The sequence below is a fragment of the Sorangium sp. So ce1504 genome, assembly GCF_051521635.1.
In the GTDB taxonomy this organism is placed as follows: domain Bacteria; phylum Myxococcota_A; class Polyangia; order Polyangiales; family Polyangiaceae; genus Sorangium; species Sorangium cellulosum_B.
The window spans coordinates 6020515-6135857 of sequence record NZ_CP150365.1 but is presented as its reverse complement, the minus strand read 5'-3'; the positions used below and the strand labels follow the sequence as shown (position 1 = coordinate 6135857).

88 protein-coding genes, 1 tRNA gene and 3 pseudogenes (2 of these 92 only partly in view) are annotated in these 115343 nt (G+C 69.5%); 49 read left to right on the top strand and 43 right to left on the bottom strand.

The window, feature by feature from the left end; genetic code table 11:
* On the top strand, window positions 1-3278 hold the 3' portion of the coding sequence (locus tag WMF39_RS23015) for a chemotaxis protein CheB (RefSeq protein WP_437747604.1). It extends 742 nt beyond the left edge of the window; only the last 3278 of its 4020 coding nucleotides appear in the window; its start codon lies beyond the left edge, outside the window; its stop codon occupies window positions 3276-3278.
* A 117-nt stretch (window positions 3279-3395) separates the two neighbouring features.
* On the opposite strand, the gene WMF39_RS23010 is transcribed toward WMF39_RS23015, so the two are convergent.
* Both WMF39_RS23010 and WMF39_RS23005 read right to left on the bottom strand, forming a co-directional pair.
* Complete coding sequence (locus tag WMF39_RS23010) at window positions 3396-3950, bottom strand: hypothetical protein (RefSeq protein ID WP_437747603.1); 555 nt, start codon at window positions 3948-3950, stop codon at window positions 3396-3398.
* A gap of 253 nt (window positions 3951-4203) precedes the next feature.
* A complete protein-coding gene (locus WMF39_RS23005) occupies window positions 4204-5223 on the bottom strand; it encodes a lactonase family protein (RefSeq protein WP_437747602.1) in 1020 nt (339 codons plus the stop codon).
* 275 nt (window positions 5224-5498) lie between these two features.
* On the opposite strand from WMF39_RS23005, the gene WMF39_RS23000 reads away from it, so the two are divergent.
* A complete protein-coding gene (locus WMF39_RS23000) occupies window positions 5499-6059 on the top strand; it encodes a hypothetical protein (RefSeq protein ID WP_437747601.1) in 561 nt (186 codons plus the stop codon).
* A gap of 35 nt (window positions 6060-6094) precedes the next feature.
* Here WMF39_RS23000 and WMF39_RS22995 read toward each other — a convergent pair whose 3' ends face one another.
* Window positions 6095-7231: a CAP domain-containing protein gene (locus tag WMF39_RS22995; protein ID WP_437747600.1), complete on the bottom strand. Its 1137-nt coding sequence runs from the start codon at window positions 7229-7231 to the stop codon at window positions 6095-6097.
* A gap of 668 nt (window positions 7232-7899) precedes the next feature.
* Here WMF39_RS22995 and WMF39_RS22990 point away from each other — a divergent pair.
* The gene (locus WMF39_RS22990; protein ID WP_437747599.1) at window positions 7900-10395 is read left to right on the top strand and encodes an RTX toxin; all 2496 of its coding nucleotides are present in this window, start codon (window positions 7900-7902) and stop codon (window positions 10393-10395) included.
* Window positions 10396-10505: 110 nt separating this feature from the next.
* Here WMF39_RS22990 and WMF39_RS22985 read toward each other — a convergent pair whose 3' ends face one another.
* The gene (locus tag WMF39_RS22985) at window positions 10506-11768 is read right to left on the bottom strand and encodes an extracellular catalytic domain type 1 short-chain-length polyhydroxyalkanoate depolymerase (RefSeq protein WP_437747598.1); all 1263 of its coding nucleotides are present in this window, start codon (window positions 11766-11768) and stop codon (window positions 10506-10508) included.
* Between the two features lie 423 nt (window positions 11769-12191).
* Here WMF39_RS22985 and WMF39_RS22980 point away from each other — a divergent pair, with 423 nt between their 5' ends.
* Genes WMF39_RS22980 through WMF39_RS22970 form a run of 3 tightly spaced genes read left to right on the top strand, consistent with a single transcriptional unit; the run spans window position 12192 to window position 15458 of the window.
* Entirely contained in the window at window positions 12192-13685 is a 1494-nt protein-coding gene (locus tag WMF39_RS22980) for a protein kinase domain-containing protein (RefSeq protein WP_437747597.1), read from the top strand.
* Window positions 13675-14667 (top strand): hypothetical protein, encoded by a 993-nt coding sequence (locus WMF39_RS22975; RefSeq protein WP_437747596.1) that lies wholly within the window; start codon window positions 13675-13677, stop codon window positions 14665-14667. Before WMF39_RS22980 ends, WMF39_RS22975 begins: the two co-directional genes overlap by 11 nt.
* Entirely contained in the window at window positions 14667-15458 is a 792-nt protein-coding gene (locus tag WMF39_RS22970) for a hypothetical protein (protein WP_437747595.1), read from the top strand. The genes WMF39_RS22975 and WMF39_RS22970 overlap by 1 nt, the downstream gene beginning before the upstream one ends.
* A 114-nt stretch (window positions 15459-15572) precedes the next feature.
* On the opposite strand, the gene WMF39_RS22965 is transcribed toward WMF39_RS22970, so the two are convergent.
* The 3 genes from WMF39_RS22965 to WMF39_RS22955 form a co-directional block, all read right to left on the bottom strand.
* A complete protein-coding gene (locus WMF39_RS22965; RefSeq protein ID WP_437747594.1) occupies window positions 15573-16712 on the bottom strand; it encodes a hypothetical protein in 1140 nt (379 codons plus the stop codon).
* Window positions 16713-17160: 448 nt separating this feature from the next.
* Window positions 17161-18951, bottom strand: coding sequence for a trypsin-like serine peptidase (locus WMF39_RS22960; protein ID WP_437747593.1), 1791 nt, complete (start codon window positions 18949-18951; stop codon window positions 17161-17163).
* A gap of 376 nt (window positions 18952-19327) precedes the next feature.
* Window positions 19328-19501, bottom strand: a complete 174-nt coding sequence (locus WMF39_RS22955) for a hypothetical protein (protein ID WP_437747592.1) — start codon at window positions 19499-19501, stop codon at window positions 19328-19330.
* A gap of 173 nt (window positions 19502-19674) precedes the next feature.
* Here WMF39_RS22955 and WMF39_RS22950 point away from each other — a divergent pair.
* Window positions 19675-21227, top strand: a protein-coding gene (locus WMF39_RS22950) for an IS3 family transposase (protein ID WP_437747591.1) whose coding sequence is annotated in 2 segments (ribosomal slippage) — window positions 19675-20143 and window positions 20143-21227 — 1554 coding nt in all. Because the reading frame shifts where the segments join, the coding sequence is not laid out codon by codon here.
* A gap of 823 nt (window positions 21228-22050) precedes the next feature.
* Here the strand turns inward: WMF39_RS22950 and WMF39_RS22945 are convergent.
* On the bottom strand, window positions 22051-22530 hold the full coding sequence (locus WMF39_RS22945; protein ID WP_437747590.1) for a hypothetical protein: 480 nt from the start codon (window positions 22528-22530) through the stop codon (window positions 22051-22053).
* A 601-nt stretch (window positions 22531-23131) separates the two neighbouring features.
* Complete coding sequence (locus WMF39_RS22940) at window positions 23132-23278, bottom strand: hypothetical protein (RefSeq protein ID WP_437747589.1); 147 nt, start codon at window positions 23276-23278, stop codon at window positions 23132-23134.
* 506 nt (window positions 23279-23784) lie between these two features.
* On the opposite strand from WMF39_RS22940, the gene istA reads away from it, so the two are divergent.
* Window positions 23785-25272 carry an IS21 family transposase gene (gene istA / locus WMF39_RS22935; RefSeq protein ID WP_437747588.1) on the top strand — a complete coding sequence of 496 codons (1488 nt, stop codon included), beginning with the start codon at window positions 23785-23787 and terminating at the stop codon, window positions 25270-25272.
* Window positions 25269-26037, top strand: a pseudogene (locus WMF39_RS22930) (ATP-binding protein). The gene istA and the pseudogene WMF39_RS22930 overlap by 4 nt, the downstream one beginning before the upstream one ends.
* A gap of 22 nt (window positions 26038-26059) precedes the next feature.
* Here WMF39_RS22930 and WMF39_RS22925 read toward each other — a convergent pair.
* The 5 genes from WMF39_RS22925 to rph form a co-directional block, all read right to left on the bottom strand.
* Window positions 26060-26185 carry a hypothetical protein gene (locus WMF39_RS22925; protein WP_437747587.1) on the bottom strand — a complete coding sequence of 42 codons (126 nt, stop codon included), beginning with the start codon at window positions 26183-26185 and terminating at the stop codon, window positions 26060-26062.
* 418 nt (window positions 26186-26603) lie between these two features.
* Window positions 26604-27119: a hypothetical protein gene (locus WMF39_RS22920; protein ID WP_437747586.1), complete on the bottom strand. Its 516-nt coding sequence runs from the start codon at window positions 27117-27119 to the stop codon at window positions 26604-26606.
* A gap of 360 nt (window positions 27120-27479) precedes the next feature.
* The gene (locus tag WMF39_RS22915; RefSeq protein ID WP_437747585.1) at window positions 27480-28544 is read right to left on the bottom strand and encodes an alpha/beta hydrolase; all 1065 of its coding nucleotides are present in this window, start codon (window positions 28542-28544) and stop codon (window positions 27480-27482) included.
* Window positions 28545-29196: 652 nt separating this feature from the next.
* On the bottom strand, window positions 29197-29538 hold the full coding sequence (locus WMF39_RS22910) for a hypothetical protein (RefSeq protein WP_437747584.1): 342 nt from the start codon (window positions 29536-29538) through the stop codon (window positions 29197-29199).
* A gap of 392 nt (window positions 29539-29930) precedes the next feature.
* A complete protein-coding gene (gene rph / locus WMF39_RS22905) occupies window positions 29931-32543 on the bottom strand; it encodes a rifamycin-inactivating phosphotransferase (protein WP_437748013.1) in 2613 nt (870 codons plus the stop codon).
* 207 nt (window positions 32544-32750) lie between these two features.
* Between rph and WMF39_RS22900 the strand changes: the two are divergent.
* From WMF39_RS22900 to WMF39_RS22885, 4 genes and pseudogenes are all read left to right on the top strand, one after another.
* Window positions 32751-33581 (top strand): annotated as a pseudogene (locus WMF39_RS22900) (serine/threonine-protein kinase); the annotation flags it as partial.
* Between the two features lie 291 nt (window positions 33582-33872).
* On the top strand, window positions 33873-36887 hold the full coding sequence (locus tag WMF39_RS22895) for an AAA family ATPase (protein WP_437748012.1): 3015 nt from the start codon (window positions 33873-33875) through the stop codon (window positions 36885-36887).
* Window positions 36888-37125: 238 nt separating this feature from the next.
* Window positions 37126-38460: a hypothetical protein gene (locus WMF39_RS22890; RefSeq protein WP_437747583.1), complete on the top strand. Its 1335-nt coding sequence runs from the start codon at window positions 37126-37128 to the stop codon at window positions 38458-38460.
* A gap of 116 nt (window positions 38461-38576) precedes the next feature.
* On the top strand, window positions 38577-39956 hold the full coding sequence (locus WMF39_RS22885) for a serine/threonine-protein kinase (protein WP_437747582.1): 1380 nt from the start codon (window positions 38577-38579) through the stop codon (window positions 39954-39956).
* A 4-nt stretch (window positions 39957-39960) separates the two neighbouring features.
* On the opposite strand, the gene WMF39_RS22880 is transcribed toward WMF39_RS22885, so the two are convergent.
* Window positions 39961-40395, bottom strand: coding sequence for a YciI family protein (locus WMF39_RS22880; RefSeq protein ID WP_437747581.1), 435 nt, complete (start codon window positions 40393-40395; stop codon window positions 39961-39963).
* 24 nt (window positions 40396-40419) lie between these two features.
* The gene (locus WMF39_RS22875) at window positions 40420-41085 is read right to left on the bottom strand and encodes a dihydrofolate reductase family protein (RefSeq protein ID WP_437747580.1); all 666 of its coding nucleotides are present in this window, start codon (window positions 41083-41085) and stop codon (window positions 40420-40422) included.
* A 530-nt stretch (window positions 41086-41615) separates the two neighbouring features.
* On the opposite strand from WMF39_RS22875, the gene WMF39_RS22870 reads away from it, so the two are divergent.
* The 3 genes from WMF39_RS22870 (at window position 41616) to WMF39_RS22860 (ending at window position 43947) form a co-directional block, all read left to right on the top strand.
* Window positions 41616-42920, top strand: coding sequence for a hypothetical protein (locus tag WMF39_RS22870; RefSeq protein ID WP_437747579.1), 1305 nt, complete (start codon window positions 41616-41618; stop codon window positions 42918-42920).
* A gap of 167 nt (window positions 42921-43087) precedes the next feature.
* A complete protein-coding gene (locus WMF39_RS22865; protein ID WP_437747578.1) occupies window positions 43088-43453 on the top strand; it encodes an ArsR/SmtB family transcription factor in 366 nt (121 codons plus the stop codon).
* A complete protein-coding gene (locus WMF39_RS22860) occupies window positions 43450-43947 on the top strand; it encodes an SRPBCC family protein (RefSeq protein WP_437747577.1) in 498 nt (165 codons plus the stop codon). The genes WMF39_RS22865 and WMF39_RS22860 overlap by 4 nt, the downstream gene beginning before the upstream one ends.
* A 33-nt stretch (window positions 43948-43980) precedes the next feature.
* On the opposite strand, the gene WMF39_RS22855 is transcribed toward WMF39_RS22860, so the two are convergent.
* Together WMF39_RS22855 and WMF39_RS22850 are read right to left on the bottom strand one after the other, a co-directional pair.
* On the bottom strand, window positions 43981-44793 hold the full coding sequence (locus WMF39_RS22855) for a phytanoyl-CoA dioxygenase family protein (RefSeq protein ID WP_437747576.1): 813 nt from the start codon (window positions 44791-44793) through the stop codon (window positions 43981-43983).
* 270 nt (window positions 44794-45063) lie between these two features.
* Window positions 45064-45642 (bottom strand): superoxide dismutase, encoded by a 579-nt coding sequence (locus WMF39_RS22850; RefSeq protein WP_437747575.1) that lies wholly within the window; start codon window positions 45640-45642, stop codon window positions 45064-45066.
* A gap of 385 nt (window positions 45643-46027) precedes the next feature.
* Between WMF39_RS22850 and WMF39_RS22845 the strand changes: the two genes are divergently transcribed.
* Window positions 46028-46705 carry a hypothetical protein gene (locus tag WMF39_RS22845; RefSeq protein ID WP_437747574.1) on the top strand — a complete coding sequence of 226 codons (678 nt, stop codon included), beginning with the start codon at window positions 46028-46030 and terminating at the stop codon, window positions 46703-46705.
* Window positions 46706-46786: 81 nt separating this feature from the next.
* On the opposite strand, the gene WMF39_RS22840 is transcribed toward WMF39_RS22845, so the two are convergent.
* Window positions 46787-48040, bottom strand: coding sequence for an acyl-CoA dehydrogenase family protein (locus tag WMF39_RS22840; protein ID WP_437747573.1), 1254 nt, complete (start codon window positions 48038-48040; stop codon window positions 46787-46789).
* Window positions 48041-48214: 174 nt separating this feature from the next.
* Window positions 48215-48691 carry an SRPBCC family protein gene (locus WMF39_RS22835; RefSeq protein ID WP_437747572.1) on the bottom strand — a complete coding sequence of 159 codons (477 nt, stop codon included), beginning with the start codon at window positions 48689-48691 and terminating at the stop codon, window positions 48215-48217.
* Between the two features lie 329 nt (window positions 48692-49020).
* On the opposite strand from WMF39_RS22835, the gene WMF39_RS22830 reads away from it, so the two are divergent.
* A complete protein-coding gene (locus WMF39_RS22830) occupies window positions 49021-49884 on the top strand; it encodes a LysR family transcriptional regulator (protein ID WP_437747571.1) in 864 nt (287 codons plus the stop codon).
* Window positions 49885-49983: 99 nt separating this feature from the next.
* Here the strand turns inward: WMF39_RS22830 and WMF39_RS22825 are convergent, their stop codons facing one another.
* Complete coding sequence (locus WMF39_RS22825; RefSeq protein ID WP_437747570.1) at window positions 49984-51216, bottom strand: GNAT family N-acetyltransferase; 1233 nt, start codon at window positions 51214-51216, stop codon at window positions 49984-49986.
* 92 nt (window positions 51217-51308) lie between these two features.
* Window positions 51309-52679, bottom strand: coding sequence for a sigma 54-interacting transcriptional regulator (locus WMF39_RS22820; RefSeq protein ID WP_437747569.1), 1371 nt, complete (start codon window positions 52677-52679; stop codon window positions 51309-51311).
* A 292-nt stretch (window positions 52680-52971) separates the two neighbouring features.
* Here WMF39_RS22820 and WMF39_RS22815 point away from each other — a divergent pair, with 292 nt between their 5' ends.
* Both WMF39_RS22815 and WMF39_RS22810 read left to right on the top strand, forming a co-directional pair.
* The gene (locus tag WMF39_RS22815) at window positions 52972-53454 is read left to right on the top strand and encodes a hypothetical protein (RefSeq protein ID WP_437747568.1); all 483 of its coding nucleotides are present in this window, start codon (window positions 52972-52974) and stop codon (window positions 53452-53454) included.
* A 78-nt stretch (window positions 53455-53532) separates the two neighbouring features.
* Window positions 53533-54192, top strand: a complete 660-nt coding sequence (locus tag WMF39_RS22810; RefSeq protein WP_437747567.1) for a hypothetical protein — start codon at window positions 53533-53535, stop codon at window positions 54190-54192.
* 203 nt (window positions 54193-54395) lie between these two features.
* On the opposite strand, the gene WMF39_RS22805 is transcribed toward WMF39_RS22810, so the two are convergent.
* On the bottom strand, window positions 54396-56183 hold the full coding sequence (locus WMF39_RS22805; RefSeq protein ID WP_437747566.1) for a hypothetical protein: 1788 nt from the start codon (window positions 56181-56183) through the stop codon (window positions 54396-54398).
* Between the two features lie 1015 nt (window positions 56184-57198).
* Here WMF39_RS22805 and WMF39_RS22800 point away from each other — a divergent pair.
* From WMF39_RS22800 to WMF39_RS22775, 6 genes and pseudogenes are all read left to right on the top strand, one after another.
* Window positions 57199-57327 (top strand): annotated as a pseudogene (locus WMF39_RS22800) (IS5/IS1182 family transposase); the annotation flags it as partial.
* Window positions 57328-58278: 951 nt separating this feature from the next.
* Window positions 58279-60012: a polysaccharide deacetylase family protein gene (locus WMF39_RS22795; RefSeq protein WP_437747565.1), complete on the top strand. Its 1734-nt coding sequence runs from the start codon at window positions 58279-58281 to the stop codon at window positions 60010-60012.
* Between the two features lie 120 nt (window positions 60013-60132).
* Window positions 60133-61389 (top strand): hypothetical protein, encoded by a 1257-nt coding sequence (locus WMF39_RS22790; protein ID WP_437747564.1) that lies wholly within the window; start codon window positions 60133-60135, stop codon window positions 61387-61389.
* A gap of 27 nt (window positions 61390-61416) precedes the next feature.
* The gene (locus WMF39_RS22785; RefSeq protein ID WP_437747563.1) at window positions 61417-63216 is read left to right on the top strand and encodes a hypothetical protein; all 1800 of its coding nucleotides are present in this window, start codon (window positions 61417-61419) and stop codon (window positions 63214-63216) included.
* The gene (locus WMF39_RS22780) at window positions 63213-63947 is read left to right on the top strand and encodes a hypothetical protein (protein ID WP_437747562.1); all 735 of its coding nucleotides are present in this window, start codon (window positions 63213-63215) and stop codon (window positions 63945-63947) included. The genes WMF39_RS22785 and WMF39_RS22780 overlap by 4 nt, the downstream gene beginning before the upstream one ends.
* A gap of 197 nt (window positions 63948-64144) precedes the next feature.
* Complete coding sequence (locus tag WMF39_RS22775; protein ID WP_437747561.1) at window positions 64145-65236, top strand: hypothetical protein; 1092 nt, start codon at window positions 64145-64147, stop codon at window positions 65234-65236.
* A 367-nt stretch (window positions 65237-65603) separates the two neighbouring features.
* Here the strand turns inward: WMF39_RS22775 and WMF39_RS22770 are convergent, their stop codons facing one another.
* The gene (locus WMF39_RS22770; protein WP_437747560.1) at window positions 65604-66425 is read right to left on the bottom strand and encodes an alpha/beta hydrolase; all 822 of its coding nucleotides are present in this window, start codon (window positions 66423-66425) and stop codon (window positions 65604-65606) included.
* Window positions 66426-66962: 537 nt separating this feature from the next.
* Between WMF39_RS22770 and WMF39_RS22765 the strand changes: the two genes are divergently transcribed.
* Window positions 66963-68663: a DUF1592 domain-containing protein gene (locus WMF39_RS22765; RefSeq protein ID WP_437747559.1), complete on the top strand. Its 1701-nt coding sequence runs from the start codon at window positions 66963-66965 to the stop codon at window positions 68661-68663.
* On the top strand, window positions 68660-70036 hold the full coding sequence (locus WMF39_RS22760; protein ID WP_437747558.1) for a DUF1552 domain-containing protein: 1377 nt from the start codon (window positions 68660-68662) through the stop codon (window positions 70034-70036). Before WMF39_RS22765 ends, WMF39_RS22760 begins: the two co-directional genes overlap by 4 nt.
* A 169-nt stretch (window positions 70037-70205) precedes the next feature.
* On the opposite strand, the gene WMF39_RS22755 is transcribed toward WMF39_RS22760, so the two are convergent.
* Window positions 70206-71372, bottom strand: coding sequence for a S1C family serine protease (locus tag WMF39_RS22755; protein ID WP_437747557.1), 1167 nt, complete (start codon window positions 71370-71372; stop codon window positions 70206-70208).
* Between the two features lie 217 nt (window positions 71373-71589).
* On the opposite strand from WMF39_RS22755, the gene serA reads away from it, so the two are divergent.
* Window positions 71590-72849 carry a phosphoglycerate dehydrogenase gene (gene serA, locus WMF39_RS22750; protein WP_437747556.1) on the top strand — a complete coding sequence of 420 codons (1260 nt, stop codon included), beginning with the start codon at window positions 71590-71592 and terminating at the stop codon, window positions 72847-72849.
* A gap of 66 nt (window positions 72850-72915) precedes the next feature.
* A complete protein-coding gene (locus WMF39_RS22745; RefSeq protein WP_437747555.1) occupies window positions 72916-73941 on the top strand; it encodes a LacI family DNA-binding transcriptional regulator in 1026 nt (341 codons plus the stop codon).
* Between the two features lie 111 nt (window positions 73942-74052).
* Here WMF39_RS22745 and WMF39_RS22740 read toward each other — a convergent pair whose 3' ends face one another.
* The 3 genes from WMF39_RS22740 to WMF39_RS22730 all read right to left on the bottom strand — a co-directional run bounded on the left by WMF39_RS22740 (window position 74053) and on the right by WMF39_RS22730 (window position 77826).
* Window positions 74053-75288 carry an MFS transporter gene (locus tag WMF39_RS22740; RefSeq protein WP_437747554.1) on the bottom strand — a complete coding sequence of 412 codons (1236 nt, stop codon included), beginning with the start codon at window positions 75286-75288 and terminating at the stop codon, window positions 74053-74055.
* A gap of 128 nt (window positions 75289-75416) precedes the next feature.
* Window positions 75417-76289, bottom strand: coding sequence for an alpha/beta fold hydrolase (locus tag WMF39_RS22735; RefSeq protein ID WP_437747553.1), 873 nt, complete (start codon window positions 76287-76289; stop codon window positions 75417-75419).
* A gap of 130 nt (window positions 76290-76419) precedes the next feature.
* Window positions 76420-77826, bottom strand: coding sequence for an FAD-binding oxidoreductase (locus WMF39_RS22730; protein ID WP_437747552.1), 1407 nt, complete (start codon window positions 77824-77826; stop codon window positions 76420-76422).
* 172 nt (window positions 77827-77998) lie between these two features.
* On the opposite strand from WMF39_RS22730, the gene WMF39_RS22725 reads away from it, so the two are divergent.
* The 3 genes from WMF39_RS22725 to WMF39_RS22715 all read left to right on the top strand — a co-directional run bounded on the left by WMF39_RS22725 (window position 77999) and on the right by WMF39_RS22715 (window position 81283).
* Window positions 77999-78949, top strand: coding sequence for an alpha/beta hydrolase (locus WMF39_RS22725; RefSeq protein WP_437747551.1), 951 nt, complete (start codon window positions 77999-78001; stop codon window positions 78947-78949).
* Between the two features lie 580 nt (window positions 78950-79529).
* The gene (locus WMF39_RS22720) at window positions 79530-79982 is read left to right on the top strand and encodes a hypothetical protein (RefSeq protein WP_437747550.1); all 453 of its coding nucleotides are present in this window, start codon (window positions 79530-79532) and stop codon (window positions 79980-79982) included.
* Between the two features lie 476 nt (window positions 79983-80458).
* Window positions 80459-81283 (top strand): CBS domain-containing protein, encoded by an 825-nt coding sequence (locus WMF39_RS22715; RefSeq protein WP_437747549.1) that lies wholly within the window; start codon window positions 80459-80461, stop codon window positions 81281-81283.
* Between the two features lie 23 nt (window positions 81284-81306).
* Here the strand turns inward: WMF39_RS22715 and WMF39_RS22710 are convergent, their stop codons facing one another.
* From WMF39_RS22710 to WMF39_RS22700, 3 genes are all read right to left on the bottom strand, one after another.
* Window positions 81307-83121, bottom strand: a complete 1815-nt coding sequence (locus WMF39_RS22710; RefSeq protein ID WP_437747548.1) for a hypothetical protein — start codon at window positions 83119-83121, stop codon at window positions 81307-81309.
* 126 nt (window positions 83122-83247) lie between these two features.
* Window positions 83248-84312, bottom strand: a complete 1065-nt coding sequence (locus WMF39_RS22705) for an HmuY family protein (RefSeq protein WP_437747547.1) — start codon at window positions 84310-84312, stop codon at window positions 83248-83250.
* Window positions 84309-86207: a TonB-dependent receptor plug domain-containing protein gene (locus WMF39_RS22700; RefSeq protein WP_437747546.1), complete on the bottom strand. Its 1899-nt coding sequence runs from the start codon at window positions 86205-86207 to the stop codon at window positions 84309-84311. The genes WMF39_RS22705 and WMF39_RS22700 overlap by 4 nt, the downstream gene beginning before the upstream one ends.
* A gap of 718 nt (window positions 86208-86925) precedes the next feature.
* Between WMF39_RS22700 and WMF39_RS22695 the strand changes: the two genes are divergently transcribed.
* A tRNA-Glu gene (locus tag WMF39_RS22695) sits at window positions 86926-87000 on the top strand.
* A gap of 125 nt (window positions 87001-87125) precedes the next feature.
* Here WMF39_RS22695 and WMF39_RS22690 read toward each other — a convergent pair.
* Together WMF39_RS22690 and WMF39_RS22685 are read right to left on the bottom strand one after the other, a co-directional pair.
* Window positions 87126-87410: a Uma2 family endonuclease gene (locus tag WMF39_RS22690; protein ID WP_437747545.1), complete on the bottom strand. Its 285-nt coding sequence runs from the start codon at window positions 87408-87410 to the stop codon at window positions 87126-87128.
* A 370-nt stretch (window positions 87411-87780) separates the two neighbouring features.
* Window positions 87781-88041, bottom strand: a complete 261-nt coding sequence (locus tag WMF39_RS22685; RefSeq protein WP_437747544.1) for a helix-turn-helix domain-containing protein — start codon at window positions 88039-88041, stop codon at window positions 87781-87783.
* Window positions 88042-88135: 94 nt separating this feature from the next.
* On the opposite strand from WMF39_RS22685, the gene WMF39_RS22680 reads away from it, so the two are divergent.
* On the top strand, window positions 88136-88453 hold the full coding sequence (locus tag WMF39_RS22680; protein ID WP_437747543.1) for a hypothetical protein: 318 nt from the start codon (window positions 88136-88138) through the stop codon (window positions 88451-88453).
* Window positions 88454-88954: 501 nt separating this feature from the next.
* Here WMF39_RS22680 and WMF39_RS22675 read toward each other — a convergent pair.
* Window positions 88955-89437, bottom strand: a complete 483-nt coding sequence (locus WMF39_RS22675; RefSeq protein WP_437747542.1) for a hypothetical protein — start codon at window positions 89435-89437, stop codon at window positions 88955-88957.
* 572 nt (window positions 89438-90009) lie between these two features.
* Here WMF39_RS22675 and WMF39_RS22670 point away from each other — a divergent pair.
* A complete protein-coding gene (locus tag WMF39_RS22670; RefSeq protein ID WP_437747541.1) occupies window positions 90010-91440 on the top strand; it encodes a cytochrome P450 in 1431 nt (476 codons plus the stop codon).
* A gap of 423 nt (window positions 91441-91863) precedes the next feature.
* Window positions 91864-92157 carry a hypothetical protein gene (locus tag WMF39_RS22665; RefSeq protein WP_437747540.1) on the top strand — a complete coding sequence of 98 codons (294 nt, stop codon included), beginning with the start codon at window positions 91864-91866 and terminating at the stop codon, window positions 92155-92157.
* An 89-nt stretch (window positions 92158-92246) separates the two neighbouring features.
* Here the strand turns inward: WMF39_RS22665 and WMF39_RS22660 are convergent, their stop codons facing one another.
* On the bottom strand, window positions 92247-93314 hold the full coding sequence (locus WMF39_RS22660; protein WP_437747539.1) for a hypothetical protein: 1068 nt from the start codon (window positions 93312-93314) through the stop codon (window positions 92247-92249).
* A gap of 199 nt (window positions 93315-93513) precedes the next feature.
* On the opposite strand from WMF39_RS22660, the gene WMF39_RS22655 reads away from it, so the two are divergent.
* Window positions 93514-94590 carry an ABC transporter substrate-binding protein gene (locus tag WMF39_RS22655; protein WP_437748011.1) on the top strand — a complete coding sequence of 359 codons (1077 nt, stop codon included), beginning with the start codon at window positions 93514-93516 and terminating at the stop codon, window positions 94588-94590.
* 58 nt (window positions 94591-94648) lie between these two features.
* On the opposite strand, the gene WMF39_RS22650 is transcribed toward WMF39_RS22655, so the two are convergent.
* Both WMF39_RS22650 and WMF39_RS22645 read right to left on the bottom strand, forming a co-directional pair.
* Window positions 94649-95140, bottom strand: a complete 492-nt coding sequence (locus tag WMF39_RS22650) for a hypothetical protein (protein WP_437747538.1) — start codon at window positions 95138-95140, stop codon at window positions 94649-94651.
* A 532-nt stretch (window positions 95141-95672) separates the two neighbouring features.
* Window positions 95673-96503, bottom strand: a complete 831-nt coding sequence (locus WMF39_RS22645; protein ID WP_437747537.1) for a polysaccharide deacetylase family protein — start codon at window positions 96501-96503, stop codon at window positions 95673-95675.
* A gap of 358 nt (window positions 96504-96861) precedes the next feature.
* Between WMF39_RS22645 and WMF39_RS22640 the strand changes: the two genes are divergently transcribed.
* From WMF39_RS22640 to WMF39_RS22620, 5 genes are all read left to right on the top strand, one after another.
* On the top strand, window positions 96862-97995 hold the full coding sequence (locus tag WMF39_RS22640; protein WP_437747536.1) for an alpha/beta hydrolase family esterase: 1134 nt from the start codon (window positions 96862-96864) through the stop codon (window positions 97993-97995).
* A gap of 410 nt (window positions 97996-98405) precedes the next feature.
* The gene (locus tag WMF39_RS22635; RefSeq protein WP_437747535.1) at window positions 98406-99176 is read left to right on the top strand and encodes a response regulator transcription factor; all 771 of its coding nucleotides are present in this window, start codon (window positions 98406-98408) and stop codon (window positions 99174-99176) included.
* A 549-nt stretch (window positions 99177-99725) separates the two neighbouring features.
* The gene (locus WMF39_RS22630) at window positions 99726-100133 is read left to right on the top strand and encodes a Kazal-type serine protease inhibitor family protein (RefSeq protein ID WP_437747534.1); all 408 of its coding nucleotides are present in this window, start codon (window positions 99726-99728) and stop codon (window positions 100131-100133) included.
* A 384-nt stretch (window positions 100134-100517) separates the two neighbouring features.
* The gene (locus tag WMF39_RS22625) at window positions 100518-102296 is read left to right on the top strand and encodes a CotH kinase family protein (RefSeq protein ID WP_437747533.1); all 1779 of its coding nucleotides are present in this window, start codon (window positions 100518-100520) and stop codon (window positions 102294-102296) included.
* Window positions 102297-102492: 196 nt separating this feature from the next.
* Complete coding sequence (locus WMF39_RS22620) at window positions 102493-103128, top strand: serpin family protein (RefSeq protein WP_437747532.1); 636 nt, start codon at window positions 102493-102495, stop codon at window positions 103126-103128.
* Window positions 103129-103164: 36 nt separating this feature from the next.
* Here the strand turns inward: WMF39_RS22620 and WMF39_RS22615 are convergent, their stop codons facing one another.
* The 3 genes from WMF39_RS22615 to WMF39_RS22605 form a co-directional block, all read right to left on the bottom strand.
* Window positions 103165-104556 carry an MATE family efflux transporter gene (locus WMF39_RS22615; protein WP_437747531.1) on the bottom strand — a complete coding sequence of 464 codons (1392 nt, stop codon included), beginning with the start codon at window positions 104554-104556 and terminating at the stop codon, window positions 103165-103167.
* Between the two features lie 69 nt (window positions 104557-104625).
* Window positions 104626-105744, bottom strand: a complete 1119-nt coding sequence (locus WMF39_RS22610) for a hypothetical protein (RefSeq protein WP_437747530.1) — start codon at window positions 105742-105744, stop codon at window positions 104626-104628.
* A 106-nt stretch (window positions 105745-105850) separates the two neighbouring features.
* Entirely contained in the window at window positions 105851-106240 is a 390-nt protein-coding gene (locus WMF39_RS22605; protein WP_437747529.1) for a hypothetical protein, read from the bottom strand.
* Window positions 106241-106733: 493 nt separating this feature from the next.
* On the opposite strand from WMF39_RS22605, the gene WMF39_RS22600 reads away from it, so the two are divergent.
* Window positions 106734-107717 carry an MBL fold metallo-hydrolase gene (locus tag WMF39_RS22600; RefSeq protein WP_437747528.1) on the top strand — a complete coding sequence of 328 codons (984 nt, stop codon included), beginning with the start codon at window positions 106734-106736 and terminating at the stop codon, window positions 107715-107717.
* A gap of 49 nt (window positions 107718-107766) precedes the next feature.
* On the opposite strand, the gene WMF39_RS22595 is transcribed toward WMF39_RS22600, so the two are convergent.
* Window positions 107767-108726 (bottom strand): helix-turn-helix domain-containing protein, encoded by a 960-nt coding sequence (locus tag WMF39_RS22595; protein ID WP_437747527.1) that lies wholly within the window; start codon window positions 108724-108726, stop codon window positions 107767-107769.
* 166 nt (window positions 108727-108892) lie between these two features.
* Here WMF39_RS22595 and WMF39_RS22590 point away from each other — a divergent pair, with 166 nt between their 5' ends.
* The 5 genes from WMF39_RS22590 (at window position 108893) to WMF39_RS22570 (ending at window position 112057) form a co-directional block, all read left to right on the top strand.
* On the top strand, window positions 108893-109252 hold the full coding sequence (locus tag WMF39_RS22590) for an SLOG family protein (RefSeq protein WP_437747526.1): 360 nt from the start codon (window positions 108893-108895) through the stop codon (window positions 109250-109252).
* Window positions 109253-109305: 53 nt separating this feature from the next.
* Window positions 109306-109842, top strand: a complete 537-nt coding sequence (locus tag WMF39_RS22585; RefSeq protein WP_437747525.1) for a hypothetical protein — start codon at window positions 109306-109308, stop codon at window positions 109840-109842.
* Window positions 109843-109965: 123 nt separating this feature from the next.
* Window positions 109966-110433 (top strand): HD domain-containing protein, encoded by a 468-nt coding sequence (locus WMF39_RS22580; RefSeq protein ID WP_437747524.1) that lies wholly within the window; start codon window positions 109966-109968, stop codon window positions 110431-110433.
* Window positions 110434-110565: 132 nt separating this feature from the next.
* On the top strand, window positions 110566-111606 hold the full coding sequence (locus WMF39_RS22575; RefSeq protein WP_437747523.1) for a DUF4419 domain-containing protein: 1041 nt from the start codon (window positions 110566-110568) through the stop codon (window positions 111604-111606).
* A gap of 22 nt (window positions 111607-111628) precedes the next feature.
* A complete protein-coding gene (locus WMF39_RS22570) occupies window positions 111629-112057 on the top strand; it encodes a hypothetical protein (RefSeq protein ID WP_437747522.1) in 429 nt (142 codons plus the stop codon).
* A 174-nt stretch (window positions 112058-112231) separates the two neighbouring features.
* Here the strand turns inward: WMF39_RS22570 and WMF39_RS22565 are convergent, their stop codons facing one another.
* Together WMF39_RS22565 and WMF39_RS22560 are read right to left on the bottom strand one after the other, a co-directional pair.
* Entirely contained in the window at window positions 112232-113608 is a 1377-nt protein-coding gene (locus tag WMF39_RS22565; RefSeq protein ID WP_437747521.1) for a DUF5939 domain-containing protein, read from the bottom strand.
* A 128-nt stretch (window positions 113609-113736) separates the two neighbouring features.
* Window positions 113737-115343, bottom strand: partial view of a bifunctional acetate--CoA ligase family protein/GNAT family N-acetyltransferase gene (locus tag WMF39_RS22560; RefSeq protein WP_437747520.1) — the 3' portion only. The gene runs 1138 nt beyond the window's last position; only the last 1607 of its 2745 coding nucleotides appear in the window; the start codon falls outside the window, past its right edge — the gene reads right to left on this strand; it ends in the stop codon at window positions 113737-113739.

The following is a 115343-nucleotide window of genomic DNA, read 5'->3' as shown; positions in this document are numbered from 1 at the left end:
GCTTGAAGAGCAAGTCGAGCGAGCTCGACGTGCTCTACCGTGACCTCCTCATCGGCGTGACGCGCTTCTTCCGGAACGAGGAAGCGTTCGGCATCCTCGAGCGCTCGGTGCTCCCCGAGCTCCTGCGAGCGGGACCGCGCGACGCCCCGTTCCGCGTGTGGGTCGCCGGGTGCGCGACGGGCGAAGAGGTCTATTCGCTCGCCATCCTCCTCCACGAGCTCACGCCCCGGAGTGGCCACCGCCCGTTCAAGATCTTCGCGACCGACGTGCACCACGGATCGCTCGAGGTCGCGACGCGCGGGATCTACGAGGAAGAGGCGGTGGTGAACGTCTCGCCCGAGCGTCTCGAGCGGCATTTCATCCGGCGCGGACGCAGCTACCAGATTGTCCCCGATCTCCGCCAGGCGGTCGTCTTCGCGCACCACAACGTGATCAAGGACGCGCCGTTCACGCGCGTCGACTTCATCAGCTGCCGTAACATGCTCATCTACCTCCAGCCGGCGGTGCAGCAGAAGGTCCTGAGCCTCTTTCACTTCGCGCTCAAGCGCGGGGGCGTGGTGCTCCTCGGGCCCAGCGAGACCCCGGGGCACCTCGCGCACGACTTCGAGATCGTCGACAAGCAATGGCGGATCTACCGGAAGTACAGCGACCGGCGGATGCAGGTCGAGCCCCGCTTTCAGCCGGCATCGCCGAAGGGCCAGAGCGCCCCGCGCTCGGGCATCACCGCGCCCGTCGCGCGCCACCCGGCGTCGCACTTGCTCGGGACCTACGACGCGCTGCTCGACGAGTTCATGCCTCCGAGCCTCCTCGTCAATGACGCAGGGGAGCTCGTCCACGCGTTCGGCGGCGCTAGCCGATTCCTGAAGGTCAAGGATGGCAGACAGGGGCTCGACGCCTTCGAGATGCTGGACTGCGACCTCAAGATGGTGCTGATGGGGGGCCTGCAGCGCGTCATCAAGGAGCGCACGGCGATCGTGTTCAAGGGGGTGCAAGCGGAGGGCGGCGTCTACAAGATCACGATGCGCCGGGTCGAGAGCCGACGAGGCACCTTGCCCCACGTCCTCATCACCTTCGACGCGATCGAGGGGGCGCCGCGGCGGGCGGCGATGCCGGAGAAGGAGATCGACCTGGACGACGTATCGCGCGAGCAGCTCGGCGCGCTCGAGGCGGAGCTCGGTTACACGAAGCAGACCTTGCAGGCGATGACCGAGCAGCTCGAGGCGAGCAACGAAGAGCTGCAGGCGGCGAACGAGGAGCTCCTCGCTTCCAACGAGGAGCTGCAGAGCACGAACGAGGAGCTCCAGAGCGTCAACGAGGAGCTCTACTCGGTGAACGCGGAGTACCAGCGGAAGATCGCTGATCTCACCGAGCTCGGAAACGACATGGAGAACCTCCTGTCGAGCACGGACATTGGCACTATCTTCCTCGACAGGGAGCTCAAGATCAGGAAATTCACGCCGCAGATGGCGGAGAGCTTCAACCTGCTCCTGCAGGACGTCGGCAGGCCGATCGAGACGTTCACGTATGCGGTCGATCACCCGGAGCTCACCGCGGATCTCAAGCGCGTGCTCGCGACGGGGGAGCGCGTGGAGCGCGAGCTGCGCGACCGGCACGGTCGCTCGTTCTTTCTTCGCATCCTCCCCTATCGTGCCAAGGGCACCATCGCGGGGGTCGTGCTCACGCTCATCGACGTGAGCGGCCTGAAAGCGGCGGAGGACGCGCTCTTCCACGAGCGCTATCTCCTGAATAGCCTGCTCCGCAGCGTGCCCGACGCGATCTACTTCAAGGACGCGCGCGGCCGGTTCATTCGCACGAACCACGCCATGGCGGAGCGCCTCGGCCTCTCCGATCCGCGCGAAGCGGCGGGTAAGACCGGCTTCGAGCTGCCTGGGTACGAGGCGGCGCTCGCCGTTCATCAGCAGGACGAGGTGGTGCTGCGGACCGGCGAGGCGCAGCATTACAAGCTGGAGAAGCGCGTGCGGCAGGACGGCGCCGTGGAGTGGGACCTCGTCACGCGGCTCCCGCTCATCGATGCGGCGCGCCACATCGTGGGCATCATCGGGATCTTCCGGAGCGTCACCGCGCAAAAGCGATCGGAGGAACAGATCAAGGACGCCGTACGCAGGCGCGACGAGTTCCTCGCCATGCTGTCGCACGAGCTCCGCAACCCTCTCGGCGCGATCGTCCACGCCACGGCGCTGCTCAAGGAAGACTGCTCCACGTCGGACGGCGCGTCCGGGCTCGACGAGAAGGTCGTCCAGATCCTCGAGCGTCAGTCCGCGCAGATGGCGCGCCTGCTCGACGATCTGCTGGAGGCGAGCCGCGTCACGCAGAACAAGATCGAGCTTCGAAAGCGCGTGCTCGACCTCGGCACGGTGGTGAAGGACGCCGCCGACGCGGTTACGAACCTCATGGACACGCGCGGCGTCGATTTCTCGGTCGTGGTCGATCCCGAGCCGATCTGGGTCGAGGGCGACCCTGCGCGGCTCCAGCAGGTTCACGTGAACCTGCTCAACAACGCTGCGAAGTACACGTCGCGAGGGGGGCATGTCACCTTGGAGGCCAAGCGCCTGGACGGACACGCGGTGGTCCGCGTGAAGGACGACGGCGTCGGGATCCCGAAGGAGATGCTCGACACGGTGTTCGAGCTCTTCGTGCAATCGAGCCGCACCCTGGACCGATCGGCGGGAGGGCTCGGCGTGGGGCTCACCCTCGTCCGAGGCCTCGTCGAAAAGCACGGCGGCACCGTGAGCGCGCGGAGCGAGGGAGAGGGCAAAGGGTGCGAGTTCGAGGTGCGGCTGCCGATCTCCGAGCCGTCCTCCGAGCAGGAGGCGACGCGCGGCTCGCTCCTCGCGAAATTCCCCAGGAGATCGCGGGTCGTCGTCGTGGAGGACAACGACGACGGCCGCGAGGCGCTCTGCGCGCTCCTTTCGCGCGCCGGGTTCGAGTGTCATTCGGCGTCTCACGGGATCTCGGGGATCGAGCTCATGGACGAGGTGCTCCCGCACGTGGCCATCGTGGACATCGGGCTGCCGGGGATCGACGGCCTCGAGTTCGCGCGCCGCGTCCGAGAGAAACCCCAGCACAAGAGCGTCTATCTGATCGCGCTCACCGGCTACGGGCAGCAGGGCGACCGCGAGAGGGCGCGGGGAGCCGGGTTTGACGAGCACCTCGTGAAGCCCGTCGATCTCGCCACGCTCAAGCGGCTGCTCGCCGAAGGCGAGCCGGTGACGGGCGAGAGCGGCGCCGGAAGCGCTCGCCCGGCGGGCCCTTCCTGAGCGCCACGCCTCCTCGCCCAGCGACCAGCTCCTTTCGCCTGCGCGCTTCGGTCGGCGCTGGGCGTCAGGCGGCGCCAGCGCGGCTCGACGACCGAGCTGGCCGGCGCCGGCGGGCCGTCAGAGGCATTCGACGAGGCCGTCGTAGAGCGATCGGTCCGTTCCGGGGAGCTCCGCGTCGATCGCCCGACCTGCCGCCGCCGAGAGCGCCTCGACGAGGTCGGTCACGGCCGTGTCCGGGGCGATGGGCATCTCGCAGAGGAAGATCCTCGCGTCTACCTCGACATCGCCCGTGGGAGCCACGATCTCCTCGTTGCTCGCGGCGAGGACCCACACACAGCGGCCTATCGTCCCGGCGTGCGCCTCGACGGAGCAACGGAATCGAAGCGGCTCGTAGTTGCTGAAATCGCCCTCGCAGAAGGTGTCGCCGCACACGACGTCGAAGTCGTCGTTCAGCTCGCGAAGCAGCCCGTACCAGGCGTCGATCTCCTCCGAGCTGGTGAAGTACGACGCGGCGTCGACGAAGCTCTTCGCGCTCGTCGAGCCGGCCGGCGCCGCTGCGTCGTCGTGCTGCGGTGGGGGGCTCTCCGGTGGCTCCGGGGTGGCGCCTTGCGCGGTGGAGCAGGCGAGCGCGAGGACAGGGAGAAGCATGGACATGGCATGACGAACCGACATGGGTGCCTCCATCCGAGCGCGGCGCGTGGCGCCGGCTCGGGCCAGCACGCCGCTTCCGGGCTTCGCGCTGTCCCGCAACGGCGGGGACCAGCGTGAGGTCGGACCTCGCGGCGTTTCGGTGGGCACTTATTGCGAACGGTATGCCGCGGCCTTTTTGCGGGACCTTTGGGCCCTCTCCGCGCTCCGGGACCTGGCGGCCGCCACCCGCGCCGCCAGTTTCGCCAGCTCGGGGCCGTCGCGCGCGGCGCCCAGATCAGGGGAAGGTCAGGATCTCCACCCAGTGCGGACCTCGGCCCACCGGGTACGACGTCGAGGAGGTGAGCCGGCCGCTCTCGCGGTCGATCGCGTGCACACGCACCGCATGCGAGAGCTGCCCGGCGGCGACGAGCCAGCGGCCGCCGGGGTCGATCTGGAAGCCGCGCGGCTGCCGTTCCGTGGGCGCATGCGAGACCAGGCTCAGGCGGCCGGTCGGCGCATCGACGCTGAACCCGGCCAGCGTGCTGGAGGTGCGCTCCGACGTGTAGAGGAAGCGGCCGTCGGGCGTGAGGTGCAGGTCCGCCGCCCAGGGCTTGCCGGAGAAGCCCTCGGGCAGCGTGGAGAGGCTCTGCACCGGCGCCAGCGTCCCGCGCTCGGCGTCGAAGGCCAGGACGTCGACGCGCGCGTCCAGCTCGTTGAGCAGGTAGACGAAGCGCCCGTCGGGAGCGAACGCGAGGTGGCGAGGGCCGGCCTGCGGACGCACAGGCAGCGCCGGCGGATCGTTCGGTGTGAGCTGGCCAGTGGCCGCGTCGAAGCGCCACTGCACCACCACATCCGAGCCGAGGGCGCTGACGAAGACGTAGCGGTTCGACGGATCCACCAGCGTGGCATGCGCATGGCGGCCGGTGAGCAACACCGCGGCAGGCTCGCCCACCGTGCCGTCGCTGCCGATCGGGCTGATGCTGGTCTTGTGGCCGCCGTAGGAGGCGCCGAAGAGATGGCGCCCGCTGCGATCGGTGATGAGGTGCGACATCCTGTCGGGCAGCGGCGCCGCCGACAGCGGCGCGAGCCGTCCGCTCGCCGCGTCGAGCGCGAAGCTCTGCACCGCGTGGGGCTCGGTGCGCAGCGCGACGTAGAGGAAGCGTCGGTCCGGCGACACCGCCAGCGGGCCGGCCTGGCCTTCGATGCCGACGGCCTGTACCAGCGCCAGCGACCCGTCGGCGGGGTCCAGGCGCAGCACCGAGATCTCGCAGCTCTCGGCGTTGGAGACGTAGACGTAGGTGGCGGCTTGGATCATCGCGGCGAAGAGGCTGGAGGGCAGCGCCAGTATCCACCATCCGGCCGGCCTCGCGCCACAGATCCCGCGCCGGGCGGCGCGTCTCCCGGCGTCGCGGCAACGCGCGCCATCGGGCAGGCTCCCGACCTCACAGCGGAAACCCCATGGACGAATCGTGCGAGGACCTGCACGATGCCTCGCCATGGGACGAAAGAAGGCGCATGCTGCGGCGATGAGCCGCTCCCCGCGGGCGTGATGGTCTGTCTCGGCGCATGGGCGCGGAGGTGCAAGGTCCGATGCTGAAATGGCTGCTCGTCGGGCTCGTTGTGTTCCTGGTCTACCGGTTCGCGATGAAGCGGCCGCGTTACGATCGGCTGTTCTCGCCGGACCACCTGATCGAGCTCTCGCGCGGGCTCGGCCGCGCCAAGGACACCGCGCTCAAGCGCCCTGGGGGGGGCCCGCCCGCGGACCCGTTCGCCGAGGGCAATGCGTTCATCACGTCCGCCGACATCGCCGTGGTGTATACCGTCGCCGAGGCCGGCGAGGCCGGACGAGAGCACCACGTCTCGCTCTCGTTCCGCGGCGGCGCTCTCGCTCGCGCCGCCGCGGGATTCCTTGCCGCGGCGCTCTGTCGATTGCTCGGCCTGGGGGAGACGCAGCGCGTGCTCGCGGTCTCGAACAGCGGCGTCTACCATCTGATCTTCCAGGTCCCCGCCGCGGACGAGGCACGATTCGCAGCGCGATCCGTCCCGAAGCTCGATGACGCGTCTGCGCGGAGGCTCGTCGGCGTGGCCATGGAGGATCGGGGTCCGCTGCTCGCGCGCCTCGGCAAGCTCGACCTCAAGGTCCCGAAATGATGTTCTTGCCGGAGCTGAAGGGGAACGAGAATCCTCTATTCGCAGTCGACGAACACGACATCGTAGGCGATGCTCGCCGAGATTCCGGAGACGCTCACGGAGTAGGTGTTACCGGCTTCAGGGTCCCAGCCGTTCGGCACGATGCGGATGGCGTTCGTGGAGCCGTAGCGTCCCTGGAGCGGCTCCACGTCGACGGCCAGCGGGGCTCCGCCGCTCGTGATCGTGACCTCGGCGTTCTCGAGCTCGATGTCCTCGCTCTGAATCGACCAGCCGGTGTCGCTGAGTGAGCTCCAGCGGTCGCCGTACGCCTGCATCGGGAACACCCCGGGCGGAGGCCAGGCCGTCCACTCCTTGCCGGCGCGCCCCGTCCCTCCGATGTTCTGCATGCAGGAGGCGCCGTTCTTGCCGGTCGAGCCGAGGCCGATCGGGCCGAGATCGTTCGCAAGGATGATGCGCCGGTGGCCGAAGGTCGTCTCGTTCCCGGGGTCGATCAAATAGCCCTGAACGCTCGCGACGCCGGGGCCACTCGAGATGTTGCTCGTCCTCGCGCCGTCCGCGCCTGCTTTCGAGTAGCACTTCCAGCTCTCCGGCGGCTCGTGCGAGAGGTCATTGTTCGCGTCCATCATGAGCGCGCAGGCCTGGGCCTGCACGTCGCGGGTGGGCTCGGTCACGACCGGGGGCAGGTCCGCCAGCCAGCGGTACAGGTTGAAGAGCCGGAGCGCGTTCGCTCGACCGTCGGCAGAGATGTCTCCCGGGTCGCACTCGGGATCCAGCGAGCCGCTCCACGTGCCCTCGCTCATGTCGGCGGTGTCGGCGTTGAAGCGCGCGCAGGTGCCTTCCGGCGAGCGATCGCCCGTCTCGGGTGTCGACCCTCCCGAACCCCCCGATGCCGTGCCTGCCGAGCCGCCGCCGCCTGCTCCTGTGCCGACCGCGGACGAACCTCCCGTGGAGCTGCCGCCGGTTCCTCCGGCGCTCGAGGCGTCCGAGCCTGAACCCGCGCCGCCGCTGCTCGCGGTCGTGCCACCCGTCCCGCCCGACCCGGCGGCTGGCGGTGAGCCGCCCGACGAACCTGACGTGCCAGGATCGGCATCTTCGCTGCTGCAGGACGCGGCGGCCGCGACGACGAGCACCGTCGATGCGGCGAGTCGAAAGCGAGGGAAAGCCGTCTTCATGATGGAAGGAAATCCAAACGTCTCGGAAACGTCAAGCGCCAATTGCGGGACCTGCCCCGGGTTGACTGAACATTTTTACGCGAGCCGCCTTCCTCCCGAGAAATGATGCTGTATCGACGACTCGTTCCTGCATCGAAGGGGCCGCGTTGACTCCAAAGCCTGCTGCTCCTGCCGGTCGCGGGGGAGCGCGGCAAGAGATGTCACGGTGAGGGCGTGACGTGTCACGAAGAGAGCGTGACATGTCACGGAGCGAGCGTGACATGTCACGCCCGGCGGCAAGCCCCTCGACCGGCGCCGTCGCGTGAACGGGCCTGAATGCCCTCTTGCAGGTCCTGGCCCGAGGGTTGCTGTTCGATCGCCCGGGTGCCTCGCCGTCACCGGCGAGGCATCGCGGAGAGCCCTGGCGGGAAGCGCGGGAGCGCTCAGCAGAACGCCGCAGCGCGGAAAAGCAGTCTCGATCGGTGTGCGGAGCCTGCTCTTGAAGCGTTTGCTTTCTTGAAACTCGAACAGAGAGCCATCGAGGACCTATGTCGACCTATGTGCCTGGAAGACGACTGACTTCGCGAGCGAGCGAGCCCGGCGGCCAGCGGCTTGGAGCCCTGGTCGCGCTGAAGGTCATCACAATCTCTCTTCTCGGGTGCCTCGGCGAATTGCCGCGAGAGCCCGACGTGGACGGCAGCGAGCTCGACGAGGCCGCGCAGGGCCTCCGCGCCGACGACACGCGGATCCATGCGGCGTCCGAGGAGCCCATCGTGAGCACGGGCGACGGGCACGCCTGCGCCCTGAAGCCGAACGGCGCGGTCGACTGCTGGGGGAACAACACCCACGGCCAGGCCACCGACCCCGGGATGGACGACACCTATCTCCAGGTCAGCGCGGGCGCATGGCACACGTGTGGGGTGAGGACGAACGGCACGGTCCACTGCTGGGGTTACAACGCCGATGGGCAGGCCACGGATCCGCCTGTCACCTGGCCCGAGCACGTCTGGGAGCCGCTGTCTCCCGAGGATACCTACACGCAGGTGAGCGCTGGCCGCTTTCATACCTGCGGCGTGAGGACGGACGGCTCGGTCCACTGCTGGGGGAGCAACCCGGACGGCAGGGCCACGCCTCCAGCGACCGGCCGCTATGTGCAGGTCAGCACGGGCGGATGGCACACGTGCGGGGTAACGGTGTCCGGCACGGTCCACTGCTGGGGGAGCAACGCCCAGGGCCAGGCGGCGGATCCCCCGGTCAGCGACACCTACACCCAGGTCAGCGCGGGCAGCGCGCACACCTGCGGTGTGAGGACGGACGGCACGATCCACTGCTGGGGGCGCAACGTGGAGCTCCAGGCGGCAGATCCCCCACAGAGCGAGACCTATATCCAGGTCAGCGCGGGCGAAGTCCACACCTGCGGGACGAGGAGCGACGGCTCGGTGAACTGCTGGGGGAGCAACGACGACGGCGGCGGGACGGATCCGACGGGGAGCTTCTCCCAGATCAGCACGAACGGCAGAATCACCTGCGGTCTGAAATTGAGCGGCGCAGTGGACTGCTGGGGGGACGATGAGGCTGACCCTGCCGTCGGCTCGATCTTCGGGCGACGCACCGTCACGGTGGGCCTCCACCATTCCTGCGCGCTGACCCCGTCCGGCGCGGTGATCTGCTGGGGGAGCGACAACTTTCTCCAGTCCACGGAGCCGTCCGGTACCTACAAGCAGCTCAGCGCAGGCAACAGCCACACGTGCGGGCTTCGGTACAACGGCACGGTGAACTGCTGGGGCAACAACAGCCACGGCCAGAGCTCGGATCCCACGGGCACCTACAACCAGATCAGCGCAGGCAGCATTCACACCTGCGGTGTCAAGACGGACGGCACGGTCCACTGCTGGGGCGACAACGGCTCGGGCAAGGCGGACGATCCCCCGACCAGCGATACCTACACCCAGGTCAGCGCGGGTGACTTTCACACGTGCGGCGTGAGGACCGACGGCAGGGTGCACTGCTGGGGGCGCAACGACGAAGGCCAGGCCACCGACCCCACGTTCCTGGTCCGCTACACTCAGGTCAGCGCGGGCTACATGCACACCTGCGGGCTGACGACCCATGGCGCCGCGCACTGCTGGGGGAGCGACGCAGAGGACAAGTCCGACAGCCCCGACGGCCCCTTCACTCACGTCACCGCGGGTTTGAGCCACAGCTGCGGGCTGAGGACCGATGGCAGGGTCGAGTGCTGGGGGAGCAACAACCTCGGCCAGACCTCGGCTCCCGAGGGCACCTTCGTCCAGATCGACACGAGAAGGAATCACACCTGCGGCGTGACGGAGAACGGCCTCGTGGCCTGCTGGGGCGACAAGGATGCGGAGAAAACCGCGCCGCCGTCGGAGACGTTCTCTCAGATCAGCACGGGCACCGAGCATGGTTGCGGCGTGAACGCGAGCGGCCTGGCGAGGTGCTGGGGGGACCGCTCGGAGGGCCGGGCCCCGGAGCCTACCGGCACGTTCACTCAGGCCAGCGCAGGCCAGGACCACACCTGCTGGCTGAGGTCGACCGGAGCTGTGGATTGCTTCGGGGACAACGCCTACGGGCAGGTTACCAAGCCCTCCGGCAATTACATCCAGATCGATTCGGGGTTGTTTCACAACTGCGGTGTGAAGACGGACGGCACAGTGAACTGCTGGGGGGACAACACCGCCGATAAAGCCACGGATCCGGGGAGCTCCCTCCACTTCCTCCAGGTCAGCACGGGCGGCGCACACAACTGCGGCGTGAAGACGGACCACAAGGTGCACTGCTGGGGACACAATGGACATGGTCAGTCCACGAACCCCATGGGTGACTTCGTCCAGGTCAGCGCGGGCGGCCTTCACAGCTGCGGTGTGAGGACGGGCGGTACGGTCGACTGCTGGGGGCTCAACGACCAGGGCCAGGCGACGGATCCCCCGTCCTCCGACACCTACACCCAGATCGCCGCGGGCCACCTTCACACCTGCGGCGTGCGGACGAACGGCACGGTGCACTGCTGGGGATACAATGAGGACGGGCAGACCGAGGATCCCGAAGGCACCTTCGTCAGCCTGAGCGCCGGTTACCTGCACACCTGCGGGATGAAGACCGACGGCCGGGTGCACTGCTGGGGGAAGTCCAGCGACGGACGACTCTGGCTCCCGCTCGCGTTCTGAGCACGAGCTGCTGCGTCAATTCCCCCGAACTTGCGCGAGGGCGGCGGCCGGAGCCTCGGCTCCTGGCTCGCGCTGACGATGGTGACGAGTCCCTCGCCGGCGCTGCACGCTCACGCAGCAGAGCGGCGACGGCGGCGGACCACCGCGCCGAGCCCTGCCACGAGCAATCCGACGAGCGCGCCGCCGGGCAGCTGACCACTGGAGGCCACGCTGAAGCTGCACCCACCGTCGTCCGACGCGCTGTCGCCGCCTGTCGTGGTCGGATCGCTGTCTCCGGAAGCGGTGCTTCCACTCGCGTTGCTCGTCGAGCCGCCCGTGGTGGCTCCGCCGGTGCCTTGCGCCGCGCCTCCGGTGGTCGCTCCGCTACCCGTGCTGCCGCTCGCGTCGCCACCTGTGCCTGAAGTGGCGCCGTTTGCGCTGCCACCTTGGCCACCTGCGCCGGAGGCGCTGCCACCTTGGCCACCTGCGCCGGAGGCGCTGCTGCCTCCGCCTGACGCGTCGCTGCCTCCGGTTCCATCAGCGCCGCCCGCGCCTTCTCCGGTGGACGGAGCGTCCATGTCCAGCCCGAAGAAGCGCACGGCGTCGGCCCACAAGCCTCGCCCGGAGAGATCGTGCGGGGCGCCTTGCGCGTAGTTCGACTCGAGGACGGGCGTCCCCGCAGCATTCGTGAAGGAGGCCCGATTCCAGGTATCCGGGGAACCCTTGAAGGTGCTCGTCTTGCTGTCGGAGTGACTCAGGCCCAAGACGTCCGACCACTGGCTGACCTCGGCAGCGAAGTTCGGCTCGTAGTTGAGGGTGGTGTCAGCCGTTCCGTGCCAGAGCTGCACCCGAGGCCGTGCGCCGGTGAAGTTCGGGCTCGCCTTGCGCACGATGTCACCCCACTGGGCAGCGGTCCTGTTGGCAGGGGTCGTCCAGCCATAGGCGTTGCCTCCCGTCCAGGCGCCAGCGGGAACACCAGCCAGCACCGAACCCCCGGCGAACACGTCGGGGTAGGCGGCGAGGAGCGCATTCGTCATGCAAGCGCCGGAGGACGCCCCCGCAGCGAAGACGCGGGTCGGATCGGCGTGGTGCTGCGTGATGGCGTACTGGACCATCTTGGTGATGGCCTCTCGCTCACCGCTGCGCGCGGGCGTCGCGTCAAAGCAGTTGCCGCCTGCCTGCGGAGTGATGATGAGGAAGCCGTGCTGATCCGCCAGACCCTGGAACCAGCCGTGAGCGTTTCCTGCGTTCCCGCTGCAGTAGTGCAGCGAGACCACGACCCCCGGCGAAGCGTCGACCTTGTCCGGGACGTAGAGGTCCATGGGCGTGTTCCCGCCGTAGTTGACCCGGGTCTGCCACGAAGCCGCCAATGACGGCGAAATCGTGAGCAACACGGTTGCGAGGGAAGCAGCGGCGGGAGCGACGAATCGAAGGGTGGTGGTCATTGGCTACCTCGCTATCGCTATATCAATAACAGTCGAGGGGTAGAACAGAAATCGAGGCGCGTAGTCGAGACAAGCTTGATCGCTGGGCGAGGAGGTGTGTCGTTTCGTAACAATCGGTGGGAGTGTGTCATTTCGTAACAATCGGTGGAAGGAATGGAAGGGCCCGTCAGCGCCGCGGCCATCGCTGAAGATTCGGTCGTCGTCGCGCTGCTCCCGACGGGTCGCGACCCGTCGGGTAGGAGCGGTCGCGACAGGACACGAAAGGCCAATCCATGGCAGCGCTGCCCGGCTGAGGCCGGCGCAGCGGAAAATTGCATGAGCCTCTGACCGTGACGTGGCATAGTGGATGCCCTTCTTCCGCCCTGGCCTGCCATGTCGAGCCCTGACGAGACCACGATTGCCCCCGGGGATGTCCTCCTCGGCAAGTATCGCGTGGAGAGCGTCCTCGGACGGGGCGCCATGGGGCTCGTCGTCGCCGCGCGCCACCTCGCCCTCGACGAGCGCGTCGCGATCAAGGTGCTGTTGCCGAAGTACGTGCGGGATCCGGAGATCCTCCAGCGCTTTCTGAGGGAGGGGCGCGCCGCCGTGCGCGTCCGCAGCCAGCACGTCGTGCGCGTCGCCGACGTCGGCACGCTCGAGAGCGGCGCGCCGTACATGGTGATGGATCACCTCGAGGGGAGGGACCTCGCCGCCGTGCTCGCGGAGAGCGGGCGCCTCGCGGTGCCCGTGGCCGTCGAGCTGGTGCTCCAGGTCTGCGAGGCGCTCGCGGAGGCGCACGCGCAAGGCATCGTTCACCGGGACGTGAAGCCGAGCAACCTGTTCGTCACGCGGAACGCGGACGGCTCGCCGTGCGTCAAGGTGCTCGACTTCGGGATCTCCAAGATGACGCACGCGGAGGACCACGCGTTGACGCGGGTGGGGGGAGTGCTCGGCTCGCCCCTCTACATGTCCCCCGAGCAGCTCCGCTCCTCGAGCGACGTCGACGGCCGCGCGGACATCTATTCGCTGGGCGTCGTCCTCTTCGAGCTGCTCACGGGGCGAACGCCGTTCTTCGCGCACGAGCTCGCGCAGCTCGTCTACCTGGTCACGCAGGGGGAGCCGCAGCGGCCGCGCGCCCTCCGCCCGGACCTCCCGGAGCCGCTGGAGCAGGTGATCCTCGCGGCGATCGCGCGTGATCGCGATCGCCGGTTCCCGACCGTCGCGGATCTCGCGCTCGCGCTGGTGCCGTTCGCTCCGCCGCACGCGCGCGCGGCGGCCGAGCGCCTGTTCGGCGCGCTGCGCGGCGCGCTCCCGGCCGGGGCCCTGCCGCCCGGCGCTGCTCGCACGGCCACGGCGGTCACTGCGGCCGGGGCGACGCTCCCCGCGTCGACCGTGCCCCTCGGCGGGGGAGCGCTCACCATCGCGCCGCTCGGTACGACGAACCGCAAGCCAGCGTCGCGCGAGAAGCGCGCCGCCGCGATCGGGCTCGGCCTTGCGCTCGTGAGCGGCGGCCTGCTCCTCTGGCGCCTGTCGGACCGAGCCCCGCGCGACATCGAGCGCGAGACGGCGTCGTCGGCGGGCCCTCAGGGCGCGGTCCCGGAGCCGCGCCCCGCGCAGCCGAGCGCCGGGCCGGAGCCGCGCCCCGCGCAGCCGAGCGCCGCGCCGGACGCGGCCATCGAGCCGGCCGCCAGCGCCGTGCCGCCGCCCAGCGCCGCTCCCGGCGCGTCGGCCGAGGGGCCGCCGCCCGAGGCGCGCGCCGCCGCCCCCGGCGCCCCCGCCGCGCAGAGGCCCGCGAGGCCGGGCGGCTCGGCGCAGCCGGCGAAGCGCGGCGCGCCGCAGGGGAAGCGGCCCTCCAGCGCCGACCCGTTCTCGCGCGATGTCTTCTGATACCTTCGCCGACACGATGACGCCGCCGCAGACGAAAGGCCGACCGAAGCGCGGGCGCGCCGCGCGTCTCTGCGCGATCGGCATCGGCCTGGCCGCGGCGATCGCGGGCGGGCGCGCGGCGAGGGCCGAGGACAAGGCGGGCGCCGTGGCGCTGTTCCGGGAGGCGGGAGCGCTCGTCGACGCTGGCCAGGCGTCGCGCGCCTGCCCCAAGTACGAGGAGAGCCTGCGCCTCTACGACAGCGTCAACACCCGCTATTTCCTCGCCGATTGCTACGAGCGCATCGGCAAGATGGCCTCCGCGTGGGCGCACTTCCTCGAGGTCGCCGCGCGGGTGCACGCGAGCGGTGACCGGGAGAAGGAGGCGAAGGCGCGCGAGCGCGCGGCGGCCGTCCAGCCGAAGGTCTCGCGCCTCTCGGTGGTCGTCGAGGCCGCGAGCACGCCGGGCCTCGAGGTGAAGCGCGACGGCACGCCGGTCGGCCCCGGCCAGTGGGGCGTGCCCATGCCGGTCGACGCGGGGACCCACGTGATCCAGGCGAGCGCGCCGGGCAAGCGGGCGTGGACGGCGCAGGTCGAGGTGAAGCCGGGCGGCGTGACCTCGACCCTCGTCGTGCGCGCGCTGGAGGACGATCCCGCGTCGAGCGACGCGGGCGGCGCGGGGGATGGCCGCCGCACGATCGCGCTCGTCACGGCAGGCGCGGGGGTCGTCGCCGTCGGCGTCGGGGCGGGGCTCGGCTTCGCGGCGAAGTCGAGGTTCGACGAGTCGCGCCCGTTCTGCAACGGCGACCGCTGCGATCGGCGCGGCATGGACATCCGCGGCAGCGCCGTGGCGCGCGCGAACGTCGCGACCGTGGTCTTCGGCGTCGGCCTCGCGGCCATCGCCGGCGGCGGCGTGCTGTGGCTCACCGCGAAGGGCTCGACCCAGGGCGCGTCGCTCGGGCTTTCGCCCGCGCTGGGCGGCGCGCTCGTGCAAGGCAGCTTCTGATGCGCTTCCAGGTGCTCACGGTCGCCCTCTGCGCGTCGGTGTCGCTGAGCGGATGCGGCCTCGTCCTTGGCATCTCGCCCGGCGAATACGACCCGGATCCGTTCGGCATCGATGACGGCGCCGGGGGAGCCGGCGGCTCGGACGAGGGGGCGGGCGGCGCCGGCGGATCGGGCGGCTCGGACGCGGAGCCCGAGCTCCCTGCCTGCACCGCGCTCCTCGACGACCTGGAGGACGGCGACGGCGCGATCCTCCGGTGCAAGGACCGTGTCGGCAGCTGGTACACGTACAACGACGGCACCCGGGGCGGCGCGCAGACCCCTCTGCCCGGCCGCCCGTTCGTACCGGTCTCGCCCGGGCACGACCCGAGCGAGTACGCCGCTCACGTCGCGGGGAGCGGCTTCCTCTCGAGGGGGGCCGGCATGGGGTTCGACCTGAACTTCGCCCCAGGGGGCGCGAAGCTCACCTACGACGCTTCTGCCTACTCGGGCCTGACCTTCTGGGCCAAGGCGGCGGCGCCGACGCACATCTACGTGAACTTCCCGGACCGCAACACCGATCGCGAGGGCGGCGTGTGTGAAGGCTCCGGCTGCGGCGACCACTTCGGCGAGGGGATCGACATCACGACCGAGTGGGCGCAGTACACGGTCATGTTCGATATCCTCAGCACGGACGGCTGGGGCGTGCCTGCGCCCCCGGCGTTCGACGCTGCGCACGCTTACTCGATCGAGTTCCACACGGCGAAGTCGACCGTGTTCGACATGCTCGTGGACGACATCGCGTTCGTCCCGTGAATAAGCCCGCCCCCCACCTCGGTCACGATCACGTTCGTGAGCCATGGTGGGGGCGTGGTCTGAGCGCGACCGAACGAGCTCGGTGAACCCCGATGCCCTCGAGCAGGCGGCTGCCTATTCGTCGGTGACGTGCATGACGCGGTTGCTGTTCATGTGGATGAGGATGGCGGTGTCGGTCGCGGGATGGGTGTCCAGTTGAAGTGACGGGTTATAGCCCGCGGCGGTGGGCGTGACCGTGCCGGTGGTGCTCCACCCGCTCGTTCCCCGCCTGGCCAGCCAGGGCGCTGAGCCCTTTCTGTAGGCGATCTGCGGGTTGAAGGCGTCATCGATCACCAGGGATAGATAGGAACCCTGAACCGCCGTGTCGACGGTGCTCACCGTCCAGTTCCCGGTCAAGAAGCTCCACGAGGCGGACTTCAAATCATTGTTGCTCGTGTACACGATCTCGCGACGGAGCGACCTGGCGTCCATCGACGCGTAGCCCCCGCCGTTCGCGTCGATCAGGGTGGTCGTCCAGGTGCCGAGAGAGGGCCCGACGAACCGGCTCACCTGCACCCCGACCGAGCTCTCGGCGAAGGCGACGAGCGGCGTCCCGCCATCGAGGGCGATCGCGTCGGAGGCCAGCCTGATCTGGTTCGTGTTCGCCTTGATCGTCCCGGTGAACCACGGATTTCCGCCGGTCTTCCGCGCGTGTTTCAGGCTCCGGACGCCAGCGCTCGTCTCCGTGGTGTAGACGACATAGACGATGTAATCCTGGATCCCCGAGTCGTACCTGACCTCGATCGAGGGGGTACGAACCACATCGACGGAGTCGACCGTCTCGCAGTCCCACTGGCTGAGGACGCCGCAGTTGCCGGCGTTTCCGCCGACCCGCCTTGCGACCTTCAGACGATACGTGTCGACGTCGACGTACGCGATGAACTCGGTGCCGTCCTCCTTGCCGATGGTCATCGAGAGGCCGTTGAGGAAGTTCACGGATTCGTCGACCGTCTCTATCACCCAGGGCAGCCATCCGAAGGGGAAGCCGACGTTGGCCTCCCGGCGGGCGACCATGACGACGTCGCCGGTGGTGTCGCTGTAGGCGACGCTGTGCCACTTGCTCCAGGCCCCCCCTCCCCAGTCCCTCCACGCATAGCCCTGCGCCGTGTGTCCGACCGCGCTGGTGCCGGGGATCGGCGACGTGGACCACGCCATCGCCTCGGAGCCCACCAGCAAGACGGCCGCCGCCATCGTGAACCGAATTCCTCTGAGCATGACCCGTCAACCTCCCATTGCATCACGGTGCAAGAAAGCCAGACGGAGCGCCGCCCCGTCGACACGGGGCATTGGCAAGCTGCATGCCAGAGAAGCGAACCTCTCTCGACATCCAAGCACGAAGGGGGCCTCCCGACGGGCCGCGAGCGCATCGTCCTCGCGTTCGCGGCTCTGGCATCCGTGCGCATCGAGCGCGCCTGCCGGATCCGTGACATGTCACGTGACATGTCACAGGACATGTCACGATATCGAACGCTCGAGATGGCGCCGTGGTGCCTGATGCCCGACCGCGTGCGCGTCCGCGCCGCGCTCGGCGCTGCGCTGGCAGCGCCGGAGCTCGACGCACCCGCCCCGCTCGCGGACGTCCAGGGGCCGTCCATCGTGCCGGCGGCTCGCCCCGGGAAACGCGCGCCGAGGAGGTGCAGGCGGGCGGCGCGACGGCGCCGGCTCACATCGCGGTGATCGCGATGTTGTCGACGAGGACCGGATCGCCGGTCGAGACGCGGATCTGCAGGTTGTTGTCGTCCGACGGCGGGGTGAACGTCGCCGAGCAGGTGGTGCTCCATGCGCTCGAGGGCGAGAAGCTCGTCCACATCACCTGGGCGCCGCCGCTCACGACGCGGAGCTCGGCCTGGGAAGACCCGCTCGCGGTGGTCCTGCGCGCGTCGAAGCAGATCTGGTAGGGCCGCCCCGCGGCCAGCGCGAGCTGGCGGTTGCGCACCGGGTAGCCCGTCGCGCTCTGCGTCACGCGGACCGCCCAGTTGGGCGTGCCCGTCACCCGCCCGTCAGGGACCACCTGCGCCCGGCTCCCGTCGACGTCGTTGCGCCAGTTCGTGCGCTTGTCGAAGGTGTCGAAGTTCATGACGGCGGTGCTCTTCACCACGCTCGGCGCGGACACGAGGATGTCCGCGGTCCCGTACACGCCGAGCCCGAGCGTGAGCCCGTCGGACGGGGCGTTCACCTCGAACGTGTGCATCTGCCAGCCCGATCCCACGGTGTTCGCCACATACTCGCCCCCGACCCACGTCGTGCCGCTCTTCAGCCCCACCCACAGCGAGCTCGAGTACTGGCTCGCCTGCGTGTAGGTCATGAGCGTGATCCGGTAGCTGCCCGCGGCCAGGTTCAGCTTGCCGTGCGAGAGCGCGTCGGCGTAGCCCGCGCCGGTCGTGCGGTTGATGCGCGCCCACCGGTTCGTCACGTCGAGGGTCGCGAGCGCGGTGAGGTCCCAGAGCGCGTTGCGGCGCACGCTGTCGAAGCCGAGGTTATACCAGTCGCGCCGCGCCTCGCCGCGCAGCCGCTCGAGGTCGCGCTGGATGTCGAACTCCCAGTCGAGCTCCTTGTCCGCCCAGCCGTAGTAGTTGGCCGGGGTGAGGCCGAGGCTCGTGACGAGCGAGACGTTGACCGTGGGGCCCTGGGCCGCGGGGTCGAAGCTCGGGTTGACGTAACCCCAGAAGAGCAGATCGCGCATCGAGAGGGCGTTGCGGCCCCAGCACCCCCCGGAGCACGCCGTGGAGAGCGGGGCGATGATCATCTTGCCGTTCGCCGCGTTGAAATGGGGCGAGCCGCTCATGCCACCTTCCCCCCAGACGTTCATCTCGACGCCGGTGTTCGGCGCCGAGGCCGGGGTGAACCAGTGCCCCGCGCCGGTGACGCTCGTGACCTGGCCGTTCGCGTACATGCGCGTGTCGAAGGGGAGGCTGCCGTTCTGCTGGTTGTTCGCCGAGATGCTGTAGATCTGCTGTCCGACGACGGGCGGCGACACGTCGAAATCGACGTAGCCGTACTTGTCGCCCGGGTTCTCGCCGGCGGCGTTCGGCCAGCAGAAGAAGAGCACGCCGTCCGTGTCGTTGAACGTCTGCTCCATCGCGTCGCACGTGAAGGCCTCCGTGTCCGACGCGGCCGTGCTGCCGTTCCGGTACGTGCGGAAGGTGATGGTCGTCGGCCCACCCCCGCAGTGGGCCGCGCTGAAGAAGACGTTCGGGCCGATCATCACGCCGTTGCAGTAGCCGCCCAGCGACGCCTCCGCGAACTGGCTCACCGCGACGTCCGGGTTCGTGGTGTAAAGGCTGGCGGCGTTGACGATCCGCTGGTTCGGGCCGAGCGTCATCTCGGCGGCGAGCGCGCTCTCGGCCTCTCCGACCGGCTCGTCGTCGAGCTCATCGACGCCGGCGGTCGCGGCGCAGCCGGTGGTGACAAGGATTCCGAGGAACGGTGCGGTGCGGAAGAAGTGCTTCGACATGGTCGTCTCCGTGGGCTCCTGCGCGCTCGCGCGGCGCCGCGGCGCTGGCTGGCTGACACGCAGCGACGCGCCTGGATCGCTGTGCGTTCGACGCCCGGCCAAGCAACCGATATGCCGCCCGCGAACCGTGGAATCCGCGTTGCTGTCGGCTAGTTTGTCGCGCGCCCGTCACTCCGCGCCGCGCGGGTGTGGCCTGCGCGACCACAGGCCGGCGGCGCCCCGTCTCGACGTCCGTTGGCGGTCGCAGGGGCCTCGTGCCGCGTCGCCGAGGACGCGCTTGCGGTGCCGAACCGGCGCGAGCCGCCGGAGCCCCGCGATGCGGCTACCCAGGCCTGCGCTCGGGCGGTAGCGCCCGACGTTCGCAGTTTTGAACAGATCAGTCGCAGGTGCCGCCCGCGTAGTTGCCGGTCACCTCGATGGTGGGCGTGCCGGGTTCGATTTGATCGGCGATGGCCTGGGCCTGGCAAGTCGGAAGCGACTCATTGTCCCTGATCGAGAGCTCTTGCACCACGGTCTCAAGGGAGCCGAGCGCAGCGATGTTCGTGAGCATCGGGTTTTGCCTGTGTTGGGCGGTGCCTGGTCGCGCATCATGGGATCAGACATCCGCAGCTGCCTCTCGCCGGGCTGAGAGCCGCCCCCCCGTGTCAGAGAAGTTGTCGCCCGGTCTGATCCGCTTACGGAGGATCAGGTCACCGTTGTCGGGGAGCGGAGACAGGCTTTGAGGTGAGAGAGTACTCAGAATCCTTCAAAAGAAAAATCGTCCAGCGGCTTCTCGCTCCAGGAGGACCGACGGCGGTGGCGCTGTCCGCCGAGACGGGGGTGCATCAGACGACGCTCTCGCGCTGGCTTCGTGATGCTCGTAGCTTGGCGCCGATGTCCGACGACGCTCGCCGCTCCGCCGCTCCGCCCCCTGCCGTCGCTCGCCGCCCCGAGGACTGGACCCCGGAGCAGAAGCTGCGCGCGATGACGGAGGCGGCGGCGCTCTCCGAGCGGGAGCTCGGCGAGTATCTCCGCCGCGAGGGGCTGCACGAGGCGCAGCTCGCCGAGTGGCGCAAGGCCGCCCTGGAGGCGCTGGGCGGGCCGGCGAAGGCAGGTCACAGCCCGGCCCCGTCACGGCGCGTTCGGGAGCTGGAGAGGCAGCTGCGGCGCAAGGACAAGGCGTTGGCCGAGGCGGCGGCGCTGCTGGTACTGCAAAAAAAAGTCCAAGCAATTTGGGGGGACAGGGACGACGACACGGATCCGGAGACCGACAGGTGACGCTCGAGCTCATCGACGAGGCCGTGCAGGCCGGCGCCACGCTCGAGGCGGCCTGCAGCGCGCTCGGGCTCAGTGCGCGGACCGGGGCCCGCTGGCGAGGAGAGGCCGGCGGCGAGGACGGCCGAGCCGGACCGCGTCACGCCCCGGTGCACAAGCTGACCGACGTGGAACGCCGGCGCATCGTCGAGACGGCCAACTGCCCCGAGTTCCGCAACCTCTCGCCCAATCAGATCGTCCCGCGCCTGGCCGATCGTGGCGTCTACATCGCTTCGGAGTCGAGTTTCTACCGTGTCCTGCGCGAGCAGGAGCTGCTCGCGCACCGCAATCCGGCTCGACCGGCAAGCGCCCATCGTCCTCGCGAGTTCGTCGCCAAACGCCCCAATCAGGTGTGGTGCTGGGACATCACCTACCTGAAGAGCGCGGTGCGCGGAGCGTTCTACTTCCTGTACCTGGTGGTGGACGTCTACAGCCGCAAGATTGTCGGCTGGTCGGTCGAGGCCGAGGAGTCGATGCTGGCTGCCGCTCGCCTCGTCGAGCAGACCTGCGGCCGCGAAAACGTGGGCTCCGGTTGCCTGGTGCTGCACGCCGACAACGGCGGCCCGATGAAGGGCTCGACCATGCTCGCCACCCTCCAGCGCCTGGGCGTCGTGCCCTCTTTCAGCCGTCCTCGCGTCAGCGATGACAACCCCTACGCCGAGGCCCTGTTCCGCACGCTCAAGTGCCGGCCCGAGTACCCACGCCGCCCGTTCGCCACGGTCGAGCAGGCGCGCCAGTGGGTCGAGCATTTCGTCGCCTGGTACAACAGCGAGCACCTGCACAGCAGCATCCGCTTCGTCACGCCCGACGACCGCCACCGCGGTCGCGACGGCGCGTTGCTCGCCGCCCGCCACGCCCTCTACCAGCGGGCCCGCCGCAGGACGCCCCTGCGCTGGACCGGTCAGACTCGCAACTGGACACCGATCGGCCCCGTGACCCTCAACCCCCACACCCACGAGGCCAAAGCACTCATGAGGACCTGACCGATTCACTGGACAACTATCTTGACACCCACGGGGCCGCGCCTCTGACCCCTCGCTCCGATCGGTGTGCCTTGCCCCCTCGTCGACGGGACCGCGGGTGTCGCCGGGGGGGCGGGGTGGACCCTCCTACTCCTGAACGTCGCGGCCCCTGCTTGGGATCTACCGGGGGTCTGGGTGGCCCCATGACCCTGCGAAAAGAGAGACGTCGCCGGTCGCTGCGCGCCCGGCTCCGGGGGCCTCGACACGCTCCGCGGTCTCGGGCATGGTCGAGACCGATCACGTCGTCTCCCCCTGGTCCCATGACCCTGCGACGGGGTGGCCCCATGACCCTGCGACGTGGCATCCGTCGGTACGTGCCTTCGACGGGTGGCGAGCTCCTGGCGCGAGATCGACGACATCCGAGCTTTCCTCGAAATCTAATTTCTCGTCACAGCATCACCGGCGCTCGCTGGACTGGCGGTCGCAGTATCCCGCAAGCTCTAGCGGTGATTTGGACGAGCACTCGCGATCTCGCGCACAGCGCGATGCGTGACACGACTGCTGCGACCCGCAAGATTCAGGCGGAATGAATTAGCGCATAAACAAGGATGCACTTCCCTTGGCACCTCAATTGAAGAAAGAAGAGCATCAACTCGGCAACAACGTGCCGCTCGATGATATCGCGGTGTCCGCATCGCCAGAGGGGAATCATTCAAGATTCTTACTACGTCACGGATCCGGGAATCCGAGTCATTTCAAGCGCTTGCAGATCTGCGTGACGCAGTGGTGTTAGGCGCCTCCTGAGAGACCGCCTATCAATTCCGGCGTGGGTGGGAGAGGGAAGTCAGAAGAAGACCTCCTCGGTCGTGAAGAAGTCGAAGAGATTGGCCTGGTTGTTTAGGACCACGAAAGCGTCGTTCGCGCCGGACAGTAGCGCTTCCTGCACGTTCGTGCTCCCGTTTCCGGCGGCGTCGGTGGTGAGCGTGGCGTCGATCTCGGTGCACTCGGGGACGATTGCCGCCCCGTTCTGCGTCTGGATCAGCCGGATGTTGTAGGTGGCGTTGGCCGTTCCGCCCTGGAGCACCACGTTCGCGATCAGCTTGCTCGAGCCGGTCGGGTGGATGATCGCGAAGCCGAAAGGCGTGGGCAGCGACGGAGGTACGATGTCGCCGTTGCAGTCTCGATTGGTCCGGGTGAGTGTCACCTTCTGGTCACGCGCTTGTGCGCTCTGCGCGCCGATCCCCGTCACTGTGATGCACGCGGCCGCCGCTATCACCAACGCGGACACGAGATGGGCAGGCTTGCGCCCGAGAAACGTCTTCATCGCATTCTCCTTTCCTGCACGGCACTGTCGCCCGCCGTTCGACGGGCGTTTTCATAGCCCCGCTGAGATGGCCGGTCCTCCGGTGCGCACGCGATATCGCGGCTCCCTCACCGTGCTATGTGGGGGGGTATAGCCGCTGGGTCCTACCCGATCAAGCCAGGCGGGGAGCGATTCATGGGCATGGGGTTCAATCTGCGTGCGTGGCGTGTCCGCGACGGGTGAGCACCCGTCAGGGCGCACGCGCGACAGAAAAGGGCGCGACGGTCGCACGCGGCTGCGTTCGCCGCAGGCGGCGAGCGGCGCTCGTCCTCACGGCGAAAAGCTTCGCCACCAGCACGTTCTCCCCCATCCCACCAGCGTGGTGTAGACAATATTACACAGCCGAGTGAACTCGTTGGATCTGTTGGTTTTTGTAGGCGGATCAGTGGATCGTACTTTTGTACGTTATGTCAACTGCCGGTCGTTGGACCAAGCCGCTTCGCGGCAGCTCTTGTGCCTGCTGAGGTCGATCGCGAGGACGGCCGCGACCCTGACCGCGTGTCGGTGATCATCGCGTCCCGCGTCCGATCGGTGAAGATCGCGGCCCCATGATCGGCAGCGTTCACCGTTCACCGCCGGCACCCACGCCGATCTGGGCCGCGCTCGCCTCCGCGGCGTAGACGTTACGCCCGCCGAAAAGTCGAAGGCCCGAGGGCTGCCACCCTCGGGCCTTCTGGAGCTCCGCGTTGCCGGAGTCCCCCACCTTCATCACAAGCCGGGCTCCAGGTCCAGAAAGCGGCGTCATGGATCCCGTTGCCTTCGTCCGCCTACCGCTGCGCCCGCTGCCGCGTCCAGCTTCGCCTCTGCCGTCGCTGCGATCGCGGCCAGCGCCTCTGCCCCGACTGCCGCCCGCTCCGGCGTCGTGAGTCGCTCCGTCGCGCCGGCGTCGCCTACCAGAGCCGGCCTCGCGCTCGCCGCCTCCATGCCGCTCGCCAGGCCCGGTATCGGGACCGGCAGCGGGACAAGTTCTCCGCGCAGAAAGTGACGCATCACGGGGTGACACAAGCCGCGGCCGCGTCGATGTCCCAGCTCGCGCCGGAGATCACCCCCGGCCGAAAGGACAACGATGACGATTGGATCCGAGATGTCGGCCGCTGCTCGCTCTGCGGAGCGCGGCTTCCGCCCTGGGCCCTGCGCGAGCGGCGCGCTCGGTCAGCTGTTCACCGACGCGCTCCCCGCGTCCCACGAAGCCCTCCGCGGTGACGGGAGGCGGTGGTGATCGCGAAAGAGAAGGAGGCCGAGGTTCTGCGCCTCTATCATGGTGAGAAGTGGCCCGTGGGCACCATTGCCGCTCAGCTCGGGCTGCACCACACCACCGTTCAGCGCGTGCTCGGGCAATCGGGCGTCGACCCGAAGGTCGTCGCGCCGCGCCCGTCGATGGTCGACCCGTTCGTGCCCTTCATCGTCGAGCAGCTCGGCAAGTATCCCTCGCTGCGCTCCAGTCGCCTCTTCGGCATGCTCAAGGAGCGGGGCTATCCGGGCGGTCCCGATCATCTGCGTCGGGTGATCGGCCGTCTCCGCCCCAAGAAACCGGCAGAGGCATTTCAGCGGCTGCGCACGCTGCCCGGCGAGCAAGCGCAGGTCGACTGGGCGCACTTCGGCAAGCTGGCTGTCGGCCGGGCGCTGCGCCCGCTCTGGGCCTTCGTCATGGTGCTCAGCTACTCGCGGCGGCTCTTCCTGCGCTTCTTCCCGAGCGCGGCGATGCCCTTCTTCGTGCGCGGGCACGTCGAGGCGTTCGCCGACATCGACGGCGTCCCGCGCGTGCTGCTCTACGACAACCTCAAGAGCGCTGTCGTGGAGCGCCACGGCGACGCGATCCGGTTTCACCCCATGCTCCTGGCTCTGTCGGCGCATTACCGCTTCGAGCCGCGCCCTGTCGCCGTCGCCCGCGGCAACGAGAAGGGCCGCGTCGAGCGCGCTATCCGCTACGTCCGCGAGGCGTTCTTCGAGGCCCGGACCTACGCCGACCTCGACGACCTCAACCGACAAGCGACCGAGTGGACCAGTTCCGCAGCGCTCGATCGCTCCTGGGTCGAGGACCGCGCCCGCACCGTGCGCCAGGCCTTCGACGACGAGCGCAGCGTGCTGCTCTCGCTCCCCGACACGCCGTTTCCAGCCCACGAGCGCGTCGAGGTCGAGGTCGGAAAGACCCCCTACGCGCGCTTCGATCTCAACGACTACTCTGTTCCCCACGACCGGACCAGCCGCACGCTCGTCGTCCTCGCCGACCTCGAGCAAGTGCGCATCGCCGACGGCAACGAGATCGTCGCGACCCATGTCCGCTCGTGGGACCGCGGCCAGCAGATCGAGCAGCCCGTGCACATCCAGCGCCTGGTCGACGAGAAGCGCCGCGCCCGCGAGCATCGCGGCCTCGATCGCCTCGCCCGCGCCGCCCGCAGCAGCCAGGCATTCCTGCGCATCCTCGCCGAGCGTGGAGACAACGTCGGCAGCGCCATCGCCCGGCTTCTGCACCTGCTCGACGCCGTCGGCGCCGCCGAGCTCGAAGAGGCGCTCGTCGAGGTGCTCGAGCGCGACACCATCCACGTTGGCGCCGTGCGCCAGGTGATCGACCGCCGCCGCTCCGAGCGCCACCTGCCGCCTCCGATCTCGATCCCCGTCACGCGCGGCCAGCACGCCGCCCTCGTCGTCACGCCGCATTCGCTCGCCACCTACGACGCCCTGAAGAAGGACCCGACGCCATGACCGATCTAACGCCCACCGAGACGAAGGCCCGCCTGAAGGGCCTCGGCCTGTTTGGTCTGCTCGCGTGCTGGGAGGAGCTCGCCGACAAGCCCTGGCTTCGCGAGGTGCTCGCCATCGAGGAGCGCGAGCGCCACAAGCGCAGCCTTGAACGCCGCATCAAAAACTCCCGCGTAGCCGCCTTCAAGCCCATGGCCGACTTCGACTGGTCCTGGCCCAAGAAAATCGACCGCGAGGCCGTCGACGACCTCTTCGCTCCCGGCTTCATCACCGCCGGCCACAACGCCGTGCTCGTCGGCCCCAACGGCGTCGGCAAGACCATGATCTTGAAGAACGTCGCCCACCAGGCCGTCATCCGCGGTCACACGGTCCGCTTCTCGACCGCGAGCGACATGCTCGCCGACCTCGCCGCGCAGGAGTCCTCGGCCGCGCTCGCGCGCCGGCTGCACCGCTACACGGTTCCCGCCCTTCTTTGCATCGACGAAGTCGGCTATCTCTCCTACGACGGCCGCTACGCCGACCTGCTGTTCGAGGTCGTCACTCGTCACTCGTCGCTACGACGCGCAGAAGCCGATCCTGCTCAGCACGAACAAGGCCTTCTCCGACTGGGGCCAGGTCTTCCCGCACGCCGCCTGCGTCGTCACGCTCGTCGACCGGCTCGTGCACCGGGCCGAGGTGTTCGAGATCGAGGCCGAGAGCTACCGGCTCAAGGAAGCCAAGGAGCTGAGCGCCTCCCGCATCAAGCAGCGCCGCGCCAAGAAGCACTGAGCCGCCTCTTCACCGGTGAACTTCACCGACACCGGGCGCGGATTTCACCGGTGAACTTCACCGAACCCCCGCGGATTGCCGCGATCATCAACACCGCGACCGCGACCGCGATGAATACGTCGCCTTCGCGCCCCACGTAGGCCTCCACGAGACCCTGCGAGCCATGGACCTGGCGGCGGCTCTCGGGGCCGCGAGCGAGCGCGACGCTGACGAGATGCTGGAGCTCGGCATCAGGCTCAAGAAGATGCTGCGGGCCCCGCGCCGTTAAGCATTCCGGACACCGAGCCGCGGTTTCCTGCTGCGGCTCGGATCCTTGTCTTCGCTGCGATTGTGACGGCACTCATTGCTGCCGCAGCGCGGATTTTGCACAGGCCGGCGGCGCCCCGTCTCGATGTCCCCTGGCGGTCGCAGGGTCCTCGTGCCGCGTCGCCCGAGGACGAGCTTGCGGTGCCGAACCGGCGCGAGCCATCGGAGCCCCGCGATGCGGCTACCCAGGCCTGCGCTCGGGCGGCAGAGCCCGACGTTTGCAGGTTGAAACAGATCAGTCGCAGATGCCGCCCGCGTAGTTACCGGTCACCTCGACGGTGGGCGTGCCGGGCTCGATTTGAGCGGCGATGGCCTGGGCCTGGCAAGTCGGAAGCGATGATCGAGAGCTCTTGCACCACGGTCTCAAGGGAGCCGAGCGCAGCGATGTTCGTGAGTCTCGGGTTTTGCCTGATCAAGAGCGAGGGGACCGAGGTCAGATTGTCGAGCCCCGAAAGGGAGACGAGTCGATCGTTGTCAAGGATGTAGATGTAGCTGGTCGCGGCTTCGAGCATCTCGAGTCCGGTGAGGTCGCTCAGCCTCCGATTTCCGGTGACCCACAGCGCCCTGAGGACGTGATTGTTGGGGTTGAGACCGGTGAGGCTCTGGAGATTGGCGTTGTCGGCGACGGAGAGCTCCTCGTCGATCTTGGCGTTCTCGAGGCCCTCGAGGTTCGTTACGCCCGTTGCATGGATCGCAACGAGGTCTGTGCCGGGCTGAGAGCCGCCGCTCGCCGCAGCAGCAGCAGCGGTCGTGGTCGCGCCCGACCTCTCCGCCATGGCGCCGCCAGGTCCCGCCGGCTTTTGTCTCGCTGAATTCCCCGCGGAGCACGAGCGGCCCGCGTTTCGCTCGCAGCCGCCGGGATGCTCACCCAAGCGGAGTCTCGGCGACGTGGTCGTGCCATCCAGAATACCCTAGTAATTTTAGCGGGTAAGCGTGTCCCGTTGGGCTCAGCGGTTACCGCTCTACTGTACGCGCCTCCGGAGTGAGCACGCGGGCAGCGGACGCTTGATGCCCTCGGGTGTCGGCGGAGCCGACGTTGCCAGCGCCAGCGTGAGCGAGGTCGCAGCCCAGATTGAAGGTCGGACCGGGAGCGGGCCGGGAGCGGGAGCGGGCGCTCCAGCACCCTCGACGCGAGGTTATTCCCAGTTCTTGCGCTGGGGATTCTCCCAAGGCGCCTTGCACAACACGCAATCATCGCCGAAGAAATGGTCCCGCGCGCCCATGTCGTTGTAGATCCAGTAGCGCATCCATGCGACGATCGCGGGCCGCTCTTCGCCGCCGCCGTCGCTCTCGATGTATGCATGAGGCGCGCCCGTCAGCGTTGCCAGGAATGTGGGCACTTCGGACATGTCGTAGGTGTCCTGCTGGAGGGGCATGCCGACGGTATCCCGGGTGCCAGTCGTCTGCAGCATGGTGCCGTGGAGGTCGGCCGAGGCCCTGTGGCCGTGGATCGAGACGACAGTGGCCACCGCCTCGTGACCGCCGAGTTGCACGGCCGAGGTGCCGCCGACCGAGAAGCCCATCGAGACCGCGTGATCGACGTAGAGCTTGCCCTGGTATTTGCCTGGCGCGTCGTTCTGCTCCAGGATCCAATTGAGACCATCCTCCATCTTCATGAGATTGCCTGCGTCGCCGGGGCCGCCACTGAGGACGGGGCACCCGACGACCACGAAACCGTGAGAAGCAAAGTTCGTCAGCATGGTCGTGTGCACCGCCACCTGCTGGCCGATGCCGGGGCCGAAAACGATCGGAGCGTGCAAGAAGCCGTCCACACCCAAGGGTTCGGGCCTAAACACCGTATAGGCTCCGTTCGGCCCCACGTTCCGCTCCACGGTCGTCGCGAACGGACCCTCGGCAGAGTAATCCGTGATGGGCGGGAGCGCCGAACCACCGGCTCCGCCGGCTCCAGCGCCGCCGTCACCTGCTCCGCCCGCGCCTGCTCCGCCCGCGCCTGCTCCGCCCGCGCCCGCGCCTGCTCCGCCCATTCCACCGGCGCTGGTGTCGGCACCGCTACTGGCCGCGCCACCCGACCCAGCGGTTCCGCCGGTCGACGCCCCGCTGGTGGTGGCTGACACGCTCGAACTGCCCGCACCGGCAGCTTGTGCCGCGCCGCCGTTGTCTTCGCCGCACGCCAGCAGCGCGACGCTCGAGAGCAAGCAGAAGACATTGAAGCGCCTGACGGCTTTCTTTTTGTTGTACATGAGGCCTCTCTGGTTACGTCACGCCAGCGCCGAGCGCCTGCTTCAGGCCGACGATGACGAAGTTGGCAGACAGGTGGTTGCCAGGCGTTCCGCCTTGGAACCGTTGCAACGCTCCCCTGCATGCTGCTCATCTGGAGCGAGAGCCGACCGTCAGGGTTAACGCGCATGAATGAAGAAGGGCTCGATGCGCATGACGGCCTATCCAGGGTTAAGCGGAAGACTATCCAGAAAGCCAATGTGAGCGCTCACATTGCCGGCGTCAATCAAAAACCGCCGCGCGGCGATCCTCGATGATCCGATGGGTGCGCAGCGGCGGCCGGCCTCGTGAGATGCAGCGGCGCTCCGGGCCGTACGGCGGACGTGGCTTCGGTGGGTAGGGGGTCCAAACGCCTTTGCGAAGGCAAGTGCCCACTCGCTCCAACGTTCGGTTGACATCATCGCACAACCACGACGCGGTCGTGCCATCCAGAAAACCCTAGTAATTTTAGCAGGTAAGCGTGTCCCGTTGGGCTCAGCGGTTACCGCTCTACTGTACGTGTACGCGCCTCCGGAGTGAGCTCGTCCAAACGGGGCGGCGGCGTGCCACGCGCCCACACGTTCGCCTCGTCCCGGCGTCTGCTCGGGTGACCGTCGGGGGTCTCGTGGCGGCTCGCTACTCTGCGGCGCCGCCCATCCAGGAGGCCGGGTCGTCCGGGTCGCGGGTCCGGGATCGCGGCGAGGTCGGATCGGCGGGCAGGCCGAGGTGTTCCAGGATCTTCCTGGCGGTCGCCTTCTCGGTGATGGCGGCGAGCAGGCGCAGGCGGCCGGCGCAGTGCGCGCAACGGAGGGCGTCGAGCCCGAACGTTCGACGGATGAGCTTGGTCCAGTCGATGCGCGGCGAGGTCGCGAGCAACAGGCCGCCGAGCAGCCTGTCGAGGTGGCGGACGGAGATGCCGAAGTCCGTGATCGCGACGCCGCCGGCAGCAGCGGCCACCGCGCAGCAAGCCGCGGGCATCACGGCGGGCCCGGCAGGTGCTGCTGCGAGCGGCGGTGAGGAGAACGTTTGCGGGCTGAAGGGTGCGGCGGCGCCCCCCGGCGCGGAGATCGCGCGCGGCCGGCCTTCGCGGGCGGCGGCGAGCAGGGACATGCGCTGGGGTGAGTGGACGCGCGGCGGACGCGTTTTGAAAGAATCGACGCGGCCCGGTCACGGCAGCTCGAGGCCGAGGTCCAGGAACGCCGATACCGGCGACCCCTGGAAGGTATCGTGCCGTGCCCCTGCCGCGTCAACGCACGCCTCGGCCCCAGGCATCCGCACCCACGCGAGCGATGTGGTGCGCGGTCCCGCGTCGACCGGACGATCGAAGGTGCCCAGCGCGGCCCCGACGAGGAGCGCGAGCGCCGCGGATCTCAGGTCAGGATCTCGACATACCCGTCCGTTCCATGCACACGGATGCGTTGCCCATCCCGGATCCGCCTTGTCGCGTTGTCCACGCCGACGACCGCCGGCAAGCCGTATTCCCGGGCGATCACCGCGCCATGGGTCATCAGGCCCCCCACCTCGGTCACAAGGCCCTTGATGGACACGAACAAGGGCGTCCAGCTGGGATCGGTGAAGGTGGTGACCAGGATGTCCCCCGCCTCCAGCTCCGCGTCGGCCATGTCCAGGAGGACGCGGGCTCGTCCCTCGACGACGCCGGAAGAGACCGCCAGGCCGACGAGGGCTCCGGCGGGGAGATCGGCTCGTCTGTGCGCGCCTGCCACGATTTCCCCGTCGGACGTGATGACGAGCGGCGGCGACAGCTTCTTGTGGAGCTCGTGCTCCGCTCTCCGCTGGCGGACGATCTGGTCGTCCAGCCGATGGGTGCGCACGACCTCGCGGAGCTCGTCGAACGTGAGGTAGTAGATGTCTTCGGCGTCGTGGATCACGCCGGCCTGCACGAGCCGCTCGGCTTCTTGCAGCAAGGCCTGCTTGTAAATGAAGTAGCGATTGACGAGGCCGTACTTCGGATACTCGCGATAGCCGATGAAGCTCCGGAGCCGGTCGATCATCCGCTGGGCCTCGCTGGCCTTCTGCTCCCCGTCCGGCAGCTGCCTCAACCGGTCGAGCAGCGCTCGCGCCCGCTGCGAGGCCTCCTGCCGCCCCTGCTCGAACCTCCGCTCTCCGGCGCGAGGCTCGAAATTCTTGATGTTGCTCAGGATCAAGGGGACCAGGGTCGCTGGCTTCTCGCTCCAGCGGGCCCTCGTGATGTCGATCTCCCCCGCACATCGCATACCGTATTTGTCGAGGTAAGCCCGGATGGCGTCCCGGGCTTCCTTGCCACCGTCGAGCGCGACAAGCTCATCCAGGAAGCCATCGTGCTTCACGCTCTGCAAATGAGCGACCACGTCCGGATAAGGACGGATCACGTCGGCGACGTCCAGCAGCTCCAGGCCCATCTCCGACGTGATGTTGTTCGACACGGACTGGGAGAGCGTATCCGCGACGCTCTTCTCGCCGAGCCACGCCATCATCTTCTCGTTGATCCACGAGGAAGCGTTCATGCCCGCCATGATCACGCCCATGCTCCGCGGACCGAACATGGACTTGCTCAGTCCCTGGATGTCCTCCTGGATGAAGTCGAGCAACGCCGTTCCGGTCCTGGTCCGGATGTCGCGCTTCAGCTCCGCGAGCGAGGCCTGGGTGCGCTCGATCAGCTCCGCGACGATCGCCGGGTCGTCCTCGACCTGCGCGTCGAAGCGCCCGGGCGCCTGCTTGCCCTGGCCGGGGCGCGGGGCCGTCGGATCGTCGGGCAACGGCTCGATGAAGTCTCCCCGCTCGATGATCGTCGAGAGGGCGTCCTTGAAGAGCGGATGGGAGCGCCCAAGGAGTTCCAGGAGGGCGTCCCGGCTGGCCGGTGAGGCCAGCTGCTTCGTGGGATCGACGAACAACCTGCCGCCCGCCGCGAGCATGCGGCCGCCAGAGGTCAGCTGGAACAACGACAGCCCAAGGGGCTTCATCGCGTCGGTCATCATCTGTTGATGGCCGACGGAGATGTAGACGTGGTTGCCTCGATCACCGGCTTCGGGGATGGGGTACAGGGTCGTGATCGGCCGGCTCTGGACGACGTGGAGCTCCTCCCCGACCAGGCACCATTCGATGTCCTGGGGGTGGCCGAAGTGCCCTTCGATCTGCCGGCCCAGGCGCTCGAGCCGCAGGATCTGCGCGTCGGTCAGCACCTGCTCGTCCTGCCGCTCGGGCTCGATCGCCCGCTCTTCGGTGCCGCCCTCCTCCAGGGCACGCGTGGCCAGCGTCTTCCTGGCGATCGCCTTCTCGATGACCTGGCCGTTCCGCACCTTGTAGCGATCGGCGCTCGCCAGGCCGGCGACAAGGGCCTCCCCCAGGCCGAAGCCAGCCTCGATCGACGACACCTTCCGGTTCGACGTGACGGGATCGGCCGTGAAGACGATCCCGGCGGCCTGCGGGAAGACCATCTTCTGCACCACCACCGCCATGTGGACCTTGCGGTGATCGAAGCCGTGCTGGATCCGGTAGGTCACCGCCCGCTCGGTGAAGAGCGATGCCCAGCACCGGCGGACGTGCTGCAGGATCGCCTGCGTCCCGAGGACGTTCAGGTACGTATCCTGCTGGCCCGCGAAGGAAGCCCCCGGCAGATCCTCCGCCGTCGCGCTGGACCGTACGGCGTAGGCGTCGCCCGCGCCAAGCCTGCAAAGAACCTGGGTGAGCGCTCCTTGTACGTCCTCGGGGATGGCCGTCCCTTCGATGATCCGGCGCAGCTCGGCGCTGAGCTCCCGGATCCCGTCCCGGTCCTCCACCGCGAGCAACGACAACCGATCGAGCAACCCGCGGATCGACGGCGCTTCTCCCATGATCCGCTGGAAGGCCTCGGTCGTGACGCAGAAGCCAGCGGGCACGCGGATCCCCTCGATCCTGGAGAGCTCCCCCAGGTTCGCGCCCTTCCCCCCGACCACGTTGGCCTTCGTTCGATCGACCTCCTGGAGAGCAAGCACATAGGTCCGCATCCGTTCACCTCCATCAGGGCGTCGGCAGCTCGTTCGCGTCGACGGAACGTCACGCCCCCCGTCGAAGCGCGCCACTATAACGCGAACCAGGAGGGGCTCTACCGAGCGAAACCCGAGCATGGCGACCTCGTCAGGTCGGCGGGAGGCATCCATGCTTCCGGTGGCTCGACGCGCGCAGTAGCATCGCCCCGGAGGCGAGCCCCGCAGATGCGCTGCACCCTCTGTCACCGCAGGATCGGTGTCGTCACGGGTTGCCCGCTGCACGGCGGCACGGCCGCGAGCGCCGCGAAGGAAGAGGCCGGGGCGGTGGAGGTCGCGCCCCGGGTCCCAGGGTTCGATGGGCTCCGCCTCCTCGACGAGGGCGGCTTCGCCCGCGTGTTCGCGGCCTCGCGGCGCGAGGACGGCCTCGCGGTGGCGCTCAAGATCGCGCGCCACCGAGGCGATCGGCGGTTCTCGCGCGAGGCGGCGGCGCTTCGCCGGATCGGTCCGCCCGCGGCGCCGCGGCTGCTCGGCGAGGGCGCGATGGAAGGACGCTTTCCTTACCTCGTCCTCGAGCTCCTCGACGGCGAGACGCTGGCGCGATGGATGGAGGCGCTCCCCGGGGCGGGCGCCGCGGCGCCGGCGGAAGCCATGCGGCTCGTCGACGCGATGGGCGCCGCGGTCGACAGGGTGCACGCGGCCGGCGTCGTGCATCGGGATCTGAAGCCGGAGAACGTGATGCTGCGGCGGATGGGGGGCCCGGCGCCGGAGGTCGCCCTCCTCGATCTCGGGCTCGCGCGGCCGGGGGAGGGGAGCGGCGTCGCGGAGGAGGGGGGCGAGGTCACGCACACGGGGCTCCGGCTCGGCAGCGCGCTGTACATGGCCCCGGAGCAGTGCCTCGACGCGCGCGACGTCGACGGCCGCGCGGACCTGTATGCGCTCGGGGTCGTCGCCTTCGAGCTGCTCACCGGGCGGCCACCCTTCGTGGGAGAGCCCTCGGCCGTCGTCCGCGCGCACGTCTCCCGGCGCCCTCCGCGGCCGTCGGAGATCGCGCCGGTCCCCCGCGGCGCGGACGAGGTCCTGCTGCGCGCCCTGGCCAAGGCGCGGGAGGAGCGATTCGGATCAGCGCGCGCCTTCTCCGAGGCGCTGCGGGCGGCGCTCCAAGGCGATGAACCAGCCCACGATGTCACTGAATCACATCAATTACGCGATAGGCCATCCAGGGTGACTGGCGAACCAGCCAAGGCGGCCGGCGAACCGTCTCAGCGGGCCGGCCAGGTGCCCCCGTTGGCCGGCCGGCCGACCCTGGACGCCGCGCCGGGTAGGCCCGGCCCGCCCCGGCGAAGCCTCGTGGCGCTCCTCGCGGTCCGCGGCGGCGCGCCGGTGGACCAGGTCGCCGGCATCGCGGCCTCGCTCGGCGGGCGGCTCGCCAGGGTGCAGGACGGGCTCTACGTCATCGCCTTTCCCGGCGCGTCCCGCCAGGGCGCTCGCGCGGCCCTCCAGGCGGCCCGGCGGCTCGTGCGCGCGCCGGGCCACGCCACCTCGGCGGCCGTGCACGTCGCCGAGCTCCAGGTGCGCGAGGGCGCCGCCGGGATGGCCTTCGCAGGGCCCGCGCTCGCGCAGCCCGCGAGCTTCTGGCGCCCCGGCGCGCCCGAGCCGGTCGCGATCACCCCGGAGGCGGCTGCTTTCCTCGAGGAGCCGACCGGACCGGCCGCGCTCATCGAGGAGCCGAGCGGACCGGCAGGCGATGACGGCGCGAGCGCAGGCGCCGCCCCGGCGGCGACCCCGTCGTCCGAGCTGCCGCTCCGCGGGCGAGACGAGCTGCTCGGCGAGATCGTCGCGCAGGTGCGCGCCGCGTGGCGCGACAGCACGCCGCTCCTGCTCACGCTGCTCGGCGAGGTGGGTTACGGCAAGACGCGCCTCTGGGAGGCGGTCGCCGCGGCGCTCTCGGCCGAGCCCGGCGCGCGGGTGATCGCGCTCGCGGCGAGGCCGCCCGACGTCGCAGAGCCGGCCGGGCTCGTCCGCGCGCTGCTCCGCGCCGCCCTGGCCCTTGGCGACGGAGCGCGCGCCGACGCGATCCACGCGGCGTGCGTCGCCCGGCTCGGCCCCGAGCTCGGCCTCGCGTCGTGGCCGGCGGTCGCGTTCGCGCTCGATGCCCTGCCGGAGACCGAGCCCGCGGTCGCCGCGGTGCTCGCCGCGCCCGGCGCGCTCCGCCAGACGCTGGCCCGGGCCGCCGGAGAGGCGCTCCGGCGCGCGTGCGCGCTGGAGGGACGCCCGCTCGCGCTGGTCGTCGACGACGCGCAGTGGGGCGATCAGGCCGGCCTCGACGCGATCGAGAGCGCGACCCTCTCGGGGGCCCGCGCGCCGCTCGCCATCCTCGTGGCGGCGCACCCCACGCTGGCCGCGGTGCGCCCGCTCCACGGCGAGCGGGCGGCGCGCTCCGCCCAGCGGGCGCTCCCGCCGCTCGACCCGGGCGCCGCGCGCGCGGCGCTCCTCGATCGGCTGCGCCCGGTCGAGTTCGTGCCCGAGCCGGTCGTCGCGGGCCTGCTCGAGGCGGCGCAGGGGGTCCCGCTCTTCCTTGTCGAGCTCGCGGCCGCGCTCTGGCAGGCGGGCGCCATCCGGAAGGTCCGCGGCGGGCCAGGGTGGTACCTCGCCGCCGACGAGAGCGCGCGGGGCGAGGCGGCACAGGTCATGGACCGGCTCGCGCGCCGCGCCCTCGCCGGCCTGCCGCCGCCGCTCGCCGAGCTCGCGCAGGTGTGCGCCGTGGCGGGCGACGAGCTCGCGATCGACGACCTCGGCAGCCTGCTCGACGAGGCGGCGCGCGCGCAGGCCGTCAGCGCGTGCCGGGACCTGGATCCCGGCGTCGGCCTGTCGCGCCTCGTGCGCCGGGGCCTGCTGCGCGTCGTGGACGCCGCCGGCGCGGGCCGCGTCGCGTTCGCGCACCCGCTCCTTCGCGCGGCGATCGAGGCGGAGGCGCCGCCGGCGCTGCTGCGGCGGCTGCACGGGATCGAGCTCCGCCGCCTGCTCGCGGCGCCCGCGGAGCGGGGCGCCCACCTCGGGCGGATCGCGCGCCACGCGGCCGCGGCGGGCGCGCACGCCGAGGCGGCCGCGGCCTGCTTCGAGCTCGCGGAGGAGGCGCGGCGGCGGCACCTCTACGTCGATGCGGAGCGGCACTACTCCGCGGCGCTTGAGGCGCTGGCGGCGGCTGCGCCCGCGGCGGCGGCCCCCGCGACGGGCATCGCGGTGAGCCGCCGCGCCGTGCTGGCGGGCCGCGGCAAGGTCCGCTACCGGATCCAGCGCTTCGACGACGCCGCCGCCGACCTCCGGGCTGCGCGGGCGATCGCCGAGGCGGAGGGGGATCTCCCGGCCGTCGCGGACCTGCTCCTCGAGGAGGCCACGGTCCTCGACTGGTGCGACGACTACGCGGGCTCGCAGGCGCTCGTCGACCGGGCGGCGCCGCTCGTGGAGCGGCTCGGGGACGCCGCGCAGCGGGCGCGCTGCGAGGTCGCGGTGGGGCGCGCGCACTTCCGTTGCCAGCGGCTCGAGGACGCCATCGCGCGCCTCGGGCCCGCGGCCCGGGACGCCGGCGCGCTGGGGGATCACGAGGGCCACGTCATCGCCCTGCTCCTGCTCGCCCCCGCGCTTGTCTACGCCGGCCGCCTCGACGAGGCGGAGGCGCGGTTCCACGAGGTCGTCTCGCGCTGCGAGCGCGTGGGCGACCGGCTGCACCTCGGCATCGCCCTCATGAACCGCGTGACGCTCGGCCTGGCGCGCGAGGATCCGGAGGGCGCGCAGAGCGACCTGCGGACCGCCGTCGCCCTGGCCCGCGAGGTCGGCAACGCCTACCTGGAGCGCGGTCCGGCCCACAACCTGGCCGAGATGCTCTACTGGAGCGGCGAGCTCTCCGAGGCGCTGCCGCTCGCGGTCCGCGCCTTCGAGCTCCAGCGGCGGTTCTTCCAGGCGACCCCGGTGTCCGACTACGCGCTGCTCGTGGCGCGGATCCACGCCGCCCGCGGCGAGCTCGCGGAGGCCGCGCGCCACCTCGGCTGGGCGCGGGCGCAGTGCGATCTCGGCGCGGCGCCGCCGGTCACGCGGGTGCTGCTCCGGCTCTGCGCGCAGCTGACGCAGGGCGGGGGAGCGGAGGGCGAGGCGTGGGAGGCGCTCGTCGCCGAGGCGCGGAGCGCGGCGCTGAACAGCGAGCTCATCGAGATCCTCTGCTTCGCGGCGGCCGACGCGCTCCAGCGAGGCAGGCGCGAGGAGGCCCGCCGGTGGCTCGCCGAGGCGGCGCAGATCCCCTGGGGCAAGCGCTTCTGGAAGGGCCGCCTCGCCCACCTCTCGGCGCAGGTCGACGCCGCGCCGCCCTGAGCGCCGCGCCGTGGGCCGGGCGCCCTGAGGTCTCCGGAGCGACAGCGCCCCTCCCGCTGTCGCCGCCGAGGTGACAGCGCGCCGCGGCGGGGCCCGGGATGGCGCGCGATCGCGGCCGGATGAGGCTGGCGCGACGCGTGCAACTCACCGCCAGCAGCCAAGCACCGACGGCCAACTGCCGACCGCCAACTCCGGGACGCGTGCACCGCCCCCAGCTCCTCCTTGTGAAAGGCCCATCATGAACCGACGAACTGCTGGTCTCGCCCTCTCCGCCTTCTCCGCCCTGTCCCTCGCGGCGAGCCTCGCGAACGCGGGCTACGACGCCAGCGCCTCCGACCTCGGCCTCGCCGGTGGGTCGCTCGTGAGCAGCCCGGCGACGCGGCGGACCATCGTGATCGGCAACCACTTTCAGCTCGAGGTCCTGGGCAGCAACCTGCTCACCACGAACCGGGAGAGCCTCAGGGCGCTCACCACGAGCCCGCTGTCGACCAAGGCGTTCGCGTACGGCACGCTCCACGAGGCGCTGCTCGATCCGAACGCGCAGGAGGTGATGCAGGCCCTGGTGGAGTGCGCGCTCGCGAGCGACCAGAGCGTCTCGTGGACTCCGACGCCGGAGGAGCGCGCGGCCCTCGCCGGCGGAAGCGGCGCCTCGGCGGTCTTCAAGGACGGATTCTCGTGGACGCCGCTCGAGGGGTTGGTCAAGCCGAGCAAGGACGTCTCCGTGTGGCACGGGCGCGCGGGGCTCTGCCCCGACTGGCACACCGGCGCGCCGTCCGCGGCGTGCCAGGAGCTCGTCTCTGCCTGCCTGTTCGCGAGGAACAACGCGTTCGGCGTGACCGTCGACATCTCGATGGAATGGGGGGACCTCACGCCGGCTGAGCCCTCGGACGCCGCCGCGCCGAGCCCGGAGGCGCTGTCGGCGGCGCTGGCCGACGTCGAGCGCTTTCCGGTGCGGGAGGGGGCGTTCTTCGGCAACCTGCTGGACCCCGATGCGCTGAATGAGCTGGCGGAGGTGGTTCTCAAAAAGAGCAAGTCTGCGTTCTCGATCGTGCGGCCGTCGCTCGGCGAAGGGGAGCTGATCTACGAGAGCGCCTTTGTCTGCCACCCCGAAGAACGCTCCGTGCTGTCCGCCCTTCTGGCGAGCGACCGCGTCTGTGTCCCGCCCAAGGGCACGACCGTGAGCGGCTGCCTGGCCCAGCACGTCGGCGCGTGCCGTGGATACGCGCGGGGCGAGGAAGCCCTCATGGGGGCGTCGTACTTGTGCGGGCCGGAGACGAGCAACCCTGTGACGGGCCGGCCGGTCTACGACTACTGCTTCGCTGGCGGCCGCATCTGGGAGAACCCCATCACCGTGTTCCTGGCGGAGGAGTGCGTGCTCACCCCGGCCGCCTGTGAGTACGTGGAAGATTGGGTCCCGGAGGTGGGGGACCTGCCCCTCTCTGGCCTGTCCAGCCAGGACCAATGCGCCCTCTTTCCGGCGTCGTGCTCGATCGTGAACAGGCCGTTCTCGAAGCTCTCCCCGTTCACGCAGCCGATCACCGCCGACGTCTCGTCTGCCCCCGGTTCCTTCTAGCCGGCCTGGCCCGGCGCCTGCCCGGGGCTGAAGCGTTCGAGGCGCCGGATCGCGGGGCCCTCCCGCTCCATGGCGCGCTTGCATTCCGGCGCCCGCTCGGGCGATCTCACTGCATCATGGCGGCGACCACGAGGCCTCACGACCCGACTGGCACCCTGGTCGACGACGCGCTGGACGCCGCCGACGACCTCGCCCCCGGCACCCTGGCCGGGGAGTACCTGGTCGAGGAGGCGCGCAGCCACGGCGGCTTCGCCGTTGTCTACCTGGCCACGCAGCTCGGGACGGGGCGCGCGGCGGCGCTCAAGGTCCTCCGGCGCAGGCTGGCTGCAAGTACGCGGATCCTCGAGAGATTCCAGCAGGAGGCCGCGGCCCTCCGGCGCCTCGCCCACCCGCACATCGTCGAGATCCTCGGCGCGGGGGACCTGCCCGACGGCCGGCCCTACCTCGTCATGGAGTGGATCGAGGGCCGGACGCTCCGGCAAGAGCTCCGCGCCCGCGGCGCGCTCTCGGCCGCGGAGGCGCTCGCCGTCGTCGAGGAGGTCGGCGGCGCGCTCTCCGCCGCGCACGCGCTCGGGATCGTCCATCGCGACGTCAAGGCGCAGAACATCATGGCGATCCCGCGCGGCGGGTGGTTCACGACGCGCCTGCTCGACTTCGGGATCGCCAAGCTGCTCGAGCCCGAGCGGCTCGGCCGCGGGCCCATCTTCACGCAGGCCAGCGTGCTCGGGACGCCGGGCAGCATGGCGCCCGAGCAGATCGCCGGCCGCCCCGTCGACGCGCGCACCGACGTGTACGCGCTCGGCCTCCTCCTGTACGAGCTGCTCACGGGGCAGCCCGCCTTCCACGCCGACAACCTCGTCGAGCTAGAGGAGCTCCAGCTCTTCGCGCCGCCGCCGCGGGCGGGCGATCTCGTGGCCGTGCCGCCGGCCTTCGACGCCGCGATCGCGCGCTGCCTCGAGAAGTCGCCGGACGCGCGCTACCCGAGCGTCTCCGAGCTGCTCGCGGATCTCCGCGCGGCGCCGCTCGCGTCGAGGGACGAGGCGCGCGTCCGCCCGGCGGCGGCGCTGCACGCCAGCGTGCAGATCGAGGGGGAGGGCGAGATCGACGAGGCGGCGTTCGACGACGCCGAGGAGGTCCTCGCGACGGTCCGGCGCGCCGCCGCGGAGGCGGGCCTCGTCACGGTCGTCGACGGCGGCGGGGTGCTGGTCGGGGCGACGGCGCTCCCGGCCGATCCGGAGGGCAGCCGCGCCGCCCGGGCCCGGCTTGTCGACGTCGTGCGCGGGCTGGAGACGACGATCGCGGCGAGGCCGGGGCCGAGCCCCGCGGTCCAGGTCGTGCTGGTGCTGCACGCCGCGCCCGCGCGGGTCGAGGGCGCGCCGGGCCAGCAGCGGTTCGCGGGCGGCGCGCTCCTGCGCCTCGACGAGTGGACGACGGGGCATTCCCGGGGCGGCCTCGTGATCACGCCCGCGGCGCGCGCGGGGATCGACGAGGGCTAGCCGTTCAGGCTCTCCGCTGCCGCTCGATCTCGGCGCGCAGGCGTTCGTCCTGCTCGCGCAGCGCCGGCGTGAACTCCTCGCCGAAGTCCTCCGCCTCGAAGATCGGTCGAATCTCGAGCTCCCATTCCCCGCTGGGCATGTAGTCGGCGCAGCGCCTGGCCCAGGCTACCGCGTCGTCCAGCGACTTCACCTGCCAGAGCCAGTATCCGCCGACGAGCTCCTTGGCTTCGGCGAAGGGGCCGTCGATGAGCGTCGTCTTGCCGTCCGAGATGCGCAGGCGCTTGCCTTTGCTGCTCGGGTGCAGCCCCTCTCCGCCGAGCATGACGCCGGCTTTGACGAGCTCCTCTTTGAACCTGCCCATCTCGGCGATGACCTTCTCGTCCGGCATCATCCCCGCCTCGGACTCCTTCGTGGCCTTGACGAACACCATGACTTTCACGGAGCTCTTCTCCCTGGTATCGAGCTACTTCGTCAGGACGACGTGGGTGGCGTGGTCCGTGGAGGCGCGCTCCGTGCAGCGGTAGCCGAGGCTCACCATATCGATGCCGGCGAGGAGGTGCTCGCCCCGGCCGAGGAGCACGGGGGAGATCACGAGGTGGAGCTCGTCGATGAGCCCCGCGGTGAGGTACTGCCGAACGGTGGCGACGCCGCCGCCGAGCCGGATATCCTTGCCCTGGGCCGCCTCCTTCGCGCGCTCCAGCGCGGCATGGATGCCGTCGGTCACGAAGTGGAAGGTCGTTCCGCCCTCCATGGTGAAGGACTCACGAGCGTGGTGCGTGAGCACGAAGACGGGCACGTGGTAGGGCGGGTTCTTGCCCCACCATCCCTGCCAACCGTCGTCGGGCCATGGGCCCCGCTGCGGCCCGAACATGTTGCGGCCCATGATCCAGGCGCCGAGGTTCTCGAAGCCGCGCGCGGCGAAGTCGTCGTCGACGCCCGCTCGGCCGACCGTGTCGCCGATCAGCGAGGCAGCGTAGTCGGCCGACATTCTCTGGAACGTCTTCGTGCCGAGGACCCACTGGTGCAGCGCCATCCCTCCGACGCCCATCGGATTGGCCAGATCTTGGCCGGGACCGGCGCCATGACCGTCGATCGAGATCCCGAACGCGTTTACCCGAAGCCTCGACATGCGCGCAACTCCTTCCGGCGCAGGCATCGCCTGCGACCCTTCTTCTGAAGTGACGACGAACGAGCCGGGGCCGGATCGACACGCCGGCGAATTTTTTTTACTTCGCTGGCCGGTTGTCACATGAAAACGCTGTTAATTCAACGATTTAGGAGGTCCCGGGCGGGCGGGCCGCCGCTCGCACGACCGCGAGCGTCGAGGTCCGGCGGAGGCCGTGGTACCGCCGCGGGGACCTGACGCCGGCCTCCCGGAGCGGGTAGTGCTCAAAGTTGCCCAGAGAGAGTTCACATGAAGGCGGGAAGATCATTGATCATTTCTTCCCGCCTTCCCGCCTTCATGTTCAATTTTGAGCACTACCGGAACGTGAGGGTGTCAGTGTTGACACATTCAAAATCGAACTGAGGTGAAGCTCGACGCCGAACGAAAGCGCTCGATCTCTCCGGCGGGGGATGCGACGGCTTCGTGCCGCTCGATGCTTCGATCAAGCTCGTGACAAACTCCCCCTGGCGCTCGTTCTGCTAGGTTCAACGCACATGAGACGCAGGATCAAGCTCGTCGCGATCGAGGTCGTCGGTGCGGTCGCGTTCCTGGCGCCGGCGCAGGCCCTGGCGTCGTCCGTGCCCGAGGGGTCGTTCAATCCCGGCTTCTTGCTGTCCGCCGGCAGCGGCGAATGCCCGGTGGGGGTCGGCACGGAAATCAGCGGCATGGTTTTCCCGAAGGGCGACCCGGGCTCGATCGGTTACGGTGGTTTCTTCCAGGCGCAGACCTATGCCGGCGACTATGCGCGCCTGGCGTTCGGGTTTCAGCTCGGAAACGTCGTCGGTGGAGAGCTCGGCATCGCGGGTCTGACCCGCAGCGATCTCCACACGTCGACGTTCGCATTGCACACGGGCGTCTTCGCCTCGGCCGCCGTGCTGGGGACGGGGCTGCGCGTGACGATCCCGATGAGCGGCGCCGATCACGGCCTCCCGGCCCACGGCGTCGAAATGTCGTGGGTCTTGACCCTCAAGGTTCCGATCTACAGCGGCAGGGTCTTCAACTCGTTCGGCCGGCCGCTGCGAGACGAACAGGGCCCCATCACGGCCGCCGCGCGGGAAGCGAGCGGCTGGGCGGACATCAGCGATCCCGCGCTGGTCGCTCACCTTTCGCCCCGGGAGCGTGAAGAGCTCGCCGCCCTCTGGCTCGAGGCCGCGCTCGCCGAGCACGCCTCGATCGCGACGTTTTCCGCGCTCGCGCTGGAGCTCCTGGCGCTCGGAGCACCCGCGGACTTGCTCGCGGCTTGCCAGCAGGCGGCGCAGGACGAGATCGAACACGCACGCCTCTCGTTCGGTCTCGCGAGCACGTACGCGGGGCTACCGCTCGGGCCGGGCACGTTGCCGTTGCCGGCCACCGCGCTCTCGGGCGACGCCGCCGCCGTCGCGTACCTGAGCTTCACGGACGGCTGCATCGGCGAGACGTTCGCCGCGGCGCTCGCGCGACGAGCGCAGCGCCACGCGACCGATCCGGCCGTCGCGCGGGCGCTCGCGCGCATCGCGACGGACGAAGCGCGGCATGCCGCGCTCGCCTGGAGCATCGTCGCCTGGTGCCTGACGCTCGACCCCGCGCGCGTCCGCGCCGCGCTCGACGCTGCGCTGGCGGAGCCGGAGCTCGATGCGCCAGCCGCCCCGCTCACGGATGTTCTGGGGCTGCCGATCGTGCCGGCGGCTCGCCATGGAGCGGTGCCGGTCGACGAGCAGAAGCCGCTGCGGCGCCGCGCCGAGCGGACCGCGCGGGCGCGCCTGAAGCGCATGCTGCGGGCGCCGCGCGAAGCGCGGGTCGAGGGAGGCCTCGTGCCCTGACCGGGGCGCCCTGCGCGAGCCCCCGCGCCCGACACACAGGTGAGCCGCCGCGGAGCTGCGCCGTGCTCAGCCGCGCTCCACGCGGGCCGGCAAGATCCGGCCGGGCGTGCAGCCCCGCGTGCCGTAGCGCTTGACCGACGTATGCACCGTGGTGTATATGCATATCCATGCAACTGGACGTCTTCGAGGTCCTGGCCGATCCCACGCGCCGCCGCATCGTCGAGGCTCTCCTTTCTGGCGAGCAACAGGTGGCCGAGGTCGTGGAGAAGGCCGGCATCCACCAGTCGGGCGTGTCGCGGCACCTGCGCATCCTCTCGGAGTCAGGTTTCGTCTCGATGCGACCCGATGGGCAGCGGCGCCTCTACTCCCTTCGTCCCGAGCCTTTCCGCGAGCTCGAGGACTGGCTCGGCCGCTACCGGCAGCTCTGGGAGGAGCGCCTCGATCGTTTCGGTGCCGCGCTCGAGAAGAAGCGCGCGTTAGCTCAGAACAAGCCGGCCGTTCAAGGCGGCCCAACCACGAGGAAGCGATCATGAACACCGCAGTCAAAGCCCAGGCCCGATCCAAGGTCAGAGTCGAGCGCACCTATCGCGCCACGTTGCAGGAGGTCTGGGACCTCTGGACCACGCGAGAGGGATTCGAGTCCTGGTGGGGGCCGCGAAACTTCCGGGCCGCCGTGGCGGAGCTCGACGCGAGGCCGGGCGGCGCCCTGCGTTACGAGATGATCGCCGCCACGCCCGAGATGGTCCGCGCCATGGCGGAGGTCGGCCAGCCGCCCTCGCACGCCGTCACCTCCACCTTCGCCGAGCTCAGGCCCATGACTCGGCTCGTGCTCCGCAACGTGATCGACTTCTTGCCCGGCGTGCCGCCCTACGAGGCCGACATCGAGGTCGAGCTCACGGAACTCGGCGACCGCGTGAAGATGGTGGTGCTGCTCGACACCATGCATAGCCCCGAGTTCACCGAGATGCAGAAGGAAGGCTTCACCAGCCAGCTCAGCAAGCTGGACGAGAAGTTCGGGGCGGGGTGAGGGCTGCCGCGCCTGGGCGAGCGGCGTCGCGCGTCAGTAGGCGAAGGCCTGGTAGACCTCGGTCTCCTCCGTCTCCTCGCGCGCGTCGAGCGATTCGACGATGGGATTGAAGCGGAGCATGCGCTTCGCCCGCTCCGACAGGTGGGAAAGGCGCTCGCGGGGCACCCGGATCGAGACCTCCGGGCGGAACAGCCAGCGGCGGCTGTAGCCGATGACGACCATGGGCCGCGGCTCGCGCGAGCGGTTCGGGGTCCCGCGGTGGAGGCCGCGAACGTCGCGGACCATGACGTCGCCGAGCTCCATGGCGATCGGCTCGAGCGCGACCTCGCCCTGCTCGAGGCGCCGCATCCCCTCGGCCTTGGAGAGCATGTGCGTGCCGCGGGCGATCTCGATCGGGCCGTTCTCGGCGGTGACGTCGACCAGGGGGAAGTTGACGGCGAGCTGGAACGCGGGTGTCTCTCTCCCGGTCTCGGGGAAGAGCGGCGGCGTGTCGCGGTGGACGTCCTGGTAGTCGGACCCGAGGAGCGGGGTGTCGGTCGCGAGCTGGACCATGGTCATGTCGGCCCCGACGAGGCGCTCCACCACGCCCAGGATCGTCTCGTCCTCGTAGATGCGCGGCTCCGCGAAGGGGGCCTTGAACGGGAGCGTCACGTAATAACGACCCGGCCCCCGGTTCTTGAGGTGCCCCTCACGCGCGATGTGGGCGTCGAGGAGCGGCGCGAAGGCCTCACGCCACGAGCGCAGCAGGCTCTTCGGAATGAGGTTCTTTATCAGGCAGAACCCATCGCGCTGCGCTGCGCGGGCAAGCTCATCCATCTCGGCGCTGGTGTGGCGGGCGTGGCTCATGGCTCGGGCCGAGCTTGGTGGATCGAGCGGAGTCGTCAAGCTCAGCGCTCGCTCTCCGCCGGTTCATCCCCATCCCACCACTGCCGGAATCACCGTCGTCGGAGGAGAATGCGGCGCTCCAGGCGCCCGGCCCACGCGCGCGGGACGGGCAAGTGATCTCAGCCTCACGAGGCCGACGCCCGCGCGGCCCCGCTCTGCATCAGCTCAGGCTGGTCGCTCTCCTGCCTGACACAGAGCGGCCTCGACGCCGCCTTCACGGGAGCGCGCGGGTCACAGCTTCGAGGCGGCGTGGTCCCAGTTCACCAGGTTCCACCACGCCTCGACGTACTTCGCCCGGGCATTGCGGTAGTCGATGTAATACGCGTGCTCCCACACGTCGCACGTGAGCAGCGGCGTCTTGCCCTCCGTGAGCGGGCTCCCGGCGTTGCTCGTCTGCACGATTTCCAGCTTGCCTGAGCCATTCTTCACCAGCCAAGCCCAGCCCGAGCCGAACTGACCGATGGCCGCGGCGCTGAACTTCTCCTTGAACGACGACACGCTTCCGAACGCCTCGTCGATCGCCGCGCGGAGCGCGGCGGGAGGCTCACCGCCGCCCTGCGGCTTCATGCTGTGCCAGTAGAACGTGTGATTCCACACCTGAGCTGCCTGGTTGAAGACCGCGCCGGACGTCGTGCGGACGAGATCCTCGAGGCTCTTGCCCGCGAGCGCCGCGTCCGCTGCCACGAGCTCGTTCAGCTTCGTGACGTACGCGTTGTGGTGCTTGCCGTGGTGGAAGTCGAGCGTCTCGGCCGAGATGTGGGGGACCAGCGCGTCTCTGGAGTAGGGGAGCTCGGGAAGAGTGAAGGTCATGGTTCTGTTCCTCGTGTTGCGTCGACGGCTACGCGCTCGTCGCAGCCCGTTGTGAGTAGCTAGGCGAAGACCTTCGGATGGCGCTCGAGCCACGGCTCGAACGTCCGCGCTTCGCGGCCAGACAGCCGCTCCACGTCGCCGGGTCCGGCGGCAGCGTAGCAAACTCGGTGGGCGCGCGTGGCGCCTTGCCAATGAGTTGGCAGTTTTCCATCCATTTGGAGAGACGGCCTCCCGGCCAGCGGTTCAAAAAATCTGCCGAGCCGACGGATGGCGCCTTGTTCCATGCCTCGAACGCCGCCGTTCCAGATCGCCGTCTGGTCCCGCTCCGGGTAACGCCGCATACTTTGGACGTGATCCTTGAGCAAAAGGACGATGTGGGGACAGGATGAAGAAGAAAGAACTTGGTCATACGCTGGGTCTCGTGGTCTGCGCCGGCGCCGCGCTCGGCCTCTCCACGGCGTGCTCGGGCGCCGATGTGTCGGACGAGCCGCTCGAGGAGCTCGGGTCGGCGTCGTCCGAGCTCATCATCAACGAGGTGGTGCTCTACGATAGCTCGAACTTCTCCGGCGTCTCGCAGGGGTTCGGGATCGGCCGCTACACGCTCGCGGACATGGCGATCATCGGCGACAACAGCGCGAGCGCGATCAGGGTCCCCGCCGGGCTCCGGGCGACGGCCTTCTTCGGAGACAACTTCGGGTGGGATGTGCGCGTCTTCACCTCGGACACGGACCTCGTGGCCGCGGGCTTCGACGACACCATCTCGAGCCTCGTCGTCGCGCACGCCTCGGACCCGCAGCTGGACGCCGTCACCTTCTACGAGAACGCCAGCTTCTCGGGCGACTCGTTCGCATACGGTGTCGGCGCCGCCCTCTTGTTCGCCAGCCCCTGGACCGCATGGGACTTGCGGATCAGCTCCGTCCGCGTCCCCCCCGGCTTCAAGGTGACGGTCTCCGACGGGTGGATCGGGTATCCCACGACTACGCGCGTCCTCACGGCAGACGCGAACCTCGCTCCCCTCAACTTCGACAACAAGATCCGAAGCTTCATCATCGAGCGCTTGTAGGAGCGAGCGCGGGCGTCGCGCGCCGCGCTCTCCCCGCGCTGGCCGCGCGAGGCGAAAACGGCGCTCTCTCGCGGTCCTTGCTCAGTAGGCCCCCTTCGGCTCGAGGCCCAGCATGTGCTGGCCTACCATGGTGGACACGGCGTCCCAGTTGAGGGTGATGTGCTGGGCGATCGCGTTGCCGTCCCGCCACATGCGCTGGATGGGTTGACCGAGCGCCAAGCTGCTGCCACCGACGCACGAGAACAACGACTGAATGGCGGCGTGCGACAGCTTCGCCGCGTAGGCGTGGCCTCGCCGATTGCGGATACGCTTCTCGACGCTCACGGACCTCCCCTGGGCCGCGGTCAGCTCCACCTCGGTGATGTCGCGGTCGAGGACGAGCCTCGCCGCGTCCACGGCGGCGGCAGCGTCGGCCAGACGCGACTGGACGTGAGCGAACTGGCTTAGGAGCGCCCCCGCGCCTCCGATGCCGCCGCGAGTGACGCGGTTCTCACAGAGATCGATGAAGGCGTCGATGGCGCCCTGGGCGGTACCCAGGAGCGGGGCCACGAGACAGACGGGGATCGCCGAGAGGAAAGAGATGCTGTAAATACGGTTGGGGTTCACCGCGGCCCCGGGAGGCGCACCGGACGCGGCCTCCGCGAAGGTGAGCTTCCGATGACCCGGGACGAAGGTCGGCTTGTCGATGACCACTGTCTTGGACCCGGTGCCAGCTTGAGCCGCGACGTACCAGTCGTCCTCGATCGACCAGTCGGAGCGGGGCGCGAGCAAGAAGCCGGCGCTGGGGGCGGCGTCGCTCTCCTTCGGGAGCTGGACGCCCAGCATGGCCCATTGTGAGTTGTCGATGTTCGAGGCGAAGCGCCACTTGCCCTGGATCAGGTACCCGCCATCCACCGCATGCGCTGCGGTGATGGGCGAGTAGGAGCCGCACATGATGGCCCGGGGATTTTCCCTCCACACGTCGTCCTGCGCCTGCGCCGGGAACAATCCGAGCAGCCACTGGTGGATCGCCCCGAGCGAGCATGCCCAGGCGGATGAGGTGCAGCCTCGCCCGATCTCGCTGATCACGTCGAGGAGCGCGGTGAAGCCGTACTCATAGCCGCCGTAGCGGGCCGGCTGCATCAGCCGGAAGAAGCCTGCGCGATGGAAGAGCTGGTTCGTTTCCTCCGAGACGCGGCGCTCGATCTCCGTTTGCTGGGCTTGCTCGCGGAGGCGAGGGATGAGCTCGCGCGCAGTGGAGACCAGACTCTCGAGCGACGGCGCGTCGGCGGCGGGGCTGATCCGACCGGGGGCCTTCATGACCACAGCTCTGATCGACGAACGTTCGAGACTCATAGACCATCCCTCGCGTGGCGAAAATTCGCTGACTGGCGCGACCCGATCGGCGCGGCCGGCGGTACGCGCGTCGGTCCAGCGAATTGCGCCGACATGGAAGCGAATGCGAAGAGCGCTGACGACCTTGTCCCTGCAGCCACGCAAGCGGCTGCAGGGATGGCTGCCTGCTGCTCCCTACCGCGCGGACCGCTGCTCGCTCGACACCATCTTCCGGATGGCGTCCAGCGTGGCATCCACCGCCTTCACATAATCCCGCTCCACCACCTCACGGAATTCCCGCTCCCTGGCGCTGTCGGACGGCGCGCCCAGGAGCTGCAGAGCGAAGCTGAACCGCAGGCGCAGGTCGCCGTCTTCGCCGAGGATCTCGTTGACGATGAAGCCATCCATATTTCCCGACAGGCGAACGAACACGACCTTCTCCTCCGGGTGGAAGGTGACCTTCTCTCTCGCCTCCTCGCCTCGGAAGACGATATCGCGAACAAGGCTCCCGGGCGAGCGCTCGACGACCTCACACTTCGCCAGGCCGGGGACGAAGGGCAAGGCGTTCTCGGCCTTCATGACGAGGCCTCTCCAGATTTCGCCTCTGCTGAGCGTCGGCTGGGTCGGGGCGAGATCCAGGTTCACGGCGACCTCTCTGAACACGTAGATCATGCTGTCTCCTGATCGATCTTCCCCCAGGTGGCCATGCGCCGGGGGCCGCGAGGCACCTCTGTACTATTACAGCCGCGCTTGGTCCGAGGTGCGGCGGGGCCGATGGCGTGCGCTGCGCCTTCAGGGGCCTCGGGGAGACCGGCATCGCCGGTGGCGGCCGCGCCTCGGCGCGGATCGCCGCGAGGCGGGACGCCGCGCCGGCGCCGCCACGCTTAGGATCACGTCCGGAGTATGCGAAGATGCCCGGGACGGCGCCAGAGGGCGCCCTGGAACGGCCGCGTTCGAGGAGTGGAACGTTGAGGGAGCCCGATGATCTGACCGGTCTGTCGATGTTCGTGCGCATCGTCGAGGAAGGCTCGCTCAGCGCGGCCGGCCGTGCGCTCGGCCTGCCCAAGGCGACCCTCAGCCGCAACCTCGCGCTGCTGGAGCAGCGGCTCGGCGCGCCGCTGCTGATCCGCTCCACGCGCGCGCTCAGCCTGACGGATACGGGCAGGCGCTTCTTCGACAAGGTCCAGCCCATCGTCCGAGAGGCGCAGCAGGCGACCGCCGAGGTCAAGAGCCTCCACGCGGCTCCCTCCGGGCTGCTGCGCATCACCGCGCCCGTCGCCTATGGCCACGCGGCGATCGCGCCCCGCTTGCTCTCGTTCATGAGGCGTTATCCGGCGGTTCGCATCGACCTGCATCTCCATGACGGGCGCGTCAACCTGGTCAACGGCGGCTACGACCTGGCCATCCGGATGGGGGCGATCGAGGACAGCGAGCTGATCAGCCACAAGCTGGCCGACGTCAGCATGGTCATCGTCGCCTCGCCGGCCTGGCTGGAGCTGCACGGTATGCCCCAAAGGCCCGCCGAGCTCGCCCAGCATGACGCCGTCGTCACGCGGCCCGATATCGTCCAGTGGAGGGTCGGCGGGGAGACCGTGCGCGTCCCCTGGCGCATGAGCACGGGCAACATGATCGTCACGCGGGACGCCGCGAGGGCCGGGCTGGGCATCGCTTTCGTGCCCGAATTCCTTGTGTTGCGTGACCTGGAACGAGGAACGCTGGTACGCCTGCTCCCCGACGTCGAGCTGCCGGTGATTCAAGCGACCGCGCTGTATACCCGCGCCGCCAGCCAATCGGTGGCGCTGCGCACCTTGCTCGACGACCTCCTGGCCAGCCGACCCATCGAGGTCGACGCCGCGCCGTCGTGACCCTGCCCGGGCGCGCGTGTCATCCCCCTCTGCTGCGACATGCGATGTCGGTACACCGGCCTTGTATCAGGCGGGGTGAAGATGAACGAGCCGGCGGCCTCAGAACCTATCTGCCAGCGTGAGCTGCGGGTGCTGCGCCGGGAAGAGCACCGGGACGAGCCGGGCGGCGTCTCCGGCAAGCCGGAGCTTCCCCGCGTCGCACACCTCCAGCGGCGCGTCCGAGCCGAGGAGGAGCCGCGCCACCGCCCAGCCGCCGCCGACCGCGCTGCGCGCCCCCGCGGCGCTCCGCCCGCGGACGACCTCGACGCGGCCGCGGTCGAGGCGGAGCGTCGCCGTCTCCTCGGGGCTGGCGAGGGTGAGCGCGCCGCGGTAGCCCGCGAGCTCGGACGCGGCGAGCCGGGCCGAGAGCTCCGGCGCCATCGCCGCGAGGCATCCCGGGAGGTCGACGACCCGGACCATCGCGGCGCCGTTGGCAGCATACCGCTGCTCGTAGCGGCTGTTCAGCGTCCGGAGCCGCGCGGCGAGCGCCGAGCGGTAGGGGAGCGTGTCGAAGCGGAGCCCGGGGAGCGCCTTCCGCCGGCAGAGGGCCCCGAGCGCCGAGAGCGCCGCGTCCGGTGCGCCGGTCGCCTCGGCGCACACGAGCCGGCTCCCGCTCGCCTGGACGACGACATGCCCGTCGGGGCGCTCTCGATCGGCGCCCCAGCACCAGGCCTCGACGTCCTTGCGCATGCCGCTCCACGAGCGCAGAAAGGTCGGCCGCACCGCCGTGCCGGTGAGGCCGGCGTTCCACCGGTTGTGCAGCCGCACCAGCGCCTGCGTGGGCGCCGCCGGGATCCGGCGCAGGCCGCGCAGCCGAGGCAGCGTGGCCGGGAGGTCGGCGAGCTTCACGCGCCACCGCGACTCGGGCCAGGCCGGCACATAGCCGAACCGGTGGTAGAAGTCGTCGATCCCGAACAGGATCGAGAGGTGATAGCCGCGGGCGCGCATGCGGTCGAGGCTGTGCGGCGCCGTGCGGGCCATGAGCCCTTTCCCGCGGTGGGCCGCCTCGGTGGCCACCGCGCCGATGCCGCCGCAGCGCACCTCCGCCCGACCGATCCGCATCCGGTAACCCCACACGCCCCAGTGGGTGACCATCGCATCACCGAGGAATCCGATGACCGAGGCGTCCCAGTCGTAGTGGCTGTGGTTCACGTACCAGGCGGCGCAGTCGGCGCGGAAGCTCGCGTAACTGCCAAAGGTGCGCGCCGCGATCTCGATCACCGCCGTCGCGTCGGCGACCGGAGCGGGGGAGCGGACGGTGAGGGACGGAGTCTTCAGGAGCGTACCCGCCATCGGTAGGAGCGGTTCGCCCGCGGCGTGCGATCGAGCATGGTCCCTCCTATCCGGACCCCGCCGACCCTGTCCAAGTTTCTGACGCCGCGGCGCTACCCCTCCGGCTCGCGCTCCGGCCCCAGCCCGTGCCGGTGGAGCAGGCGGTACAGGTACCGCCGATCCAGCCCCGCGGCGGCCGCGGCCCGCGAGACCTTGCCGTCGTGGGCGCGGAGCAGCGCCTCGAAGTAGCGGCGCTCGAAGTCCGAGAGGACCCGGTCGCGCGCCTCGGCGTACGGCACGCTCGCGTCGACCGGCGGCGGCGCGCTCACCGGCGCGAGCTCGCTCACGGGCGGCGGCGCGCGGAACACGAGGTACTGCTCCACGTAGTTCCTGAGCTCGCGCACGTTGCCCGGCCACGCGGCGCGCGTCATGCGGGCGATCACCCTCGGGTCCCGCAGCGTCGCCGCCTCGTCCGGCGTCGCGTGGAGCGAGGCGAGGAGATCGTCGAGCAGCGCCGGGATGTCCTCGGGGCGCTGCCGGAGGGGCGGCATCGGGATCCGCACGACCGCGATCCGGAAATAGAGATCGGCGCGGAAGCGGCCCGCGTTCACCTCGGCGCGCAGGTCCCGGTGCGTGGCCGCGATGACGCGCACGTCGACCGACCTCGGCGTGTTCGTCCCGAGGCGGCGGATCTCGCGCGCCTCGAGCGCCCGCAGGAGCTTCGGCTGGAGGTCGAGCGGCAGCTCGCCGATCTCGTCGAGGAAGATGGTCCCGCCCGACGCCTCCTCGAAGGCGCCGATCCGCTGCTCGCCCGCGCCGGTGAACGCGCCCTTCGCGTGGCCGAAGAGCTCGCTCTCGATGAGGTTCCCATGGATCGCGCCGCAGTCGACGACCACGAACGGCCTGTCCCGCCGCGCGCTCCGCTCGTGGATCGAGCGGGCCGCTTGGCTCTTGCCGGTGCCGGTCTCGCCCTCGAGCAGCACGGTGACATCGCGCTCGGCGGACCGCGCGAGGAGCGCGAACACCGCCCGCATCGCCGCCGACGCGCCCGAGAGCGCGCCGAACCGCGCCTCCTCCCAGAGCGGCAGGCGGTTGTGCTCCGTGCCGAACTCGAAGCGGGCGACCGTCTTTCCGAGCCGGATGAGGCTGCCGGTGCGCAGCAACGCCTCGATCACGTGCACCCCGTCGACGACCGTGCCGTTGTGGCTGCGGAGATCGCGGACGCGCGCCCCGGCGTCGTCGATGCGGATCTCGCAGTGAAACCGGGAGACCGTGGCGTCGGCGACCACGAGGTCGTTGCCCTCGCTCGACCCGATAGAGCACCGATCGGCGGAGGAGTCCCAGACAGCACCCTTGGCCGGGCCCTCCACGAGCTCGATGCGGAACCGGCGGACCATGCCCGCGCTGTCGTCCGGGCGGGCGCCCGGGTGGGTCAGCGTATCGCCGCCGCTCTGGGCTGCTCTCTTCGGGGGTCCGCTCGCCATGGCGCCACGATACCACGGCGGCGTCGCGCCCCGCGCGGTGGCGCTGTCGCCGCCCAGGCCACGCCGGCGCAGGGGAGTGCGACGGGCGCGCGACAAGGGCGCTCCGCCACCGGGCGATCCGCGCGGGACGCGGCTGGCACGCTCGATGCTCAACGGTGAAACGTCAGCGGCCAGCGACCCGCGGATAACGGTCCACGGTCAACGGGCCATGGACAACAACACCTCGAACGCGCGGCGATGGGGCGCATCGCCGGCAGCGCGTCTACCAACAAGCGCCCGAATGGAGAATCCCATGAAGCCCATCCTCAAGCTCTCGATGCTCGCCGTCGCCTCCGCCCTCGCCACGGTCGGCGTGGCGCCGGACGCCTCGGCCAGGAACACCGCCGCATTCATCGGCCGCACCAGGGACGCCGCCGAGGCCAGCTGCTTCAGCGAGAGCTTCGGGAGCCTCATCAACGACGGCTTCGTCGGCGGGCACCGCTGCGGCAACTCGGTCATCATCCTCCCCCTCGTGATGGATCCCGGCCCCTTCAACAACTGGGCGAGGGTCACCGTGACCGCGAAGAAGCCGACTTGGACCACCACGATGAACTGCGCCACGTTCGTCTTCGACAAGGCCACGGGGGGCGGCTGGTCCGGCGGCGGGGTCGACCTTGCGACGACGGGGTGGTTCGAGAACATCAAGCTGCCGGACACCCCTTATTATCCCGACACCTCGCCGTTTGCCGCCTGCGCGGTCGGTCCGGGCGCGCAGGTGGTCCAGCTCGTTTACTGAGAGGGGCCGCGGCCGCCGTGGGAGCGCGGCGCGCGCTCTCACGGCTCCGGCCCGGCGCGCCATTCGACGGAGGGAGTCATGAAGAGGATCTGGCAGGTTCTGATCGTGCTCGCGGCGGCCGGCGCCGTCGCGACGCTCGCCGTCGACAGGCGGCGCGACGAGGCGGAGATGGCGCGCATGCGCGAGGACATGGGCGCGCTCTCGCGCGCCATCGAGGCGACGAAGAGCGGCCCGGCCCTCGCCGGCGCCGCGCCCCGGCCCGAGCGGCGGATCGAGGCCGCCGCGCCGGCCCCCGTGGCTCCGCCGGCGGAAGCGCCCGCAGCACCCGCGCCGGAGCCCCCGGGCGACGCGAGCGAGAGCGCCCCGACGGTCGAGCAGCGCGCGGCCGCGCTGGCCGCGGTGCGCGAGCGCCTGGAGGACACGTTCACGCAGCAGGGGACCGACACCCGGTGGAGCGCCGAGGCGCGCGAGGCGGCCCGGGAAAAGCTGAGCGCGGCGCTCCCGGACACCTCGTCGCTCCGCTCGATCGAGTGCCGGAGCTCGATGTGCCGTGTCGAGACGGTGCACCAGGACTTCGAGCAATACGAGCAGTTCGTCCGGAGCGCCTTCATGAGCCCGCAGGAGACGCTCTGGAGAGGGGGATTCTTCACCCTGCCTGTCAACGATCCACGGGAAGGCGAGCTCGTGACCGTGGCCTACGTCGGTCGCGAAGGCGCGCCGCTGCCGATGGCCCTCTAGAGCGACGGTCACCCGCTTCGGATACGGGCCCACCTCGGCGTTTTCGGTGCTCAGCGCACCGGAGTGCGCTTGCGCGCCGAAAACGCCGATCTGGGCCCGTCTCCTGTGCGGGTGACCGCCGCTCTGCTGCGGCTCTGCTCTGGGTGGTGCAGAGGGGGGCGGAAACTGCTGTTCCTGGCGTCCTTGGCGGCCCCCGGAAGAGCTCAGAAGAACCCGATCGGCCCCGGCGACCACGGGAACTCCACCGCCTCGCCGACCGCGGGCGGCGCGACGCGGCGGAGCCTCCCGTCGCGCCACGCCAGGATGACGAGCCCCGGATCCTCGAGCGGCGCGCCCAGGTCGACCTCGAGCCGCACGGGCCTCCCGTCCGCGACCTCGGCGACCCGGATCGTGGCGCCGCACTGGCCGACCTCGTAGCCCGCCGCGATCGGCGAGGACGGCGCGCGATAGAGGGTCTCGAACGCCCCGGTCAGCATCGTCCCGTCGATGCGCCCCAGGGAGAACGAGGACGGGCCTGTGCGCGTGAGGCGGTGCGTGCCCTTGTTCATCGAGAGGATCGACCAGCAGGAGAACGAATCGGGCGACTCCAGGGCGCGGATCGCCTGCGGGTACATGGCTGCCATGGGATCCGAGGCGGCCGCGATGAAGACCCGCTTGCGGGGCGGCGCGTCGATCTCCGCGGTGCGGGCGATGTCCTCGAGCTTGCGCGCGATATCGATGCTCGATGCGGTGGCGGCGAGGAAAAGGAGCGGCGCGATCCCGAGGTGCACGGCGGCGAGGAACCCGGCGCCGGCGCGGCGGGGCCATGACGCGACCCCGGGCGAGGGGGCGCGGCGCAGCCCGCGCAGGACGACGACGGCGAGGAGCGGCGCGATCCCGAGGCCCGGCATCAGCAGCAGGCGCGACCCGGGGAAGCCCCCGAGGCTCGTGAAGAACGCGAGGAGCGCCCCGGGGACGAGCCAGCGCAAGGCGGCCCGCTCGCGCTCGGGGACCGCGGGGAGGCAAGCGCGATAGAGGAGGGCGACGCCCGCGGCCGCCGCGAGCCCGACCGCGATGAAGGGGAGCTTGGGGAGCGGGACGGAGAGATCCGCGGGCACGGCCACGAGGGCGCCGCCGATCAGGATGGGCAGCCGCTCCGCCGCGGCGGCCACGAAGGCGAGCGGGCTGTTGAGCGGGTCGATATACCCGCCGGTGTGCGCGGCGCCGCCGCCGAACGCCTTGTACGCGGCGAAGTACCCGAGGAGGCCGAGCACCGGGAGCACGCCGGCCGCCCGGGCGCGCCAGCCGTCCGCGCGGCCCGGCGGCACGGGACCGGCGAGCTGATAGGCGATCCAGTACGCAGCCCCGCCGAGCGCCGCCTCGCCGCCGAGGAGCCCGATCCCGAGCCCGAGCGGGCCCAGGTACCGCCCGGGGCGCCACCCATCCTCGCGGTAGCGGAGGTACGCCAGGAGTCCGAGCACCACCGGGAGCGCCGCGAGCAGCATGTGCTGGCACGCGATCCACCCGACCGGGTGAACGTGGTTCCCGCTGACCGCGAAGATCAGCAGCGCGAGCGCCGCGGTCGCGCCCGGGAGAACCCGCAGGAACAGCCTGCCGGCGGCGGCGACCAGGGCGACATAGAGCGCGATCGAGACAAGGTGGTACCCGAGCGGGGTGTCGCCGAAGACCGCGCGCTCCAGCGTGAACAGCGCGCTCGCCAGGGGGCGGACAAGGTGGATCCTGAGCTCCGGATCGGTCCACCACGGCAGCCCGGAGATGGAGACGGCAGCCCGTGTCTCCTCCGGAACGCCGGGGAAGAAGTCGTAGAGATCGTACCAGGGAGGCGAGCCAGGGATCAGCTTCGCGAGGTAGCAGAACAGGATGTAGTCATCGGCATAGAAGGCGATCGCCACCGTGGGCAGCGCCAGGGCGAGCGCGAGGAGCAAGACGGCCTGGACGAAGCGAGGGTGGTTGAGCCACCGCGCGAAGCGATCGAAAGGATCCGGTTTCATTCGTGACCACAACGTAGGGCAGCTCGCGCGCGCCGTGTAGATGGACCGGAGCGCCTCGCGCGGCGCCGCCCTACCTGCGGCTCACCCCGCCCTGGGGCAGGGGTCGCGGGAAAAATGTGAGATCAATCACGTTTGTGCGATTGGCGAGGTCTCCCGGGGAGTTGCGCTGTTCGAGCCCTGTCGCCGAGGAGCGCGGGGTGACCCGGACACGTGCTCTATCCGCTACGCGCGCAAGACGTTCAGATCGCGCAGGTCGGTGACATACACGCTGCGCTCGCGGCGAGCGCGATAGCTCGAGCGTGCGTCTCTGCCGATGTTCCGGCTAAACTCGAACCGACCCAATGAGGCTCGGAATCATGGGTCAGCCCGTCCCAACTCCTGTTCGACGGCGTCACCACCGGCGCGAGGGCGATGAGGACGGGTCGAGGGGGGCGGCGGGGGCGCGTGCCGGTCAGCACCTGCCGGTCAAGAACCGCCGCTCCGGTCCGTCCTATCCCTCTGGCGAACGTCGCGGGAGATAGCGTGTCTGCTCATGTGACCTCCTTATGAAGGTCGAAAGGAACTGCACAAGTTCGCCTGTGACACACCGCCTTGCCCGCGCTGGCGCCGGGGGCTCCGCCCGGGGCACCACGCTCGGGCTCGGGACATGTCTCCGTGTGAACCGGTGCATTTTCTTGAGCCGCGCTGGGCTTCTCGGACGACTGCTTGCTGTCCCGCCGCCCACTGACGGAGAGCTCTGCGATTCGCCAGAGGAACGATGGTCATGGGCCGGCGGCCCTCGAGACGTGCGACATCGGACGACGGACTTGGCAGAAAGACAAAATCCGGAAAGGGAGAGCAAGTGAAGAGGTTCGCGCTCTTGAACGTGGTTTCTCTTATTTGGCGAGACCTTTCCACAGGGGACCGGCTTCGGTGAGCACATTTGACATCGGCGTGTGACGCGGCAGCCGCCGGCAGATGGAGCAGCACGAGGACGACGGCTGGAGGATCCCCGACGCCATCTGGGCAGAGGTGGAACCACGGCTGGATGAATCAATTTCGGGCGAACCTCGTCCGCTGGTCGAAGCGCGCGGACACCTACCTCGCCCTTCTGCACTTCGCTTGCGGGATCATCACCTGGCGCGCGGCTGGCCTATTGGGATAGGCTCCAAGCGGATCAGCCAGCGCGACAACCTCTCTGACACGGTGGGTAGGACGGCGTCCATCGCAGATCCGGGCGGTGAACGCTTACGTTCTGTCAACCCAGGGCAGGTCCCGCAGTCGGGGCTTGACGTCTCTTAAACGCTCCGACTTCCTTCCCATGATCTTCGGATGGCGTTTGCGATTCCTACCCGCGCAGGGCGTTCTCGGCGACGAGCTGGGCTCGCGATGTACGATGCCACGAAGCTGGCGGAGCGAGTCGCGGCCAACGAGCACGTTGACGACGGTGAGCACCATCGTCAGCGCGGCTCGGAGCCGACTGTGCGACCGAGGTGTGCGGGGCATGCAGGGTTCGTCCAGCGGGAGAACACCGTCGTCAACGTCCCGCGGCGCCAACGCCATCCTCCTCTGCCGCAGGACTCCCGCGCATCGGCGCGGACGAGCTCCGTAGCCAAGAGGGGTGTTGCGAGGAAGCTCCGAGATGCTCGCTCCGGAGGCGGCTTTGCGCAGGTGCTATGGCCGCCTAGGGCAGACTGGCTTCGGACAGCATGGTAGCTGAGCCCCGAGCGACGGGGACATCTGCTAGCATTGTACTCGCATCCCGATATGCATCGGATTGCGGCGGCGCTACTATTCTCTAGACTATCGCGATGCGATATCGTAGATCCGATTGTAGCGACAATCCCCCCCCCCGGTCGCCTTCGATAGCTGAAGCTCTTGCACCTCGAACGTCCGTTCTGTTGGAGTAACGGCGGAACCTGGGTGACATCAAAGCCAGCGGTTTTGCCGGGGGCGAGCCGAAGCTCGCCAATCCCTTGAGTCCAAAGGCGAAACCCCTTCCATGGCCCGCAAGCCACACGGAAGAGGTCCAAGGTAAATGATTTTCGAATGCGTGACATGCGCGTTAGGCACGCAATCCATCACCTCGTGTCTCGCTCCAAACTACAGGTGAAACATGCTCTCTTGTCGAGTCTTTGATAAAAAACAGGTGGGCGCTGCTTCGATAAAGACCACGTCCTATGTGCTCGGAATGGTCTTGGTTCTGGTCTTTCAATCCAGCTGCAGCGCTGAGTCGGGCGAGGAGGACGAAAGATCGTCGGAGAGTCGAGAGAATGTCGGGAAATCCATTGCCGCGATTGGGGATCCTGGATCGGTCGTGGTGTCGTTGACGTTCGACGATACCATTGCGGACCAGTATGTGGCCCGCGACATTCTCAAAGAGTACGGCATGCACGGCACCTTCTACCTCAACAGTCCACGCATCGGCCGGAGTGGTTACATGACCCAGCAGCAGATCCAAGATCTGCTGAATGATGGTAATGAGATTGCCAGCCACACGCTGACCCATCCGCACCTCACTACGCTCAGCGAAAGCGAGCAGGTGCGGCAGATGTGCGACGACCGCAGGGCGTTGATAAATCTATTTGCTCCGGAGAATCCCGGATTCTCGGTGACATCGTTCGCCTACCCATTCGGAGAGTCGAACGTAGCGCTTCAGGGCATCTCCCGCGACTGCGGCTTCACCAGCGCGCGCGGTGTCAGTGGTCTTTGTGGAAGCTGCTCGACGAATGCCGCCGAGACGATTCCTCCGCAAAACGCTCAGCTAATTGGCGGCTATGGCTCTATCCAGTCAACGACGTCGGTGGGCGCGGTTACAGGCTGGATCGAGAATGCGCACCGCAACGGTGGCGGGTGGGTGCCGTTGATTTTTCATCACATCTGTACGGATTGCAATGAACAATACGGTTTCGCGGTCGCCGACTTTGACGCCGTTCTGAACTGGATTCAGCGCAATAGATCGACCATGAACATTCAAGTCAAGACGGTCGATCAAGTCATTAACGGGGGCGGCGGCGGCGGCGGCGGCGGAGACGGGGGCGGCGGAGACGGGGGCGGTGGCGGTGGCGGTGGCGGAGACGGGGGAGGTGGCGGTGGCGGCGGCGGCGGTGGCGGAGACGGGGGAGGTGGCGGAGACGGTGGCGGTGGCGGAGACGGGGGAGGTGGCGGTGGCGGAGACGGGGGAGGTGGCGGTGGCGGAGACGGGGGAGGTGGCGGTGGCGGAGACGGGGGAGGTGGCGGTGGCGGAGACGGTGGCGGCGGCGGAGACGGTGGCGGCGGCGGAGACGGTGGCGGCGGCGGAGACGGTGGCGGCGGCGGAGACGGGGGCAATGGCGGAGACGGGGGCGGGAGCACGCCGCCCACGGATTCTATTCCTATCTCCAATGCCTCACTGGAGGATGATGTTAACCCTGAGAACGGCGTGGCGGACTGCTGGGAGCGCGGGCGCTACGGCGCAAACACCGCGACATGGGCGCGCACGAGCGACGCCCATACGGGGGCAAGCGCCGAGAACGTAACCATCTCGCGCTACAAGAACGGCGACCGCAAGCTGGTCACGAGGCAAGACTCGGGCCCTTGCGCTCCTCCGGCGCAACCGGGGCGCACCTACACCGTTTCAGGTTGGTACAAGGGTTCGGGTACAGCCCGCATGGTGGTGTTTTATCAGGATACGGCGGGTGAGTGGAACTACTGGACCGAAGGCTCTGCGCTCGCTGCAACCTCCACCTGGACGCAGGCTTCGTTCACGACACCGGTAGCGCCGGCGGCAGCCCGTCGCTTGAGCTTCGGCTTGGCGCTTGAGTCCATCGGCTCGCTCACGGTGGATGATTTTGCCGCCGTCGGGAACTAGAAGCTATCTCATGACAAGAATGATTGTTGTCGCGACTAAGTATATTGGCCGCACGACTCCCATTGTTTGCTTCGTTCTATGCCTACTCGGAATACTCGGAGGAGCGTCATGGTTCATGGTATGAGCGCGCAAAAGAAGCCCGAGCTGGACGCAGGTGCCGCTCCGGAGCCCAACGCTGGTCCATGCAAGTCGAAGTCAGGCGTCCATACGCGTATTCTTGCGTTTATCACGCTGTGCGGCGTCGTGGGAGGCATTGGGTCGATCGGTCACGCTGTCTACCAAGCAGCGCGCGATTCGGTTATTGCGCCGCTCATCTTGTCGCCCGATAATGACATCGTCCTCGCCAACAAGCTCAAGATGAACGAGCTGCATGTCGAGCGCACCCGTGCGGTCGCTGAGCTCGAGAGCTGCAGCGAGGACCTCCTGGCCGCTGAGACAGCGATCGAACGCCTGGAGCAACTCCGACCGACCGTAGCCAGCGGGCGCGATTGGATTACGAAGCTGAATTCCCGCCAAGCACAGATGGTTGAAGGTGAGATCAAGGCACTGCAAAACCAGAAGCGCTTCCTCGCCGCGATGATAGAAAAGCAAACGGCGCTTACAGGCAAGGCAAAGGCCGACATGGAGGCCGGCATCATCTCGCGGACAGACTACGCAAAAGAAATGCAGACCCTCAATCAGATGAACCTCGCGCTCTTCGGGAACGAGCGCGAGAGGATACAGAGCGACGGCCTGATGTACGAGAAGCTTCTGGTGCAGAAGGCGCTCTCGGGGCACGATGGAGCGCCGGCCACGCCCGAGGCCATCCTCCGCGACGAGCAATTGGCCCGTATCGAAATGGAGCTGCTGCGGCTCGAGTCCGAGAAGCGCGCCAAGCAGGCATACGAGCGCGCCCTTACCGAACGTGTCGCGAACATCGACCAGATCGCAGCAGATCTGCGGAACCGGCCGACATTTCGGGCAACCGAGCAGAGCCTGGACGTAGCGTTCGTTCCCTATACCCAAATCGAGGGGGTCGAGCGAGGCGCGAAAATCTACTCGTGCGTCTGGGGCCTGTTCTTCTGCGAGGCGGTGGGCACGGTCGCCGAGATCGTCCCTGGTGAGGTCACGCTCCCGGATCCCTGGGGACATCAGGCGCGTGGGCAATACGCGGTGCTCAACCTGCGGGACCGTGATTCTGCCAAGGCGAAGAGCTTGCGAGTTCGTCTTGAAGGCAACGTTGGCCGCGGCCAGCATTACAATGCGACGGACACGCAGCCGCCGGATGTCGCATCCGAAGACGAGACGCCACCCGCCTCGCTACAAGTGGAGGCAAGCCAGGACGAGTCTGCGATGCCGGCAGCGCACCTGGAAGACCACTCCCGGTCGAACAATTGAACGATCCGGACCAAGGGAGGTTCAGTTATGGAATCGCTGCTGTGGAGCCTCCACGCGTGGGACGGGCTCCTCCTATCCGCGCCGCTCGTGCACTGTCTTTTTCTGTTCTCGATATTCGCCTGGGATCACTTCTACCTTCTACCCCGCCACATGTGGACTCTGGCGTTTGGCCGGATGGATCGCTGCGAACAACAGGACACGCTTCCTTCCGCGGTCCTCGTGATCCCGTCGTTGCTCCGCAAATGGGACGAGCTCGCCAGCATGCTCTGCACCGTCGAGAGCGCGCTGATGAACAGTTATCCGTCCGAATTGTTCATCGTGATCAGCATCGATGGCTATGATGACGCACCCGAGCTCTACGCCGAGCTTCGCAGCTGGGCAGAATCCCGAGAGCGCCGACCCGGCATCTGGTTGTATGTGACCGGAACCCCCGGGAGGCGTGGAAAGCCAATGGCGATCGAGCATGGGGTGAAGTTTTTGCGCGAAAGGGTCTCGAAGGGGTACCACCCGCGCTTTCCCGAGGTCTACATCAGCACTGATGCCGATGCTGATCTTGGCCCCGACGCTCTCCGGAAGCTGGTCCAGCGTTTGGTGAGACGGCATCCTTTGACCGGCTGGCCTGCTCGTGCTGTGGCTGGCAATTTTTATCTTCGTGGCAATCGCTTCTGGCAAGGATGGAGGCACTTTTTCACGGTCGAGGGCCAGCTCACGATTCAAATTGCGCGCGAGTACATGATCGCCAACGTGGCACGACACAACCTGCGGCCGATTCCACTCTGCGGCGTGCCGGGGGTCTTTTACTGCACATGGTATGACATTTTCGCAGCCGCTCCGAAGTTTCTGGCGTACATCCGCACGTTGCGATTGCGGCATTGGGTCCTCTGGTGGCTCGGCTTCCCGCTCCCAAGCTTCTCCGCGAGCACGGTGCCCGAGATTCCAGAGCTGATCGCCGGCGACACCGATGATACGGTGATGGCGTTCATGGCCATCCTTGCGACGTTCAAGAACGGCCGGTTTCACTTCGAGCCCCCTAGAACTCCGCTTCATGCCTTGTGGGCCATGCTTCGCGCTCTGTGGATCGACCGGGCATTGAAGTATGAGCCCGAGGCTCGCGTGTATACCTCTTCGCCGACCACGATCAAGAGTCTGTTCCGGCAGCGCCGCCGGTGGAACACCGCACGCATCGAGGTAACGGGGCGATTCTGGCGCGCGTTGCCATTTTACTGGACCTTGGGCCTCCCCGCGATTGTGATTCTGTTCTTGCGATTCAGATATTGGTTTTTGACCGGGTTGTTCTACCTGTATCTCCCGGCATCTTTCTTCAACCCGAGTGGACTGACGATCTTCGTCATCGGACTTTGTACATGCCAGATCGTCCTCAATAGTCTGCTCATCGCCTTTGCTCTCGTCATCAATGGTGATCTTCGTTACTGGAGATTGTTGCTGGCGATTCCGTTTTCGCCATTGCATGCATTCGTCTTCGCTTTCGTTTCCTCATTCGTGGGGGCGGTCCACGATGTGTTGTTGTTCGGCAATGTCACCGGGTTTGCGCCGGAGGCGACGCTCATCCGTGGCGGCTCGTCGCGCATAGCCCTGCTGTTCCGTGTCCGGCGTGCCTTGCAACTCTCGTTGCGTGCGATCCTTCGTGGAGATGTCCCGTTTGGAGCATTCTGGTTCGGGTGGCGAGAGACTCCCTGGACTCCCAACGGTTACGAGGGCTGGACCACGGGCAAGAAGCCGGGCTTTTTTTCAGTTTGGCACCAACCTCGACCCGGTTTTGACCCGTCGAGACCGTCATCAGGACGCGGAGCGGGGATAGGCTCGTGAAAGCCAGAGCCAGCGCCTCGGTGTTGATCTTGGCAGCCGCCTCCATATCGCTCGGTATGGTGACCGTGGTGGCTGCCGGTCGTAGGGGGCAAGGCAGCGCGCCGATCTATGGTGGTTGGATGGACAGTGCTTCACTCGAATCGATCAGCGTGGCTCAACTGCGAGCTACGAGCGGCACGATCGAAGCCCTTGACAGCTCTCACTCGGCGCTGCGCTCGCCCGCGCTGCGCGCGCTCATCGGTGGTGATTTTCGGTCCACGGTCCAGATGAACTTCGCCTATCTCGGCCCCACTCTTTACAGTGCGCCGCTCGCTTCGGGCGAAATGCGACGGCAGGTCGGCATAAAGCTCCTTGCCCAGGACACATGCAACGTGCTCTACGTGATGTGGCACATCGAGCCCGACGATGGAATCCAGGTCTCTTTGAAGGTGAACCCTGGACAGAATGCGCATGCGCAGTGCCGTGACCGAGGCTACACGAGGCTTTTGCCGACCTGGTCGCGCGCGGATATCCCTGTGATCCGCGCCGGTACGAGCCATACGTTGCTCGCTCGGCTCGATCTCGACGCGAACACACTTCACGTGGATGTAGACCATGCGGTCGTATGGATAGGGAAATTGCCAGACTCGGCACTGAAGCTAAGGGGGCCGGCTGGGATTCGGGCTGACAATGCGAGCCTCGAGGTCGAGCTGCGAGCGTCGCGTCCAGTCTTGCCGGATCAGAAGCCCTGATGGCAGGCGTGTCTTGAAGACCTCTCCGTGTCCGGCGGGGTTGCCGGACTGCGTGATTTATCGTGCGCCGCGTCGCACGCGGACGGAGCGCGCATACCCATGACGGCGCCTTGTCGGAGATATCGAGCCCCAGCAGAGCGCTGGGTCGGGAACACGTTTTGGTAACAAACCATGGATGGTATATGAGGCAACCTGCAATGCGACAATTGTTCCGTGTCCCTGTGACCGCCGTTGCTGCCTTCCTGTTGCTTGGGCGAGCCGACGCATTGGCAGAGCAGCCGGCCTACTGCCGTAAAGTGCACGCGCTGGCGGCGAGCGATGCGGCCTTGCTGATGGCACCCCAGGTTGTTGTTCAAGGGATCCGACATCCCTCGAGCAACGCGATCGACATCGGCGCGACGGCAGGAGACGGCTACCAGGTGCGGACGGCGTTGTCGTTCTCTCCGCTCGATTTCTACAAGGGGCTACGCGTGATGCGCCTCGGCGACGCGGAGTGCGACCTGCACGAATCGTCTATGAGCATTGAGGAGATCCTCGATCACGGGGCTGGCGCCGCCCGCCTCGTCGCGCTGCGCGAGCAAGAGGCCTATCTGGACGCACACGATCAGGAGTGGCGCGCGCTCATGAAGAAGGCCGAGGAGCGGTTCTCCGAGCGAGTCATCACGCTCATCGATCTCAATGAGGTGCGGAATCACGCTGACGCGCTCGAGCGCAAGCTGGCTCACGTGCGCGGCGAAGTGGCTCAGCTTGCCGCGCAGAGGCTCGGCAAGCCGCGCGGATCGCTCAGTGCGCAGGCGGCAGCGTACGCACGGAGCGCCAACCGAGTCGCACGGGAAGCGTCGTACGTTCGGTCGCTCGACGCGTGGCGCGTCCGCGTCGTCAGTGGAGTCATACCGTTCCCCAGGTCTGACTGGTATGGGCTCGCGGAGGTGAGCTTCAATATCGGCGGGATCGCGCAATCCATTCACGAGGACCGGCACCTCGGGTCGAGGGCCGAAGAGCTGCAGCATGCCTCCTACGAGGTCAACCAGCGACTGCGGCGGTTCCGTGATCAGACCCGCGCGGCGATCGAGCAGGCGCGCAACGAAGTTGAAGCCGTCGAGCGCGAGATTTCTTTCATCGTGAAGGTGCGGAGCGTTCTCGAAAGCTCGGACGCTCAAGGCATCGCGCACACCCGCGACACGCTCGCACTCCAGCAGCTGTCGGTGGATGCCGAGCGCGTGTTTCTACGCGCGCTGATAGAGGCGCTCTCGACTTACACCGAGGACCGCCCGCAGGCTGTGGAGTGAAGGCGGCCTCTTCGATGCATGGAAGAGGTGTTGTTATTGCGTCGTTCTTCCGGAGGGCCGGATCGCATTGAACAATGTTCTGTCGACCCAGGGCAGGTCCCGCAGCTGGGGGTTGACGTCTCCGAAACGTTTGGACTTCCGTCTCTGGAACGTAGCGTCAAGACAGATCCCTCCCCTCCATCCTCTCGCCGCTCTTGCACTCCCGGTCGCCGAGCCGCTCCGGCTCGGCGCGGCAACTCCTGGAGCCCCGCTCCTCGCGGCCGGCGGCGCGGCCGCGCTCCTGCCGGTGCGGGCGGCACGCTCGCCCCTGGAGAACAGCGCACCCGGGCGGGCGAGGGCGAGGTCCGCGGCTGTGTCCGGGCGGTCGTCAGCGCACCTCGGCGGCGGCGCCGCGGATGAGCTGCAGGAGGTCGCGCCGCATCTCGGCGCTCACCGTGTGGCCGACGCCAGGGTAGCTCGCCAGCCTCACCTTGACGCCGCGCCCCTCGAGCGCCGCGATCGCGTCGCGCGTCGGGCCGATCGGGACGCGCCGGTCGTCCTCGCCGTGCAGCGCGACGAGCGTCGGAGGCGCCGGAGCCGCCGCGCCTGCGCCGTGCAGCACCGCCGGGGGGACCCAGCCGCCCATGGGGAAGGCGGCGCCGACAACGCGCGGGTGGTGAAGAGCGAGCGCAAACGTGAGCGCGCCGCCCTGGGAAAAGCCGGTCACGATGGCCATTCCCCGCGTCGGCCGCTCGGCGGCGACCCGCTCGATCGTCGCCGCGAGCGCGGCGGCCGCGCGCAAGATGCCCTGTCCCACCTCCTCGCTCGCGAGCGCCTGCTGGAGCGGAAACCACGAGTAGCCGCCCCCGTACGGCGTGAGCCCGCGCGGCACGATGAGGCGCACCTTGACGTCGGCGCCCGACAGCAGACCCGCGAACGACTCGGGCCTGTCGCCGAGCCCGTGAATCGCGACGACGAGGGGGAGCGCCTCGTTCCGGTCCGCGCCGCCCGTGATCTCTTCGAGGTACTCGACCGCGGCGGCGGGGACCGCCGCGCTCGCGGCTGGCGCGGCGGGAGGCGCCTGCTGCTCGGTGCCCGCAGCGCCGCCCCCGGGCGGGGCTGCCCGTCGCTCGCACGCGGCGAGCGAGACGAGCGACGCGAGCGCCAGCGCAGACCAGGCGTGGCAGCGGCGGAGGCGAGAGGGGCGCATCGAGCAGATGCTTGCTGAACCCGCTGCTCGGCAGCAACAGCGAACTTCCCGCGGCGGCGACACCGCACCGCCTCGTCAGGAGTGGCCAGCCATCGAGATCTCCTGCCATGGCCGGCATGCATGGGAGATCACACACACACGAGCGAGGGTTTGGGTGCCGTTGTATTTGTCTGCTCCAGGACGATCGCCGCGCGTCTGCCCACCGACCAAGATTTTTTTGGGTTGTTAGTAAAGTGTATTTCCTACATAACTGGATCTAGCTGCTTGGCTTAGAGCGACGAAACCTCTTGTCGCCAGGCAGCCGATGGTCGGCGCGTCGCGTCGTTGCTCCGTGTCGCCCCGCTTCCGCAGGGCGCCTCGTCGCACCTGTCGCTGCGCCCACCCTCGGCTGCCTGGCGAGGTCCGGATTGGTTCGGAGCCTTGCTTCAGGAGAGCTCGGCCACCTCACTGGCTTATCGATTGACCACCTCCTCGCGGTGGCGGCGGCCAAGGTGTGTCTCCTGCGTACACAGTCGATCTGCTTGTCAGGAGAGCTCGATGATCTCACCGGCCTATCGATTGACTACCTCCTCGCGATGGCGGCGGCTGCTCGGCGCGCAGCTGAGCGTCGCCGCGCTCCTGATCTCGGGATGTACGGGCGCCGCGGGCGATCCGGGAGGGGGCGACGGGGATGGTGTCATTCCCGGCGGGCCGACTGGGCCAGAGGTCGCCGAGCGCAGCATGTTTCCGCGGCTGACCCACGCGCAGTGGGAGAACACGGTGCGCGACCTCCTGCGCCTCGACGACCGGCCTGGCCTCTCGGCGTCGTTCACGAGCGACCCGCTCGGCGGCGTGTTCGACAACAACGAGGCTGCGCTCCTGGTGACGCCGGGCCTCTGGGGCGATTACCAGCGCGCCGCCGAGGAGCTCGCGGCGATGGTGACCGCCGACCAGGGCAAGCTCGGTCGGATCGCGCCCGCGGACCTGCCGGACGCGCCGGAGGCGCGGGCGCAGGCGTTCGTCGAGCGGTTCGGTGAGCGGGCGTTCCGGCGCCCGCTCACGGACGAGGAGCGGGACGCATACGTCGCGCTGTTCCACCGCGGCGAGGAGCTCTTCGAGGGCGAAGACCCGTTCGCCGCGGGCGTCCGCGCGGCGCTCGAGGCGTTTCTGCAGTCCCCTCATTTCATCTACCGCGTCGAGATCGGCGCCGGGCCGGCGGAGGGCGGGCTCATCCCGCTCGGCGGACACGAGATCGCGACCAGGCTCGCCTATACCCTGTGGAACACGATGCCCTCCGACGCGCTCCTCGAGGCGGCGAAGGCGGGCGAGCTCTCGACCCGCGAGGCCGTCCGCGCCTACGCCGGGGGGATGCTCGACGACCTGCGCGCCCGCGAGGTCGTCGGCGCGTTCCACCGGCAGCTCTACGATTACGAGCAGTACCACGACCTCAACAAGGATCAGGCGCTCTACCCCGAGTTCGTCCCCGAGATGGGCGACGACATGCAGCGCGAGGCGGAGCTCTTCGTGGATCACGTCGTCTTCGACGAGGAGGGCGGGCTCACCGACCTGCTCACCGCGCGCACCGCGTTCGTGAACGATCACCTCGCCGCGGTCTACGGCGTCGAGGGTGACTTCTCGGGCGAGTTCAAGCGGGTGGAGCTCGACGAAGGGGAGCGCTCGGGGCTGCTCACGCGCCTCGGCTTCCTCGCGGCCAAGGCGACGGCGCGGCAGCCGGACTCGATCCACCGCGGCGTCTTCGTGAACCTCAGGATCCTCTGCGCCACGCTGCCGCCGCCGCCCGACGACGCGACCTCGCTGCCGCCGGGCGAGCTCGCGACCAACCGCGAGCGCGTCGAGGCGCACACGGGCAAGGGGACGTGCGGCGCGTCGTGCCACGGGCTGCTCATCAACCCCGCCGGGTTCGCCTTCGAGCACTACGACGCGATCGGCAAGTACCGCGCGACCGACAACGGCGCGCCCGTCAACTCCGCGGACGCCTACACGCTCGGCGGCCAGCCGAGGAGCTACGCGGATGCGGTCGAGTTCAGCCAGCTCCTCGCCGAGAGCAGCGAGGCGCACGGGTGCTACGCGGAGCGCTGGCTCGAGTTCGCCCACGGCCGCGGCGCGCGCGCGGAGGACCGGGCGCTCGTCGAGGAGCTCGGCGAAGCGTCGCGCGGCGGCGCCTCGACCAAGGAGCTCATCGTCCGGATCGTCTCCTCCACTCCCTTCCTCGCTCGCGTTCCCGCGGAGGCGCCATGATCACCCGACGACGTGTGCTTCGAGGCCTGTTCGGCGTCACGGTGGCGCTCCCGTTCCTGGAGACGTTCGCGCCGCGCCGCGCCGCGGCCGGCACGGGGGACGTGCCGCCCTTCGCGATCTTCATGCGCCAGGCCAACGGCGTCGCGCAGCAGGTAGGCGATGAGCCGGAGATGTTCTGGCCCAGCGCGCCGGGCCCGCTGACCGCCGAGTCGATGGCCGCGGACGCCGATCGGGCGGTCAGCGAGCTCAAGGACTACGCGAGCCAGCTGATCCTGGTGCGCGGCGTCCGCTTCGCGTTCCCGGGCAACGGGTGCGGCCACTCCGGCGGCGGCAACCAGTGCCTGACGGCCGCGCAGGTGTCGGAGGATCCGGCGGGCAACGAGTCGCTGGCGATGGGCGAATCGATCGACAACCGCATCGCGACCGAGCTCAACCCGGCGGGCGTCGAGCCGCTGACGCTCTACGCGGGCAGGAAGGCCGGTTACATCAACGAGGTGCTCTCGTACCGCGGGCCGAAGCAGCTGCGCGCCGCCGAGCGCGACCCGTACAAGGCGTACCAGAAGCTCTTCGGGCTCGCCGAGGTGGACGCCGCTGCCGCGAAGGCGCTGGCCGCGCGCCGCGCCAGCGTGAACGACCTGGTCCGGGAGCAGATGCAGGCGCTCATGCGCCGGAAGGACCTCAGCCAGGGCGATCGCGAGCGGCTGGAGCTCCACTTCGACAGCATCCGCGACCTCGAGGTCGGGCTCGCCTGCGCGCTCCCGCCGGAGCGGGTCGCGGAGATGGAGGCGATCTCTCCGGACGTCGGCAGCTACGACAACGTGGAGACCGTCGCCCGCATGCAGATGGACATCATCGCGCTCGCGATGGCGTGCGGCGCGACGCGCGCGGCGACCCTGCAGGTCGGCGACGGCAACGACTCGACCGAGTACACGATCCACGGCGTGCGGCAGAAGAGCTACCACAAGATCTCTCACCGCATCGACGGCGACGGCGAGGTCGGCCCGCCGATCGAGGGCGCGCAGGAGCTGCACCACCAGATCGACCGCATCCACGCGCGGATCTTCAAGCACCTGCTCGACAGGCTCGCGTCGTACGAGATCGGCTCGGGGACGCTCCTCGACCGCGGCGTGGCCGTGTGGCTCAACGACAATGCCGACAAGTACCACTCCTACTCCAGGGTCCCGTACCTCCTCGCCGGCGGCGCCGCGGGTTACCTGAAGACCGGCCAGTTCATCGACCAGCGGGTCACCAACAACAAGCTGCTCAACACGATCGGCGCGGCCGTCGGCTGCACGAACGGCCAGGGCGGTCCGCTCGACGACTTCGGCGACGAGAGCCTCGAAGGCGGGCTCGTCGACACGATCGTCGCCTGAGAGAGGAGCTCGCCCGCTGCGGATACGGGCCCACCTCGACGTTTTCGGTGCTCAGCGTACATGAGTACGCCTCCGCGCCGAAAACGCCGATCTGGGCCCGTCTCCTGTGCGGGCGAGCTCCGCCAACGCTCGGGTGTGTCGGGTCGGGGACGGGGCGGGGAGGGGCGGGTCAGCCGAGGAGCTCTACCGCGACCTCGATGGTGGCCTTCTCGCCGCTCGGGCCGCGGAGCACGTCGACCTTCACCTTGTCGCCCGGCTTCTTGCCGTCGAGCGCCTGGTACAGCCCGTCGTAGTCCGTGACGGGCGTGCCGTCGATCCCGACGATCACGTCGCCCAGGACGAGCCCGCGGTCGCCCTCGGAGAGGCCGCGCATGCCCGCCTTGTCGGCCGGGCCGCCCGGGACGACGGTCATGATGATGAGGCCGCGGATGCCGTTGCGCCGCTCGAGGCGGCGGGACTGATCGAGCTGGATGCCGAGGCCGACCTGCTCGGCCTTCCCGGTCCGGATGATCTGCGGGACGATCCGCGCGATCGTCGTCGACGGCACGGCGAAGCCGATACCGGCGGAGCTGCCGCTCTTCGAGAAGATCATCGTGTTCATCCCGATGAGGTGCCCGCTCGAGTCGAGCAGCGGGCCGCCGGAGTTGCCGGGGTTGATCGCGGCGTCCGTCTGGATCATGTCGCGGATGGTCACCTCGCCCACGCCCTGGACCTGGCGGCCGAGCGCGCTGATGATGCCGGTCGTCAGCGTGTGATCGAGGCCGAACGGGTTGCCGATCGCGATCGCCTTCTGCCCGACCTCGAGCGGCTCGCGCAGGGGCGCGACCTGGATCGGCTTCAGCATGTCCTTGGGGGCGTCGATCTTGATGACCGCGATGTCCTTGCGCGGCTCGACGCCGACGAGCTTCGCCGGGAACGTCTTCTCCCCCTGAAGCCGGACGACGAGCGACTGCGCGCCGGCCACGACGTGGTAGTTCGTGACGATGTGCCCGTCGGCGTCCCAGACGAAGCCCGAGCCCGAGCCCGCGGGCACCTCGACGGCCGTCCCCCAGAAGCGGTCCACCACGAGCCGCTGCTGCGTCACGAACACCGTCGAGGGCGCGACGTCGCGGAACACGGCGATCGAGTTGCGCTCGTCCTCGATGAGCGCGCCCTTCGAGGGCGGGACGGGCGGCGGCGTCGTGTCGATCGTCGCCGACGTCGCCGGCGCGTCGGGGACCTTCGTCGCGTCGGGCGACGGGCCGCTGGGGCTGGGCTTCCCCTTGCATCCGGCGGAGGCGGCGAGCGCGGCGACGACGAGGACGGCAGGGAGTCGAGCGTGGCTGCGGTGGCGCATGCGGCGCAATCTAGCTTGCTATCGGCAAGGCGTCTCCCCTGCGGCGCGCGGCGGGGTGGCGTGGCGGCGCGGCAGTCTGCCGCGCGCAACGAATGCGCGGAACCCATGCGCGGAACCGACGCGCAGGACGGTCGCGCTCCGGCATCGGCGCGCGTCCGCGTCGGATCGGATCCTGGGATGCAAAAGGGCGAAGTTGCGGTAGAGGTGGCCTTGACGGATGAAGCCCATGACGCCCTCAGCAACGAAATTTCAGACGACCCCCCCTGTCGCGAAGGAGCCCGTCAAGGTGCTCCTGCTCGAGAACATCCACCAGAGCGCGCACGAGCTGTTCCGGTCGCGATCGTTCGAGATCGAGACGCGGAGCTCCGCGCTGAAGGAAGACGAGCTCATCGCCGCGCTCGCGGGCGTGGACATGCTCGGCATCCGGAGCAAGACGCACGTCACCGCGCGCGTGCTGGAGAAGGCGGACAAGCTGCTCTCCATCGGGTGCTTCTGCATCGGCACGAACCAGGTCGACCTCGATGCGGCGAACCGGCGCGGGGTGCCGGTGTTCAACGCGCCGTTCAGCAACACGCGCAGCGTCGCCGAGATGATCATCGGCGAGTCCATCATGCTGGCCCGGCAGCTCGGGGACAGGTCGCGCGAGGTGCACGCGGGCACCTGGAAGAAGGTCTCGAAGGCCTGCTACGAGATCCGCGGCAAGACCATCGGCCTCATCGGCTACGGCCACATCGGCCAGCAGCTCGGGGTGCTCGCCGAGGCGATGGGGATGCGCGTGGTCTACTACGACATCGCCCAGAAGCTGCCGATGGGCAACAACCGCGCGCTGCCGACGCTGGAGGCGCTGCTCGCCGAGTCGGATTTCGTCTCGCTCCACGTGCCGGCCACGCCGGAGACGCACAACATGATCGGCGCCGCCGAGCTCGCGCACATGCGCAAGGGCGCGTACCTGCTCAACGCGAGCCGCGGCTCGGTCGTCGTGATCCCGGCGCTGGCCGAGGCGCTGAAGAGCGGCCACCTCGCGGGTGCGGCGATCGACGTCTACCCGGAGGAGCCGGAGTCGAACTCTGACGGCTTCCTGACCGAGCTGCAGAAGCTCCCGAACGTGATCCTGACGCCGCACATCGGCGGCTCGACCGAGGAGGCGCAGGAGGCGATCGGCCGCGAGGTGTCGCGCGCGCTGACGCAGCTCGTGACCACCGGGGCGACGACGGGCGCGGTGAACTTCCCGAACGTCGAGCTCCCGCCGCTCAAGGCCACGCACCGCATCCTCAACGTCCACCGCAACGTGCCTGGCGTGCTCCGCGACGTGAACCGCATCGTGTCGGACGTGAACGCCAACATCGACAGCCAGGTCCTGTCGACGGACGCCAACATCGGTTACCTGATCATGGACCTGTCGCAGGACGTGTCCGCCGAGGTGAGCCGGCGCATCGGGGCGCTGGAGACGAGCCTCCGCACCCGCGTGCTCTACTGAACGTGCGCCGAGCCGGGGCGCCGCCGCGCCCCGGCCCGAGTCCCCGGCCCCGAGAGGTGCCCCGCCTTGTCGCCACCGTTCACGATCCAGCCGGGGCCGCGGCCGCAGATCCGGATCGAGGAGGTCGCCAAGCGCGCTCGCGTCTCGCCCGCGACCGTCAGCCGCGTGGTGAACGGCAGGGGCAAGTACAGCGCGGAGACCCGGGAGCGCGTGCTGGCCGTGATCGACGAGCTCGGCTACGTGCCGAACACCGCCGCCAGGAGCCTCGCGCAGGGGAAGACGGGCGTCCTCGGCCTGCTCCTGCCGAACATCAGCACCGAGTTCATCTCCAGCCTCGTGCGGGCCATCGCCGCCTCGGCGGCCGAGGCCGGCTACGACGTGCTGCTCTCCGTGAGGCCGGAGGCGCCGGCGCGGCGCCTCGTCGGGCGGCACAACACGGACGGGGTGCTGATCTTCGGCCACTACGTCCACGAGGCCGATCTCCAGCAGCTGGTCCACCAGAAGTGCCCGGCGGTGCTCATGTACCAGTCGTCGCCCGCGGACGTCCCGCTGCCCAGCGTGATCATCAAGAACGCCTCCGGCGCGCGCGCCATCGTGGGGCACCTGATCGAGGCGCACGCCCGGCGCCGGATCGCCTTCCTCCACGGTGTCTCCGAGAGCGAGGACTCGACGACGCGCGCGGAGGGGTACCGGGAGGCGCTGGCCGAGCACGGCATCGCCGTGGATCCGCGCCTGATGCGCCGCGGCTTCGATGCGCGGGAGGCGCGGGCCGCGACGCTCGCGTGGGTGCGCGAGGGGGCCGACTTCGACGCGATCTTCGCGTGGTGCGACCACGCCGCGGCGGGCGCGATGGAGGCGCTGCGCGCCGCGGGCAAGCGCGTGCCCGTGGAGGTCTCCGTCGTCGGCTTCGACGACGCGCCGTCGGCGCGCCACCTCGAGCCCGCGCTCACGACGGTGCGCGCGCCGACGGACGGGGTGGGCTACCGCGCGGTGCAGGCGCTGGTGGACCTCATCCAGACGGGCAAGGCCGAGCGGAGGATTGAGCTGCCGACGGAGCTGATCGTCCGGCGGTCGTGCGGCTGCGATCTCTGAACCCGGCGAGGATCCGCGATCGGGCGCCTCCTCGTATGCCGCCGCGAGCTGGCGAGTCTGCGCGGCGAGCGGGGCTGTTTCTACGTCGATCGCCGCGCGACGGGGAGAGCGCTATTCATTCCAGACCGGGACGCTGACGCGCTCTCCGGCGCTGCGCCGCGCGGCCGGGTCGTCGCCCGCGAAGACGACGGTGAACACGACGAACGCGGCCCACAGCGCCGCGAGGTGGTAGATCATCGCGATGCCGCCCGCGGCCTGGTAGATGGCGCTCGACGCCGGAGGGCCGAGGAGCATCCCGGCGGCGTAGAAGACGTTGTAGAGCGAGTTCGCGCGGCTGTAGTCGCGCGGCGCGGTGACGACGCCCTGGAGCGCCAGGCTGAGCGGCGATATCGACGCGAGCGTCGCCCCCGCGACGAACACGGCCACGCACATCGCGTCGTAACGATCGAGGTACACGAAGCCGAGGATCATCAGCGTGCCGATCGTGCCGAGCGCGCGCATGAGCAGGAGGTGGCCGCGGCGGTCGCCGATCCGGCCAAAGACGTTGGTGAAGAGGAGCATGCCCACCGCGAAGTAGGCGGGGATCTGGATCGTCTGATCGCGCGTGACCCCCTTTTCCGCCATCAGGTAGAGCGGGAGGAACAGCACGACCGACGCCTGGAAATAGCCGTAGGCGAAGGTCGCGAAGCACGCGGTCTTGATGCGCGAGAGGATCGAGGCGGAGGACGCCGAGGGCTCCGCACCGCTCGCCGCGCCGGCCTTCCCGTGGGCCTCGGACATGCCCGGCAGGTGGCGGTCGAGGCGCGCGAGCACGAGGACGGCCGAGAGCAGCGAGATCACGCACGAGAGGAGGAACGCCGCGGGCATCGAGGAGAGCGCGACGATGTGCGGCGCGCAGAGCGGCCCGAGGACGTAGCCGAGCGCCATCGAGACGGCGTAGAGGCTCGTGACGAACGCCTTGTTGTCCTTGTCCGACCGGGCGAGCAGGATCGTCTCGCAGCTCACCCAGATGCCGACCGAGCAGGCCCCGTCGAGGAAACGCACCGCGGCGATGGCGGCGAAGCTCGGCAGGAAGGGGAAGGCGCCGACCGCCGCCGCGTACCCGACCAGCGCGAGCACCAGCGTGGCCTTCGCCGAGAACCGGCGGATGAGCGTGTCCATCGGCAGCGAGAGCAGGACGATGCCGAGCGCGAAGCACGACGCGAGCAGGCCGATGTCGGTCTTGGTGAACCCGCGCGCATCGAGGAAGACCGCCGTGAGCGAGATGGCGATGCCGTACGCGAGACCGAGGAGGAAGATCGCGCCAAAGACGAGCCAGATGTTGCGATCAGGGATGCGGCGGAGCATGAGCGCCCGCCAGGTTCGATCGGTCGCTCCGCCGTGTCAAACGGGTACGTGCGTCAGGAAACGCGCCTCGCCGGCGGTCGCGCCGCGCACGCCCGCGAGCGCCTCGCGGCCGCGCTGCAGCGAGGGCGTCAGCGCAGGAACTCGAGGAGGAGCTGATTGACCTTCTCCGGCCTGTCGTAATGCACGAAGTGGCTCGCGTCGGGGATGCGGGCGACTCGGGCGTTCGGGACCAGCGCCGGATCCGGCGCGGCGAGCTCGGAGCCGAGATAGCGATCGTGCTCGCCCCAGATCACCTGCACCGGGAGGTCGATGCGGGGCGGCCTGCCGAGCTCGCCAAGGCTGCCCGGGCGGAAGAGGGCCCGGTAGTAGTTGATCATCGCCGTGAGCGCGCCCGGCTGCGACCACGCCTTCACGTAATGGGCGAGATCCTCGTCGCTCACCGCCCCCGGGCGCCGCGGGTCGTCCTTCACCGACGCGCGGAGCCACGCAAAATCGTCCTTCCGCGCGGCGAGCTCCGGGAGCTTCGGGAGCTGGAAGAAGAACATGTACCAGCTCCTGCGGAGCTGCCGCGCCGTGCGGAACCCGGCGAACAGCCGCTCGGGGTGCGGGCAGTTGAGGACGACCAGCCGCTCGAGGAGCGCCGGATACCGCGCCGCGAACCCCCAGGCGACGCCGCCGCCCCAGTCGTGGCCGACCACCGCGGCGGCGCGCTCCGCCCCAGAAGCCTGGATCAGCGCGGCCACGTCCGCGGTGAGCTCGGCGATCGCGTACGCGGCGACGCCCTCGGGCTTGTCCGAGAGGTTGTAGCCGCGCATGTCGGGCGCGATCACGCGGTAACCCGCCTCGACCAGCGCGGGTATCTGGTGGCGCCACGAGTACCAGATCTCGGGAAAGCCGTGGAGGAGCACGACGAGCGGCCCGTCGCCCGCCTCGACGTAGTGGAGGCGCACGCCGCCGTGCTCGGTGAACCGGTGCGAGAGCTTGGATTCGTCGAGGGTCATCGTCTCTCCTTGCGCTGATTCCGTCGAATGGCCGCCGGCGCTCTGCCGCGCGGTCACGGGTTGAATCGCTGGTTGCTACATGGGGGTCCGGGGGCGCGGCGAGCGAAGCGAGGGGGCGAGCGGAAGGCGCTCAAACGTCGATGATCTTGCCCGGGTTCATGAGGTTCAGCGGATCGAGCGCCCGCTTGATCGACCGCATGATCGCGAGCTCCTCGGCCGAGCGCGAATAGGGCAGGTAATCCTTCTTGAGCAGGCCGATGCCGTGCTCGGCGGAGATGCTGCCGTGGTACTTCTTCACGAGCGAGAAGATGGCGTGATCCGCCTCGTGGGTGCGCTTCAGGAACTCCTCGCGCGTGAGGTCGTCGGGCTTCATCACGTTGATGTGGAGGTTGCCGTCGCCGATGTGGCCGAAGAGCGCGATCTCCCACCCTGGATAGCGGGCCTCGAAGAGGCTCTCGAGCTCGGAGCAGAAGCCCTCGAGCTCCTGGATGGGGAGGGACACGTCGTTCTTGTGCGGCAGCCCGGTCGCCGACAGGCTCTCGCTGATCCCTTCGCGGAGCGCCCAGAGCTCGGCGGCCTGCGCGCCGTGCTGCGCGAGCGTGCCGTCGGTGACCAGCCCGCGCTCGAACAGCGAGGTGATCCACGCCTCGAGCGCCTCGGGCTCGCCGCGCTCGACCTCGATGAGCACGTAGTAGTCCGACGGCGCGGAGAGCGGCACGCGCACGTTCCGGTGGCGGCGCAGGCGCGCCTGGCACTTCTCGGTGAAGAACTCGTAGGCCATCACCACGAACGGCCCCGTCCGGGCCTCGCGGAACAGCGCGAGCACGCCGGCGAGGTCGGGCACCGCGAACAGGAACACGTTGAGCGCCTCGGGCACCCGCGTGAGCTTGAGCGTCGCCTCGGTGATGATGCCGAGCGTGCCCTCGCTGCCGATGAACAGCTGGCGCAGGTCGATCCCCGTGTTGTTCTTCTCGAGCGCGCCGTTCAGTTCGAGCACGGCGCCGCTCGCGGTGACGACGGTGAGCCCGAGGACCCACTGGCGCGTCAGGCCATAGCGGATGACCTTCACGCCGCCGGCGTTCGTCGCGATGTTGCCGCCGACCTGGCTCGACCCCTTCGAGGCGAAGTCGACAGGCCAGGTGAGGCCGTGCGGCGCGACGTGCTGGTGCACCGCCTCGGTGACCGCGCCCGCCTCGACCCGCACGGTCGCGCCGAGGACGTCGACCGGGCCCATCTTGCGCATCCGATCCAGCGACACGACGAGCTCGCCCCTGGCCGCCACGGCGCCGGCGGCGAGCCCCGTGCGGCCGCCGGAGGGCACGACCGGGACGCGGTGCTCGGAGCAGAGGCGGAGCAGCCGCGAGACCTCGTCGGTCGACCGCGGCAGCGCGAGCGCCGAGGGCCTGGGCTCGTGGACCTTGGTCCAGTCGCGGCCGAACGTCGCGAGATCGGCGGCGTCCGTCGAGAGGAAATCCGCGGGGAACTCGCGCTGGACGGCCTCGAGGAAGGGGCCGGGGAGGCCGGTAAGTGGGGTCATGTTCGGCTCGGTACTGCGGAGCGGTGGCGAGGGCAAGGGCAGGCGGTCTTCGCACCCACCCCGAGGCCGGCGCGCCGAGCGGGTCGCTTCGCCGGCGGGAGTCCTCGCGGCGCAGCGCCGCGCGAGCGTTGCGGCGCCACGACCGACAGGGCATCTTGATCGAGGAGCGCGCATGGACAGGGCGGACCGCGCGGCAATCGTGGCGAGCATGGCGGCGCTGGCGCTGGCCGCGTGCGAGCGCGCCAGCGAGGCGCCGCCTGGCGCCGGCTCCGCGGGCGCCGCCGAGGGCGGTGGGGTCGGCGCGGCCGAGGGCGGCGGGGGCGGCGCTGCCCCGGATCCGCTCGCGGCGAGCAGCGGCGCGTCGGGCGCGAGCGCGCAAGGGAACGCGGGCGGGCAGGGCGGCGGCGGCGGCGCGAGCGGCGCGCTGAGCTGGGAGCCGGTCGAGACGGACTGGTGCTCGGCAGGGTGGACCGGCCTGGACGACCACACCTGCTTCCATGTGCCGGAGACCGCGCTCCGCGGCGCGCCGATCCTTTATGTGCTGCACGGGGCCATGGCGCCCGACTCGCTGCCCGTAGACCTCCAGGCGACCGCCGCGGAGGCCGCCGAGGCGCTCGGCGCCGTCGCCGTGTTCCCGCGCGGGAGACCAGGACTCTGCACCTGGGATCCGTCCGTGGAGACCTACTCCTGCTGGCCGACGCGCCGCGAGACCGTCGACGCCGCGGCGCCCGCCCTGCTCGACGAGTGGATGCGCGCAGAGGCGCTGATGGCGCGGATCCTCGGCGGGACGTTCGGCGGGCGTTATGTCATGGGCTTCTCCAACGGCGGTTATTTCGCGAGCTACGTGGCGCTCGAAGGCCTCGTCGCCGTCGACGGCGCAGCGCTCGTCGGCGCGGGGCGCATGGTCATCGAGGAGCACCTGTTTTCCGAGGAGAGGCCGCCGATCTTCATCGCCGTCGGCGAGCTCGAGCTCGCCTCCACCATCGCGAGCGCCGAGAACCTCGCCGACGTGCTGACCCAGCACGGCTGGGAGCACGAGCTCGTGGTGCACCCCGGGCGCGGCCACGAGATCCACGCCGACGACTTCTCTCGAGCCTGGGAGACCTGGATCGCCGCGCCCTGAGCGGCCCCGCGCCGCCGCCGCGCTCGCCCGGCGGAGGATGGGGCCGACTCGACAAGGACCCCTGACGCTCGCAACGAGGGATGCCCGGAGCGTCCTTTTTGAGCACCCTTGCGTACACGAGCGCAGAGGAGATGGGCTGAGCGCGCCGAGCGGGGCGGCGCTGATCGCCTGAGGACGGCGAATGCATCTGCGGTGTTATCGCTCCTTGTCTCACGTTGTCGGCGCGGAGGCTCGACATCGTCGGAGACGCCTCGTCGACGCGCGCTGCGCCGAGAAATCCGCAGCGCGCGAAAGGCGGGTTATTGCCGGAGCCGCCGCGTTGCGCGAGGCGCTCCCGGCGGGCGCCGAGCGCGCCTGGAAGCGCCTTCTCTGCGCAGTGATCCGGCGCCGAGGGACGCGCAGGATCACCGCGGGGTCGTGCGCTGTTTAGGAATGTCGGTTTGTCGCTGCCTCGCGCCCGCAGCGCGCGCCTTCGGGCGGCAGGCTCTGCACACCAGCTCTCGGGCATGAGCGCTGCTCTCTCCGCAACCCGACTGGCGCGACGGTCTTGCAGACGTCGCGGGCCAGGCAAGGAGGAGAAATGGTTGAGCTGTTGAATACCAGGTTGATGTGCGTCGCGATGGCAATGGCGGCGCTGACCACCGGGTGCGCGGTGGGCGCGGGCGAGGCGGACGTCGACGAGAGCGATGCGGACGAGGCCGTGATGGTGGAGGAGGCCTCCCAGGCGCTGTGCGGCAACGCCGGCTGGCGGAGCTGCGGCGGGGTCCCCGGGGGCTTCACGGGGGGGAGCCCGGGCTGGAGCGGCTTGAACTGGGGCGGCGCGAACTTCGGCGTCCCGAGCTGCGGCAACGGGGGCTTCACAGGCGGCGGCTGGAGCCCCTGGGGCAACCAGGGCTGGAACAACTGGGGCAACTTCGGCTCTCCCGGCTGGAACAACGTCGGGAACTTCAGGCCTTGCGGCGGGAACCCTTGGGGCGGCTGGAAGCCGCCGTGCGGCGGCTCCGGCTGGGGCGGCGGCTGCGGCAGGTTCTAGCCCGCTGGCCCGGAGTCCATCCGCGGCGACGACGGCGAGCGCGGGCCTTGGACCGGCGCGCGACAGGCCCTCGGAACACGAGGGAACCCCTGCGCGCCCGGCGCCCGAGCCGCGGGTCGTCTGACGGGTCGCCCGGGGAGAGTCACCGGGACCCAGGCCTCCGGAGCTCGCGGCAAGCGCGAAGCTCCTGGAGGCCAGGCGCCCCGGGGGGCTCCGGATCGGCGACGGCCGTGCAGCTGACGGCCACGTTCCGGGGCCCCCCACCTGTCGCATTTTAGGACATCGCCGCCTGGCAGGCGCACCTGGGTCTGGCGGCTCAGCCGCTGCCCAGCCCGTTACACACCTCGGCGCAGATCGCGCGCCGAGGCGCGGTGCCTGCGCTTGTGCCAGGCCCGGCAGCCCTCGTCCCATGGCGGATCGCTTCTTGCTCCCTCCGGAGCGCGCCGATGCGCCGGCGTCCTCGAGGAATGCTCGCCATGATGTCTTTTGCGACACCCGTCTCGCGTTACATGACCTGTGAAGTCATCGCGGCGTCCGACATGACGCCGCTGCCAGAGGTGCACCGCACGCTGGGCGAGCGCGCGATCTCCTGCGTTCCGATCCTGGATGCGGCGTCGCGCGCGATCGGCGTGCTGTCGCGCACCGACCTGCTCCGGCTCGGCAGGTTCGAGACGAAGACGAACAGCCGAGGAATGCTGCTCACCTTGCCCGATGTCCCCGCGCGGGCCGTGCTGCGCCCGGGCATCATCACCGTCGGGCGCACGACGCTGGTCGTGCAGGCGGCGAGCGTGCTGCTGAAGCACCGTATCCATCGCGTGTTCGTCCGCGAGGACGAAGCCTTGACCGGCGTGTTCAGCACCAAGGATCTCCTGCTCTCCCTGGTCGAGGCGCGGGACCCGGCGCCGATCGCCGGGCTCATGTCGGCGCCCGCATACACGATTCCGCTCGACGCGCCGCTCGCGCTCGCCGCCGACCGGCTGACGACGGCGCAGGTGAGCGGGCTCGTGGTGGTGGATCCCGGCGGGTGGCCGGTGGGAATGTTCACCCAGACCGAGGCGCTGCTCGCGCACGGCGTGCTGTCCGATTCACCGGTCGAGGACGTGATGAGCCCGGCCATGGTCTGCCTCGACGTCCGGACGCCGCTCCACCGCGCCGCGGCCGCCGCGCACGCAGCGCAGGCGCGGCGCGTGCTCGTGGTGCAGGGGCGGCGGCTCCGCGGCGTGCTGACGGGGCTGGACTTCGCGCGCGCCGTCGCAGGGACGGGCGTGATCTCCATGGCCGCGAGGTCCAGGGCGGGATAACGCCGGCCGCGGCGAACGCGGCCTCACCGCGCGGCGGCGCGGGCCGCCATCCGCTCGACGACCCCGTCGGCGTCGGCGGTCAGGCGCGCGGCGAGCGCGCGGGCGGCGGCGGGCGAGGCGGACGCGACCCCCTCGACAGCGCCGAGCCGCGCGCGGCGCGGGAGGCGCGGGTCCGCGGCGAGGGCCTGGAGCTCCGTGATCACGCGCGCCGAGGCGGAGGAACGCGTGGCGGCGCGGCCCGCCGCGGTGAGGGCGCGCGCCCTCACGTACGCCGGCGCGCCGGGATCGCGGCCGACCGCGAGCAGCCGATCGACGTCGGCGCCGCCGGCCGCGCGGAGCAGCTCGTAGAAATCCGCGCCTCGGGCAGCGCTCTGGCCGCAGAAGTGCCCCGCGAGCAGCGCCGCGGCGTACGGCGGAAGCGCGGCGGTGGACGCGAGGCGGTCCGGCGCAAACGAGCGAGCCCCCTCGCCCGGAGCCGGCGGCGCGATGGGCGCGCCGCTCGCCGGCGTGTCCGCGTCGGCCGGGAGCGGGACGGCCGCCCCGCCGCCCTGCTCGACGATCCCGCGGTAGAGCGCGCTCGCCCGCACGATCGCCGTCTGTTGCGGCGTCATCGTGCCCGAGAAGTCGCCCCCCGTCGGGAACATGAGATTCCCGAAATCCGGGCAGCGCTCCGCCAGCGGCCTCACGTTGCTGCACTTCGAGGTGTCGTCCAGCGGGTCGCCGAAGTCAGCATCGAACTCGGTGGTGTGGAACAGCCCGGCGAGATGGCCGAGCTCATGGCGCAGGATGATGGTGTCGACAGATGGCTCCTCGTAGAGCGTGACCACGATGCCGCTCAGGTGGGTGCCGTGCTCGACCGCGACCGAGGGCACGGCGGGCGTCACGCCGGACGCATCCTCGATGCGCCCCTCGAACGCCGTCACCGCGATCACGTTGAGGGCCGGACGGCCGGGCGCGCCGGCCGTCTGCTCGAGCACGCCGGGGAGGACCTCTTCGTCGACGAACTCCCACTCCGAGCCGATGTGGTGGACATTGATGCTGCCCACGCCGAGGCCCACGTATCCCTCGTACGCAGAGAGCAGCGCGCGCCGCATGTACTGCTCGGAGACCGCGTCGCCGGCGATGAAGGCATTGATGTCGATCTTCCCGCCGTGAAAGCGCCCGTCGAGCGTCCGGCGGTGCCACACCGAGAGGCGCACCGGCTCTTCCAGGGGGCCGACTCCGCCGTTGCCGAGCTTGATCCAGTAGACGCCCGGCGCGAGCGGCGCGGATGCGTCCGCGCCAGTCTGGGGGACGGCCGCCGCGCCGATGCCCTGGTTGAAGAAGGCGGCCATCGTGCCTGGGATGGTGTAGTCGGCCGCCAGCAGCCTGCCGTCGGGGCCGAGGATGCTCTCGATCCCGATCGGATCGAAGCTCGGCGATGACGCCATGATCTCGGCGACGGCCGTGAAGCCCAGGGTGCCCGGCTGGACGGTCACCGGGATGGCCCCGTCGATGCCGACGTTGTCGTGCTCTTCCTTGACGAGGGGCGGAATCGGTGGCGCCCCCCCCTCGCCGATGCTCCCGCCTTGACCGGCCCCGGAGGAGCCTTGCGGCACGGAGCTCGCGGTGTCTCCGGAGCTCCAGGAGCCGCCGGAGCTGCCGGAGCCGTCGGGTGGCGGCTCGAACCCGTCGACCACCACCCTGCCGCCGCAGGCGCCCGCGACGAGGGCCGCGAGCGCGCCCGCGGCGAGGAGAGCGCCTCCGCGAACCTGCGTTGCCCGGCGCTCACCGCCCGGCTTCCCGTCCACGCGAGACGGATCGATGGCGCTCGATGCCGGTGCAAGCGACGTTGACATAAGCATGCTCCTGCGTCGGTAAGGGCCCTCCCTCACCGCGCGCGCAGTATGCGCGGGCCCTCGCGCGGTGTCACGCGCTGCGCACGCTCGTGACCTCGGCGGGGTGTGCGATGGCGTGAGCGGCGCTCATTCCACTTGCTTGACGCGCATTCTCACCCGACCTGGAGATGCTTCCGTCGCGCCCTCGAAGCGCTCGATGACGATCACGAAGCGCGATACGCCGTCCGCGCCCTGGACGAGCCACGCGGCGTCGTTGGCCGGCGCGGGGGGCGTCGCGCCGGGATCGAGCCACCGCCCCGTGAAGGCGGTCGCGATGTGGTCGCCGCGGTACGGGAGGGCGGGATCGGAGAGGGCCGCGTGGTCGGCCGCGTCGAACCGCGCCTGCTCCGACGCGGCGGTGCGCGCCTTGACCTCGGCGAGCTCCTCGGAGTCCGACGCATCTGCCTGGAGGTCGGCGGCGCGCGTGGTCCCGGGACCGCCGAGCTCGCCGTTGACGCTGACGAGCGACCTTCGGAAGCAGAGGTTCCACTCCGTCGACGCGCGCGCCTCTTCGGGCGTGAGCATCAGCTGCCGGTTGCCCGCGAGGTCGAGGCAAGCGCTCGGCTCGGTCTCGAGCGCGTCGATGCCGCCCGCGGTCGCGTCGAGATCCTGGATGTCGACGGTCGGGCCGGAGCCGTCGGGGAGCACCTCGGCGTAGCGGAGCTGATAGAGCGCGGTGACCGGCGCCCCGTCCACCTCCCCGTAAAAGGAGAAGATCTGGAGCTTCCAGTACCTGCCCTCGTGCTCGATCGCGTGGACGTGGTAGCGGCTGAAGGCGACGTGCTCCTCGCCGTCGTAGGCGTACCAGCGCGAGAAGGCGCCGCCGGAGTCGTCCGTGAGCAGGAAGGGGGTGCTCGGCAGCTCACCCGCTCTGTAGTCCTCGAGGCCGATCGGCAGCGCCCCGCCTTCGCCGGGACCGCTGAGGCCGCTGTTGGTGAAGACGTCGTAGCCCGAAAGCGCGAGATCCCAGTCGGTGGACGCCGCGCCGTCGCCTTCCGGGAGCGCGATCTCCGGCGTGGCGAGGCGGAGGAAGACGCGGCCGGTGGCCGGCACGTCGACCTCGAGGAGCGCGCCGTCGTCCGTGGTCCCGGGGTCGTCACCGCAGGCCGGGGTGATCAGGAGAAGCGCTGCCGCAACCGATCCTCTTGTCATGAGTCCTCCCACGGTAGATCGGCGCGGACGCCGACGTAAAACGTGCGCCCCTCGAGGGGCCGGTGATCGCCGCGGCGATCGGGGTCCTTTTGCGCGCCAAGCAGGTTCCTGACGCCGAGGTACGCTTGCGATGAAGGCCAGAGCGGCCGCGCGAGCCGCGCGTCGAGCGTCGTGAACCCGGGGGCGTACACGTCTTCCTCGGCGCGCGGGTCTCTCTCGACGAACGCGCCGCTGATGGTCCGGAGGCGGGTGACGAGCTCGATCCGGAGCGGCAGATCGGCGCGGAGCGACGCCTGCGCCGTGTGCGGCGGTTTGCCGGAGAGCGGCTGTCCGGGATCGGCGGTGTCGTCGCGTGTCCAGAGGTAGGCGTAGCCGGCCTCGACGCGGAGCCACGGTGTGGCCTGGAGCGTGGCCGAGAGATCGAGTCCAGCGGTGCGGGCCTCGGCGATGTTCGTGTAGGTGTACGTATCGACGCCGTCGGAGGAGCTGACGGGCTTCGGGTCGACGTCGATCAGGTTGTCGACCCAGTTCGAGAAGGCGCCCGCCCGCGCCGTGATCCCCTCTCGGGGGATCCATGTGACATCGCCGTTCACGCCCCAGGACGTCTCGGGGGCGAGCTCCGGGTTGCCCTCGAGGATGTAGCCGAGGCTCGAGTGGTCGAACGAGAAGCCGAGCTCCTTCGCGCTGGGGGCGCGGAATCCGCGCCCGCCGGAGACGCGCAGCGTGAGCGACGGCGAGGGCCGGTACGCGAGGGCGAGGCGTGGGGCGACGACGCCGCCGTAGCGGACGCGGAGCTCGCCGCGAATGCCGGGCATGAGGGTGAGCTCGTCGGTGAGCTTCCATCCGAGCTGGCCGTAGAGCGCGGCGCTGCCGAGCCGGGTGCTGGGCACCTCGTCGTTCGGCGGGATCTCCTCGGTGCCGGAGGTGGTCACGGTCGTGATCTTGAGCACCTGGTCGAGCGTCTCCACCTCGGCGCGCGCCCCGGCGACCCAGGTGCGCTGCCCGTCGGCGACGGTGGCGATCGCCTCGTAGCTCTGGAGCGTGCCCGCGCGCTCGCGCAGCTCCTCGTAGGGCGAGCCGCGCTGGTCGCGGCCGCTCGACCGGAACGCCCATTGTTGGCCCGCGGCGAGGCGCAGGCTGGAGCCGCCGCCGAGGTCGAGCGTCTCGGCGAGGTGCAGGGTGATGCGGTCGGTCACCTCGGGGAGGTCGTAGAGGTAGACCCCCAGGACGGGCCGCTCCTTCTGCTCGACGCCGTCCTGCTCGTCGTGGATCCAGCGCGCGCGGAGCCGCAGATCGATGCCCCTGCCGAGCGCGGCGCCGGCGCGCAGGCCGAGGAGGGTCTGGGAGCGCTCGGGCAGGGCGGTGGGGGCGTCGGCGCCGGCCTCGGGATGGGCGAGGTTTTCGGCGGGCTCGACGAGGGAGAGGCTGTCCTCCCGCTGGAACGAGGCGTCGGCGCTGACCCAGGCGCGCTCGCCCCGGTAGGCGCCCGATCCCTGGAGGACGAGCCCGGCGCGGCTCCGGCCTTCGAGGCGGGCGCGGCCGCTGAAGCCCGGGTGCTCGGGGGGCGCGGAGAGCACGTTGACGACGCCGCCGATGGCGCTGGTGCCGTAGAGCGAGCTGGTCGGCCCGGTGACGAGCTCGATGCGGGAGACGTCGCCGAGCGGGAGGGACGAGAGGTCGATGGCGCCGCCGGCGTCACCGATGACGCGCTCGCCGTCCTCGAGGACGAGGACGCGGTCGAGGTCGAAGCCCTGGATCTGGATGGCGCTCGGGTTGCCGAGCGCGCCGTAGGCGCTCGGGTTGACCTGGACGCCGAGCTCGCCGTCGAGCGCCTCACCGACGTTGGTGGCGCCGCGGCGCTCGGCCTCGTCGCGGGTGACGACGCGCGTGCGCACGGTGGCGCGCTGGCTGCTCTCGGGGGTGCGGGTGCCGGTGACGACGACCTCGAGAGGAGGCGGCGCGGCGGGCGAGGGGGGAGGCGCTGGAGAGGGAGGAGGCGAAGCGGGAGAGGAAGGCGAAGAAGCGGGAGCGGGAAGAGGCGAAGGGGAAGGAGGCGCGGCGGAGGGCCGTGCGGAAGGGAGCTGCGCGAGCGCAGGGCGCGAGAACGCGGCTGGGACGAGCGCCGGGAGCGGGCAGAAGGCGAGCAACGCGGCGCGCGTCAGGCGCCGACGCCGGGGCACGGTCCTCCCTGGGACATCGGAACGGCAGGCTCGAGGCGCGGGGACGGCGGCATGGGGAGAGCTCGGCCTGTGCGGCGTTCGGTCGATGGGGTGAGGTGGGGTGGGGGATGGTCGCCCGATTCAGGGCGGTCGTCCAGCGGTTCGGGGGCGGCGGGCGCCGTGGGCGGGGTAGATGGCGTGCGGCGGAGCGGGAGCAGGGGGGAGCTCGCGTCGGGACGGAGGTCCGTGGCGGGTGAGCGGCGAGCGCCGACGCCGAGCGACCGACGCCTCGGCGGGTGGCCTGCGGCGCGCCACGAGAGGCCGCGCGGTCGGCGCCCGCCGCGGCCGCGGTCGCGGGGCGGGAGCGGGCCCGACGGCGGAAACCCCAACGAGCGACGCGAGTTGGGCTTGCATTGCTCGACGACGGACGGTAGGGTCCCGCGCCGAATCGCCGGTCCCCATCGTCTAGCCCGGCCCAGGACTCAGCCCTTTCAAGGCTGCTACGCGGGTTCGAATCCCGCTGGGGACGCAATTCATTAATAATTTCAAGAGCTTGTTGACGCGCTGAGCGTCGGCTGGAGGTTCAGGTAGATGCCGCACGAAGTGCGGCAACGCTACTGGGCCTCCGGGTCTCCGAGCGCTCCTTCTCCGGATTCAGGACCGAGCAGCTCTACCTCGCTCCAGAGCGCGTCGAGATCGAGCGAGGGTCCCTCCAGGCCGGGGAATACTGCCGACGATCCCGTCGGCCGCCGAGCGCGCGTGCACGTAGCGGCGGTCGGTTCCTAGCTCGAGGAGCTCGAGCGTCCTTTCCTGCGGGTCGATGATCCAATACCACCGCACCCCGAAAGACGCGTACTCGTGGAGCTTCTCGACACGGTCGCGTCGCGCGTCCACGGGCGCCGAGCTGAAAACGCGGTGCGCCTCCGGACCAAAGGGCATGAGGAGGTTAGGAAGAATTCGTGGGCTTCTCTTCCTGCCTTCCCGCCTTCATGTTGATTCTCTCTGGCTCTCAACCTGATCGATATTCCAGGCATGCAGGTCAGAGCGCCCGTGACGGCTTCCCCCCGCCGTCGGATGGGCGCTATTTTTTCTCTTGCGATGCGCGCTCGTACACGAGCGGAACAGGCTCGGTGATGCGGGGCGCGGAGAAACGGCATTCCGTCAGGCCTGCCGAAGGAGCGACAGCACCCACGGAACTTTCGCCCTCGTCTCGTCGATGCAGGCGAGTATGGCCCCCTCTGCCTCGACAGGAAGAGGTTCCGGGCTCGATTCAACGCGCCGCGACGATCTCGTGCGTGAGTGGAATCTTCTACTTCACGAGCGCGGCGTCGGCGGTCCGTTCCATCTCCGCAGGGCTGGTGGGCCTCGCAGCTTTCACGCGCTTGAAGGGCCGGATCCCGCCGGACGAGACGAGGCTGTACTCGGCGCCCCTCGCTGTCCCGGCTCTCGCCACGCGGCCGCGAGCCACGAGCGCGCGAAGCGTGACGTACACGCTCCCGTTCGGTAGCCCGCTGCGCGCGGCGATCTCCGTCGCCGTTCCTCGCACGAGGGATCGAACGGTTTCGAGCACCACAGCCTCCCGATCGCTCGTGGAGGCTCCCGTCGCGGTCATCGTGCCAGCCGCGGTTCGGTCCGCGCCGGATGCCGGAGCCGAGGTCCTCCTCGTGGACGGTGCGGTCCTCGTGGACGGTGCGGTCCTCGTGGACGGTGCGGTCCTCGTGGACGGTGCGGTCCTCGTGGACGGTGCGGTCCTCGTGGACGGTGCGGTCCTCGTGGACGGTGCGGTCCTCGTGGAGCTTGACGCTCCCGAGAGCGCGCCCTGCTTCCCGCTCCTCGTAGGCCTCGCCACGCTCCTTTGGGCGTGCGCGGGCCCCTTCCGGGGCTTCGGACGGCGCTCCGAGGAGGCGTTCGCCGCTGGCCGTCCCAGATCGGCCAGCATCGTCGTCACAGTCCGGTGCGCCGCGGCGCGGTGCTCGTCCTGAACTCGTTCGACCAGGCTCAGGATGTCCTTTACAAAGCGGTCCACCCGCTCCTTGATCGCGTCCGAGGCGTTCATGGGGAGCGCCGTAGTAGCACGAACGCTCCGACAGTCGAGAGCTTGCAAGCAAGCTGGGTCGGTCTGGGCAACCGGGTGGCGTCGACTACATGCGCGAGGAGCCGGATCCCGAAGACCATCCGCGCACGCCGCGCCGGCATGTCTTCGGCAACGTCGAGCGCGCTCTCGGGTCAGGCCCCGCCGAGCGGACTCGCCAGGCGCGCGGGAACAAGCGTCCGGTCGAATGCCGCTGCCGCGCGCCTCCCGGCGCCCGCTCACGCCATGCAGGCGAAGGGAGCGGGGAGGGCCTTCCGGGCATCCTCGGGGTGGCGATCAGCATCGAGCGCAGGCCACCGATGCGCCGCTTCGCCTCGGCCGCCGTTCAGCGGACCTGGTGTCTTCTCCCCCGGAGGCTCGCTCCCCGCTGCGGCGATCCAGCGAGGCGACGTCACTGACACGCGTTCGGGACGGCGGTGCAGTTGCCGAGTGCCGCGCACACATAGGAGCGCGCGCACGTCTTGGCGTCATCCTGAGAGTACGCCACGACGTGCTGGGTCGACCTCCCGAAGGGACTGGTGACGCATATCGCGTGCGTTCGCGCCACCCCCGCCGGGGCGAGCTGAATCCCCTGGAGCGCGGCCCTCGCGGCGGCGCATCCCAGCGCCTCCACTTCCGAGTCCGCGAAGATCACGAGCCCCGGGCCCGCGCAGCGCGTGTCCGACAATGCGGTGTTGAACGTATAGGTGTTTGCCCCACGGCAATCGGTGAAGCTCGGTTCGCGCGTCCGGGTAGCGCCGTCGCGAACCCCGCTGGCATCGCTCCGTCCGTCCTCGGCAGACCTGCCGCCGGCCGAAGGCGATCCGCTCGCGGGGGTGATGGTGAACAGCAAGAAGGCGCTCCAGGCATGTAGCGCCGTTTCGAGCGATCTCATGGACCGTCTCTTATCATAACCGCCCGACCGAGCTCGTTCAGAAGTTGAGTGCTGGCAGGTAGCACGTTGGTTAGGGCTCGTCGGCGCGGATCGCGGGTTGCCTGGGCAATGACAGAGCCTTGAGCGTCGCCGTGGGGGCTCGTGGCGCGACACCGGCGTCTGGCGCGGTCAGGGAGCTACCCTGCAGGACGCCGCAGGCGATCGACCTCTGCCGTTGACACCGCATGCGCAGTGCGGGAGGATGAGCTGAAGCAGCGACCATGAGGCATCACACAAGCCCAGTCGCTGCCTCACCGTCTCGCCCTGTTCGAACGTTGACGGCGGATAAATCGGAAGAAGACGGACGCGGTGCCGTGCGGGGGCGGGCGGCACGACATGGTGGAGGACCACCAAGGGGCAGCACACAGATGGTGCCCGTCGGTGAGCGTGGCATTCGGCTCTTCCCTTGACAGCGGTCGTAACGCTCTCTCCTGTGCGAGCGTTGGAGTCACCATCCCATGCAAAATACATCTCGATCGCAGGTGGATAGCAGCGCTCCCCAGCCGCTCACCGGCAGCACGCGGCGGAGGATCGTGCGGGCGCTCGTCCGTGCGGAGTCCCGGTCCAACGGGGCGGGGCCGCCGCGGCTTGGGGCGATCGTGCCCGGCATCGGTACGGCGATCGCGCTGCTGGCCGACCCGACCGAGCTCCAGCGCGCAGGCCACGAGGCGCTTGGTGATGTATTTACCCTATCGCTGTTCGGGCTGCCGCTCACGTTCGTCGGCGGCAAGGACGCCACACAGCGCTTCATCGACGCGGGTGAAGAGCTGAACCTCGTGGACGCGTACCGGCGGCTCGCCGGCAGGATGCTCGGCGAAGACCTCTTCGTCGAGGTCCAGGCCCACGTGCTCCGCGCGCTCTCCGGCGCGTCCGTGCGTCGCCAGAGCGGCCCTCTCGCGGATTTCACGGCGCGGTTCCTGCGCGCGCGGCTCGCCGGCGGCGAGATCGACGCGCTCGCGCTCGCCAACGACCTCGTGCTGCACATGGCTTGCCGGTTCGTGTGCGGCGACACCATCTCCGAGCCGCTATGCGACGAGCTCGCGCGCCAGTTTCACATCCTCGAGAGCGAGCTGAACCTCACGGGCTTCTTCCTGCCCATCGAGACGCCCTCGGCGAAGCGCCGCAAGCAGGCGCGGGAGCGCATCATCTCGATCTTCATGAGCGAGGTGCGGCGCGTGGCGGCCGAGGGCAGCGCCGACCCGGAAGGTTATCTCCATGCGGTGATCAAGAGTTCCCTCGGGGACGAGCCCACGGCCGCGACGCCCGAGCAGCTCCGCAATGCCGCGCTCGCCGTGATGGGCGCGGTGTTCGGCGCGCACACGAACACGGCCATGAGCCTCGCCGCGAGCCTGTCGGAGCTGCTGGAGCACCCGCGGGCGCTCGCCGCGGTGCTCGAGGAGCAATCTCGCGTCCTCCAGGATGGGCAAGCCCTCGATCTCGGCGCGCTCTGCCGCATGCCGGTGTTGCTCCGCTCCATCAACGAGTCGCTGCGCCTCCATGGCAACGGTGGCCTCTGGCGGGTTTCGCGGAGCCCGGTGGAGCTGGGCGGCCACCTGATCCCGGCCGGCAGCCTCATCGGGATGTCGATGGGGCTCGTCAACGGCGATTCGTCGTTCTACCACGATCCGTCTCGCTACGAGCCCGATCGGTATTGCGACATGAAGACGGACGCCTTCCAGAGCCCGGCAGTCAAGGAGCGGCGGTTTGGCGCGTTCGGGCTCGGCCATCACCTCTGCCCTGGCCGGACGCTCGCCTACACGATGTTGGGAATTGCGCTCACCGTGCTCCTGCGCGACTTCCGGATCGAGGTGCTTCGCCGGCCGCGCGCGTGGCTCGACCTCATGATGGGCGGCATGGCACGCCCGGTCGGTCAGCTCCGTCTCCGTGTGACGCCTGCGCGGCGCGCACCCGCAGGCGTGATGCCGCGCTCGAGCTCGGTGAACGGCGAGGTCGGCTTACCATGACCCATCAAGTAGACGACCCCCTGGACGCTGGCTTCATGCAGCTCGCCGTGGACGCCTCGAGCGACGCCCTGCGCGCCGGCTCGCGGTGCTCGGCGGGCGAGCTCTGCCGGTCCGCTGCCACGAGGTGCTGGCGAACGCCTCGCCCGCCGTGCGCGTGAACGGGCCGATCCTGCGAGAGGCCGCCGTGGCGCTGCTGCGGAGCGCTGTGGAGCGGTCGTAGCCCGCTCCGCGCCCGACAGGCGGAGGCTCGCCTCCTCGGCGGAGAAGCGCGCCAGGGCCGGGCCGAGCAGGTAGAGGAAGGCACCCTCGCCACCGGCGAGCGTGACCGACTCGCGCCGCGGCTCGCCGCGCAGATCCCGCGCGAACGCCTCGGCCCGCGCGACCGCGTGGCGGGCGTGCGCGGCCACGCGCAGGCCGCGTTCGGTGAGGCGGAGCTCGAAGCGCGAGCGCTACTGCAAGGAGACCCTCGATGTCGTCCGCGATCTCGAGACCGGGTGCGCGGTGGGCGCGCACTCCGAGCGAATGCGCCTCGAGCGCATCGAGGTCATCGCCGCCGACCCGGCGGCGCCCCCCGACGTGCGCGCGGTGTTCGAGCGCATCCTGCCCGAGGAGCGCTTCCACACGCGCACCTTCGCGGAGCTCGCGGGCGCCGAGGCGCTGGCGGCGACGCAGGGCGCGCACGATCTCGGCCGCCGCGCGCTCGGTCTCGCGCCATGAGCCGCGCCGCGGCTCGTTCACGGCGGCCCCCGCCGGCTCGGCCGTCACGCGGCGCGCGGGTCCTCGCGGGGTGAGCGCGACGTATCCGCTCAGAATGCGATCGTGGAGTACGGGCAGCGCTTCTTGATCTCGTCCACATCGCACGCCTGAGGTGGCATGCAGTTGAACGAGGGCGAGCAGCTCGGGTCCTGCTCGCAGCCGCAGCCGCACTCGTTGGAGACGTAGGTCAGGCCTCCGGTGCAGGCGAAGTCGATGAGCGCGCACTCCTCCGGGCTGGTGCTCACGTACTGGCGCCACCACTCGCTCGACGCGTCGCATCCGCAGTAACGCTCGGTGCAGGCCACGCCGCCGCCGGCGGTGCAGGTGCAGGTGTTGCAGCCGTCGAGGGAGGGGAAGCTGTCGCCCTGCGCGTATCCCACTCCTCCGTAGGTGCAGGCCTCCAGACAGCCCTTCTCCGTGCATGCGACGCTGCCATCCTCGCCGCACGAGCAGGTGTTGCAGCCGTCGAGGGCAGGGAAGCTGTCGCCCGGCCTGTACTCCACGCCTCCATACGTGCAGCCCTCCGGGCAAGCCACGTCCGTGCACACGATTTCGCCGTCCGCGTTGCACGTGCAGCTGTTGCAGCCGTCGCCCGGTGGGACCGGCGCCCCCGCCGGGTAACCGATGCCGTCTCGCTCACAGCCGTGACACGCGATCTTGGTACAGCCGACGCTCCCGGAGCCCGAGGGATCGCAGGTGCAGGTGTTGCACCCGTCGGACGCCGGGAAGGACTCACCGGGCGGGTAGGCGAGCCCCTCGTAGATGCAGCCGTCGGTGCACTCGATCAGCGTGCAGGCGACGTTCCCGTCCTCCATGCAGAAGCAGCTGTTGCACCCGTCCCCGGCAGGGAACGACTCGCCGGGCGCGTGCGTGACCCCTCCCCACGTGCAGTCGGAGGTGCACGCCATATCGGTGCAGGCGACGTTCCCGTCCTCCGTGCAGGAGCAGCTGTTGCACCCGTCCTTGTCACGAAATTCGTCGCCGGGGCTGTAGTCGACGCCGTCGTACTCACAGGTCGTCGAGCCGAGCGGTCCGCAGCCCGCGAGCGCGCCGGAAAGGGCGAGCGCGAGCGAGAACACGGGGCCGAAATGAAGCCAGGTAGGTCGAAGGTCTGTCATTGGATTCGCTCCTGTGCCAAAGAGTGCCAGGGCCGCGCGTGGAAAAATCCCGAGAAAGACGCGCGGTTTGATGCAAGACAGCGTTCAAGAAAAACCTGTGCCAGGCACGTCGAGGGCCACGCGTTCTGACGCATGCGCGAGTTCTTCGGCAAGATGGAGAGGCTTGTACTTTAGCGGATGGTCGTCTAATATAACGGATATGACTGCTCCGCGTCCCATCCCTGCTCAGCTGCTCCGCGCAGCGCTGCGTGCCGTCCTCCTTTTCGCCCTGCTGGTGTCGTGCGGCGCGGCGGGCTGCTCGCGCGACGACGCTTCGCGTGCCTCCGCCGCCGGAGCGGAGGGCGAGTTCGAGACGCTCGAGCTCCGCTATCAGGGCAACAACGGCACGGTGTCGCCGATCGAGCTCGCGGAAGATCTCGGTTACCTCGCGCCGATCCGCCTGAATTTCATCGGCAGCACGGTGAGCGGCCCCCAGAGCGTACAGGCCGTGGTCACCGGCGACACCGACTTCGGCGGCGCCTTCAACGGCGCCATCGTCAAGCTGATCGCGGCCAAGGCGCCCATCATCGCCGTCGCGGGCTACTACGGTGTCGACGAGCAACGCCAGAGCGGCTTCTACGTGCTGAACGACAGCCCGCTGCGCACCGCGCGCGATCTGCTGGACAAGACGATCTCCATGAACACGCTCGGCGCCCACAGCGAGTTCATGGTCAAGGAGTTTCTGTCGCGAGGCCAGCTCGCGCCGGAGGAGGCCCGGCGCGTCACGCTGCTCGTCGTTCCCCCGGTGAACGGCGAGCAGCTGCTCCGCGAGAAGCAGGTCGACGTGGCGGCGCTCGGCGACATCTACCGCGATCGCGCGCTCGAGCGCGGCGGCATTCGTTCGCTGTTCTCGGACTATGAGCTCTACGGCAAGTTCACCGCCGGCAGCTACGTGATGAAGACGAGCTTCATCAAGCAAAACCCCAAGACCGCGCGGCGCTTCGTCGAGGCGACGGCCAAGGCCATCGAGTGGGCCCGGGACACGCCGCGCGAGACGGTGGTGGCGCGCTGCATCGCGCTGATGAAGAAGCGCGGCCGGAACGAGGAGGACTCGGCCATCAAGTTCTGGCGCAGCTACGGCGTCGCCGGCAAGGGGGGCCTGATCACGGAGCGCGATTTCCAGGTCTGGATCGACTGGATGGTCAAGAGCGGGGAGCTCAAGCCGGGCGAGATCTCTCTGAGCCGCGTCTACACGAACGAGCTCAACCCCTACGTGAACGAGCAGGCCGCGAAATAGTCGGGGTCGGTCGCCCCCCTGGATGCGTCAGGGCAGCGTGCGGGGCTTCCAGAAACCTTCAAGCTTCTCCTCTCTCAGGACTTGATCGAGGAAGCTGCGATCGACCCAGGGCTCGAAGTCGAACGTCGTGCGGATCAGGCCCAGGCGCTTGGCGTCGGCGATGCTCGTCTTGTAACGAGCGACCACGTACGCGTCCACGAGCGGGCTGTCCCTGTCGCGCACCGACTCGCCGGCCCAGTCCTCCTTTCGACGGCAGATCGCCGAGCAGCGAGAAATCGGTCAGCCCGTTGGCGTACGTCTCGTTCACGGCCGGCCCGGCGCCGCGCAGGAAGTTCCAGCGCACCGGCACGCCATCGCTCTTGAATTCACTCTCGAGCGCGCTGTTCAGGTTGAGCAGCGACCAGGCCGAGCCCCCCACCACCGGGCGATTGCCGACGCCCACGCCCGGGTTGGCGACGCGGATCTCGCTCGGTTTTTCTGCCGCCTGGGCGCTCAGCGCGATGGCGAGCGGCGCGAGCACCAGGGCGAGCAGCTTGAACAGCTGTTTCATGCAAAGCTTCCTTCCGTTGGGCGTCCGTCGCGAACTATCGAACGGACGGTGTGTCCACTATAACGGATGAGCTGGCCGAGCGAAAGTGGGCATCGCGCGACGACGCTCTGATCTGGGGAGAGTGATGGCCGGCGGCGACGAGCTTGCTGATCAAGCCGCGGAGGAGCTGCTGCTGGAGCAGCAGGGGTGGTGAGGAGCTGCTCGAATCCGTGCAGCGGCGCAACAAAAGAAGGCAGCTCCAGCGGACCCAGGACCACCCTCCACGGTGGAAGACAGGCGATCCGCGCGCGGCACCTGGATTGCTCTCACGGCCATGCCCGGACAAGCCGCCTCCTGTCCTGTCGATCCAGGAACTTCCGCCACAACCTCCCTCTTTGCCGCGCGAGCACGTCATGCGAGCCGCTCCAGGTTGAGCCCGACACGCGGCTCTCCGCTTCATGGCGCTCTTCCTTCCTTCCCGCGCGCGATAGCGGCAACCGGCCTGGCTCGCGGCGGCGCGCGCGGGCGGGATGGCGGAACGCGCACAGGCCGCCTAGCGAGGCACCTCGCCGCGGATCACCTGCCGCACGGTCAGGACGGCGACGCGGCCGGCGTCGCGCTCCTCCGCGAGCCAGTCCAGGAGGGTGGAGAAGTCCTGTCTGGAGATGCTGTACTTGCCGCAGGCGTCACAGACGTGGTGGAAGATGAGCTGGATCCATCCGCCGTCCCGCTGCGCGCGGCGGATGAGAGCCTGGATCGTGGGGACGCCCTGGCTGCGGGTGAGGGAGCCGGGCGCGCGGGTGGCGGTGGGGTCGCGCGGAGGGATGGACTCCGTCCATGGGCACGAGATGCATGAGGCGAACGCGAGCCCTCCCGCGCGCCTGCCGCTGTCGTAACCGCAGGAGCGCACCAGCTCGACGCTGACACTGTCGTGAGCGCCCCAGGGATAGGCGAAGTCACTCACGGCAAAGCCCAGCGCGAGGAGGGCGCGGCGATCATCGCAGATCTGCCGGTGCTGCTCGCTGGCGCTGAGCCCGGGCAGCCGCACGTGATTGACGGTGTGGCCGCCGACCTCATGGCCGTCGGACGCGAGCGCGCGGAGCTCTGCGACCGTCAGGTAGCCGGGGCGGTCGAGTGCACCGCTGTTCACGAAGAACGTGGCATGCATCCCGTGCTCGGCGAGGATGGAGCGCACGGAGAGCTGATCCGCCAGCGTGTCGTCGAATTCGATGGACACGACAAGGGCGCCCGGGTGACGCCGCGTCACGTGGACCGGGGAGAGGAGGACGGCGGCGAGGCACGCCACGACGAACGCCAGCGCCGCCTGCTGTCGGCGCGTCGCGGGGCGCCGCGCACAGCCGCTCTCCGTGGGCACGATCTCCACGGAACACGTCGCCGTATCATCGACCGTGCCCGGGCCTCCGGCGCCCTTCCGGGGAGACCAGCGCGCTCTGCGCCTTCCAGGAACGCCTGGAGATGCTCCCGGGACCGCGAGCGGCGGCGAGCGGCGGCGGCGTCGAGGCATAGGCCAGTATGCCCATGCCTCGAGCCAGCGACCTCGGATATGACAGCCACGTGCATCGGGTGATGTGACGACGGACGGCGAGCCGGGAAGACGAGGGGCGGCGCTGTCTCGCGCTTCCGAGGACGTGGCCCGAGCACCGGATGGCGGTCTTGAACCCACCGGACAGAGGTGCTGACCAATGACGTACGGACGAACGAGTTTACCGAAGCTGATTCTGGTGCTGGGAGCGCTCGGCATCTCCCTCTGGGGCTGCGGTGGTGACAGCGATGGGACCACCAGCGCCGGCGGCGACGGCGGCGGCGGCCCCGCCGCCGGCGCCAGCACGAGCAGCACCTCGGGCAGCGGCAGCGGGAGCGTGTCGGCGGGCCCGACGGGCTCGGCCAGCGGCACCAGCACCGGCAGCGATGGCGCCAGCACGAGCGGCGCGGGTGGCGACGCCAGCACGAGCGGCGCGGGTGGCGGCGCCAGCACGAGCGGCGCGGGTGGCGGCGCCAGCACGAGCGGCGCTGGGGGCGGCGCCAGCACGAGCGGCGCTGGGGGCGGCGAGCCCATCACCTGCCCGTCGCCCGCGCTGAGGGCCGGCGACACGAACAAGACGATCACGATCGGCTCCTCGAACCGCAGCTATGTCTTGCATGTCCCCGCGGCGTACGACGGCAGCAAGCCGGTGCCTCTCGTGGTGGACCTCCACCCCCTCGGCGGCTCTGGCCCGTCGGAGCGATCGGGCTCGCCGTATCCGGCGCAGACCGACCCGGAGGGGGTGATCATGGCCTTCCCGTCAGGGCTGGCCGGCCCGTCGGGCGGCGCCTGGAACGTGGGGCCCTGCTGCGTGAAGAACACCGACGACGTGGCGTTCGTCAAGGCGATGGTGGCCGAGATCCAGGAGACCGCCTGCATCGACCCGAAGCGCATCTACGCGGTCGGCTTCTCGATGGGAGGCGGCATGTCCCACTACCTCGCTTGCCACGCGGCCGACGTGTTCGCCGCCGTGGCGCCCGCCGCCTTCGATCTCCTGCAGGAGAACGTCGGCGATTGCAACCCAGCGCGCCCCATCACCGTGATCTCGTTCCGCAGCACCTCGGATCCGATCGTGCCTTACGCCGGTGGACACTCCGCGGTGGTGAGTGGCATGCCCATCACGTTCCTCGGGGCGAAATCGACCCTCGAGAAGTGGGGCGAGATCAACGGGTGCACGGGCTCGCCATCGGCCGAAGACAGCAAGGGCTGCTCGACCTTCTCGAACTGCGAGGGCGGCGTCGAAGTGGCCCTCTGCACGAAGCAGGGAGGGAGTCACGAGCCCGGCAACGCCGCGGTCGGTTGGCCCGTCCTGAAGCGGCACACCCTGCCGTAACCGCCTCCTGACGCGCGCTCCGCGTGCTCGACGCGGCGCGTCCCCCCATTCCCGTGCACGGCGTCCCTCGATCGTCGCCGTCCTGCCCACACCCGCCTCCACGTTCGAGCGACTCCGCTGACATCGAGATACGACCCGCTGTGGGATGCAATGACGCTACGCATCCACAGCGCGGTCTGTGGGCCTGCAGCGCCATCAGAAGAATCTGCTGCTGGTGTGTGAATACCGCGTGATCGTAGCTGCGGCGTGACACGCGAACTCGCGCGTTGGTGGCCGACGCCTTGATCGTTCGACGTGGCGAGTGATACTTTGGGAGCCTGCCTCCCGAGCGGCTTCGTCGTCCAGCGGGAGGCTTCAACGAGCTTCCCATGAAGGTCAGCGGAACCACAATTCTGACGCGGAAAACCTTGGTGAGCCGGAGATTCGGCTCGGAAGCGTGGCGCGGCCTCTTTCGAGACATGGCGCTGAGCCACCCGTGGTTCAGGCAGCCGATCACGGCCAGCAGCCTGGTTCCGCTGCCCGAGTTCCTCACGTTCCACGACGAGCTCGTTCGGCGCTTTTATCCGGACCGCAAGGACGCCCTCTTCGAGCTCGGGGCCGAGTCGGCGCGCTGGGCGCTCGTCGATGGCCCGCTGAAGCGCTTCGTCCGAGATCCGGGGATGTCCTCGCTGGTCACGGCCATTCCCACCCTCTGGCATCGTTATTTTTCCGAGACCGACAGCCGCTCCGAAGCGGCGCTGCGGGACGCCGGCGTCGAATTTCGAGTTCACGACCTCCCGGCCTGGCACCCGTATTTCGAGCACTTCGTGATCGGGTACACGAAGGAGATGCTGGAGCTCTATTGCGCCAACCCGATCTGGACCCATCGCCTCGCCGGGGGGCGCGGGACGACGTACAACTATCTGCTCGCCACCGATCCCGTTCCGAGCGCTCCTCCGAGCGGAGAGCGCGGAAGCGGCGGGCGCGCTCGGCTCGTCCGGTCACGAAGGGCGCTCACGGCGCGCGAGCTGGAGGTGCTGCGGCTCGTCGGGGTCGGCAAGACCAACCGCGAGATCGCGGTCGTCCTTCACATCTCCCAGAAGACCGTGCAGCATCACATCGCCCACGCCTACGACAAGCTCGGCATCTATAGCCGCGCCGGCGCGACGCTGTGGCTGGGCGAGCGGGGGCTCCTGGGCTGAGGGGCGACGCGAGCGCGCGCCGCTGGCCGGCCCGCAGAGCGACGAGCGCTCGCCGGGAGAGCGCGAGCCTCACGGTCGCCTGGCATACGGCGGCGCGACGGTCACATCGGCGATGGACGCGCTCTCCGTCAGCACTGGATTGGCTCGTGGCTCGCCTCGCCGTCGGTGATCGTGAGAGGGCCGCGCGGGCCACGCTGCGGGGGCCGGTTGTGCAGGCCCTCGCTCACGTTGCGCAGCTTTCGCCCGATCCGGGCGGTTCTGACGCCGCAGCCGGGCGCGCACGCCGTGGAAACCGCGCCGCGCTTCGCGTGGCCTGACTCCTGCCAAGGAGACCGTGCCCCCGCGGCGCTGCGACCGTCGGATCGAGGTCTCATCGCACGTAGGTCGCGTCGAGTTGACTCTCATGCTCGCCGACCGATCGGCAGGGGGATGACATGGATCACGCGCCGCGCTCGCGCCCGGCGCAAGGTGCCCTTTCTCGCCAGGAGAGGGGCTCACGCACGGTCATCGCTTTGCCGGGAGCGGCGAGGCGACATTGGAGGAAACATCATGAATGTTCAGGCTTGGTTCAAGGGCAGTCGCATGGTATCCGTCGTCTGGCTCGCGCTCGCCATGGCCCCGCTCGCCGCGGGCTGTCAGGTGGAGGTGGCCGACGATGCGCCCGAATCGATCGTCTCCGAGTCGAGTGAGGTGAGGGGAGGCGGCGGGCACGAGGGCCTCGTCTGCGGCGGCCTCGCCGGGATCGCGTGCGAGCGCGGCTTCTTCTGTGACTACGACATCAAGGCGCAGTGCGGCGCGGCCGATCAGACGGGCGTCTGCGCGCCCATCCCGCAGGCGTGCACCCAGCAGTACGATCCCGTTTGCGGCTGCGACGGCAGGACGTACAGCAATGCATGCGCCGCGAACGCGGCGGGCGTGTCGGTCGCGTCGCGCGGCAAGTGCGGCGCGCCCTCGTGAGCGCGCGCCGCGGGGGGCCCGCTGCCCCGCGTCCCCCCGCGGCGTCGACTCGATAGCTCTCGCCGCCCTCCCGCGTCGATGTCGACCTGCCTTGCTCTCCTCGGGGAGCGGAGAGGCATGCGCGGTCGTCGCGGGAGGGCGCGCGGCGCGCCTGCGCCGCCCTCCTTCCATGTGGAGATCTCCACTGCCTCCTGATCTCCACGGCCTCATGAATGGAAAATTCTTCTGTGATTGATGTGGAAAATTCCACCGCACCCCGGCCCTGCGCCTAGGGCCGATCTGGCCGATGACGGCACGCCGCACGCTTCTGGCGCGTGGTTTCGTCACGCGATCGATGCATGATTGACATAAGATTGCCCCGAAACGCGAGCTGAGGAGCGATCGATGAACTTAAGAATTCTGCGTTGCCTGTTGCCTTTCGCCACGCTGGCGGCCGCGCCTCTCGTGGGCTGCGGCTCGTCCGACGACCCCGGCGCGACCGGGGCGGGCCCCGGCGCGAGCAGCAGCACCGGAGGGCAGGGCGCGGGCGGCGACGGCGCAGGCGGCGACGGCGCAGGCGGCGACGGCGAGGCGGGCGGCGTCCCCACGGAGCCACCGGATTACGCCGCCGCGTTCCCGCAGGACCGGGTTCCCCGCGTCGACATCACCATCACGCCCGAGCAGTGGCAGCAGATGATGGACGACATGACGGACATGGCCGGCGAGTTCGGCTCGCAGGCCGGTCCATTCGCGCCGCCTCCGGAGTGGGTCGCGGCCTGCGATGCTCTCGTGGCCGGCGATGCCTGCACCATCGACCTCTTCGGGACCGACGCCGCGGGGACGTGCACGGAGCTCCCCGGCGGCCTGACCTGCCAGCCGAACCCGCAGGACCCCGACGAATTCACGCCGCCGCAGGACTGGATCGACGCCTGCGAGGGGCTCGCGGCGGACGCCGACTGCACGATCGACATCTTCGGAACCGAGACCGAGGGGACGTGCACCGACGTCGAGGGCGAGCTGGCCTGCATGCCGCCCGGCCCTGGGGGCGGCGATCCGGGGCTCATCAGCAGCGTCGAGCTGCTCCCGCGCACGCCTGTCTACGTCGAGTGCGACGTCGCCACCGAGGATCGGCAGTGGAAGCACGTCGGCATCCGCTTCAAGGGCAACTCGAGCCTGCTCTTGCCCTGGAACGCGGGCAACTGGAAGCTGCCGCTGCGCCTCAACTTCGACCGATACGAGGACGAGTATCCCGAGACCAAGAATCAGCGCTTCTACGGGTTCGACTCGATGTCGTTCGCGAGCGGGTACCTGGATCCCTCGCTCCTGCGCGAGAAGATCGGCACCGACATCTTCGCCAAGGCGGGGATCCCCGCGCCCGCGACCGCGTTCTACCGGGTCTTCATCGATCACGGGGAAGGGCCCGTCTATTTCGGGCTGTACACCGGCATCGAGCTCCCGTCGGACGAGTCGTTCCTCGACACCCATTTCGGCGGCCACAAGGGCAACCTTTACAAGCCCGATGGCACGGGCGCGCGGTGGGAGACGTGGGACCCCGACACCATCGTCAAGGAGAACAACGAGGACGACACCGATCTCTCGGACGCGCGGGCGCTGTTCGACGCGCTGCACGCCGACAGGACCGACGCCGCCGCCTGGCGCGCGGGGCTCGAGGCGCGCCTCGACGTCGACGGCTTCCTGCACTGGTTCGCGCTGAACGCGGTGGTCGAGGACTGGGACGTGTACGGCCGCCTGCCGCACAACTACTATCTCTACGCGGACCCGAACAAGGGCGGGCAGTTCACGTGGATCCCCTGGGATCACACCTTCGCTTTCTCGGACGCCGACGCGGGCGTGAACATCGGGCTGACGGCGCTGCCCCTCTCGATGGTCGACGTGACCGAGCAATGGCCGCTCGTCCGGTTCCTGCTCGACGATCCGGTCTATCTCGAGGTCTACCGCGGCTACGTGGCGCAGGCCGCCGCCAAGGAGTACGAGGCGGCCGCTTCCGAGGCGTGGTTCAAGGCGGCGCACGACCTGATCGCGCCGTACGTCGTCGGGCCGGAGGGCGAGATCGAGGGGCACACCCACCTCACGACGCCCGAGGACTTCGACAACGGACTCGCCACGCTGATCGCCCACGCCAAGGGACGGACAGCGGAGGTGGCCCTCTACCTCGAGCAGTGAGGGTCGAGCTGTCACCTCACACGAGGATCGACGTCACTCCGCGACCGCCTTGACGTGCAGGACGACGGTCCCTGGCGATGTGGCGGTCGCGCCCCTGAGCTCGCTGAAGCCAAGGAAATAACTCGCCTGGCCGCCCGCGTCCTAGCGATAGTCGACCGTCGCGCCGGACGAGCTGCCGCGCGCCACGTCGAGATCGATGAGGTTGCTGCCCGTAGAGCGCGGCGCTCCCGAGCGTTTGCGGCGCGACCTCGGTCGAGGGCCGCGTCACGACGCCGGTGCTCAGGCTCTCCGTCTCCGTCGACGCCTGCTCGAAGCTCCCGGCCTCGGCGCGCGCCCCGGTTATGGCGAGGGCGACGGCTACGCGGCGGTTGAGATGCCCTATGACGGCGACGAGCTGTCGATGGTGCTCGTGCTGCCGTCCGACATCGAGGCATTCGATGAGGGTCTCGACAGCGCGCGCCTCGATGGCGTCCTGGGCTCGCTGGAGCCCCGGAATGTGACGATCGAGCTGCCGATATTCAGGGTGGAGTCGACGTTCGACTTGATCCCGCCCCTCAAGGACATGGGGATGACCGCCGCCTTCGGCGACGCGGACTTCTCGGGGATCGACGGGCAGGGGGGCCTGTTCATCTCCGGCGTCGTCCACAAGGCGTTCGTCTCCGTGGACGAGGTGGGCACGGAGGCCGCCGCGGCGACGGCGGTGATCCTCGACGAGAGCGGGCCGCCCGAGCCCGCGGCCATCCGCTTCGATCGCCCGTTCTTCTTCTTCATCCGGGACAACGCGACGAGCGCGATCCTGTTCGTGGGCCGCGTGGCCGACCCGTCGGCGTAGCGCCGCGAGGCCGTGCGTCCGGCGCGCGGGCGCGGCTCAGCCGGCGGTCGCCTCGCGCAGCGGGGCGCCCGCCTCCGCGCCGCGCCCGTCGAGCCTCCGGAACTCCCGGCCGACCAGGGGGATCACGAGCACGAAGATCGCGATGTCGATCGCGGCGTTCGCCCAGAACACCCCGCTCACCCCGGCGATCTTGGGCAAGAGCCACATCAGGGGGAGATAGAACACAAGCTGTCTCAGCAGGGCGAGCGCGCTCGCGAGCTTCGCCCGCTCCACGGAGGGGAAGAACGCCAGCGCCATGAAGACCCACGGCATGACGGGCAGGGCGAGGACGGAGATCCGGAAGTCGAGCAGCTGCTGCGCGGCGAAGTCGAACCCCGGCAGCATGGAGCCGAGGACGGCCTCCGGGGCCAGCATCATCGAGAACCAGAACGGCAGGAGCAGCACGAGCCCGGCGATCGAGAACTGGCTGAAGGCCTGCTTCACCCTGCCGTAGCGCCCCGCCCCGTAGCTGAGCCCCTCCACGGGCTGCAAGGCCCGCATCAGGCCGAACAGCGGCGTCATCATGAACATGGAGATGCGGTTGCAGGCGGCGAAGAAGGCGACGTCCTGCTCCGTGCCATGGGTCGACACCGCCCCGTAGACCACGAGGTTCTGGACGACGCCCATGATGCACACGATCATCGCCGGCATGCCCAGAGAGACGATCTGCCGCCGGATCGACGGGTCGATGCGGATCGTGCGCCAGGCGGTGTCGAACGAGGCGCGGCCCCTCGCGTAGTACAGGAGCCCGATGGCCGAGTAGACGAGCATGGCCGCGTTGGTGGCCCAGGCCGCGCCCTGCACGCCCCAGCCGAACGTGTGGATGAACAGCGGCTTCAAGGCGACGTCCACCCCCAGTCCGAGGGAGATCATCCAGGCCGCCGTCTTCATCTTGCCTTCGCCGCGAACGGTCATGTTCACCGCGAGGCCGTGCACCCAGAACAGCGCGCCGAGGGCCGTCGCCTGGAAGTACGCGGTGCCGTGCGCGAGGATCTCCCCGCTGCCGCCCATCGCGCGCACGAGCGGCTCTGCAAACCAATAAGCGAGCACGGTGTACGGCAAGCTGACGAGGAGCGACAGACCGTTCACGCTCCCCAGGAGGCCGTGGAGCTTGCCCCGGTCGTCCGCGCCCAGGTAGATGCTCAGCGCCGTGCCGGCGCCGGTCCCGATCAGGCTGCCCAGCCCCAGCGTGATCTGCGACAGGGGATAGGCGATCCCCACGCCGGCCAGGGCGCTCTCGTTCATCAGCTGGCCCACGAACACGGCGTCCAGGAACGAGTTGAGCCCGTACAGGACCATGGCCAGCACGGCCGGCCACGAGAGCCGCCACATCACGGCCTTCAGGTCGCCTTCGAGGATGAACTGCTTGTGGGCGTCTCTATCGCTCATGGCACAGTCGGCGCCTGGTCGGAAAGAACGAGCCACGCCTCGGCCGTCGTCGATTCCGGCGTCGAGGCGTCATCTCGAAGGGCTGCGCGGCTTTCGCCGACGCGCCGGCCGCCGTGAGGCCGCCCCGAGGCGCTTTTGGATCGCCGCCTGCGTCTCGCGAGGCAGCGTCGCGATGTACTCCGCGGACAACGCGCGGAGCATCGCGTCCGGCAGGGCGAGCACCGCCTGCGCCTCGGTGAGCCCGGCGAGCCGCTGCTCGGGGGCGAGCCCGGCGAGCCGCTGCTCGGGGGCGAGCCCGGCAAGCCGCTGCTCGGGGGCGAGCCCGGCGAGCCGCTGCTCGGGGGCGAGCCCGGCGAGCCGCTGCTCGGGGGCGAGCCCAGCGAGCCGCTGCTCGGGGGCGAGCCCGGCGAGCCGCTGCTTGGGCGGCACCCGCGCGACGAGGCGCGTGAGCACCTTCTCGAAGCTCTCGACCACCCGCTTTTCGTCCTTCATGTGCCGCTTCCTCTGCCCCGGGAGCGGACGTCGAAGCTGCTCGACATGCTCCAGGAGCGCCCAGAACACCGCGATCTCCGCCGGGGAGAGCGCCGGGATCCCGCCGGGGTCGGCGACCATCCCAGGCGTCACAGTGTATAGCAGATGGTCGCCCTCGCGAGCGTTCGCCGGCACCGTCTCCACCACCCGCAGCGGAAAGACGCAGAGCCGACCCTCGTGCGTGCCCGGTCCCGTGGGCGTGAGCGCGCAGTCGAGCGATCTCAGCGCCTCGACGAAGCGCGGGGTCAGGCGGGGCGCGAGCACGCGGAGGGCGACGGAGGCGGGGTCCTCAATCTCTGCAACGACGAGGTACTGCAGCGCGTAAGCGAGGAGCATGCGGGCGTCGTCGCGTTCGAGTTCGTCGGTCGGCCCCTTGAAATGCACGAGGGTGTGCTCCGCCAGCTCGCCCACGACGCTGGTGAGAAGGCTCGGCCTGGGCGGAGCGCCGCGCCGCCGGCGCCGAAGGATGACGAGGTCGACGCGGAGCGGCTCGCGCGCGAGCTGAAACTCGGAGATGCACTGATACCAGCCCGCGGGCAGGACGTGCTCGAGGAGCGCGACGAGCACCGGGTGCCATGCCGTGTACACGCGGACGCGACGGCGCCCCTGCGGGGAGCGCGTCCCGCTCTTCGTCGTCGTGCGCGCGGCCTTCGGCATGAGGAGCAGCGCTACCACGACCGACGCCGACAGGCGAGCTCGTGGTGTGAAGCGGTGACGCTGGCGGCGCAGCGCGGTGCCCCGCCATTCATGGCCACCAGCACGATTACGTGACGCCCGGAGTCGTCGTTCCAGTGAATGCATCCCAGGCCCGAATGTAAGCGCGCGCATCGGGTCCCAGATGAGAGACGACGCGCGCAACGGCGGCAGGGGCAGCAACGCTGCGGGCGCAGATGGCCTCCAGGAGCCCCGTCGCGACCGCATCTGCCTCTGGGCCACTTCCTGACAGCGAACGCTCCACGAGCCGCGAAACCTCATCAAGCGTGGTGTCATCGAGGTCGGACTCAAGCTGGACAAGCGCACGACCGATGTGGCCGAAGACGACCGTCGCGGGCGCCGAATCGGGCTCCCAGTCGGCGACGACCTCAGACACCGCTTTCCGCAGGTTCGGGTGGCAGGCGGCAAAATCCTGGTACGGGTTGAACGAGTCTGCCATCAACGTTCCCTTCCTGGGAGAGGGCTCCCCCTCGACGTTCAGGCGGTACGGGGCCGGGGAGAGCCTCGGTGACGAGGTCGTTGAGATTCCGATGGAGATGTGTGCGGTGGGTCTTGGGCCGTGGAGAGACATGAGCCCGTCGCCCAATGAAATGGCGTTCAGGGTGGCCCCGTCCAGCACCGTCGCCGCTGGGCTGTCGAGTGCGCCGCCCGCGCGCCGCGCCCCAGCCCCATGAGCTGCCCCCATGTGGACGATACTACAGGGCGATGCGACTTCTGTAAGGGCGATCTTCGTGTCGGCCGGGCGCAGCCGAGGCCGGTCCGACTGGCGCCGAGGCGGCCTATAGCGGCTGCGTACGACGGTCTGATCGACGCTGGCGCGCAGGAGCAAAACATTGGCTTCTGGAAGGAAGCGCGCCAGCGCCGATCTCCGCATCTTCTCCCCCGTCTCCGGGGCAGGACGCCCCGCGATGCCATCGAGAGAGGAACCCCCCATGTCGAAGCTCATCCGCGCCGCCGCTTTCGCCTCGTTCACCGCCCTCGCCGCCTGCGCCTCGGAGGCCGCGGGCCCGGGCGCGCCCGCGGAGGGCCCCACCGGCGCGCCGGCCGCGCGGCTCGCCGCGTTCACGTCGGACGCCGCCGGCTTCGATACGCGCTCGTATTACTACGACACCGGGCGCGAGGTCGTCGTGTTCGACGCCCAGTTCACCGGAGCGCACGCCCGGAGCGCCATCGAGCAGATCCGCCGGGAGACGCAGAGCCCGATCACGTACGTCGTGGTGACGCACCCGAATCCGGACAAGTTCAACGGCACCTCCGAGTTCCAGAAGATCGGCGCGAAGGTCGTCGCGAGCCGCGCCACCGCGGGCGCGATCGACGAGGTCCACGCCTATAAAAAGGCGTACTTCATCGGCGCAGGCATGTTCACCGAGGAGACGTACCCGCCGAAGGCCGTCGTCGACGTGACGTTCGAGGGCACGACCTCGCTCCCGCTGCAGGCCGGCGCGGTCGAGCTGCGCGAGCTCGAGCACGCCGGCATCTCGACGACGCAGACCGTCGCGATCGTCCCCTCGGTCAGGGCGCTCGTCGTCGGCGATCTCGTGCACCACAAGGCGCACGCGTGGCTCGAGGGCGGCATCCGCAACGGCAAGCCGTCGCCGGACCTCGCCTCGTGGCGCGCGGCGCTCGACGAGCTGCTGGAGTTCGACGGGCTAACGGTTTACGGCGGCCGGGGGCAGACCGCCCCGGTGCGCGCCGCGGTGGATGAGCAGAAGGCGTACCTCACCGGGATGGAGTCCCTCGTCGAGCGCTACGTTGCCTCGCTCGGCGCGAAGAAGAGCGAGCTCTCGGGGGCCGAGGCGTCGAGCCACCACAAGAAGATTGCGGCCCTCGCGAGCGCCGAGTTCCCTGACTACGATCTCGCCTACATGATCGAGTACGGCGTCTACGGGCTGGTGAACGCGATCGCGAGCAAGTGAGGGCCTCGGCGCGGCCGCCCCGGCGCGCTGCTCGCTCGCGCGCGCCGCTTCACCCCGTGGGCGCTTCGTTCGCCTGTGCGCGGGCCCGGAAATCTTTCGGCCGCTCGCCCGTGAAGGCGGCGAACGCGCGGGTGAACGCCCCCAGGCTGTCGAACCCGACCGCGATCGCGACGTCGGTCACGCGGGCGCCGCTCACGGCCAGCAGATCCATCGCGCGCAGCATCCGGGCGGTGCTCAGGTACTCGGTCCACGTCGTCCGCGCCTCCTCGACGAACCGCCGCGACAGCGTGCGCGTCGAGGTGCGCGCCGCGCGCGCCGCGTCGTCGAGGGTCGGGCGCTCGCCGAGGTGCTCGCGCGCGAACCGCATCGCCCGAGCGAGCTCGGGCGAGCGGGCGACCGGCAGCTTGAACGGGAGCGGCTCGGCGACCCACTCCCGGCACAGCGCGCCGAGCGTCTTGAAGAAGAGCGAGGCGGTCGCGTCGCGCCCGCCGTGGTCTGGCCCCCAGCGCATCGCGTGGAGGACCATCTCTCGCGCGAGCGGCATCACCGCGAAGACGCGGCAGTCGACGCGCTCCTCGCCTGGCGGGTCGCCGGAAGCCAGCGGCACCTGGGTGAGCCGCGGCGACAGGTACACCGTCCGCAGCGCTACCGGCCCCGCGGCGTGCGCGCGGTGCATGACGTGGGCCGCGATGAACGCCGCGCGCTGCGGCGGCAGGATCCAGTGGGCGCTGCCGACCTCGAGGTGCAGGACACCCGCGCTCGCGTAGAGCAGCTGGTGCTTGCGGTGCGCGTGCACGTCGCCGCTGAACGGCAGCACATCGTCGGCGAGGCCGAACGCGGGCAGGTCGACCGCATCGACGTCGACCTGCGCGCGCGACGCTTCCGGCGCAGGCGAGCCGGCGAGGAGCGGGGCGGACGCCTTCAAGACGCTCCCGGCCGGAGGGGGCGTCGCGCTCACCCGGCGCGCGGCCAGCCCCTCGGCACGGCGGGTCGCACTCCTCGGTCCCATGCTCGCCGAGATGATAGGGCGAAATTCGCCGCGAGGACGCTCGACGAGGCGGTCGCCCCACAGAGCGGGATGGTTCGGCGGGCGGGTGCTGCGCCGGGAGGGACAGGCGGGGTGTGTGTACGTCCGGATGTTCCCGCTCCGCGCGCTTCGAGGGTAGGATGGCGGAATGACGCGTGTGATCGTCGCCGGCGCTGTGGCGTGGACCGACGTGGGCGCGATCCGGCGCGAGCTGGCGAAGCTTCCGGCGGGGGCGACCGTGATCCACGGCGACTCGCCGGGCGCGGACGCACTCGCCGGGCGCGTCGCAGCCGAGCTCGGTCTCGCCGTGGAGCCGATGGCGAAGAACAAGGCGGACTATGCCAAGTACAAGCGTGGTGCCTGGAAGGGGCTCAACGAGCGGATGCTGGCGAGCGGGGTAGCGCGGGTGCTGGTGTTTCATCCGGCGTTCGAAAAGAGCCGCGGGTCGGGACACCTCGCCGGGCTGGCGAAGGCCGCTGGTGTCGAGGTGAGCGTGTTCGCGGAGTGAGGGGCACGGAGGGCGCGGCTGGCACGAGCGCGACTGATGCGAGGTTCTGGGACATGACGGCAGCTTGGCGACAGCACCCGAGGCTCGAGGGCCGCTTCCACGTCGACCACCCGGACGACCTGCAAGTCCTGGTTCACGAGGGTGGGCCGCGGCTCACCGATCGCCGTCCGGAGCTCGTCTGGGTGCGCGTTACCGCATGCCACGGCGATGTCTTCACCGCCCGGGTCCTGAACCAACCGCACCAGTTGAAGACCGTCAACGAAGGCGCAGAGGTTCGGTTCATCGCGCCGACCGGCGGCGAGAACCTGCTGCAGGTCCGCGAGCAGTACCTGCGAGAGCGCGCAGACTGGACCATTGGCCCGTGTAGCAAGTGCGGCCTGGACGAGCTGTTCGACGCGCCTTCCCAGCTGATCTCGAAAGTCTTCCCGAATATTCCTGCTGGCGCAACCATGGACGCGTTCAGCGCCTTCTGCGGTGCCTGTGGCGGTGTCCAGGTGGTCCAGCACAAGGACTTCAGAGAGGACGAGGGGCCGGGCGAGCAAACGGAACAGCCGTCTCCGGGCAAAAAGTGGTGGCAATTCTGGAAGTGAACCATTGGATGAATGGCCATCGCGAGAGGTCATCCAGACGCGTGAAGGGCAAGATGTCTCATGTTTCCCGCCTCCCGCGATGACGCCAGATCGCTGCTCGCTACCCTGGGCGCTCCGCCTCACTTGCTGCGGCACGTCGAGCTCGTCGGGGAAGCGGCCGATCTGCTCATCGTCCTCTTCCGCGAGCAGGGCATTCCGATCGACGAGGACTTTATCCGGGTTGGCGTGGTGCTCCATGACGCCGGCAAGATCGAGCACCCTCGAGAGCTCACGGGGCCGGGCAACGAGCACGAAGCCGCAGGCGAGCGAATGCTCCTCGCGGCTTCGGTCACGCCGGCGCTCGCGAGAGTGTGCCTGTCGCACGCGCGCTGGCAGCAGATGGCACCTACACTGGAGGAGCTCATCATCGCCCTGGCCGACAAGCTCTGGAAGGGAGTGCGCGCGCCGGACCTGGAGGAACGAGCGCTTCTGGAAGCCGCGGCGCGCGGCGGCCGTGACCGCTGGGGCCTGTTCATCCACTTCGACTCTTGCTTCGAGAGGATCGCTGAACGAGGGCACCTGCGACTGGAACGTAGCCGACACACGCGCTGACTCCTCGATGGGTCCTCCGGCGCTTCGGGCCGCGGCTCAGCCAAGCGTTCGGAGGGCACCGCGACCTGGGGAGACCATGACGGCAGACATCAGAGATGCCGCTGGCGATTCAGGAGGAAGAAGGATGACGTCATGATCACATTTGCTGTCTCGGACGTAAAGCGTTGCGAAAGCGGACGACCCTCCATCACGCTCGAAGAGTCGCTTCAGGTCCGGTCGGAGCGGGGTTTCGAAGCCGCCGCGTGCAACCTGCCCGGTCTGATTCAGTCGAGAGCTCACGGGTTCGTCGAGGCAGTTTACCTGGCCTTCTATTGGCACTACCCGCTCGCCTTGTCGCCGGACGATGTCTGGCTCTGTCTCGCGCAGGGATTCGCGACGCATGTCAAGCTCCACGCCGAGGCGCTGCGCCGCCGGTTCGTGAGCCACGACGACAGGCTCACCATCTCCGTACGTCGCGACGATTTCGTCAAGGGCTCTCCCTCGAATGACTGGCCGGCAATGTTCTCCGAGCTGTCTGGTCGCATCGGGGAGCATGTCGGCAAGAAGAGGGATCTCGTCGTGGCGGACTTCTCGACGACCGGTGCCATCGAACGAGCCGCGTCCGAGGTCGTGCTCTTCGACGCCATGCAGCGGTATTTCGATTACTTGCTCGTCTCGCTCAGCGGCATCCCAGAGATCACGCTCCTCGGGACGGTGGACGACTGGCTGTCGATCCGGAGAAGAGCCGACATGTTCAGCGAGTTCGATCTGACCGGCTGGACGGCGACGCTGTTGCCCGTGCTGGACCGGATCGTGCGGACCGCGCGCGGCGACGTGGATCGCGCCTTCTGGCAGTCCTTCTACAAGCAAAAAAACCAGTCTGGTGGACCCTATGTGAACGGTTGGATCAACGTTCTCTTCCCCTATGTTGAGGGGCAGGGTGCTGTGACAAGTAGGCGCGAACCGTCTCCGAACCTGTATGCCATGCGCTGGGAAGAAGGTCTGAGCGCCGAGTTCGGCGGTGGCCCGGCCATGCACGACTTTCCGAAGGGGCTTTCTTCCGCCCCTTTCACGTGGGAATACCTGGGAGCCAAGGTTCCCATGGTCTTCATGGGCGGCTTCACGGGCGTCTCGCAGGACGCGACCACGGGGGCCGTCAGGCCGGCGATCGGCTGGGCGATCGGCGAGCGTTGACGATGGGTGATGGCCTGGCACCATGAGCATCTACGTCACACGCTGGATCCTGCGGTTCCCTCGCCACGGTGACGTTCATGCCGGATGCGGTTGGATCGATGTTTATGGGCAAGCCGTTCCTGAGCATTGCGGCCCTGTCGCTCCGGGCGGCGCCGACCCGTACGATTTTCTGCCCGAGTTCGCATCCAGCGTACACAGCGGTATCCGCGCGCTCGTCGTCGTCCGTCAGGACTCCCCGAAAGACGGCCAGCGCTACCGCGACCCTCTGCTCGTCCTGTCCGCACGGGAGTACCTCTCGACGTCCTTCGACGTGCTGCATGAGCGCATCTGCGATGCTCTTCGGGGACATCGGCCGCGGTGGGTAGCCGAGAGCATCCTCCATGACGGCACGGTGCGTGTCACGTTCGAAGACGGATCGACAATGCTTGCGCCGGGAGAACCGGCGGAATGACTTCGTTCGTTGACCGCCCAACTCGTGGGCGGGGCCGTTTGCCCTCATCACGTGCAAGATTGCGACGCCGCGCAAGGCGTGCGTGGTTCGCTGACGCGATCGGCGGGACGACGCGGAGCGCGCCGCTGGCCGTGCGCTCGTCAGCGGATCCGGTGCGTCGGAGAGGCGCGCGCGTCAGCGCGCAGCCATGCCGGGAAAGCCCGCCGAATGCACGGTGCGGGTCCCCTCGATCCCCTTCAGATCGACGTGCGAGGTCCGCGGCGGCGTCCAGCCCTCATCGGTGAGCAGGCCGACGAGCTCGGCGTCGGCGGCGAGCGGCGCAGAGACGGTGAGCTCGCCGCCTGACGAGACGCCGAGCAGGCGCGCCGCCGTGTTCACGGTGCGGCCGAAGTAGTCGAGTCGCTGGTTCAGGTTGACGAGCAACGCCGGGCCGCGGTGCATGCCCGCCCGGAGCACGAGGCGCTCGCCCTCGGGCCGGCCGGCGTTGCGGCCGAGCATGCCGCGCATGGCTGCGCTCAGCGCCGTCACCGCGGACCGCTCGTCCAGGAAAGTGGCCATGACCGCATCGCCGATCGTCTTGACCACCGCGCCGCCCTGAGCTTCGACGGCGCCAATCACGATGTCGAAGTGATCGCGCACCAGGTTGTACGCGGGGGCGTCGCCGATCCGCTCGTACAGCCGCGTGGAGCCGCACAGATCGGTGAAGACGACGAGGACCGATCGGACCGTCAGCCGCTCCCGCGCCGACAGCACCATGCCGCCGAAGTAGCGCCGGTACTCCGGCACGTGGAGCAGCTCGAGCCCGCTGAGCCGCCGCGGCAGGCTGGCCGGATCGAGCTCGTCCTTCAGGACATCGTGATGAACGATGAAGCCGCACTGCGGCCAGCCGACGTTGGTGAGCGCGATCTTGAGCGGGCCGGGCCGCACCACGAGCTCCGTCACGTCGTAGTGGGGTCCCGCGAGCTGCGAGATCGCGGCGGCCTGCACCTCGTCCGTGGGCTCACCCTCGACGCGAAGGATGCCCTTGGCGCGGGTCAACGGGCAGAAGTAGCGGTAGCGGCCCGCGGTGAGCACCTCGGTCGCCGCCGCGGTCTCGCCGAGCGCGGCGGTCATGCCATAGCGGGGGTGGAGCGCCGACGGCGGCTGGCAAACCGGAGGGAAGCCGAGGTCCTCGATGGACCGGCCGAGCGAGAACGTCACCTCGACGCGCGCCGAGATATCGACGTCGAAGGAGTACTCGCACATCGGGCAGAACGAGACGGCGGCGGCCGTGGCGAGGTCATCGATCGCCTCGGCCAGCATGTTGCAATGGCCGCAGTGGACGTCCCATTGCATGTCGAAGAGGCCAGTCTGGGTGCCGTGCAGCAGGACGCGGATGACCGCGTGCGCGTCGAGCGCGGTGTCCGCCGCGACCACGTGGGGGTTGATACGGTAGCGACGGATGAGCGGCGCGTCGTGGAGCCATCGCTCGACCGCATCGATCTCGCCTGCGTTCGCGGGGTGCTGCTGCCTGAGCCGCTCGAACAGGGTCTTCAGACGGTGGGTATCCATGGCTGCTCCCCGAGCATGCGCATGTCTCGCAGGCGGCGGGAAGCGCCACGTGCGTGCCCGGCCGCGCCGCCCCCCAACGTTCCCACGGGTGCTCCAGCAGCGCGGCTGTCGCACAGGACCTATCGCGCCTACAGCGTCAGCTCCGCCCTCGCGGTCGAGTCCCCGATCTCGCGCGTCACCCGGAAGCCGAGCTTCTGCGCCACGCGTTGCATCTCCACGTTCTCGGCCAGGATGTCCGCGCTGATGCGGGAGAGCCCCTCGTCGCGGCCGATCTGGACGAGGAGGCCCAGCAGCCTGGAACCGAGCCCCTGCCGCTGGTGCTCGTCGCTGATCAGCAGGGCGAACTCCGCGTCGCGCGTGCCTGGCAGCTTGCTCAGCCGGCCGACGCCGATGATCTTCCTCTGCGCGCCGCCCGCGGGCGGCTTCTCGACGACGAGCGCCATCTCGCGGTCGTAGTCCGCGAAGCAGACGCGCGTCAGCCGCTCGTGCGCGGTGCGCAGATCGAGCTGCATCGGGTAGAAATACCGGAGCCGCACGGTCCGCTCGGACAGCTTCTGGTGAAACTCGACCATCTGCGGCTCGTCCTCGGGGCGGATGGGCCGGATCGTGAACGCCTGCCCGTCCTTGCTCTCGAGCTCCGTCACATACTGCGTGGGATACTCGCGGATCGCCGACCTGGGGAGCGCGGACTCCGGCGTGTCCGGCGGGTGCAGGACGACGCGGGCGTCGAGGGCGATGGCCCCCTCCGCGCTCACGGAGAGCGGGTTGATGTCGATCTCGCTTATCCATCGCTGCTCGATCACGAGCTGCGAGAACCTCACGAGCAGGTGCTCGAGCATCGTGAGGTCCACCGGCTTGCGGCCGCGCACGCCCTCGAGCGCGCGGTAGATCCTCGTCTGCTCCATCATGCGCCGCGCCAGCGTCGCGTTGAGCGGCGGCAGGCCGAGCGAGCGGTCCTTGAAGATCTCGACGAGCTGCCCGCCGGCCCCGAACAGGAGCACCGGGCCGAACTGCGGATCGATCGAGCTGCCGAGGATGATCTCGTACGCGTCCTTCAGCGAGATCATCGGCTGGACCGTCACGCCCTGGAAGTGCTGCGCGCCGGCCCGCCGAGAGACGCTCTCCTGGATCTCCTCGAACGCCCTGCGCACGGCGTCATCGTCGCGCAGACCGAGCTTCACGCCGCCCACGTCGGTCTTGTGGGTGATCGTCGCGCTGTACAGCTTGAGGACGGCCGGATATCCCATCTCCCCGGCCGTGGCCACGGCCTCGTCCGCGCTCCTCGCGACGGCGGTCGGCACCGTCGGGATGCCGTACGCCGCCATGAGCTGCTTCGACTCCACCTCATCCAGGAGCGTCCGCCCCGACGCGCGGACGCCGGCGATGAGCTCCCTGGCCCTCTCGCGATCGACGTTCAACGCCCGCTCGTCCGTGCTGGGCGTCTCGTACAGGGCGCGGAGGGCGTACGCGTAACGGAACATCGAGCAGAACGCGCGAGCGGCGGTGTCGGGGTACTCGAACGTCGGGACCCCGGCGCGGTTCAAGATGGCTTTGCCCGCCTCCACCTCGACGCCGCCCATCCAGCTGGCGAGGACCGGCTTGCCCTCGACGTGCGCGTGCTTGCGCAGCGCCTCGGCGGTCTGGGTCGGCTCGGTCATGTCCTGCGGCGTGAGGATGACGAGCACGCCGTCGTTGTTCGGGTCCTTCGCGCAGATCTCCAGGGCCTTCGCGTAGC

What these genes read in the sequence shown, in the direction of transcription:
- rph (WP_437748013.1), bottom strand. Translation starts at nt 32,543, where the DNA reads ATGCGGACCTATGTGCTTGCTCTCCAGGAGGTCGATCGAACGAAGGCC.
- WMF39_RS22675 (WP_437747542.1), bottom strand. Translation starts at nt 89,437, where the DNA reads ATGAGATCGCTCGAAACGGCGCTACATGCCTGGAGCGCCTTCTTGCTG.
- WMF39_RS22785 (WP_437747563.1), top strand. Translation starts at nt 61,417, where the DNA reads ATGGAATCGCTGCTGTGGAGCCTCCACGCGTGGGACGGGCTCCTCCTA.
- WMF39_RS22920 (WP_437747586.1), bottom strand. Translation starts at nt 27,119, where the DNA reads ATGGCGGAGAGGTCGGGCGCGACCACGACCGCTGCTGCTGCTGCGGCG.
- WMF39_RS22995 (WP_437747600.1), bottom strand. Translation starts at nt 7,231, where the DNA reads ATGAAGACGGCTTTCCCTCGCTTTCGACTCGCCGCATCGACGGTGCTC.
- WMF39_RS22795 (WP_437747565.1), top strand. Translation starts at nt 58,279, where the DNA reads ATGCTCTCTTGTCGAGTCTTTGATAAAAAACAGGTGGGCGCTGCTTCG.
- WMF39_RS22770 (WP_437747560.1), bottom strand. Translation starts at nt 66,425, where the DNA reads ATGCGCCCCTCTCGCCTCCGCCGCTGCCACGCCTGGTCTGCGCTGGCG.
- WMF39_RS22910 (WP_437747584.1), bottom strand. Translation starts at nt 29,538, where the DNA reads ATGCCCGCGGCTTGCTGCGCGGTGGCCGCTGCTGCCGGCGGCGTCGCG.
- WMF39_RS22955 (WP_437747592.1), bottom strand. Translation starts at nt 19,501, where the DNA reads ATGCTCACGAACATCGCTGCGCTCGGCTCCCTTGAGACCGTGGTGCAA.
- WMF39_RS22725 (WP_437747551.1), top strand. Translation starts at nt 77,999, where the DNA reads ATGGACAGGGCGGACCGCGCGGCAATCGTGGCGAGCATGGCGGCGCTG.
- WMF39_RS22755 (WP_437747557.1), bottom strand. Translation starts at nt 71,372, where the DNA reads ATGCGCCACCGCAGCCACGCTCGACTCCCTGCCGTCCTCGTCGTCGCC.
- WMF39_RS22940 (WP_437747589.1), bottom strand. Translation starts at nt 23,278, where the DNA reads ATGAAGGTGGGGGACTCCGGCAACGCGGAGCTCCAGAAGGCCCGAGGG.
- WMF39_RS22615 (WP_437747531.1), bottom strand. Translation starts at nt 104,556, where the DNA reads ATGAGCGATAGAGACGCCCACAAGCAGTTCATCCTCGAAGGCGACCTG.
- WMF39_RS22840 (WP_437747573.1), bottom strand. Translation starts at nt 48,040, where the DNA reads ATGAGTCTCGAACGTTCGTCGATCAGAGCTGTGGTCATGAAGGCCCCC.
- WMF39_RS22805 (WP_437747566.1), bottom strand. Translation starts at nt 56,183, where the DNA reads ATGAAACCGGATCCTTTCGATCGCTTCGCGCGGTGGCTCAACCACCCT.
- WMF39_RS22845 (WP_437747574.1), top strand. Translation starts at nt 46,028, where the DNA reads ATGAAGAAGAAAGAACTTGGTCATACGCTGGGTCTCGTGGTCTGCGCC.
- WMF39_RS22760 (WP_437747558.1), top strand. Translation starts at nt 68,660, where the DNA reads ATGATCACCCGACGACGTGTGCTTCGAGGCCTGTTCGGCGTCACGGTG.
- WMF39_RS22775 (WP_437747561.1), top strand. Translation starts at nt 64,145, where the DNA reads ATGCGACAATTGTTCCGTGTCCCTGTGACCGCCGTTGCTGCCTTCCTG.
- WMF39_RS22980 (WP_437747597.1), top strand. Translation starts at nt 12,192, where the DNA reads ATGTCGAGCCCTGACGAGACCACGATTGCCCCCGGGGATGTCCTCCTC.
- WMF39_RS22890 (WP_437747583.1), top strand. Translation starts at nt 37,126, where the DNA reads ATGAACCGACGAACTGCTGGTCTCGCCCTCTCCGCCTTCTCCGCCCTG.
- WMF39_RS22730 (WP_437747552.1), bottom strand. Translation starts at nt 77,826, where the DNA reads ATGACCCCACTTACCGGCCTCCCCGGCCCCTTCCTCGAGGCCGTCCAG.
- WMF39_RS22720 (WP_437747550.1), top strand. Translation starts at nt 79,530, where the DNA reads ATGGTTGAGCTGTTGAATACCAGGTTGATGTGCGTCGCGATGGCAATG.
- WMF39_RS22710 (WP_437747548.1), bottom strand. Translation starts at nt 83,121, where the DNA reads ATGTCAACGTCGCTTGCACCGGCATCGAGCGCCATCGATCCGTCTCGC.
- WMF39_RS23000 (WP_437747601.1), top strand. Translation starts at nt 5,499, where the DNA reads ATGCTGAAATGGCTGCTCGTCGGGCTCGTTGTGTTCCTGGTCTACCGG.
- WMF39_RS22765 (WP_437747559.1), top strand. Translation starts at nt 66,963, where the DNA reads ATGATCTCACCGGCCTATCGATTGACTACCTCCTCGCGATGGCGGCGG.
- WMF39_RS22865 (WP_437747578.1), top strand. Translation starts at nt 43,088, where the DNA reads ATGCAACTGGACGTCTTCGAGGTCCTGGCCGATCCCACGCGCCGCCGC.
- WMF39_RS22655 (WP_437748011.1), top strand. Translation starts at nt 93,514, where the DNA reads ATGACTGCTCCGCGTCCCATCCCTGCTCAGCTGCTCCGCGCAGCGCTG.
- WMF39_RS22965 (WP_437747594.1), bottom strand. Translation starts at nt 16,712, where the DNA reads ATGCTCAGAGGAATTCGGTTCACGATGGCGGCGGCCGTCTTGCTGGTG.
- WMF39_RS23005 (WP_437747602.1), bottom strand. Translation starts at nt 5,223, where the DNA reads ATGATCCAAGCCGCCACCTACGTCTACGTCTCCAACGCCGAGAGCTGC.
- WMF39_RS22855 (WP_437747576.1), bottom strand. Translation starts at nt 44,793, where the DNA reads ATGAGCCACGCCCGCCACACCAGCGCCGAGATGGATGAGCTTGCCCGC.
- WMF39_RS22825 (WP_437747570.1), bottom strand. Translation starts at nt 51,216, where the DNA reads ATGGCGGGTACGCTCCTGAAGACTCCGTCCCTCACCGTCCGCTCCCCC.
- WMF39_RS22575 (WP_437747523.1), top strand. Translation starts at nt 110,566, where the DNA reads ATGATCACATTTGCTGTCTCGGACGTAAAGCGTTGCGAAAGCGGACGA.
- WMF39_RS22815 (WP_437747568.1), top strand. Translation starts at nt 52,972, where the DNA reads ATGAAGCCCATCCTCAAGCTCTCGATGCTCGCCGTCGCCTCCGCCCTC.
- WMF39_RS22610 (WP_437747530.1), bottom strand. Translation starts at nt 105,744, where the DNA reads ATGCCGAAGGCCGCGCGCACGACGACGAAGAGCGGGACGCGCTCCCCG.
- WMF39_RS22870 (WP_437747579.1), top strand. Translation starts at nt 41,616, where the DNA reads ATGAGACGCAGGATCAAGCTCGTCGCGATCGAGGTCGTCGGTGCGGTC.
- WMF39_RS22650 (WP_437747538.1), bottom strand. Translation starts at nt 95,140, where the DNA reads ATGAAACAGCTGTTCAAGCTGCTCGCCCTGGTGCTCGCGCCGCTCGCC.
- WMF39_RS22600 (WP_437747528.1), top strand. Translation starts at nt 106,734, where the DNA reads ATGTCGAAGCTCATCCGCGCCGCCGCTTTCGCCTCGTTCACCGCCCTC.
- WMF39_RS22970 (WP_437747595.1), top strand. Translation starts at nt 14,667, where the DNA reads ATGCGCTTCCAGGTGCTCACGGTCGCCCTCTGCGCGTCGGTGTCGCTG.
- WMF39_RS23010 (WP_437747603.1), bottom strand. Translation starts at nt 3,950, where the DNA reads ATGTCGGTTCGTCATGCCATGTCCATGCTTCTCCCTGTCCTCGCGCTC.
- WMF39_RS22620 (WP_437747532.1), top strand. Translation starts at nt 102,493, where the DNA reads ATGAGGTTGCTGCCCGTAGAGCGCGGCGCTCCCGAGCGTTTGCGGCGC.
- WMF39_RS22565 (WP_437747521.1), bottom strand. Translation starts at nt 113,608, where the DNA reads ATGGATACCCACCGTCTGAAGACCCTGTTCGAGCGGCTCAGGCAGCAG.
- WMF39_RS22740 (WP_437747554.1), bottom strand. Translation starts at nt 75,288, where the DNA reads ATGCTCCGCCGCATCCCTGATCGCAACATCTGGCTCGTCTTTGGCGCG.
- WMF39_RS22830 (WP_437747571.1), top strand. Translation starts at nt 49,021, where the DNA reads ATGTTCGTGCGCATCGTCGAGGAAGGCTCGCTCAGCGCGGCCGGCCGT.
- WMF39_RS22715 (WP_437747549.1), top strand. Translation starts at nt 80,459, where the DNA reads ATGATGTCTTTTGCGACACCCGTCTCGCGTTACATGACCTGTGAAGTC.
- WMF39_RS22660 (WP_437747539.1), bottom strand. Translation starts at nt 93,314, where the DNA reads ATGACAGACCTTCGACCTACCTGGCTTCATTTCGGCCCCGTGTTCTCG.
- WMF39_RS22590 (WP_437747526.1), top strand. Translation starts at nt 108,893, where the DNA reads ATGACGCGTGTGATCGTCGCCGGCGCTGTGGCGTGGACCGACGTGGGC.
- serA (WP_437747556.1), top strand. Translation starts at nt 71,590, where the DNA reads ATGAAGCCCATGACGCCCTCAGCAACGAAATTTCAGACGACCCCCCCT.
- WMF39_RS22605 (WP_437747529.1), bottom strand. Translation starts at nt 106,240, where the DNA reads ATGGCAGACTCGTTCAACCCGTACCAGGATTTTGCCGCCTGCCACCCG.
- WMF39_RS22705 (WP_437747547.1), bottom strand. Translation starts at nt 84,312, where the DNA reads ATGACAAGAGGATCGGTTGCGGCAGCGCTTCTCCTGATCACCCCGGCC.
- WMF39_RS22820 (WP_437747569.1), bottom strand. Translation starts at nt 52,679, where the DNA reads ATGGCGAGCGGACCCCCGAAGAGAGCAGCCCAGAGCGGCGGCGATACG.
- WMF39_RS22850 (WP_437747575.1), bottom strand. Translation starts at nt 45,642, where the DNA reads ATGACCTTCACTCTTCCCGAGCTCCCCTACTCCAGAGACGCGCTGGTC.
- WMF39_RS22570 (WP_437747522.1), top strand. Translation starts at nt 111,629, where the DNA reads ATGAGCATCTACGTCACACGCTGGATCCTGCGGTTCCCTCGCCACGGT.
- WMF39_RS22915 (WP_437747585.1), bottom strand. Translation starts at nt 28,544, where the DNA reads ATGTACAACAAAAAGAAAGCCGTCAGGCGCTTCAATGTCTTCTGCTTG.
- WMF39_RS22945 (WP_437747590.1), bottom strand. Translation starts at nt 22,530, where the DNA reads ATGAAGACGTTTCTCGGGCGCAAGCCTGCCCATCTCGTGTCCGCGTTG.
- WMF39_RS22690 (WP_437747545.1), bottom strand. Translation starts at nt 87,410, where the DNA reads ATGCCCTTTGGTCCGGAGGCGCACCGCGTTTTCAGCTCGGCGCCCGTG.
- WMF39_RS22885 (WP_437747582.1), top strand. Translation starts at nt 38,577, where the DNA reads ATGGCGGCGACCACGAGGCCTCACGACCCGACTGGCACCCTGGTCGAC.
- WMF39_RS22790 (WP_437747564.1), top strand. Translation starts at nt 60,133, where the DNA reads ATGAGCGCGCAAAAGAAGCCCGAGCTGGACGCAGGTGCCGCTCCGGAG.
- WMF39_RS22960 (WP_437747593.1), bottom strand. Translation starts at nt 18,951, where the DNA reads ATGTCGAAGCACTTCTTCCGCACCGCACCGTTCCTCGGAATCCTTGTC.
- WMF39_RS22810 (WP_437747567.1), top strand. Translation starts at nt 53,533, where the DNA reads ATGAAGAGGATCTGGCAGGTTCTGATCGTGCTCGCGGCGGCCGGCGCC.
- WMF39_RS22835 (WP_437747572.1), bottom strand. Translation starts at nt 48,691, where the DNA reads ATGATCTACGTGTTCAGAGAGGTCGCCGTGAACCTGGATCTCGCCCCG.
- WMF39_RS22595 (WP_437747527.1), bottom strand. Translation starts at nt 108,726, where the DNA reads ATGGGACCGAGGAGTGCGACCCGCCGTGCCGAGGGGCTGGCCGCGCGC.
- WMF39_RS22625 (WP_437747533.1), top strand. Translation starts at nt 100,518, where the DNA reads ATGAACTTAAGAATTCTGCGTTGCCTGTTGCCTTTCGCCACGCTGGCG.
- WMF39_RS22585 (WP_437747525.1), top strand. Translation starts at nt 109,306, where the DNA reads ATGACGGCAGCTTGGCGACAGCACCCGAGGCTCGAGGGCCGCTTCCAC.
- WMF39_RS22875 (WP_437747580.1), bottom strand. Translation starts at nt 41,085, where the DNA reads ATGTCGAGGCTTCGGGTAAACGCGTTCGGGATCTCGATCGACGGTCAT.
- WMF39_RS22630 (WP_437747534.1), top strand. Translation starts at nt 99,726, where the DNA reads ATGAATGTTCAGGCTTGGTTCAAGGGCAGTCGCATGGTATCCGTCGTC.
- WMF39_RS22975 (WP_437747596.1), top strand. Translation starts at nt 13,675, where the DNA reads ATGTCTTCTGATACCTTCGCCGACACGATGACGCCGCCGCAGACGAAA.
- WMF39_RS22860 (WP_437747577.1), top strand. Translation starts at nt 43,450, where the DNA reads ATGAACACCGCAGTCAAAGCCCAGGCCCGATCCAAGGTCAGAGTCGAG.
- WMF39_RS22735 (WP_437747553.1), bottom strand. Translation starts at nt 76,289, where the DNA reads ATGACCCTCGACGAATCCAAGCTCTCGCACCGGTTCACCGAGCACGGC.